This window comes from Rhodomicrobium sp., from assembly GCF_047605405.1.
GTDB classification, from domain to species: domain Bacteria; phylum Pseudomonadota; class Alphaproteobacteria; order Rhizobiales; family Rhodomicrobiaceae; genus Rhodomicrobium; species Rhodomicrobium lacus.
In genome coordinates this window covers 1-84,314 of sequence record NZ_JASGFR010000014.1, presented here as the reverse complement: position 1 = coordinate 84,314, position 84,314 = coordinate 1, and the positions used below count along the sequence as shown (strand labels likewise).

73 protein-coding genes and 1 tRNA gene are annotated in these 84,314 nt (G+C 61.8%); 32 read left to right on the top strand and 42 right to left on the bottom strand.

The genetic code is table 11. From position 1 onward, the window contains the following. Positions 1-33 precede the first annotated feature (33 nt). From QM659_RS07770 to QM659_RS07760, 3 genes are read right to left on the bottom strand one after another with little or no spacing between them, the layout of a single operon-like run. Positions 34-663 carry a Smr/MutS family protein gene (locus QM659_RS07770; protein WP_415187974.1) on the bottom strand — a complete coding sequence of 210 codons (630 nt, stop codon included), beginning with the start codon at positions 661-663 and terminating at the stop codon, positions 34-36. Positions 664-689: 26 nt separating this feature from the next. Further along, positions 690-1,757 (bottom strand): murein transglycosylase A, encoded by a 1,068-nt coding sequence (locus QM659_RS07765; RefSeq protein ID WP_415187973.1) that lies wholly within the window; start codon positions 1,755-1,757, stop codon positions 690-692. Beyond that, the gene (locus QM659_RS07760) at positions 1,754-2,455 is read right to left on the bottom strand and encodes a Tim44/TimA family putative adaptor protein (protein WP_415187972.1); all 702 of its coding nucleotides are present in this window, start codon (positions 2,453-2,455) and stop codon (positions 1,754-1,756) included. Before QM659_RS07760 ends, QM659_RS07765 begins: the two co-directional genes overlap by 4 nt. Positions 2,456-2,658: 203 nt before the next feature. Between QM659_RS07760 and QM659_RS07755 the strand changes: the two genes are divergently transcribed. The 3 genes from QM659_RS07755 (at position 2,659) to QM659_RS07745 (ending at position 3,909) form a co-directional block, all read left to right on the top strand. Beyond that, a complete protein-coding gene (locus QM659_RS07755) occupies positions 2,659-3,192 on the top strand; it encodes an FxsA family protein (RefSeq protein WP_303483639.1) in 534 nt (177 codons plus the stop codon). 188 nt (positions 3,193-3,380) lie between these two features. Continuing rightward, on the top strand, positions 3,381-3,707 hold the full coding sequence (locus QM659_RS07750) for a type II toxin-antitoxin system RelB/DinJ family antitoxin (protein ID WP_415187971.1): 327 nt from the start codon (positions 3,381-3,383) through the stop codon (positions 3,705-3,707). Then, entirely contained in the window at positions 3,628-3,909 is a 282-nt protein-coding gene (locus tag QM659_RS07745) for a type II toxin-antitoxin system YafQ family toxin (protein ID WP_415187970.1), read from the top strand. The genes QM659_RS07750 and QM659_RS07745 overlap by 80 nt, the downstream gene beginning before the upstream one ends. A 38-nt stretch (positions 3,910-3,947) precedes the next feature. Here QM659_RS07745 and glyS read toward each other — a convergent pair whose 3' ends face one another. Continuing rightward, positions 3,948-6,092: a glycine--tRNA ligase subunit beta gene (gene glyS, locus QM659_RS07740; protein WP_415187969.1), complete on the bottom strand. Its 2,145-nt coding sequence runs from the start codon at positions 6,090-6,092 to the stop codon at positions 3,948-3,950. Positions 6,093-6,111: 19 nt separating this feature from the next. After that, on the bottom strand, positions 6,112-7,074 hold the full coding sequence (locus QM659_RS07735; RefSeq protein WP_415187968.1) for a 2-hydroxyacid dehydrogenase: 963 nt from the start codon (positions 7,072-7,074) through the stop codon (positions 6,112-6,114). A gap of 240 nt (positions 7,075-7,314) precedes the next feature. Between QM659_RS07735 and QM659_RS07730 the strand changes: the two genes are divergently transcribed. The 5 genes from QM659_RS07730 (at position 7,315) to QM659_RS07710 (ending at position 13,882) form a co-directional block, all read left to right on the top strand. Next, a complete protein-coding gene (locus QM659_RS07730) occupies positions 7,315-8,454 on the top strand; it encodes an NADH:flavin oxidoreductase/NADH oxidase (RefSeq protein WP_415187967.1) in 1,140 nt (379 codons plus the stop codon). 254 nt (positions 8,455-8,708) lie between these two features. After that, entirely contained in the window at positions 8,709-9,596 is an 888-nt protein-coding gene (locus QM659_RS07725; protein ID WP_303483629.1) for a tetratricopeptide repeat protein, read from the top strand. A gap of 43 nt (positions 9,597-9,639) precedes the next feature. Further along, positions 9,640-11,202, top strand: coding sequence for an ABC transporter substrate-binding protein (locus QM659_RS07720; RefSeq protein ID WP_415187966.1), 1,563 nt, complete (start codon positions 9,640-9,642; stop codon positions 11,200-11,202). A gap of 153 nt (positions 11,203-11,355) precedes the next feature. After that, a complete protein-coding gene (locus QM659_RS07715) occupies positions 11,356-13,416 on the top strand; it encodes a M3 family metallopeptidase (protein ID WP_415187965.1) in 2,061 nt (686 codons plus the stop codon). Between the two features lie 268 nt (positions 13,417-13,684). Next, entirely contained in the window at positions 13,685-13,882 is a 198-nt protein-coding gene (locus tag QM659_RS07710; RefSeq protein WP_303483625.1) for a hypothetical protein, read from the top strand. Between the two features lie 266 nt (positions 13,883-14,148). Here QM659_RS07710 and QM659_RS07705 read toward each other — a convergent pair whose 3' ends face one another. Continuing rightward, on the bottom strand, positions 14,149-14,502 hold the full coding sequence (locus tag QM659_RS07705; protein ID WP_303483623.1) for a DUF5335 domain-containing protein: 354 nt from the start codon (positions 14,500-14,502) through the stop codon (positions 14,149-14,151). A gap of 199 nt (positions 14,503-14,701) precedes the next feature. Between QM659_RS07705 and QM659_RS07700 the strand changes: the two genes are divergently transcribed. The 3 genes from QM659_RS07700 to QM659_RS07690 all read left to right on the top strand — a co-directional run bounded on the left by QM659_RS07700 (position 14,702) and on the right by QM659_RS07690 (position 17,435). Beyond that, positions 14,702-15,943 carry a class I SAM-dependent methyltransferase gene (locus tag QM659_RS07700; protein ID WP_415187964.1) on the top strand — a complete coding sequence of 414 codons (1,242 nt, stop codon included), beginning with the start codon at positions 14,702-14,704 and terminating at the stop codon, positions 15,941-15,943. Positions 15,944-16,077: 134 nt separating this feature from the next. After that, positions 16,078-16,524, top strand: a complete 447-nt coding sequence (locus tag QM659_RS07695; RefSeq protein WP_164730068.1) for a host attachment protein — start codon at positions 16,078-16,080, stop codon at positions 16,522-16,524. A gap of 74 nt (positions 16,525-16,598) precedes the next feature. Then, on the top strand, positions 16,599-17,435 hold the full coding sequence (locus QM659_RS07690; protein WP_415187963.1) for a universal stress protein: 837 nt from the start codon (positions 16,599-16,601) through the stop codon (positions 17,433-17,435). Between the two features lie 53 nt (positions 17,436-17,488). Here the strand turns inward: QM659_RS07690 and QM659_RS07685 are convergent, their stop codons facing one another. After that, complete coding sequence (locus tag QM659_RS07685; protein WP_415187962.1) at positions 17,489-19,213, bottom strand: PHA/PHB synthase family protein; 1,725 nt, start codon at positions 19,211-19,213, stop codon at positions 17,489-17,491. A 192-nt stretch (positions 19,214-19,405) separates the two neighbouring features. Beyond that, positions 19,406-19,894, bottom strand: coding sequence for a hypothetical protein (locus QM659_RS07680; RefSeq protein WP_415187961.1), 489 nt, complete (start codon positions 19,892-19,894; stop codon positions 19,406-19,408). A gap of 285 nt (positions 19,895-20,179) precedes the next feature. On the opposite strand from QM659_RS07680, the gene QM659_RS07675 reads away from it, so the two are divergent. Further along, a complete protein-coding gene (locus QM659_RS07675; RefSeq protein ID WP_415187960.1) occupies positions 20,180-20,467 on the top strand; it encodes a GlsB/YeaQ/YmgE family stress response membrane protein in 288 nt (95 codons plus the stop codon). Between the two features lie 2 nt (positions 20,468-20,469). Beyond that, the gene (locus QM659_RS07670) at positions 20,470-21,495 is read left to right on the top strand and encodes a patatin-like phospholipase family protein (RefSeq protein ID WP_303483610.1); all 1,026 of its coding nucleotides are present in this window, start codon (positions 20,470-20,472) and stop codon (positions 21,493-21,495) included. On the opposite strand, the gene QM659_RS07665 is transcribed toward QM659_RS07670, so the two are convergent. The 6 genes from QM659_RS07665 to QM659_RS07640 all read right to left on the bottom strand — a co-directional run bounded on the left by QM659_RS07665 (position 21,492) and on the right by QM659_RS07640 (position 27,308). Further along, on the bottom strand, positions 21,492-22,142 hold the full coding sequence (locus tag QM659_RS07665; protein ID WP_415187959.1) for an MAE_28990/MAE_18760 family HEPN-like nuclease: 651 nt from the start codon (positions 22,140-22,142) through the stop codon (positions 21,492-21,494). The genes QM659_RS07670 and QM659_RS07665 overlap by 4 nt on opposite strands. Next, entirely contained in the window at positions 22,139-23,218 is a 1,080-nt protein-coding gene (locus tag QM659_RS07660) for a DUF262 domain-containing protein (RefSeq protein WP_415187958.1), read from the bottom strand. The genes QM659_RS07665 and QM659_RS07660 overlap by 4 nt, the downstream gene beginning before the upstream one ends. Positions 23,219-23,292: 74 nt before the next feature. Continuing rightward, on the bottom strand, positions 23,293-24,138 hold the full coding sequence (locus tag QM659_RS07655; RefSeq protein ID WP_415187957.1) for an AAA family ATPase: 846 nt from the start codon (positions 24,136-24,138) through the stop codon (positions 23,293-23,295). A 74-nt stretch (positions 24,139-24,212) separates the two neighbouring features. Beyond that, positions 24,213-25,184, bottom strand: a complete 972-nt coding sequence (locus QM659_RS07650; RefSeq protein WP_415187956.1) for an Hsp33 family molecular chaperone — start codon at positions 25,182-25,184, stop codon at positions 24,213-24,215. Beyond that, positions 25,184-26,146, bottom strand: a complete 963-nt coding sequence (gene argF, locus QM659_RS07645) for an ornithine carbamoyltransferase (protein WP_415187955.1) — start codon at positions 26,144-26,146, stop codon at positions 25,184-25,186. Before argF ends, QM659_RS07650 begins: the two co-directional genes overlap by 1 nt. After that, the gene (locus QM659_RS07640; protein WP_127079332.1) at positions 26,127-27,308 is read right to left on the bottom strand and encodes an aspartate aminotransferase family protein; all 1,182 of its coding nucleotides are present in this window, start codon (positions 27,306-27,308) and stop codon (positions 26,127-26,129) included. The genes argF and QM659_RS07640 overlap by 20 nt, the downstream gene beginning before the upstream one ends. Before the next feature lie 455 nt (positions 27,309-27,763). Here QM659_RS07640 and QM659_RS07635 point away from each other — a divergent pair, with 455 nt between their 5' ends. Next, a complete protein-coding gene (locus QM659_RS07635) occupies positions 27,764-28,267 on the top strand; it encodes a GcrA family cell cycle regulator (RefSeq protein ID WP_127079330.1) in 504 nt (167 codons plus the stop codon). 164 nt (positions 28,268-28,431) lie between these two features. On the opposite strand, the gene phoB is transcribed toward QM659_RS07635, so the two are convergent. The 8 genes from phoB to QM659_RS07595 all read right to left on the bottom strand — a co-directional run bounded on the left by phoB (position 28,432) and on the right by QM659_RS07595 (position 37,146). Then, the gene (gene phoB, locus QM659_RS07630) at positions 28,432-29,142 is read right to left on the bottom strand and encodes a phosphate regulon transcriptional regulator PhoB (RefSeq protein WP_127079328.1); all 711 of its coding nucleotides are present in this window, start codon (positions 29,140-29,142) and stop codon (positions 28,432-28,434) included. Positions 29,143-29,223: 81 nt separating this feature from the next. Next, positions 29,224-29,949 (bottom strand): phosphate signaling complex protein PhoU, encoded by a 726-nt coding sequence (gene phoU / locus QM659_RS07625; RefSeq protein ID WP_127079326.1) that lies wholly within the window; start codon positions 29,947-29,949, stop codon positions 29,224-29,226. A 146-nt stretch (positions 29,950-30,095) separates the two neighbouring features. Continuing rightward, positions 30,096-30,929: a phosphate ABC transporter ATP-binding protein PstB gene (gene pstB / locus QM659_RS07620; protein ID WP_415187954.1), complete on the bottom strand. Its 834-nt coding sequence runs from the start codon at positions 30,927-30,929 to the stop codon at positions 30,096-30,098. Beyond that, the gene (gene pstA / locus QM659_RS07615; protein WP_415187953.1) at positions 30,923-32,224 is read right to left on the bottom strand and encodes a phosphate ABC transporter permease PstA; all 1,302 of its coding nucleotides are present in this window, start codon (positions 32,222-32,224) and stop codon (positions 30,923-30,925) included. The genes pstB and pstA overlap by 7 nt, the downstream gene beginning before the upstream one ends. Positions 32,225-32,247: 23 nt before the next feature. Then, positions 32,248-33,708 (bottom strand): phosphate ABC transporter permease subunit PstC, encoded by a 1,461-nt coding sequence (gene pstC, locus QM659_RS07610; protein WP_415187952.1) that lies wholly within the window; start codon positions 33,706-33,708, stop codon positions 32,248-32,250. Between the two features lie 308 nt (positions 33,709-34,016). Further along, a complete protein-coding gene (locus QM659_RS07605; RefSeq protein WP_127079318.1) occupies positions 34,017-35,102 on the bottom strand; it encodes a substrate-binding domain-containing protein in 1,086 nt (361 codons plus the stop codon). Between the two features lie 138 nt (positions 35,103-35,240). Beyond that, positions 35,241-36,659, bottom strand: a complete 1,419-nt coding sequence (locus tag QM659_RS07600; RefSeq protein ID WP_415187951.1) for an ATP-binding protein — start codon at positions 36,657-36,659, stop codon at positions 35,241-35,243. 109 nt (positions 36,660-36,768) lie between these two features. Continuing rightward, positions 36,769-37,146, bottom strand: a complete 378-nt coding sequence (locus QM659_RS07595; RefSeq protein ID WP_415187950.1) for a gamma-butyrobetaine hydroxylase-like domain-containing protein — start codon at positions 37,144-37,146, stop codon at positions 36,769-36,771. Positions 37,147-37,399: 253 nt separating this feature from the next. Between QM659_RS07595 and QM659_RS07590 the strand changes: the two genes are divergently transcribed. Next, complete coding sequence (locus tag QM659_RS07590) at positions 37,400-37,531, top strand: hypothetical protein (RefSeq protein ID WP_281023886.1); 132 nt, start codon at positions 37,400-37,402, stop codon at positions 37,529-37,531. Positions 37,532-37,668: 137 nt separating this feature from the next. Next, a complete protein-coding gene (locus tag QM659_RS07585; RefSeq protein ID WP_127079312.1) occupies positions 37,669-37,962 on the top strand; it encodes a hypothetical protein in 294 nt (97 codons plus the stop codon). A gap of 221 nt (positions 37,963-38,183) precedes the next feature. Here QM659_RS07585 and QM659_RS07580 read toward each other — a convergent pair whose 3' ends face one another. Beyond that, positions 38,184-38,840 carry a CDP-alcohol phosphatidyltransferase family protein gene (locus QM659_RS07580; protein ID WP_415187949.1) on the bottom strand — a complete coding sequence of 219 codons (657 nt, stop codon included), beginning with the start codon at positions 38,838-38,840 and terminating at the stop codon, positions 38,184-38,186. Between the two features lie 295 nt (positions 38,841-39,135). After that, positions 39,136-39,846, bottom strand: coding sequence for a phosphatidylserine decarboxylase (locus QM659_RS07575; RefSeq protein WP_127079308.1), 711 nt, complete (start codon positions 39,844-39,846; stop codon positions 39,136-39,138). Between the two features lie 188 nt (positions 39,847-40,034). On the opposite strand from QM659_RS07575, the gene QM659_RS07570 reads away from it, so the two are divergent. Beyond that, positions 40,035-40,523, top strand: coding sequence for a hypothetical protein (locus QM659_RS07570; protein ID WP_303483584.1), 489 nt, complete (start codon positions 40,035-40,037; stop codon positions 40,521-40,523). A gap of 113 nt (positions 40,524-40,636) precedes the next feature. Here QM659_RS07570 and QM659_RS07565 read toward each other — a convergent pair whose 3' ends face one another. From QM659_RS07565 to QM659_RS07540, 6 genes are all read right to left on the bottom strand, one after another. After that, positions 40,637-41,695 carry a glycosyltransferase family 4 protein gene (locus QM659_RS07565; protein ID WP_415187948.1) on the bottom strand — a complete coding sequence of 353 codons (1,059 nt, stop codon included), beginning with the start codon at positions 41,693-41,695 and terminating at the stop codon, positions 40,637-40,639. 34 nt (positions 41,696-41,729) lie between these two features. Further along, positions 41,730-42,485, bottom strand: a complete 756-nt coding sequence (locus tag QM659_RS07560) for a heme ABC transporter ATP-binding protein (RefSeq protein WP_415187947.1) — start codon at positions 42,483-42,485, stop codon at positions 41,730-41,732. Between the two features lie 84 nt (positions 42,486-42,569). Beyond that, the gene (locus QM659_RS07555; RefSeq protein WP_127079300.1) at positions 42,570-43,979 is read right to left on the bottom strand and encodes a Do family serine endopeptidase; all 1,410 of its coding nucleotides are present in this window, start codon (positions 43,977-43,979) and stop codon (positions 42,570-42,572) included. Between the two features lie 365 nt (positions 43,980-44,344). Further along, entirely contained in the window at positions 44,345-45,733 is a 1,389-nt protein-coding gene (locus QM659_RS07550; RefSeq protein WP_415187946.1) for a sensor histidine kinase, read from the bottom strand. Positions 45,734-45,903: 170 nt separating this feature from the next. After that, positions 45,904-47,328 (bottom strand): dihydrolipoyl dehydrogenase family protein, encoded by a 1,425-nt coding sequence (locus QM659_RS07545; protein WP_415187945.1) that lies wholly within the window; start codon positions 47,326-47,328, stop codon positions 45,904-45,906. Between the two features lie 139 nt (positions 47,329-47,467). Beyond that, positions 47,468-47,950 (bottom strand): hypothetical protein, encoded by a 483-nt coding sequence (locus QM659_RS07540; RefSeq protein WP_415187944.1) that lies wholly within the window; start codon positions 47,948-47,950, stop codon positions 47,468-47,470. A gap of 244 nt (positions 47,951-48,194) precedes the next feature. Here QM659_RS07540 and QM659_RS07535 point away from each other — a divergent pair, with 244 nt between their 5' ends. From QM659_RS07535 to QM659_RS07510, 6 genes are all read left to right on the top strand, one after another. Then, complete coding sequence (locus QM659_RS07535; RefSeq protein WP_415187943.1) at positions 48,195-50,219, top strand: elongation factor G; 2,025 nt, start codon at positions 48,195-48,197, stop codon at positions 50,217-50,219. Positions 50,220-50,730: 511 nt separating this feature from the next. Continuing rightward, positions 50,731-50,807: transfer RNA gene (locus QM659_RS07530), tRNA-Arg, on the top strand. 119 nt (positions 50,808-50,926) lie between these two features. Beyond that, complete coding sequence (locus tag QM659_RS07525; RefSeq protein WP_415187942.1) at positions 50,927-51,379, top strand: hypothetical protein; 453 nt, start codon at positions 50,927-50,929, stop codon at positions 51,377-51,379. A 530-nt stretch (positions 51,380-51,909) separates the two neighbouring features. Then, positions 51,910-52,269: a hypothetical protein gene (locus QM659_RS07520; RefSeq protein WP_415187941.1), complete on the top strand. Its 360-nt coding sequence runs from the start codon at positions 51,910-51,912 to the stop codon at positions 52,267-52,269. Positions 52,270-52,401: 132 nt separating this feature from the next. Beyond that, positions 52,402-53,703, top strand: a complete 1,302-nt coding sequence (locus tag QM659_RS07515) for an efflux RND transporter periplasmic adaptor subunit (protein WP_415187940.1) — start codon at positions 52,402-52,404, stop codon at positions 53,701-53,703. Between the two features lie 10 nt (positions 53,704-53,713). After that, positions 53,714-57,010: an efflux RND transporter permease subunit gene (locus tag QM659_RS07510; protein WP_415187939.1), complete on the top strand. Its 3,297-nt coding sequence runs from the start codon at positions 53,714-53,716 to the stop codon at positions 57,008-57,010. Positions 57,011-57,106: 96 nt separating this feature from the next. On the opposite strand, the gene QM659_RS07505 is transcribed toward QM659_RS07510, so the two are convergent. The 5 genes from QM659_RS07505 to QM659_RS07485 all read right to left on the bottom strand — a co-directional run bounded on the left by QM659_RS07505 (position 57,107) and on the right by QM659_RS07485 (position 61,474). Further along, a complete protein-coding gene (locus QM659_RS07505) occupies positions 57,107-57,934 on the bottom strand; it encodes a transporter (protein WP_415187938.1) in 828 nt (275 codons plus the stop codon). A gap of 95 nt (positions 57,935-58,029) precedes the next feature. Continuing rightward, positions 58,030-58,461 carry a pyridoxamine 5'-phosphate oxidase family protein gene (locus QM659_RS07500; protein WP_415187937.1) on the bottom strand — a complete coding sequence of 144 codons (432 nt, stop codon included), beginning with the start codon at positions 58,459-58,461 and terminating at the stop codon, positions 58,030-58,032. A 37-nt stretch (positions 58,462-58,498) separates the two neighbouring features. Beyond that, positions 58,499-59,227 (bottom strand): DUF554 domain-containing protein, encoded by a 729-nt coding sequence (locus QM659_RS07495; protein ID WP_127079278.1) that lies wholly within the window; start codon positions 59,225-59,227, stop codon positions 58,499-58,501. Then, positions 59,224-59,850, bottom strand: a complete 627-nt coding sequence (locus QM659_RS07490) for a UbiX family flavin prenyltransferase (RefSeq protein ID WP_303483528.1) — start codon at positions 59,848-59,850, stop codon at positions 59,224-59,226. The genes QM659_RS07495 and QM659_RS07490 overlap by 4 nt, the downstream gene beginning before the upstream one ends. 121 nt (positions 59,851-59,971) lie before the next feature. Beyond that, on the bottom strand, positions 59,972-61,474 hold the full coding sequence (locus QM659_RS07485; RefSeq protein ID WP_415187936.1) for a UbiD family decarboxylase: 1,503 nt from the start codon (positions 61,472-61,474) through the stop codon (positions 59,972-59,974). Positions 61,475-61,700: 226 nt separating this feature from the next. Here QM659_RS07485 and QM659_RS07480 point away from each other — a divergent pair, with 226 nt between their 5' ends. From QM659_RS07480 to QM659_RS07460, 5 genes are all read left to right on the top strand, one after another. Beyond that, the gene (locus QM659_RS07480; RefSeq protein ID WP_415187935.1) at positions 61,701-62,651 is read left to right on the top strand and encodes a LysR family transcriptional regulator; all 951 of its coding nucleotides are present in this window, start codon (positions 61,701-61,703) and stop codon (positions 62,649-62,651) included. A gap of 476 nt (positions 62,652-63,127) precedes the next feature. After that, the gene (locus QM659_RS07475; protein WP_415187934.1) at positions 63,128-64,678 is read left to right on the top strand and encodes a NosD domain-containing protein; all 1,551 of its coding nucleotides are present in this window, start codon (positions 63,128-63,130) and stop codon (positions 64,676-64,678) included. A 21-nt stretch (positions 64,679-64,699) separates the two neighbouring features. Next, on the top strand, positions 64,700-65,626 hold the full coding sequence (gene aroD / locus QM659_RS07470) for a type I 3-dehydroquinate dehydratase (RefSeq protein WP_415187933.1): 927 nt from the start codon (positions 64,700-64,702) through the stop codon (positions 65,624-65,626). 97 nt (positions 65,627-65,723) lie between these two features. Next, the gene (locus QM659_RS07465; RefSeq protein ID WP_164730063.1) at positions 65,724-67,091 is read left to right on the top strand and encodes a carbohydrate porin; all 1,368 of its coding nucleotides are present in this window, start codon (positions 65,724-65,726) and stop codon (positions 67,089-67,091) included. A gap of 603 nt (positions 67,092-67,694) precedes the next feature. Beyond that, positions 67,695-69,410, top strand: coding sequence for a DEAD/DEAH box helicase (locus QM659_RS07460; protein WP_415187932.1), 1,716 nt, complete (start codon positions 67,695-67,697; stop codon positions 69,408-69,410). Positions 69,411-69,453: 43 nt separating this feature from the next. Here the strand turns inward: QM659_RS07460 and QM659_RS07455 are convergent, their stop codons facing one another. Continuing rightward, entirely contained in the window at positions 69,454-69,933 is a 480-nt protein-coding gene (locus tag QM659_RS07455; protein ID WP_303488104.1) for a YaiI/YqxD family protein, read from the bottom strand. 68 nt (positions 69,934-70,001) lie between these two features. Next, entirely contained in the window at positions 70,002-70,265 is a 264-nt protein-coding gene (locus QM659_RS07450; protein WP_415187931.1) for a hypothetical protein, read from the bottom strand. 108 nt (positions 70,266-70,373) lie between these two features. Here QM659_RS07450 and QM659_RS07445 point away from each other — a divergent pair, with 108 nt between their 5' ends. Then, entirely contained in the window at positions 70,374-71,231 is an 858-nt protein-coding gene (locus QM659_RS07445) for a class I SAM-dependent methyltransferase (protein WP_415187930.1), read from the top strand. Positions 71,232-71,330: 99 nt separating this feature from the next. Further along, positions 71,331-73,142 (top strand): thiamine pyrophosphate-binding protein, encoded by a 1,812-nt coding sequence (locus tag QM659_RS07440; protein WP_415187929.1) that lies wholly within the window; start codon positions 71,331-71,333, stop codon positions 73,140-73,142. 155 nt (positions 73,143-73,297) lie between these two features. Here QM659_RS07440 and QM659_RS07435 read toward each other — a convergent pair whose 3' ends face one another. The 3 genes from QM659_RS07435 to dapA form a co-directional block, all read right to left on the bottom strand. Further along, a complete protein-coding gene (locus QM659_RS07435; RefSeq protein WP_127079256.1) occupies positions 73,298-73,693 on the bottom strand; it encodes a hypothetical protein in 396 nt (131 codons plus the stop codon). 610 nt (positions 73,694-74,303) lie between these two features. Beyond that, positions 74,304-74,780 carry an SsrA-binding protein SmpB gene (gene smpB, locus QM659_RS07430; RefSeq protein WP_127079254.1) on the bottom strand — a complete coding sequence of 159 codons (477 nt, stop codon included), beginning with the start codon at positions 74,778-74,780 and terminating at the stop codon, positions 74,304-74,306. Positions 74,781-74,782: 2 nt separating this feature from the next. Then, on the bottom strand, positions 74,783-75,670 hold the full coding sequence (gene dapA / locus QM659_RS07425; RefSeq protein WP_127079252.1) for a 4-hydroxy-tetrahydrodipicolinate synthase: 888 nt from the start codon (positions 75,668-75,670) through the stop codon (positions 74,783-74,785). A gap of 240 nt (positions 75,671-75,910) precedes the next feature. Between dapA and QM659_RS07420 the strand changes: the two genes are divergently transcribed. Then, a complete protein-coding gene (locus QM659_RS07420) occupies positions 75,911-78,727 on the top strand; it encodes a transglycosylase SLT domain-containing protein (RefSeq protein WP_415187928.1) in 2,817 nt (938 codons plus the stop codon). Further along, positions 78,724-79,689, top strand: a complete 966-nt coding sequence (locus tag QM659_RS07415) for an alpha/beta fold hydrolase (protein ID WP_415187927.1) — start codon at positions 78,724-78,726, stop codon at positions 79,687-79,689. Before QM659_RS07420 ends, QM659_RS07415 begins: the two co-directional genes overlap by 4 nt. Positions 79,690-79,917: 228 nt before the next feature. On the opposite strand, the gene QM659_RS07410 is transcribed toward QM659_RS07415, so the two are convergent. Together QM659_RS07410 and QM659_RS07405 are read right to left on the bottom strand one after the other, a co-directional pair. Continuing rightward, positions 79,918-80,910, bottom strand: a complete 993-nt coding sequence (locus tag QM659_RS07410; protein ID WP_303483504.1) for a hypothetical protein — start codon at positions 80,908-80,910, stop codon at positions 79,918-79,920. Positions 80,911-81,196: 286 nt separating this feature from the next. Beyond that, a partial coding sequence (locus tag QM659_RS07405) for a DNA-directed RNA polymerase subunit beta' (RefSeq protein WP_415187926.1) occupies positions 81,197-84,314 on the bottom strand: 3,118 nt, incomplete at its 5' end.

The following is an 84,314-nucleotide window of genomic DNA, read 5'->3' as shown; positions in this document are numbered from 1 at the left end:
GAGATCGCGAGCCGGTAACGGCGACGCGGCCGCTCAGACGGAGCCCGGTTTGCCGCGCCTGCGGATCGTCACATAGAGTGCGCCGCTGCCGCCGTGATGGTGCGCCGATTCGGTGAAACTGATCACGTGGGCGCGAAATTCCGGCTCGGCCAGCCAGTGCGGGACGAGCCTTCGCAAGACGCCGCGCTTCTCGCTGTTCCAGAAATCCCGGCTGTCGGAATCGGTGCGTCCCCCCTTGCCTGTGATAATCAACACGTGCCGGTGGCCCTCCAGCTGGCAGCGGGCGAGGAAGGCACGAAGAGTGACATAGGCGTCGTGCTGGCGCAGGCCGTGAAGGTCGAGCCTGGCGTCGATTTCGCGGCGCCCGCGCGCGATCTTCCGCACGATCCGGTGATCGAAAGGTTGGTGCGGAGGCGGTGATGGGCGGAGAGGTGCGGGCGTTGTGCCCCCGCGGGTCATGACCGGTTCGGGGCGCGCCGGCACCGGGTCGAGCGGCTTTGCCGTGGCAGCGGCGCCAGCAAACGGGGGAGTTGCCTCGGGGGCTTCACTCGATGCAAGAGTGTCCGGGTTCGGACGCGAAAGCGGCTCGTCGTTGCGGGTCACGTGGGCCCACAACTCGATCTCCTCTTTCGAGAGGAGGCGCTTCTTTCGGCGGCCTTCCATCCCTTTTCCCACATCGATCGCGCTAACTAGCGCCTTGGTTGAAGAACGATAAAATCGCATGAATGGCGCGCCGCGCCAGCACTTTCGCCCGCCGCGTCGCCCGTTCCCGCGAAGATGTCGCCGCGCTGTGGCCCTTTGATCGCTGAACCGGTATCCTGGGCGACGGTGAGCCGCTGGAACCGTTTTCCCTCAAAAATGAGGTCCGGGGCCGAAACCCATAGCAGCGTTCCCGCAGGATGAAACGCGGGATCGGCCGCAAGGCTCCTTCCGGGGTAAAGGTCCACTCCCGAAGACCCTCTCGGAGCGGCAGCGGATGCGCCCAGCTCTCGAAAAAAGATATAGGAGCGGTTTTCGTGAAGAACAGCCTCGCGGCCCGGCTTCGCTCGAAGCCAGGCCTTCATGCCGTGGAGATCGGCGTCCGCCGCCGTGAGTTTGCCGTGTGCGATCAGCCATTTCGAAATGGACGTGTACGGATGGCCGTTCTTGCCGTCGAAGGTCAGACGCACTCGCGTTCCGTCGTCCAGTTCGACGAGGCCGGAGCCCTGCACGTGCATGACGAAGGCATCGACGGCGTCCGCCAGATAGAGAAGCGCACTCTCGCTATCTTCGAGCGCCTCCGCCTCGATTTCGCCGCGCGTGAAATACGGCTCGAAACCTGCGACCGTGGCGCGCGCTGCACTCAGTCCCTGCGTGGCGAGCGGGTGTTCAGGGGGGAGCAGCGCGAGATCGGCGGGGCGCCGGTAAACCGGTACGGGGAAAGCGGCGGAACGCCTGCGTGAGCCTCGAAGCACGGGCTCGAAATAGGATGTGAGAAGACCGTGGTCGGCGTTGACGCGGCAGGGCAGGAAGTGCGCCTCGAAGAAGACGCGAGCCGCCTCTCGGTCGGCGATGAACCGCGCCGGATCACCAGCAGGGCGCGGAAGATGCGGCGCGAGCGCAGCGGAACGGAGATAGCAGGCCAGCGCATCCGCATGATTATCGTCGCGCCAGCCGGGAATTTCCGCGAAGTCCAGCTGCTCCAGCGAAAGCACGGCAGATGACGCACCGCCATGCTGCCACCGCCAGAGCGCGGCTTCGGGAGGATCGGCGGTCACGCCGCGTCGGTCGCGACGAGCTGCCAGTTCGGGTTCGGCGAGCCCACGTCGCGCGAGAAGGTCCAGATATCGGTGACCTGACGCACGGCCTTGTCGTCGCCGTCGACCACAGCGCCGTGCTTGTCGCGCGTTGCCGTCACGAGGTCGCTCACGAAACGCACCTTGATATGAGCGATGCGGCCGGAAAGATGGGCCTCCACGATCTCGCTCGCCGACATGCCCACGAAGTGGAATTCGACCGTCTCGCCGCGCGATTCGCGGTCGTTGATCACCACGTTGAAGCTGTCGAAAACTTCCGGCGCAAGGAGATGGCGCAGTGTCTCGCGATCGCCCTTCGCATAAGCGGTTATGATGGACTCGTAGGCGATCTTCGCGCCATTTACGAAGGACGCCGTATCGAAAGACGGATCGGATGTGGCAATCTGGCGCAGAGGTGCGCGCACGGCGCTGTCCTCGGGGAAATTGCCGACCCGCTCGTCTACGCTGGGACCGCCCTGCGGGGTAACGCCGGGTCTTGGCTCAGCCCTTGGAAGTGGAACGACATTGTCCCGTGCGGGAGCCGCATCGCGCGCGTAATTCCCAAGTCGTGTTTCTTCATCGCCGGTCCTACGGCCAAGCACGCTCCGCAACCTGAGAAAGATCGCAACCGCAACCGCTAAAAGCAAAATATTGGTGAGGTCGAAAATGTCGCTCGTCAAACCGCCGCTCCTGACCCCCGTCGGGCCCGATGTTGTGTGAGACTTCCTGTGGGTGATATAAGAGCTTCGGAGCGTGCTGGCTATAGCCGCGCGCCCTTTGACGCAAGCGTCACCGAAATCTTTGCATCCTTCTCCGCAAATCGCTCTTCGCTCCCATATGAGGGAGTGCGAATTTTCAATCCAACCGAGGACCGAGCGTCTCGATGCCCTTCGTCATTCTCTTTCTCATGATTTCGTGGCCGGTGCTGGAGGTGGCCTCCATCATTCAGGTAAGCCGCTGGATCGGCGGGATCCCGACATTTTTGCTGCTGGCGGCGGGTGTGGCGGTCGGCGCGTTTCTCGTGAAATCGCAAAGCCGCCTCGTCGGCGTCCGCGTGATGGAAGCGATGCGGAGCGGCGGGTCGCCCGAAAAGACCTTGCTCGACAGCGGGACGACATCGCTCGCCGGCATCCTGTTCATGATCCCGGGCTTCGTGTCCGACGCGGTGGCGATCCTGCTGTTGCTCCCGGCGGTGCGCGGGCTCCTTTGGCGTGGCGCATCCTATGGCTTGCGGGCGCGCGGCGGACGCTGGCAGACGCGGCCCCAGCAGGGTGCGCGGCCCGAGCCGCAAGCAAATCCGCAAGGCCCGGTCCGCAGCGAAACCGTGATCGATGTCGAGTTTACCGAAGTGCCGCGCGGCGAGGGCAAGGGCGGGTCGAGCGCAAAGCGCACGGATTCGCCCTGGGGCAAGCCGTGAGCGCGGCGGCGGTTCTTGACTTGTAGCTACATTGTAGCTACAATACTCGTCATGTGATTATGGAAGGACCCGCCAATTGCGGGGATAAGCTCGGCCTCGGCTGGCATGGGCTATCATCCGCGGTGTTAGCCCGCCGATGCGGGTATTGGCAAGTTATCGCTCCCCGTGCGGAGCGTGGACGGAACATCATGGGACTTAACGAAGTCGTGCGCGCGCGCATCGACAGCAAAACGAAAGAGGACGCGGAAGCCGTTCTTGCGGAAATCGGGCTTACTTTATCTGATGTTATTCGCCTGTTGCTAATTCGTGTCGCGCGTGAGGGCGCGCTTCCTTTCGATCCCTTCGTCCCAAACAAAGAGACGATTGCGGCGATGCAGGAAGCGCGGGCGGATCTGATCAAGGTCGGATCGGTTGATCGGCTTATCGCGGAATTGAATGCGGACGATCCTGAGGACGAAGAAATTCAAGAAGGACTACAAGCGGGTGCTCGCGGGACCGTTCGGCGGCGAGCTTAATGATCTGCTTCTGTCGGTGGCCGGAATATTGGCCGCCGATGAAAATCTTCCGGCGCGATTTCGCGATCACGCGCTGACCGGCAATTGGGCAGGGCATCGCGAATGCCACCTGAAGCCGGACTTACTCCTGATCTACGACAAGCCGGATGACGAGACGCTCGTCTTGCGGCGTCTCGGCTCTCACAGCGATCTGCTTGAATAGCGAATGGGGCGGCCGAGGCATTCCCGGCCGCTTTTCCTTTATCCCTCGATCTTCGAGAAATCGGCGATGTCGAGCGTGAGCGCGCGGATCTGCGCCAGCAGCGTCAGCCGGTTCTCGCGGATGTCGGCGGCGTCGGCGTTCACCGTCACCTTGTCGAAGAAGGCGTCGACCGGCGCGCGGAGCTTGGCCAGAGCCGCCATCGCCGCCTCGAAATCCTCGGTCGCGAGCGCGGCGCGGACGTCCTTGCCCACGGCTTTCACCGCCGAGGCGAGGGCCTTTTCTTCCGCTTCCTTCAGAAGCTTCGCCGCCGGTTCGCCGTCGAACGCGCGCGCGTCCTTCTTCTCCTCGATGCGCAGGATGTTCAGCGCGCGACGCACCAGCGCGAGCAGGCTCTTGCCGTCGTCGGTTTCGAGGAAGCGGCCCAGCGCCTCGACGCGGCGAACAACCATGAGCAGATCGTCCTGCCCCGGCAGCGCGAACACCGCGTCGATGAGATCGTGCCGCGCGCCCTGATCGCGAAGGTAAACCTTCAGGCGGTCCGCGAAGAAGGGAAGCAAATTCCAAACGACGTGACTGAGATCGGGAGCGATTTCAATCGGAACAGATGAGCGACCGCGACTTGTATCGCCACGAATTCTTGCCAAGTCGTGTTGGAACTCACGCGCCTGTCTTTCGAAAGCGTTGGTAAGATTTACCCGCAGCCCGTTCTCCAGCACGATGCGGATCACGCCGAGCGCGGCGCGGCGCAGTGCGAACGGGTCTTTCGAGCCGGTCGGCTTTTCGTCGATGGCCCAGAAGCCCACCAGCATGTCGAGCTTGTCGGCAAGCGCCACCGCGACGGAAACCGGCGCGGTCGGCACGGCGTCGGACGGCCCCTGCGGCTTGTAGTGCTCCGCGATCGCGTCCGCGACCGCGGGCTTCTCGCCCTGCGCGAGCGCGATGTAACGGCCGATGATGCCCTGAAGCTCGGGGAATTCGCCCACCGTTTCCGACATGAGATCGGCCTTCGCGAGATGCGCCGCGCGCTTGGCATCGTCCGGGTCCGCGCCGACGATGGGAGCAAGCTCGCGCGCCAGCGCCTTGATGCGCTCCACCCGCTCAAGTTGCGTGCCGAGCTTCTCGTGGAAAGTCACCTGACCGAGCAGCGCCGTCAGCCCTTCGAGCGGGCGCTTGCGGTCGTTCTCCCAGAAGAATTTCGCATCCGAGAGGCGCGCGCGGATCACGCGCTCGTTGCCCGCGACGATGGCCTTGCCGCCGTCTTCAGCTTCGAGATTGGAAACGAGAATGAAGCGGTTCGCCAGCTTCCCGGTCTTCGCCGAGCGCAGCGAAAAGCACTTCTGATGCGCCTTCATGGAGGTCATGAGGATTTCTTCGGGCACATCGAGGAAGCTTTCCTCGAACTGGCCGGAAAGGACCACGGGCCACTCGACGAGCCCCGCATTCTCAGCAAGCAGCCCGTGGTCTTCAACAAGAGCGAGCCCGGCATCCGAGGCGGCGGTGTGCGCGCCCTCAAGGATCACCTTCGCCCGGTGTTCTCCTGCGACCACAACCTTAGCGTGCATCAATGTTTCTGCATAGTCTGAAATGTAATCGATCTTCACAACCTTAGGTTGAGTGATATTTTCGCCACTCAGGAAGCGATGCCCGAATGTGATGTCGCCGCTCCTGATGCCGTCCACCTCGAACGCGACCGGCTTGTCGTCGAAAAGGCAGAGTATCGAGTGCAGCGGCCTGATCCAGCGCAGCCGCCCGGTGCCCCAGCGCATCGATTTCGGCCAGGGAAACTTGCGGATGATCTCCGGCACGGCCTCGGCGATGATGTCCGAGGCGGCGCGGCCCGGCTTCTCGCTCTTCGCGAGGTAATAGTCGCCCTTCGGGTCTTTCACAACCTGCGCTTCGTCGATGCTTGTGAGTCCCGCCGCTTTCACGAAACCTTCCAGCGCCTTGGCGGGCGCGCTCGTCCGCGGCCCCTTGCGCTCTTCCACCGTCGCCGCCGAATGCGCTGGCACGTCGTCCGCGATGAACACGATGCGGCGCGGGCCCGACAAGGTGCGTGTCGCGCCGACGGTCAAGCCGCCCTTCGTCAGTGCCTCAGTCATGAGCTTTGCGAGATCGTCAGCCGCGCGCCCCTGAAGGCGGGCCGGGATTTCCTCGGAGAACAGTTCGAGCAGAAGGTTCGGCATGGCGAATGGCTTTCGTTGATCAGACGAGCGCGGTGGGCGGTTCGCGCCCCGCAAGAATGGCGTCGATATTGTCCAAGGCATCGCGGCCCATCTCGTCGCGCGCCTCGATGACGGAAGTGCCCATGTGCGGCAGCAGAAATGCGTTTTCGAGGTCGTAATAGCCGGGATGGATGTTCGGCTCGTTCGCGTAGACGTCGAGGCCGATATGCGCGATGTGGCCGGATTTCACCGCCGCGATGAGGTCGTCATCCACCACGAGATCGCCGCGCGCGATGTTGGTGACGATGGCGCCCGGCTTGAGTTTCGCGAGCGCGGCGGCATTGATCGAGCCGCGCGTCTCGGGCGTGGACGGCGCGGCGATGCAGAGGATGTCGGCGACGGCGAGGAGACTGTCGAGCGTCGCATGCCAGGTCGCGCCCTGCTCGTCCGCCGCGTCGAGCCTGCGCCGGTTGAAATAGTGGATGTCCATGTCGAAGCCGCGCGCCCGCTTGGCGATGGCCTGCCCGATCTTGCCCATGCCGTAGATGCCGAGCCGCTTGCCGTCGAGCCTCTGCCCGATGAGCTGCATGGGCTGCCAGCCGCGCCACGCCTTCGCGCGAAGCAGCCGCTCGCCCTCGCTCGCGCGACGGGCCGCGCCGAGGATCAGAAGAAAGCCGATTTCCGCCGTCGCCACCGTCACCGCGTCCGGCGTATAGGCGACGCGGATGCCGCGCGCCTTCGCCGCCTGCAGGTCGATATGCTCATGGCCCACCGAATAGGTGGCGATGACCTTCACCGACGGGTCGAGCCTCGCGATGACGTCCGAGCCGAACTTGTCTGCGAGCGTGATAAGCAGCGCGTCCTTGCCAGCCGCGCGCGCGACGAGTTCATCCGGCGTGAACGGCACGTCGGCCTCGTTCAGGTCGAGGTCGTAGTCGCGCCGCGCCCGCGAGATCGTGGCGGGGCTCAGCACGCGCGTCATGAGGAGTTTGGGTTTGGTCACGGCGGTGAACGTTATCCTAAACGATAGTGGTCATTGACCACTTCAAATCGCGCGCTCCGTTGCCAATGGCAAGCGAATGTTGCCGCAGCGGCAACACTCTCAACCTGGCAACAACATACTCGTGCTCGCCAACCTGCGACCGCGAGCATGGCTGTTTTTTCCGCGTGCCACTAGTTCACAAATCTCGAACAATGCCCACATCTGCCCCGAAAGCATTGTCATGCGAGAAAGGATCGCATCATGACGGATTACAGCAGCCAACGCTCGGGGCAGGCCGACACGCGGCAGGACGTCGGCATTCCCGAGGTCGATCTTCTGACGCCGCTCACGCTTCGCGGGGTGACGTTCCGCAACCGCATCGCCGTGTCGCCCATGTGCCAGTATTCGGCGAAGGATGGTTTCGCGAACGACTGGCACCTCGTTCATCTCGGCAGCCGCGCGAGCGGCGGCGCGGGCCTCGTGATTGCGGAGGCGACCGCCGTCGTGCCGGAGGGGCGTATTTCCCCCTACGATCTCGGCCTCTGGTCGGACGATCACATCGAGCCGCTCGCTCGCATCGCGCGTTTCATTGAAAGTCAGGGCGCGGTTCCGGGCATCCAGATCGCGCATGCGGGCCGCAAGGCGAGCACGGACGCGCCATGGAATGGCGGCAAGGCGCTTCCACCCGAGCAGGGCGGCTGGCGCCCGGTCGCGCCGAGCGCCGTGCCGTTCAGCCCGGAAAGCCCGACGCCAGCCGCGCTCTCGGAGGAAGGCATTGCCCATGTGATCGCGGCGTTCGAGGACGCCACGCGGCGCGCGCTGAAGGCGGGCTTCAAGGTCATCGAAATCCACGCCGCGCACGGCTATCTGCTGCACGAGTTCCTGTCGCCGCTGTCGAACCACCGCACCGACCAATGGGGCGGCAGCTTCGAGAACCGCGCGCGCCTTACGCTCACGGTCGCCGAACGGCTGCGTGCCATCGTGCCGGACGACCTGCCGCTGTTCGTGCGCATCTCCGCGACCGACTGGGTTCCGGGAGGCTGGGACGACACGCAATCCGTCGAACTGGCGAAGCACCTGAAGCGCATCGGCGTAGACCTGATCGACGTGTCGACGGGCGGCCTCACACCATCCGCGCAGATCCCCGTGGCGAAGGGCTATCAGGTGCCGTTCGCGCGGCGCATCCGCGAGGAAGCGGACATCCGCACGGGCGCGGTAGGCCTTATCACCGAACCGCAACAGGCGAACGACATCATCACCGGCGGCGAGGCCAATCTCGTGCTGATCGCCCGCGAGTTCCTGCGCGATCCGTATTTCGCGTTGCGCGCCGAGCGCGAACTCAACGGCGGAGACAAGAGCTGGCCTCTGCAATACGGCTATGCCGTGAAGCGGCGCTCGTAAAATTGACGGCCCGGGTTGCTGAAGAAGCGCCCGGGCGGTAAATCCGTGCCGGTTTTCCATCCCGGCACAGCACCAGCTTCAAATTTTACCAACTCGCAGATCGACTTAGACTGAAGTCGAGAGTGCGCAATTCATTTAAAAATGTTCTTTACCGGATCGCTTGGGCCAGTTGTTGGCTTTTTTCGCGCCCCGGAGCCTGTGATTTGTCTGGAAAATCACGCGTACATGTCTGGTTGATCGGGTTGGCGGTGGCGATGCCGCTTTCCGCATCGATTGCTGGTACGGCTTTCGACTGTTTGCAGGACGAGGATTCCAGGCTCGCGATCTCCGCCTGCACTGCCTTGATCGAGACAAAGGCGCCTACCCCGACGCCTTTTTCCGCGCGTGGCGATGCCTATCGCGCGACAGGCGATTTCACCCGCGCGATAGCAGATTATACGAAGGCGCTGGAATTCGACCCCCGCGATGCCGAGGTCCTTTACAAGCGCGGCCTCGCCCTCACTCGACAGGGCCTTCTCGACCGGGCAGCAGACGATCTAACGAAAGCGATCGAAATCGACAGGAAGCTCGACGGCGCCTATTTCGCGCGCGGCGAAGTCTTTCGGGCGCAGGGAAACATCGCTCGGGCCCTGAGCGATTACGATGCCGCGATCGCCTTCAATCCACGGGCGACGTGGGTCCATCTCGCGCGCGGCGCAATCTATCGTGAAGGCGGGGATCGCCTGCGCGCGATCGCAGAGTTCTCGACGGCGATCAGGATCAATCCAGAGAGCGCGGATGCCTATTTCGAACGGGCGAACGTCCTTCGCGACATGGCGCTGTTCGATAGCGCCATCACCGACTACTCGCGCTTCATCCAGTTGAGGCCGAAAGACGCCGACGCCTACAACAATCGCGCCTGGGCCTATTACAGCATGGGCGATGCCGCGCGCGCTCTGGACGATGCGAACAAGGCGCTGACAATGCGGCCATTCGATCCGGATCTGTTCGACACGCGCGGTCACATTCTCGAACTTGTCGGCCGGCGCGACGAAGCCGCCGCAGATTATCGCAACGCCCTGCGGCTCAACCCGGGCCTGACGGGAAGCAGAGACGGTTTGAAGCGCCTGGGCGATATCGCCGCCGGAGAACAGAAGCGCTGATCTGGGACATGAAGGAAGACAGGGCACTCGGGGGGAGGCTTGAATGAAAATGCGACTATCAATGGGGTTGTTGGGCGCGCTGGTCGTTGCGTCTGCGCTCGATCCGGCTTGGTCAGCGCCGCGCGACGACAAGGGCGGCGTGCTCCGCAGTCTGGCGACGCGCGTCGGTTACGTTCTCGGGACCGCCGCAAGTTGCCCGAACATCGCGCAGTCGCGCGTGAAGTCGGTTGCCGACAAGTTCGTCGATGTCGTCAAGACGTCGGCCGCGAGCGAAACGGAAAGCGCAACGATCCTCGCTTCTTTCAAGGCGAGCCTGGCCGAGGGCACGAAGGATCTGGCTGACAAGAAAACGGATTGCGCGGCTGCCAATCGCGACCTCGCCAATCTCGAAAGCGTGTCGGCGCCCCAGTCAAATGCCGCGCCGCAGGCCGCAGTATCATTTCCGCCGTCCGTCGGCGTCTTCGCCGCTCAGACGGTCAGCCTGGTTCGGGGCGTATCGGACAACGAAATCCGGTTCGGTGCATCGCTTCCTTTTTCCGGCCCGAACAAGGATTACGGCTATCAGATCCGGGTCGGCATAGAGACGGCCTTCAAGAAGGTCAACGACGAGGGTGGCGTTCATGGCCGCATGTTGCGCCTCATCGCCGCCGATGACGGCTATGAACCCGCCCGCACCGCGGAAACCATGAAGCAGCTTTACGAGACCGAGCAGGTTTTCGGTTTCATCGGCAATTTCGGAACGGCAACGGCCGCCGTGGCAGCGCCTTACGCGCTTGAGCGCCGGGCGTTGTTCTATGCGGGCTACTCGGGTGCAAGCGTCCTGCGCCGCGATCCCCCGGACCGCTACGTTTTCAACTACCGCGCCAGCTACGCGGAAGAAACGGAAACCGTCGTCCGCTATCTCGTGAAGGTCAAACGGCTGAAGCCCGACCAGATCGCCGTTTTCATGCAGCAGGACGGCTTCGGCGATGCTGGTTATGCCGGCGTAACGAAGGCGATGCGCGCTCTTCGCGGCGGCGACGGGGGAGCGATCCTCAAGATGACCTACCCCCGCAACTCGCTCGATGTGGAGCCGGCGATCAATCTGCTGAAAACCTCCAAAACGCCAATCAAGGCGGTTGTGATGGTGGCGACCTACCGAGCGGCGGCGAAGTTCATCGAGAAAAGCCGCGAGGCCGTGCCGGGGCTGATATACACCAATATTTCGGCTGTCGGCCCCATCGCCTTGCGCGACGAACTGATGCTCCTTGGGCCGAAATACGCCGCCGGCGTCATCGTCACCGAGGTTGTGCCAGCCGTGGAGGGCTATTCATCGCTCATTCTCGAATACAAGGCGGCGCTTTCCAAATATTTCAGGGGTGAGACGCCGGATTACGTTTCGCTCGAATATTATGTGGCCGCGCAGATCATGATCGAGGCGCTTCGGCGGGCGGGGCCTCAGCTCGATGCCGAGAAACTTGTCGAGGCGTTTGAAAACATGCGCGACTTCGATCTGGGGCTGGGAACGCCGATTTCCTTCAGCCGGAGCGACCATCAGGGGTCGCACAAGGTCTGGGGCACGGTCCTTGGCGAAAGCGGCAAATACGAACCTTTCGATATGGAATAGACTTGCGAGCGGCCGCCAGCCAAATTCAGGCGGCCGCGTCCCTTCGTCGGCGACGGTTCGCAGGTAGTCCTGACGACTTGTCCGACGCAGATTCAAAGACCAAATCCGGATCGTGACAGGCGCAGGTGCATTTTTGAGCCGAAAGGATTCCGCGTGACTTCATCGAACATTCTCCTTCAGGACTGGGACACACCTTTCGGCCTGCCGCCCTTTCAGGCGATCCGCGACGAGGATTTCATCCCCGCCTTCGAAAACGCGATGAAAACCCATCGCGCGGAGATCGAGACCATCGCGAATGACGGGAACGAGCCAACCTTCGCGAACACGGTGGAGGCGCTGGAACGCGCCGGGCGCGCGCTGACGAAGGTGGCGAACGTCTTCTTCAACCTTTCATCGGCGGACACGAACGACACGCGGCAGGCGATCGAGCGCGACATCGGCCCGAAGCTCGCCAAGCACTCCATGGCAATCTACACCGACCCGAAGCTGTTCGAGCGCATCGACGCGCTGGCGGAAAAAGCCGACACGCTCGGCCTCGATGACGAGCAACGGCGCCTTCTCGAACGCTATCACAAACGGTTCATCCGCGCGGGCGCCAGGCTCGACGCGGCGGGCAAGGCACGCCTTACGGACATCAACGCCCGGCTTTCGGAACTCCACACGGCGTTTTCGCAGAACGTGCTCGCCGCCGAGAAGGCGTTCCAGCTCGTGCTCGACGGCGAGGCGGACCTCGCGGGCCTGCCCGATTTCGTGCGCGAGGGTGCAGCGAAGGCGGCGGAGGAACGCGGCCTTTCCGGCAAGCACGTCATCACGCTGTCGCGGGCGAGCATCGAGCCGTTCCTCGAATTTTCCACGCGCCGCGACCTGCGCGAAAAAGCCTATCGCGCCTACATCGCGCGCGGCGAGGGAGGCGACGACTCGCCCGACAACACGCCGCTGATCAGCGAAATCCTTGCGCTCCGTGCCGAACTCGCGAAGTTGCTCGGCTTTTCGACCTATGCCGCCTACCAGATCGACGATGCCATGGCGAAAACGCCCACCAACGCGCGCAACCTGCTCGAAAAGGTTTGGGCCGGTGCGAAACGCCGCGCCGATGCGGAAGCCGACGCGCTTGCAGCGCTTGCGCAGGCGGAAGGTCATAACGAGCCGCTCGCCGCGTGGGACTGGCACCACTACGCCGAGAAGCGCCGCAAGGCCGAGTTCGACATCGACGGCGCGGCGCTGAAGCCCTATTTTGAACTGGATGCGATGATCGCGGCGGCTTTCGAGACAGCGCACCGCCTGTTCGGCCTCGCCTTCGAAGAGCGGCGAGACGTGCCGCTTTATCATCCCGACGTCCGCGCGTGGACCGTGAAGAACCGCGACGGAAAGCCGGTCGCGCTGTTCGTCGGCGATTATTTCGCGCGGACGTCGAAGCGCAGCGGCGCCTGGATGAGCGACTTCCGCGAGCAGTCGCGCATCGACGGCCAGGTGCTGCCCATCATCGTCAACGTTCTGAACTTCACCAAGGGCGGCGAGGGCAAGCCATCGCTCCTGAGCCTCGACGACGTGCGCACACTGTTCCACGAATTCGGTCACGGGCTGCACGGCATGTTGTCGAACGTCACCTATCCGGGCCTTTCCGGTACGAGCGTCGACCGCGACTTTGTGGAGCTGCCGTCGCAGCTTTACGAAAACTGGGCGCTTCAGCCCGAAATCCTCAACCGCTTCGCGCGGCATGTCGAGACCGGCGAGCCGCTTCCGCAGGCCATCGTCGACAAGCTGCACACGGCGCGAAAGTTCAATCAGGGCTTCGCAACGGCGGAATACACGGCATCGGCGCTCTACGATCTCGCGATCCACGAAGCCGATGGAGCGGGCGTCATCGACCCGGCCGCGTTCGAGACCGAGCTACGCGCGAAGCTCGGCATGCCGGACGCCATCGCGCTGCGCCATCGCCCGCCCCACTTCCAGCATATCTTCGCGGGCGGCGGCTACGCGGCGGGTTATTATACCTATCTCTGGGCAGAGGTCATGGAGGCGGACGCGTTCGACGCTTTCGAGGAAGCGGGAAGCGCATTCGATCCAGAGGTGGCCGAGCGTCTCCACCGCTTCGTCTATTCGAGCGGCGGCACGTTGAAACCGGATGAGGCGTATCGCGCCTTTCGCGGACGCGATCCCGAGGTCGGACCGCTCCTCGATAAGCGTGGGCTGACCGAGGATGCCGCCGCCTGAGCGGGCGCTTTCCGCGCCCACTCGCTTCGCCAGTGATGCATCGATGCGACAAGGCGCGGGAAAGCCCGCCATCGTAGAACTTCTTGTGATGCTGCCCGAATCAAGCCGGATTTTCTTGGCTTGTGCGTCGTGGCTCAAACGGCTATCAGAATTTTCCCGGTGGACAGCTCTTGTCGCCGGGCAAGCGGGTCGAGGTCGCTGACTCAAGATGAAAAGGTTTTTGTGCTCATTCGCGATTGTTGCCGCGCTCGCCAGCCCGGCGCGCGCCGTGACGTGCTCTGACGGCATGGCGGTGATCGACCAGATGACCCAGATCCTCCAGCTTTCGGACACCGAGCAGACCAACATCTCGGCTCTTTTGTCCAAAGCGAGGCTTGAGGACGAACAGGGTCATCAGCGGGTTTGCAAGGTGATCCTTGCCGACGCGATCCGTTTCTTCCTCATCAAGACCGTACTGGACGACTGAAGCGTATCCGCTTTTTTGATTGAAGAAGCGCGCCTGTATTTTTCTGACGCGTCCTATCGGAAAACCGCTTCATCCGGACGCGCTCAAGCCATCAGCAAGAGCGGTGCCCGCCTCCCATAAGATTTGAGCAGATCTCGACCCGCTCGAAAGAGATGGGGCTTGGCAAAAACCGATGGCGTGCCCGAAGTGGCAAGACGCCGGTTCTGCGGCTGGCCGCCCTTCATCAACCGAACCTCCCGGTCGATCAACGCCTTGCGGCGACGCGCTTACTGATCGCCCGGCAGCAACAGATCGGGCAGGTTCAGGCGCGGCTTGAACTTGATCGAGTTCACCGCGTGGTTCTCGTCGAGAATTTCGAGCGAAATCAGCTCCGAGCCCTCGACAGCAACCGAAAGATCCTTCGGCTTGTGTATCCGGTGCTCGATCGCGCCCGCGTCAATGGCGATGTCATCGTCTTTCGGGTCATAGCTCACCCCTCGAAAATCGACATTCTCCACTTGAACTTGAGCGCCGATGTCCGCGCGGTCGACCTCGATCGTGACCTTGTAAGCGCCTTCCGAGCGGGAGATATGATCGAGAAGAGGCTGCCAGTCGCGCTTTTCCAACTTGAGGTTTTGCATTTGTTCAGACCCGTTTTCTGACCGAATTCTTAATCGTCCCATGCACTTGTTACAATCGCCTTGATATGGCGCAAAGCAATATAGCAATCGGCTGGAACATTGTCTTTCGCCGATTTTTTCAAGCGTGAGTTAAACTGGCTCACGCATTTGACATCCGTAATAATAATCGGATGCGTGGCCGAATTACGAGTTTTTACCGATGGTCCACGAGATTACCCATCAGAACGAGGAGCGGCGAGCGGCGGCGTCCTGGCCGCTCTGGCAAGTTCTTGAAACCGTGGTGCGCGACGGACATCTGCGCGTCTGGGATTTCCGTGGCCAGGTCCGGGCCTTCGGGGACCGGGATATGAAACCGCTCGCCGTGCGCTTCCTGACAGGAAAGGCGCAAAGGGCCTTCCTCGCCGATCCCCAGCTCGGTTTCGCGGAAGGGTGGATGGATGGCGATATCGAGATCGAATCCGGGACGCTCTACGAGCTTCTCGCGCTCTTCGCGAAAAACCTGACCCGCAAGGACTTCCCCATCTGGATGCGAGCCGGGGACAAGTTTCGCCGCCTGACGCGCTTCGCCCGGCAATGGAACGGCGCCAACGGCGCAAAACGGAACGTCAGCCGTCATTACGACCTGCCGGGGTCGCTGTACGAGCTGTTTCTGGACAAGGACCGCCAGTATTCCTGCGCTTATTTCGAGAAAGGCGACCAGCCCCTCGACGAAGCACAGATTGCCAAGAAACGCCACATTGCCAAGAAGCTCTGTCTTACGCCGCGCCAGCGCGTGCTCGACATCGGCTGCGGCTGGGGTGGCCTCGCGCTCCATCTCGCGCGGGAGCGCGGCGCGACGGTGGTCGGCATCACGCTGAGCGAGGAGCAGGAAGCCTACGCGAAGAAAAGGATCGAAGCGGGCGAGGAAGGCGCGGGAAGGGTCGACTTCCGTCTCGCGGACTATCGAAGCATCGACGAAAAATTCGACCGCATCGTTTCGGTCGGCATGTTCGAACATGTCGGCGTGCCGAACTACAGGACATTCTTCCGCAAGGTCGAGGACTGCCTCGAAGACGATGGCGTGGCACTGCTGCACACCATCGGGCGACTTTCCGGCCCCGGCCATACGAACGCATTCATCGCGAAATACATCTTTCCCGGCGGCTACATCCCCGCGCTGAGCGAAATCGTGCCGGCTATCGAGAAATCCGGCTTGTTCATCACCGATGTCGAGGTCTTGCGGCTGCATTACGCCGAGACGCTCGCGATCTGGCGGCATAATTTCGAGCGAAACAGAAGCAAGGCCGCGGCGATGCTGTCTGAACGCTTCTGCCGGATGTGGGAGTATTATCTGGCGGGCTGCGAAGTGAGCTTCCGCTATTACGATCTGTGTGTCTTCCAGATCCAGCTCGCCAAAAAGATCGAGACAGTGCCGATAACGCGCGCCTATCTATGCCTCTGAACGCGGGTTTGCGGGCTTGCCAGCGCCATGCGCGCCATCCTGATCGGGGCGCGGCAACGCGTCAGGGCACAGACGCGTCAAGGGATTGTTGAGACAGGCAAGAGACCATGTTTCCTTTGCATGGAGTATCGCCGATGAAGCCCGTGAGAACCTACATCCTGATCGCAGACGGCGCGCGGGCGCGTCTTCTGTTGTCCGAAGGGCGCGCGAAGGCCCTCACCGAGGTGCCGAGTTCCGATGAACGCCAGACGCTGAAGCCCGACCATGAGCTTGAGAGAGACCGGCCAGGCCGCGTTCATGAGTCTGCGAACGTATCGCGGCACGCCATCGAGCGCCCGGACTTGCATCAGGTCGAGAAAGGAAAATTCGCGGTCGCACTCGCGGCAAAGCTGGACAAGCGACTGGAGAACAACGAATTCGACCGGCTTCTGGTGGTGGCCGCACCGGAAACGCTTGGCGTCATCCGGACCGCGCTGAGCGAAAAACTGCGCGCCGTCGTTATCGGTGAAGTGCCCAAGGATCTCACCAAGGTTCCTAATGGAAGCGTACGGGAGTATATTGGGGATGAGTTCCCGATCTGAAGCGCGCGCGTTCGCGGCCGGATTTTGGCCGATGCGGCGGAGTTTCCGGGGAAGCGACAGGTTGGAGGTGCGCGATGCCCATCAAGACAATCCTGGTTTATCTGCCCAATGGCCGCACGGTCGGCGCCATTCTCGAACCGGTGGTCGCAATCGCGGCTCCGCGATCCGCCCATGTGATCGGGCTGCACCTCATCCCGCAGGTGCCCGAATACGGCGAGTTCCCGGCTGACGTTTCCGAGGAGGTCATCTCCCGCATTCAAAAGGCGGGACAGGACGCCGCTGCGGAAACGAAACAGGCTTTTGAAGGCGTGCTTCTCAATAGCGGCCTCACCTTCGAATGGCGCTGCTTCAGCGCGTCTTATGCCGCCGGTTCCGATGCCATCGTGAGAAATGCCCACGGCGCCGATCTCGTGGTTTGCGGCGCGCAATCCGAAGATCTGCCCGACGCATGGAACGACTTCTCCGAGATCGCGCTGATGGGCGGCGGGCGTCCGGTGCTGATCCTGCCGACCGCGAAGCCGCAGAAGACCTTCGGCCGGAACGTCATCATCGCATGGAACGACACACGCGAGGCGGCTCGCGCGGTGTTCGACTCGCTCGACCTGATCAAGGATGCTTCAAGTGTTCGCGCGGTGACCGTGATCCAGCGCGAAAGCGAGCGCAAGGCGGCGGAAGCACTTGGCGCGGACCTCGTGGCGAATCTTTCGCGGCACGGTATCACGGCTGCGAGCGAAGTCGCCTATGCCGGCGACAATGGCGCGGCCGACGCCATCGTGCGGCTGATGGGCCAGGACTGCGACCTGCTGGTCATGGGCGGCTATTCGAAATCGCGCTTCCGCGAAATGCTGTTCGGCGGCGTCAGCCGCGATGTCCTGCGACAGGTGCCCGTAGCGACGTTCGTCTCTCATTGAGCCGCGCCGTCGGCGCGGATCCGGGCGAGGCGTGAAGCCTCGCCGCCCGCCCGTCATTCAAAAACATAAGTGCCGGGTGCGTCGCAGAGCGCGGGATATCCAGCCTTCGGCGCGCCGGTCTTCGGCGGCTGCACCGCCTCGTTCGATCCCGCCCGAAGCCACCGCGCCCATTCCGGCCACCACGAGCCGTCCTTCGGCGTGTTGGTGCGGAACCACGTCTCGGGCCCGACATAGGGGGTGTCGTGGCGCGATGTCGCGATGCGGTAATGGCGGTGCTTGCGCCCCGGCTCCGACACGATACCCGCGTTATGGCCGCCGCTCGTCAGCACGAAGGTCACGTCGGTGTCGGAGAGGACATTGATCTGATACACCGAGCGCCACGGCGCGACGTGGTCCGTTTCCGTGCCGACGACAAAGATCGGCGCTGTGATGTCGCGCAGCGCGATCGAGCGGCCGTCCACATGGTAGCGCCCTTCGGCAAGCTGGTTGCCCATGAAGATGTCGCGCAGATATTCGGAATGCATGCGCGCGGGCATGCGCGTCGGGTCGGCGTTCCACGCCATCAGGTCCATCATGGATGTCCGCTCGCCGAGCATGTAGTCGTGGATCATATGCGACCAGATGAGATCGTTCGAGCGGAGAAGCTGGAACGCCCCGGCCATCTGCGCGGATGAGAGATAACCGCGCTCCTCCATCATGTCTTCGAGGAAGGCGAGCTGGCTCTCGTTCACGAAAAGCTCAAGCTCGCCGGGCTGGCTGAAATCCGTCTGCGCGGCGAGCAGCGTGAGCGACTTCAGCCGGTCGTCGCCGTCGCGCGCCATGGCCGCCGCCGCGATCGACAGGAGCGTGCCGCCGAGACAATAGCCGAGCGCATGCACCTTGCGCTCCGGCACGATCTGCGAGATCGCCTTCAGCGCCTCCAGGATACCGAAGCGGCGGTAATCGTCCATGCCTGTGTCGGCGTAGCTCTCGTCCGGGTTCTTCCACGAGATCGCAAAGACCGTGAAGCCCTGATCGACCATATATTTGATCAGCGAGTTCTGCGCCGACAGATCGAGAATGTAATACTTCATGATCCACGCCGGAACGATCAGCACCGGGTTCGGATGCACTTTTGCGGTCGTCGGGCTGTACTGGATCAGTTCCATGAGCCGGGTGCGGGCGACCACCTTGCCGGGCGTCACGGCGAGCGTTTTGCCCACCTTGAACTCCTCGACGCCCGCCGGCGGCAGCCCCGCCGCATCGCGCTGCTTGTCCTCGGCGAGATTGAGTGCGCCGCGAAGGAGATTGAATCCGCCCTCGCGCACCGTCTTGTCCAGAAGTTCGGGGTTCGTGGCAATGAAATTGGACGGCGCCACCATGTCGAGCATCTGGCGCGCGAGGAAGTTGACAGCCTGCTCGTGTTCCTTGCTGACGCCGTGGACGTTCTTCGTCGCGGCGTCCCAGAGGTTTTCCCAGACGAGAAAACTCTGCTGGATCACATTGAAGGGATAACGCTGCCAGTCTTCATGCGAGAAACGGCGGTCGGCCTTGGCCGGAGGCGGACAATCGCCAGCCGACAGATCGCCGCTCGTGAGTGTCGCCAGCGCGTAACGCTGAAGCGCGAGAGTGTCGGTGAAAAACTTCCAGCCGAGTTGAAGGCGCGTGCCCGGAGCCATCGATAGATGGAGCGCCCAGTCCATGTAACAAAGCGCCAGTGCGGCAGGCGATATGCCGCCCGTCTGTTTGGCGAGCGTGTAATGAAAAACGCGGTCGATCGCGCTCGTGCTTCCGATCATGGCCCCTCCGATACGGATACTTGCCCATTCACGAGGGGATTAGCACGAAAAGGCGCCCGCGCCGAGAGTTCAATCGGTAACGCGATGTGTTAACGCGCGGAAAGCGTAAGGAAAAGCCACGGGCGGGATCACTCTGCCCGAGCCAGAAAACTCAAGCATGGACCTCCGGCAGCCCGCCTGCGCAGGTCCGCGTCAGGCGTGGCGATCGCCGAGGCTTGCCATATACTCCGCGAAAGGCTGCGCGAGCTTTTCGCTTTCCTGCATGTAATCGGTTGCGAACCGGGTCAGGAATGCGTGCTGAAGAGCACCGAACTCTCCGACCGTGTGGCACTTCGCGACCTGATCGGGCAGGCTCAAATACTGCTCCCAGCGGGAAGCGAAGAAGCGGCACAATTCAACCTGGTTCTGAGCAAAGCGCTTGAACAGGTCTTCCCCGGATTTCTGCCACTGCGCCACAGCGGTGTCGTAAGCTGCGGTCGAGGGCGATGGCTCCGTATCGTGCGATGATGGCGCAGCCGGGGCCGCGCCGTGCCCGCCCTGGCCTTCCGCGGCGAACCCCTGAAATTCTCTCGCGCTTTTCGCCAGATTTTCGTAGTTCTTTTTCCATACATCTATGGATTCAACGTAGGCCTTCAGCACGGGCGAGAGGTCGAAGGTGGCAGGCTCTGGCGCTTGCGGCATGACGCGTCTCCCTTATTATTATTGAAGCTCCTCTATTTACTATAGGGTATAATCTCACACAACGCACCTTCGCCGCGCAGACATATTGAATGAACCATGGAATCTTGAAACTGATTTTTCTGGAAAACATTTCTTCGCCATTGCAGGTAGACCTCAATGAAATAGCGTGAATTGATACGCTAAAGTCTGTTGGCCACCCCGCCTTCGCCCATGAAACTCAAGGGCGACTTAAGTCTTCCCATCCTATATTGAGGACGCAAGCAAGCCAGGAAAGAGGGTTCGGCAATGTCCTTCAGTCTTTCGCAGATTTTCGTCTGGGTCGTCATCGGCATCGCGGGCGGCTCGCTCGCCGGAATCCTCGTGACGCGCGAACGGCGCGGCTTCGGCTTCTGGCCCAATCTCGGGCTCGGGTTGCTCGGCGCCATAGTGGGCGGCGCGCTGTTTCGCGTGTTCAACCTGCTGCCCGATCTCGAGACCGTAGCCGTCTCGATGCGGGACATCGTGTCCGCGCTCATCGGCTCGCTGATCGTGCTCGGGCTCTGGTGGGCCTATCAACGCAATAAGGTCGCCTAACCATGCAACAGAAGCGCTCGCCCGTAACCGTAGACCTCGCGCTTCAGGGCGGCGGCTCGCATGGGGCCTTCACCTGGGGCGTGCTCGACAGGCTGCTGGAAGAGCCATGGCTTCATATCGAGGGCATCTCCGGCACGTCTGCGGGCGCGATGAACGCCGCTGTCATGGCCTGCGGTCTCGGCAAGGGCGGCCGCGAGGGCGCGCGCGCCTCACTCGACGCCTTCTGGGCGCGGGTTGGCGAGGCGGCGCGGTTCAGTCCGTTCCAGCGAAGTCCCCTCGATGTGATGCTCGGCCGCTGGTCCATCGACACCTCGCCGCTCTTCGTCGCGCTCGACATGACGGCACGCCTGTTCTCGCCCTATGACCTGAACCCCGGCGGCAGCAACCCCTTGCGTGACATTCTCGCAGAAAGCATCGACTTCGATCTGCTGCCCAAAGTGCCGTTGAAACTCTTCATCACCGCCACGAATGTGCGCACGGGGCGCGGCCGCGTCTTTACCAATGCCGAGCTGTCGCCCGATGTGCTGCTGGCATCGGCCTGCCTGCCGACGCTGTTTCAGGCCGTGATTATCGACGACGAACCCTATTGGGACGGCGGTTATTCCGGCAACCCAACCATCACGCCGCTGGTGCGCGGCTGCACCGCCGAAGACGTCATCCTCGTGCAGGTGAACCCGGTCGAGCGCGGCGGCACACCCAAGACCGCGCGCGAAATCCTGAACCGCCTTAACGAGGTGTCGTTCAACGCCACGCTGCTCAAGGAGTTGCGCATGATCGCGATCCTGAAACAGGTGGCAGACGCGGGCGATTGCGAAGGCGCGCGCTGGGCGAAGATGCGCATCCACCGCATCGGCAGCGAGGTGATCGCGGAGCTTGGCTCGTCGTCGAAGCTCAACGCCGAGGCCGCGTTCCTCGCGATGCTGCGCGACGAGGGGCGGCGCGCGGCGGATGCGTTCCTTGCGGCGAGGGCGGGCGATATCGGCGCGCGGTCGACGCTGGATCTGGATGCGCTGCGCGAGGAGGTTTAAGGCCGCACGCAGTAAGATTGCGTGGATGCCGCATTTTCGATGTCTGTTTTTACCCATTCAATAAGGGTAAGCACCTCGCCGCTAAGGTTTAGCACCCCCTCTTCATCCAATTCGATGAAACGCCCATGCGCGATTTCGTTTCGCCTTTTAAGTAGGCTCTCATCGATAAGCTGTTTTCGTGGCACGTAGCGCGTCACATCTATTGCAGAGAATGATAAAATCTGCTCAAACAAATCAAAATTAAGATTTCCTATTTTTCCGATATGTCGATCCAATTGCACGTTGAAACTCTCATTTTCTATATCGTACAATCTCTTCAATAGTTCAGACCCTACGAATATCTTTGTCGTTAAGCCACCTAGACCACGAACATGCTCTAAAGCCGCGATTCCGCGAAAGCACTGCTTCGTATTTCTATATTTCAGACCGAGGCTTGACAAATAATTAATATAAAGACAAATGCCAGCTTTAACAAATCCTTCCCAGTGGGCATATAATATGGGTACAGCAGCTCTCAGCAGGGACTGCTTGCTCCGACCAGAGGCACTCCGTATAGCCTGCAGAAGAGCATGAAGTTCAATTTTTCTCCAACTCAGCTCTTGGTCTAAGGCATCTTGGAGTTGTGCAAGAGATCGCGGCCTTATCATGCGAGAAAATGTTCTTTTGCTTTCGCAAAAACAAATCCCGACAATCTTTGCGTACCTCTGACGCCACTACCCGTATATTTTCCAGCCTCCGGCAACTTAGAAATAGACTCTATTTTTGCAGAGAGGTCATCATCAGATATATCGCCTTCATTATCCAGTAAACTGGAGAGGCCCAGAATTATAAACTCATAATATCCAAGAGAAAAGCGTCCACCCTTTTTAAAAACTCCATCTCCCGAGAGTTTGTTTAATCTATGGAATATTTTATTAAATATGTCAATCTCCCTCCTCCAATCAAATTGCGTGGATGACGCAATCGCCATTATCCCTTCGTCCAAATAGTCGTGGACATCGACACGCGGCCGATATGCATGATGTCTCAGAACAATAAAGCGAACAACCAATTCCTGCAAGAAGCTACGCTGAGCTCTTTCTTCTCCGGACGGCGCCGTAGTTTCACGAAAATCTTCATTTAAAGCCATACTCATAATGGCCGTGTGCGCATCTTTATTGATAGAAATTATTATACAATTTCTAATCTCTTGACGTGATAAATTTGAACCACCCGTATTAAGCCTCTGAAATAATTCATATTTGATTTGTAGATCTGACTCTTGATTGAGGATCTCAACTCTAATACGTGCTCTCTTGATATATACCTGCAATGCATCCGCAAGTTTGATAGACCCAGCTTCACTACCAGACCAAGAGTTTCCGTCGAGGGAGGGGAGTAGACTAGTCCCCCCGCAAACGAAGGGCTTTACCGCGGCCCCGTTTACTTCTCTCAGGACGCCCATAAACTCAAAAATCGTCGAGACACGCTGCAAGCCATCCACAAGCTCCCATTTTCCGTCCCTGCTAGCAAAAACAAATATAGGAGGTATGGGAATATTCAAAAGAACAGACTCTATAAACCGAGTTTTCTGCGTTTCATCCCAAACGCGAAGCCTCTGGTATTCGGGCTGGATAAAAAGCTCGTTATTCTCATATACGCTAGCCAGCTCACCGAACGACATGTCGTAGCCGTCTCTGGAAACTCTTTTTCTAGCGGTTATTACTTCATTTTCCAGCGACATCGTTTGTCCCGTCACAAAGCATGTAAGCACGAATCTATCTTAGCCGCAGAAATAGTCTAGCCGATTTTTGTTCGTCACTCCCCTCGCCGCCGGCTCAGGAATGCCAGCCGCTCGAACAATTGCACATCCTGCTCGTTCTTGAGCAGCGCGCCGTGCAGCGGCGGGATGAGCTTGCGCGGGTCGCGCTCCTTCAGCGTCTCGGGGTCGATGTCCTCGTTGACGAGCAGCTTGATCCAGTCGATCAGCTCCGAGGTCGACGGCTTCTTCTTCAACCCGGTCACGTCGCGGATGTCGTAGAAGATGCTCAGCGCTTCATGCAGGAGGCGCGGCTTCAGGCCGGGGAAGTGCACGTCCACGATGGCGCGCATCGTGTCGCGGTCGGGGAAGCGGATATAGTGGAAGAAGCAGCGGCGCAGGAACGCGTCGGGCAGTTCCTTCTCGTTGTTCGACGTGATGATGACCACGGGGCGCACGGCGGCCTTCACGACTTCGCCGGTCTCGTAGACGTGGAACTCCATGCGGTCGAGTTCCTGCAGCAGGTCGTTCGGAAACTCGATGTCGGCCTTGTCGATCTCGTCGATGAGAAGCACGGGGCGCACCGGCGCGTCGAACGCCTCCCACAGCTTGCCCTTGCGGATGTAATTCCTGATGTCCTTCACGCGCTCGTCGCCGAGCTGGCTGTCGCGCAGGCGGCTCACGGCGTCGTATTCGTAAAGCCCCTGCTGCGCCTTGGTGGTGGACTTGACGTGCCATTCGATCAGCGGCGCGCCGAGAGCGGCGGCGACCTCATGTGCGAGCACGGTCTTGCCGGTTCCGGGTTCGCCCTTCACGAGAAGCGGGCGCTCCAGCACGATGGCCGCGTTTACGGCCACGCGCAGGTCATCGGTGGCGACGTACGTGTCGGTTCCTTCAAAGCGCATGCCGTCCGTCTCCCCAGATATGACAAGGACACGGGTTGCGCCCGTGTCCCATCGTGTTTCGCTTCAGCCCGTCGTCAATTCGGCTCGCCGGGATGCAGATACCGATCGGCGTCGAAGCTGTATTGCGTGTTGCAGAACTCGCATTTCACGACGATCGTGCCGTCTTCGGCCATGGCCTCCACCTGATCGGGCGAGAACTGTTCGAGCATCGCTTCCACACGCTCGCGCGAGCAGTTGCAGCGCGCTTCCACGGGCGCCGCGTCGAAGACACGCACGCCTTCTTCATGGAACAGGCGATAGAGCAGCCGGTCCGAGCCGAGCGTCGGATCGAGCAATTCATGATCCTGTACCGTCGTCGCCAGGGCCTGCGCGCGCCGCCAGCCGTCGTCGTCCACCTCGTCGGTGCCAACATCCCGGCCGGATTCATATCCGCCCTCGCGCGTCAGCTTCTGCACCATCAGGCCGCCCGCGCGCCACGTCCAGCGGCCCGGTCCGCCGTCCTCCCCCGCTGTGTATTGCCGGGCAACGGCAATGCGGATGAAGGTCGGGATCTGCTCGGACTGGTCGAAATACTCGTGCGCGGCATCGACGAGCGTATTGCCGGTCAGCGCGACAATGCCCTGATAGCGCTCCATGCCGGCGCCGGGATCGATGGTCATCGCGAGATGGCCATTGCCGATCAGCGGCTTTTTGGGAGCGGCTCCATTAAGGAGATGGGCGACTTCGTCAGCGTCATAGCTCGCATAGCCACGGATCTGGCCGGGAGAGCTGTAATGCACGACGAGAAAGCCCACAGCGCCGTCGGATTGCGTTTGCAGGATGAACTTGCCATCGAATTTCAGCGCCGCACCGAGCATCGCGGTCAGCGTGACCGCCTCGCCGAGAAGGAGCAGCACCGGCTCGGGATAGTCATGACGCCCGAGAATGCTGTCGAGCACGGGACCGAGGCGCACGAGCCGCCCGCGCGCGCCCGACGCTTCCAATTGAAATGGCAGAACGTAGTCGTTGTACTTCACGCCGGGATCACCGGCAAAATCTCCACCCATCAAACCTTCTCGAAGCACCATGCGAGAATAGCCCGCTGCGCGTGCAGCCGGTTTTCGGCTTCGTCGAAGACCACGGATTGCGGGCCGTCGATAACGTCGTCCGTTACCTCCCTGCCGCGGTGCGCCGGCAGGCAATGCATGAATATGGCATCCTTGTCGGCTTTTTCCATGAGGGCGCCGCTCACCTGATAGGGCGCCAGCAGCGTCTCGCGCTCGGCGGCGTTTTCCTGGCCCATCGAAACCCAGACATCCGTCACCACGCAGTCGGCGCCGTCGACCGCGATGGTCGGGTCTTCGACCACGGTGATGCGGCCGCCTTCGTCGTTGGCCCAGTCGAGGAAGCTCCGGGGCGGCTGAAGAGGTTTCGGCGTCGCCAGCGTCAGAGCAAAGCCGAAGCGCACGGCGGCGTGAACCCACGACGCGGTCACGTTGTTGAAGTCGCCGATCCATGCCACCTTGAGCGGGGCGATGTCGCCCTTGTGCTCTTCCAGCGTCATGATGTCGGCGAGGATCTGACAGGGATGCGAGCGATCCGACAGACCGTTGATGACCGGCACCGTAGCGTGCTCGGAAAGCTCGATCAGCGCCTCATGAGAGGTGCAGCGCATCATGATCGCGTCGACGTAGCGAGACAGCACGCGCGCGGTGTCGGCGATGGTTTCGCCGCGCCCGAGCTGCATGTCGTTGCTGTTGAGCACGATCGTCTCGCCGCCGAGCTGCCTCATCGCGACGTCGAACGAGACGCGCGTGCGCGTGGACGATTTCTCGAACACCATCGCAAGCACCTTGCCCTCCGCAACCTTCGGCCACGCCGAAGGAGGGCTGGTCTTGATCAGCTTCTTGAGCGTGTGCGCGTTGTCGAGGATAAGCCGGAGCGTATCGAAGTCGTAGTCGTCGATGTCGAGAAAATGACGCGGAGCCGAGGGCTCTTTGATCGCCGAATTACGCTGGAAGTGTAGCATCGAGCCTCGCACATGCGCTTTCTATCTTTTCGCACGCCTCTTTGATTTCGGCTTCCGTCACGATGAGCGGTGGCAGAAGTCTGACGACGTTATCGCCCGCGGACACCGTGAGCAGCTTCTCTGCAAAAAGCGTGCTAGAGACGTCCGTGCTGGGCACTTTACATTTTAGTCCGAGCATGAGTCCCTCGCCGCGTATGTCGGTGATGATACGTGGGTGACGGTCTACGATTTCAGCAAGCCGTTGCTTGAAAAGCAAGCTCATCTCTTGGACATGGCCCAGAAATTCCGCCTTTGTCGCGATGTCGAGCACGGCGTTTGCCACGGCCATCGCAAGCGGATTACCGCCGAACGTCGAGCCATGGCTTCCCGCCGTCATGCCGGAGGCCGCTTTCTCGGTCGCAAGACATGCGCCCACGGGGAAGCCGCCGCCGATCCCCTTGGCGATGCCCATGATGTCCGGTTCGATTCCCGCCCACTCATGCGCGAAGAACTTGCCGGTACGGCCCACGCCGGTCTGCACCTCGTCGAGAACAAGAAGAAGGCCGTGCTCGTCCGCGATCTGGCGAAGCGCGCGAAGAAACGGCCAGCCAACGGGGCGGACGCCGCCTTCACCCTGAATCGGCTCGATCAGAAGCGCGGCCGTTTCATGCGTGATCGCGGCGCGCAGAGCTTCGAGGTCGCCCACGGGCACCTGGTCGAAGCCGTCCACCTTCGGGCCAAACCCCTTCAGATGCTTTTCCTGATTGCCCGCGGCGATGGTCGCCAGCGTGCGCCCATGGAACGCGCCTTCGAAAGTGATGATGCGCCAGCGCTCCGGCTGCCCATTATAGGAGTGATACTTGCGCGCCATCTTGATGGAGCATTCCATCGCCTCGGCGCCGGAGTTGGCGAAAAACACCTTATCCGCGAAGGTCAGCGCGCAAAGCCGCTCCGCCAGCCGTTCCTGACCGCGCACGCGATAGAGGTTCGAGGTGTGCCAGACCTTGTGCGCCTGCTCCGTCAGCGCCGCGATGAGATGCGGATGAGCGTGCCCGAGAGCGTTAACCGCGACGCCGCTGCCGAAGTCGAGATATCGTTCCCCCGCAGCGGTTTCGAGCCACGCGCCTTCGCCGCGCTCGAATTCGACATTGATCCGCGCATAGGTCCCGAGAACCGCAGACATTTTTCCACTCGTTTTCAAATTAAAAAAGCCGCTCCGTCTGGCGGGCGGCTCAGGCTCGTGAGCTTATTTTCCAACAGTTCGCGGCAGTGTCAACCGGCATAAAAGACACAGCGCACCCCAAATGTAACGATTTACGCCTTCGTTAAGGTTTCTGAAATTTGTCGGACCGGCTCTTTTGTGCAATTATGCTCCCATGAGATGGAGTGGTGCCATCGCCTTCCGAAATGCGCGTAGCCGCATACACCACCTCGCATAGTATCGATGCGAAGCTTGTATCTCAGTGAAATGCGTTCTCGATAGCCCTCGTGGAGGGTACGCCCCGAGTTTCCGGGCGTCGGGATTACGCTTGTGTCTCCTTGTCTTGCGTTAGCGCCCGTGGCCCCGCTGGTCATCCGTCCAGCGGTCACGACCTTATTCGCGGTTCGTCCGCCGGAATGAACGAGGAGCTAAAATTTATGAGTTGGACAGACGAGCGTGTTGAACTCTTGAAAAAGCTTTGGGCCGACGGCTTGAGTGCAAGCCAGATCGCTACGAAACTTGGGGAAGTTACGCGTAACGCTGTTATTGGAAAAGTACATCGCCTCGGACTCGCCGGCCGCGCGACCACCTCGCGCATCAGAACGGCCCGTCCGCGATCGAATATTGCACTTTTCCCTGCGCGGTCGCCGCAAGTTCAATATCGTACCTTCGGCAACACGGCACTGAAGATTGCGCCGGAGCCTGAGCAACGCAAGCCAGCAACCATTATTCCGCTGACGCTGCCGGATCTGGAGCCTGCACCCGAAGGATTGATCCGCTTGGTCGATCTGAAGGAAAACATGTGCCATTGGCCGATCGGCGATCCCATGGAGGAAGGTTTTCACTTTTGCGGACGCCGGAAGAATTCCGGAAGCCCGTACTGCGAACACCACTCGGCGATCGCATACAACCCTGTCGCCAAGAAACGCCGCGCCATGTGACCGGCGCAACTCATCTATACGGTGAGTCGCAAAGCTTGATCGAAACTTTTGTTGACGATGTGCAGCATTGTTTTGATCTGTGGCTTTTAAGTTACAGAATACAGCGGGGAGTGAAGCCGGGGCCGCAAGCCTCGGCTTCCATCTTTTCGGAAGCTCGGCCGCCGCTATTCGGACAGGCTCTGCCCCGGGAATTTCTCACCCAGCGCATAACCCGCGCCGCGAACGGTGCGGATCGGGTCTCTTTCCTTGCCGCGATTGATCGCCTTGCGCAGGCGGCCGATGTGCACGTCTACCGTGCGCTCGTCCACATAAACGTCGCGCCCCCATACGCCATCCAGCAATTGCGTGCGCGAGAATACGCGGCCAGGGCTTTCCATCAAAAATTCGAGAAGCTTGAACTCGGTCGGGCCGAGCCGCACCTCGCGACCGCTTCGCATCACGCGATAGGTTTCGCGGTCCAGTTCGATGTCTTCGACTTCCAGCGTCTGCGAAATGCGCTCGGGCGCGGCCCGGCGGAGGATCGCCTTCACGCGGGCCAGTAGCTCGGGCACCGAGAACGGCTTCACCACATAGTCGTCCGCGCCGACGGTCAGGCCGCGAATGCGGTCCGCCTCTTCTCCGCGCGCCGTCAAAAGCAGGATGGGGATCGAACGCGCCGTCTTGCCCGAGCGCAAGCGGCGGCACAGTTCGATGCCGGACAGGCCCGGCAGCATCCAGTCGAGGATGATCAGGTCCGGCGGGTCTTCACCGATGGCCACTTCCGCCTCGTCGCCCCGCTGCGAGATCGATACGGAGAACCCTTCCGCTTCCAGATTATATTGCAGGAGGAGAGCAAGGGCTTCTTCATCTTCGACAATCAGGATCTTGGCATTCATCGTCTGCTTCTGCTACCCCGCACCTTCCAGCGCCCGTCCATGCTGTGACCGTCTCAGCGCGCCGTCACGCATCCTGCTCCGTCAGCTCTTCACCGACGCGAGGCGCCCGAGCGTCAGCGAACTTGTGCTGTCTGCCTTCGGGCGCTCATCGCCAAGCGCCTTGCCGTGGATCAGGAAATAAATCGTTTCCGCGATATTCGTCGCGTGATCGCCGATGCGTTCGATGTTCTTTGCACCGAACAGGAGATGCGCGTAAACGCTGGCGCTCTGCGGCTCGTCCATCATCGTCGTCAGCAGCTCGCCGTAGAGCGAGTTATACATGGCGTCGATCTCGTGATCGCGCTGCCAGACTGCAAGAGCAGCGTCCGCGTCCCGCTGCGAATAGGCGTCGAGCACATCCTTCAGTTGCCGCAGCGCCGCCTCGCCGATATGCACGAAGCCCGTCATGACCTGATTCGGTCGAGGTTCGGCGGCGATGGCGATGGCGCGCTTGGCGATGTTCTTCGACAGGTCGCCGATACGTTCGAGGTCGAGCGCGATGCGTATCGCGGTAACGATCTGCCGGAGATCCGATGCAACCGGCGCTCGACGGGCGATGATCGAGATGGCGAGTTCGTCGACGAGTCGCTCCAGCGTGTCGATGCTGCGGTCGTTTGCCAGCGTCACCTCGGCGAGGTCCGGGTCGCGATGGTAGAGCGCGTCGATGGCCTGCCCCAGGGCTTGCTCGGCAAGGCCCCCCATCTGGGCGATCATCGTGTCGAGCGACTTGAGTTCCCCTTCGTAAGATCTGTCGGCGTTTCCAGACACTACCGTTTCCTCCGGTGCGTTCGCGCGTCCAGGAAGCGCGCCGACCTGTTATCAGCGTCTCGGGCCGACGGGGCAGCGTATCCACCCTGCGCCACCTGCCCTGTGCCGCCGCGAGACGCGGCGCATCAGGTGCAGGCCCCGTGACACTAGCCAAACCGCCCCGTGATATAATCCTGCGTGCGCTTGTCCTTGGGGTTCATGAAGATCTGATCCGTCGTGTCCTCTTCCACAAGGTAGCCCAGATGGAAAAAGGCCGTGCGCTGAGAAACGCGTGCCGCCTGCTGCATGTTATGGGTCACAATGACGATGCAGTAGTTTTCGCGAAGCTCGTCGATCAACTCCTCGATCTTCGCGGTGGCGATCGGATCGAGCGCGGAACACGGCTCATCCATCAGAATGACTTCCGGGCTGACCGCGATTGCGCGAGCGATACAAAGGCGCTGCTGCTGGCCGCCCGACAAGCCGGTGCCTTCGCCGTCGAGGCGATCCTTCACTTCGTTGAAGAGGCCGGCCCGTTGCAGGCTTCTGACAACGATTTCTTCGAGATCGGCCTTCGACTTGGCAAGCCCGTGAATGCGTGGACCGTACGCCACGTTCTCGAAGATCGTCTTCGGAAACGGGTTCGGCTTCTGAAACACCATGCCGACACGTGCCCGCACCTGAACCGGGTCGACATCGGGAGCATAGATGTTCTTCCCCTGGACCAGGATTTCGCCCTTTACCCTCGCCGAGGCGATGGTGTCGTTCATGCGATTGAAACAACGCAGGAACGTGCTCTTGCCGCAGCCCGAGGGACCGATGAAGGCCGTGACGCTCCGATCCGGGATGTCGATGCCGACGTTGAAAAGCGCCTGCTTTTCTCCGTAGAAGACCGAGACGTTGCGCGCGTTGACCTTGTAGTCGACCGGCTGTCCCGCTGGCAAAGCCGAAGGAGCGGGGTTGGAATTAAGGGCACCCGGTTCGATAGAGAAATCTACCATTTGCGTTCGTACCTTTTCCGCAGGACCATGGCGATAATGTTCATGACGGCGAGAATGCCGAGCAAGACGATGGTTGCGCCCGCTGTCTTTTCAACAAAGCCGCGTTCGGCCTCCGTCGCCCACATGTAGATCTGCACGGGCAGCGCCGTCGCGGGATCGAGCGGCGATTGCGGTACGTCCACCACGAAGGCAACCATGCCAATCATGAGGAGCGGAGCCGTTTCGCCGATGGCCTGGACGAGGCCGATGATCGTTCCGGTGATGATGCCGGGAAGCGAGAGCGGCAGCACGTGGTGGAACACGCTCTGCACTTTCGACGCGCCAATCCCGAGAGCCGCCTCGCGGATCGACGGCGGCACCGCGGTAATCGACGCACGCGTCGCTATGATCACGGTCGGCAACGTCCGAAGCGTGAGCACGAGCCCGCCGACGATCGACGCGGAGCGTGGCAACCCGGCGAAGTTGATGAACACCGCCAGACCGAGCAGACCGAAGACGATCGACGGCACGGCCGCGAGGTTATTGATGTTTACCTCGATGATGTCGGTGAAGCGGTTCCGCGGCGCGAACTCTTCGAGATAGATGGCGGCGGCCACCCCCAAGGGCACCGACAGCAACACCACGATCAGCATGATGTAGAACGAGCCGAGCAGCGCCACCGCAAGTCCCGCCGTTTCCGGCTGGCTCGACGCCGTGTTGGTGAAGAGGCCGGTGTTGAAAGATTTCTGCATCGTTCCCGACGCCGTCAGCTTGTCGATCCACGAAATCTGCTGATCGGAAATCTGCCGGTTCTGCTGGGGCAATTCGCGGTCGATCTTGCCCTTCGCGAAGGCGTCCACGTTGCCGCTCGCAAGAACCCAGACATTTTGCGTGGTGCCGATGATCCTGGGATCGGCGGCAACCATGGCCCGGAGCTGCGAGTCGACGTCACGCGAGAGGAGCGCGTTCGCCGCCTGACGCTGCGCGCGATTTGCCCCATCGATGCCAAGCTTGCCGTAAAGCGCCTGGTTCGCGAGTTTCTGGTAATTCGCCTGAGCGAGCGCGCTTGCGCTGCGCGTGCCGTCCGGGTCGATCTCGGCCGCATCGAACTTGATCGGCAGTTCGATCGATGTCTGGAAGAATGCCGTCCAGCCATCGCGGATGATGGTGCCGAAGAGGATGACGAGGAAAGACAGACCCAGCGCGATGGCAATCAGGCCGTAAGCCTGAAATCGCAGCTCCTCGCGGCGGCGCCTGCGCATCAGCGCCGGATTATCGAACCGGCTGACTTCCTCCGCAGCGTCACTTTCAGACATGCTGGGATCTTGGGCGACCGCGCTCATTCGTATTGCTCCCGGTATTTCCGTACGATGTAGAGGGCGTAGACATTCAAGCCCAGCGTGAGGATGAAAAGCGTAAACCCGAGCGCGAACGCGACGAGCGTCTGCGGGGTGTTGAATTCAAGGTCGCCCGTAAGCTGGCTGACGATCTTCACCGTGATGGTGGTCACGGACTCGGCCGGGTTCAGCGTGAGGTTCGCCGCGATGCCCGCTGCGAGCACCACGATCATCGTTTCGCCGATGGCGCGCGAGGCCGCAAGCAGGATCGCGCCGACGATGCCGGGCAGCGCGGCTGGCAAAACCACGCGCTTGATGGTTTCCGATTGCGTCGCGCCGAGTCCGTAGGACCCTTCGCGAAGCGCATTCGGGATGGCGGAGATGATGTCATCCGACAGCGACGACACGAAGGGGATGATCATGATCCCCATGACGATGCCCGCCGTGAGCACGCTGGTCGGCTGGATCACGAGCCCGATCTCGGACCCGACGAAGTTGAGGAACGGGCCGACGGTCACCACAGCGAAGAAGCCGTAGACGATGGTCGGAATACCCGCCAGCATTTCCAGCGCGGGCTTCACGGTCGCGCGCACTTTCGGGTGCGCGTATTCCGACATGTAGATGGCGGCGAGCAGTCCGATCGGCACGGCGACGACCAGCGCCACGAAGGAGATGTAGAGCGTGCCCCACATGAGCGGGAGCAAGCCGAACTGTCCCTGGCCTTCGGTATCCCCCGCGCCTGCGAAGCGCGGATCCCACACTGTGCCCGTCAGGAAGTCGAGGATGGATACGTGCTTGAAAAATTCGACGCTCTCGAAGAGCACCGAAAGCACGATGCCGACCGTCGTCATGATGGCGACCGAGGACGCGGCCATCAGCGCCAGGATGATCACCTGCTCGACGCGATTGCGAGCGCGCAGGTTCGGCGAGAGCTTCCGGAAGGCGAAAATGAAGCCGAAGATCGCGAGGAAGGCAGCGACAGCCGTTTTCGCGAGGCTGCTCAGATGGCGGATGGTGTTCAACTCTTCGGCAGAGGCGATCACGGCGGCATCGGGCGGGCTCGCAATGACCACGCCCCTGCTCTCAAGCAGGCGCTGGGCTTCTTTTGGGCTCGACTTGGCAGCGGCGACCTCTGCTGGCGTGAGCCGTTCAAGTCCGGTCGCGACACTGCGGACGACGCCCATCGCAAGACCGATCTGCCCTTTTGAGCCTTCAAGGACTTGCGGCGGAAGATTCGATTCCACCTCGGCCTGAATGAAGCGAGGCTCGATGGCGGACCAGACGAGCAGCACGAGGATGGCGGGAAGCGCCGTCCAGAGCGCAAGATAGCCCCCGTGATAACCAGGGCGCGAGTGCATCGCGCGGGGATTATCGGGCGACAGACGCTTCGCTCGCAAGAAGCCTGTAACGAAGGCGACGATTGCGGCAATAAGCAGAAAAAATAGCAATGCGCTAAGTGACACGGCCGTCTCCGATAGAGAATCCGACGATTTCGATCATAGGCAGGCGCTGCACGGCCTCAGCCATCGCAAATGCGCCATTCGGTGCGGCATTGGTGCTTTCCGCTGCGGGGTCCGGCTGTTTGCATTTCCGCATTTGAAAGGTGTCCTGCGCGCACGTCTTCGCCGGAGAAGATACTACAGACCGCGCAATTCCTAGAAGACAATGAAGAGGCAAGGCAACTCGCGTGTGGCGCAAACACTGTGGGGTTACTTTACGCCACACGCTTCCGATCGGGGTGCCGGGGCTAAGCCGCGGCACCTATGCAGTCCTAGCTGAGCGGAGCCAGCGGCTTCAGATCCTTGACGGTGTCGCGAACAGCCTTGGCTTCGGCTTCCGGCAGCGGAACGAGGCCGTACTGGGCGAGCGGGCCATCTTCGCCGATGATCTTGTCGCTGACGAAGAACTCGGCATATTCCTTCAGGCCGGGGATGACGCCGACGTGAGCCTTCTTCACGTAGAAGAAGAGCGGACGGGAAACCGGATACTTGCCGGCCGCAATGGTCTCGACGGAGGGCGTCACGCCGCCAACGGTGGCAACGCGGAGCTTGTCGGTGTTGTTCTCGTAGAAGGCGAGGCCGAACACGCCGATCGACTCCTTGTTCGCCTGAAGACGAGCGAGGGTTTCCGTGTAGTCGCCGTCGATGTCGATGGCATGCTTGCCGCCGTCATCCTTGCGGACCTTCGCGCAAGCCTTTTCGGTCGCGCCGTGAAGCTTGTCTTCGGCGGTGCCAGCGGCCTTCAGCTTCTCGGCGATGAGCTTGTCCGCGCCGGTGGCCTTGCAGCCCGCGACCAGAAGCTTCTCTTCGAAGACTTCACGGGTGCCGTGCTTCTCGCCCGGGATGTAAGCAACGATTTCCCAGGCCGGGAACTCGGCGTTGACTTCCTTCCAGGTCTTGTTCGGGTTCGCGACGAGCTTGCCGTCAACCGCGATTTCGGGAGCGAGAGCGTTGAACCAGTCCTTCGCTTCGTAAGCGAAAGCCGGACCCTTGACGTCGGAAGCGAACACGATACCGTCATAGCCGAACTTCACTTCGACCACGTCCGCGACGCCGTTTTTGGCGCAGGTTTCCTGCTCGCCCTTCTTGATGCGGCGCGACGCGTTGGCGATGTCGATCTTGTCTTCACCGACGCCGTCGCAGAACTGCTTGATGCCAGCGCCCGAGCCGCCGGATTCGACGACCGGAGCCTTCAAATTGGCATTCGCCTTGGCGAAGTTCTCGGCGACGATCTTCGCATAGGGGAAGACCGTCGAGGAACCGGCGATTTTAACCTGATCGCGGGCAGAAGCGGAACCGGCCGCGAACAGGCCGACAGCCGCCGTAGCCGCCACGAGGGCGGTGAGACGATAATTCACTGTGCTCTCCCTTGAGAATTGGAACCAAGACCTTTCGGCGGTTCAACGCGCTGAAACCCTAGGGCAGCGCCATGTCTCTTTTATGTAAGGGCAGTGAACCTTTAATGACAGATTAACACACTGATTTGACAAGCACTCTTATTCTTCCAGCGTGGGCTGTGCAGCCGGTTTTGTTTCAACCTCAACCGCTCCACGGTTGTATTTATGTTCAGCCAGAAGCACCGTGAAAATCGATCCGAAACCCACCTCGGACGCGATGCGAAACTCTCCGCGATGGCGGTTCACGACGTGCTTGACGATCGCGAGACCAAGCCCCGTGCCGCCCTTTTCATGTCCGGCAGCGCCGGCCACGCGGTAAAAGCGCTCGGTCAGCCTCGGCAGGTGCTGGACCGGAATACCGGGCCCGTCATCCTTGACGCTGATGGCTATCATGTCCTGCGAGCCGCTTCGCTGACGCTTGAGCTTCACCTGCACGGAGCCGCCCTTACGGCCATATTTCAGCGCGTTGTGCACGAGATTGATGAAGACCTGGGTGAGTTCGTCCCGGTCGCCCAACACCGTCACGGCGCCGACCTCGGACTCGACCGCAACCACAATATTCGCCTCCGCCGCCATCGGCTCCAGCGCCTCGCAGGCCTGTTCGACAAGTTCGGCAATGGCAACCTCGCCCTGCGGCTTCAGGTGCGCCCGCATCTCCACGCGAGAGAGGGACATCAGATTATCGATGAGCCGCGCCATGCGTTCGGCCTGCTTGGCCATGATCGGCAGGAAGCGGTCGCGCGCCGCTTCGTCGTGACGAGCAGCACCGTGCAGCGTCTGGATAAATCCTGAAAGCGAAGCCAGAGGCGTCTTGATTTCGTGGCTCGCGTTGGCGATGAAGTCTGCGCGAAGCTGGTCGAGGCGCCGCTGTTCGGTCAGATCGCGGAGATAAACGAGGATGGACGGCCCCGCGCTGGACGGCAACACGAGCCAGGAAACCGTCGCCGCCATATGCCGCTCCACCGGTACGCGCTCGCTGAAGGTGACCGTCAACTGCTGATTGGCAGGGCCGCATTCTGTTACCGCGTCAAGCACCTGCGGGCTGCGTGTCGCGCTTGATATATGCGAGCCGTTCTTCAATCCGTCGAAAAGATCGCGGGCCTTGCCGTTGAACGCGAGGATCGTTCCGTCGCGAGCGAGAAGAATGGCCGGATCGGGGAGTGCATCGGCTATGGGCTTCGCCACCGCGAGCGTTTCCTCTTTAGCCCGGTCCGCACTCACGGCGTCATACCGGGCACGAGTGCGCGACGTCGGGATGATGGCGGCACCCGCTGCAAACGTCACAACCGCGGCCGCAGTCCCGGCCCACGGGAGGCCATGAAACATCGAGAGCGCAACAATGACGGCCGCGGCAAGCAGGACAAGCCAGCGCCGAAGGTAGAGGCGCGACAGAACCCCGGGCTGCGGTGCGAAACCGCGCAATGCGCTATCGCCTTCAGGCACGGGCATGAAAATATTTCTCTGAATAATGCCGACACCAAAGCGCTTGCTGTCGCTCTCCCGATAGACTTCGAGCATGCCGTTCCCTTGTCCTTCGCCGCTTGAGACGTTTATTGTAGAAGAATTGCCGGCCATGGAGTCAGGGTAACCAATATCTGCGACAGTTTTTCGACGCCTCCGTTAAGCTTTAGACAAGGTCGCGACTGAGGCTTGCCGCTTCGAGGCGGTCAAGATATGTACGCCACACCTCGTCTTTGTTGCGCGCAAGCTCGTAAAGGTACACCCAGGAATAAATGCCGGTGTGGTGCCCGTCGCTGAACACGAGTCGCACCGCGTAATTGCCGACCGGCTCGATGGAAAGGATGGTGACGAGGCGCTTGCCGGGGATGAGCTTTCGCTCCGAAGGCGAATGCCCCTGAACCTCGGCGCTCGGGCTTTCGACCCGAAGAAGTTCCGCTGGAAGTTCCCTCTCCAAGCCGTCGCAGAAGGTAACGCGGAGCACGGTCTTGTCCGCGCTCAGCCGCAGTTCCGATGGTACAGGCTCGTTGCCGTGCGCTTGCGACATCGCTGTTGGCTCCTTTTTTTGTGATTGATACACTTTGAAATGTCAGAGTTACCCTTTTTTGCCGCATTCAGGTTTAATAGATTTGTTTACAAGGAACCTACGGTTCACCAACCATAAGGTTCGGTTTCTGCGTATGGGGTAGTGTGCAATGCCAGCCATTCGGATGTCCCGAAGCGAACGGTCTTCGCTCGAAAAAATCATCAAACGCCCCTGCCTCGTCACAGACATTCCAGCGGATCACGCCGAGAAGCTGATGAATTACGGTTTGATCAAGCGTCAGGTGATGCTTCTGCACTCCACGCAGCGCGGCCAGCTTGAGATTTTGCGCCAACGTTTTCGCGGCGACGACTTTTCGCCGGCGATGGGCCTCGAATCCTACGCCTGACGCTATTTTTTACTTAGTGGCAAAACCTCACTAGTAAGATGCCCTCTCGCGCCTATACTGAAAAGTAAGGGCGGTGGCGTCGGAACTTCGCTCCCGCTTAGGCTTTCATGAAGGCATGCGTTAAGCGGGAGATCATGATGTCGCGACTTCTTTTCACTGCCCTTCTGGCTGCTGCCGTCGTCGGTACGACCGTCCAGAGCGATGCGGCGCCCCGGCGGGCACAGCAGCCCCGGTCCTATCAGCTCTATGTGGCTCCGCAGGAGCCTACGCTGGTCGAGCGCTTTTTCGGCGCGTCGGGTCCGCGCTGGCAGTATCAGCGGCCATTCGCCTGGTACAACACCGGCCTGTATAATTATCCCGGCCCCCACTACAACAACACGACGTTCTGGGAGCGCGTGAACACGCAGGCGAACTTCCCGGTTCAGTACTGATCCGCGAGAAGCTTGAGGCGAGCGCTGCGATCCGCAACGCTCGTTTCACGAGAGCCGCCCTGCGCTCGTGGCGGCGGGCGTAACCGCTAGTGGAGCGAATTTGACATTTGAGTTCCGGCGGCTGCGAGCTTCTCGCTCAAATGTCAAATTCAAAAGCCCCACTAGAATCATGATGTTGCTAGTGGTCCTTTCGAACGGATGCAAATGTCGGACTCGGACAACTAGCGCCGTCGACCGAAGATCGCACCCAGCGACGGCACAGGTAGGGTGCTGACCATGAGCGCTGCCGCTGTCAGCGTAGCAATCGCCATGACCGGGCTCGCCTCCGCAGGGAAAACGGACACGACGGCGGTATCGAGCGCGATCATCGACAACGCCGCCGCCGTTGAAGGCAGACCGCAAAACCATTTCGGCTTCTCGGTGTGGCCTTCCTTCAGAAACGCTTTTTGCGCGCGCGCCTGTATGTTGAACCGCGCGAGCCTCAACCCGGTCGTCAGAACGTAAGCCGCCGCGATCGCCCAGCCCGCAAGGGCGAATTCATGGAGGTGGCGGTCATAGAGCAGCATGGCGGTCGCAACGCCGAAGTTCAGGAAGTCGGCGAGGGAATCGAGTTCCGCGCCCATGGCAGATTCGGCCTTGAGACGCCGGGCGGCGTAGCCGTCCGCCACGTCGAGCACGACGGCGCCGAGAATCGCGAACATCGCCAGCGCGTAATAGCCGTCATGCGAGAACCGGATCGCCGTTAAGCCGCAAACCACGGCGGCGAGGGTGAATGTATTCGGCACAAGCAGCACGAGCCGTCGCTTCAGCGAAGGTTTCGCGGTAGGAGCCTCGTTTCTGCCGATCACCGTGAAAGGCCGCCCGGACTGGTGCTTCATGATCTGCCCCGCATTTCACCCGCGTGGCACTGCGCGCGCAAGCCGCAACCTTCCCGCACCTCTTCTGCCTCCCGTGTCATAATTTCTTCATGGGAGCTTTTTCGACGACAAAACGCAACTCATAAAACGGCGTCGGGGATGCGGCGTTATGCGCGCCGCCCCCCTGACTGTTCCCAAGAAGACGGCGCTCTAGTGGAGCGAATTTGACATTCGAGTCCGGTGACTGCGAGCTAGTGGTCCTTTCGATTCCGACATTGCTCGCAAGCGTGCTGATGCAAATGTCGGAATCGGACACCTAGACGCGCGCGAAGCGGCGCGGCGTCGGCTCCGTCAAACCAAGTTCCGCAACCACGGTTTCGCCCGCGATCATGCGCTGTCCTTCCGAAACGAACACCGTGCCCGCCGGGAGATAAAGATCCGTGCGGCTGCCGAACCGGATGATGCCGATGCGCTCGCCCGCGGTGACCGCGTCGCCGACCTTCACGTTCGTGATGATGCGCCGCGCCACGTAGCCCGACACGAGCACGACACCGATCTTGGTGCCGGTCTTCGTCTCGATGGTGAAGGACTGGCGCTCGTTCTCGGAGGGCGCTTCCGGGGCGGCGGCATTCTTGTAGACGCCGTCGGTATGCACGTCGGTCAGAATGCGACCCGCAACGGGCGCGCGCGCCACGTGCACGTCGAGAAGCGAGAGGAACACGGACACCCGCGTCATGGGCTCCGTGCCGAGATTCAGTTCGGCGGGCGGCAGCATCGGGTTGACGCTGATGACCGTGCCGTCGGACGGCGCGACCACGAGGCCTTCGCGGTCTGGTACGACACGCTTCGGATCGCGGAAGAAAAAGGCGAGCGCGAGCGTCACCAGAAGGCAGAGGAAACCCAGCGTGTCCCAGATGTAGAACGCGACGAGCGTGACCGCTGCCGCGATGCCTACGAATTTATAACCATCTTTATGGATAGGCGAAAAGATCGCCTGAAACTGAGAGAGTGCATTAGGTCCAGCCACTATAATCCCCCGGCAAGTTGTGTTAAACCGCTGATCGCGGTTCTTGATTTCGATGTCACAGAATGTAACTGTCGTCAGGATGGTCTTGGGCACGCTGACACGCAATTGTCACAACCGACGCATATCCAACCCGTTAAAAGCGCCGCGGTACCGATCGGGTCAGCCTCGCTGTTCCTTGGGAGAATTCAATGCACGCCAGAATCGCCGCAACAATTATTGTGGCCTGTCTAGCACTTTCGTCCGCGCGGGCACAAGACGCGGAAAAACTTACGCTTTCGATCCCGCCTGAGGTGACCGAGGTCGCAACGGCCGGCACCTGGTCGGACTCAGACGTGTCGGGCGTGTTCCGCGCCACCGTGCTTACGGTACCGGCGGGCGATACGACGCAGGCCCATCTCGTGCTGCAACTCATGTCCGTCAGCGCGGACGGCAACACCTCGAAGGTGTTCAAAACCGTTCCCGTGAAGCAGATCGCAGACAAGAAACTGCCGAATGCCTTTCTCGCGGTCGAAGAGGATGGCACCGAGAACGAAGTTACGTGGCGCGTGACAAGCTACGACAGCAACTCGAACGCCGACATCGGCGCGCTGGTGACGATCAACGCCAAGGGCGACGTTCAGGTGAAGGACGCGCCGAAGGAAGAGGAATCCGCCGCGCAACAGCCTGAAAAGAAATAGGCTTCGAATTTCGGAAAAACCCGGCTTGAAGCCGGGTTTCCATCTTGCGCGCGGGACGGTGCCTGTAATCGCGCGTGGCGGCGGATTGTCGAGGCCGCGGCGTTTCCGTTCCTTCAACCGAGGTGGGCGACTTTTTCAAGCACCCGCGCGATGATCGCCGCGCAAGCGTCCCAGCTCGGAAGCGTCTGCCCGTGACGCCATGCAGCTTCGGCCATCCTCCGGCGAAGCCCCGCATCGATACTCAGCGACCGAAGCGCCGCCGCGATAGCATCCGCGTCGCCCGCCGCGCAGACATGGCCCGCTTCGCCTGGAACCGTATCGCGAACCGCGCCGTCGCCGGAAGCCACGACGGGCAACCCGTGTGCCATCGCCTCCGCGAAAACCATGCCATAGCCCTCATGGAAGCTCGCCAGCGCGAAGATGTCACCGGAGGCATAAAGCGCCGAAAGCGCGGCCTCATCGACATGTCCCGCGAGCCGCACCCGATCGCCAAGTCCATGCGCCGCGATCTTGGCTCTCACCGCCGCCGCAGTTTCGGGCGAAAGATCGAGCGCCCCCGCAATGGTCGCGCGCCACGGCAGGTCCGCGATTTGCGCCAGAGCATCGACCAGCACCGCATGGCCCTTGCGGGGCGTGAGCGTTCCCGCGCTGACGATGTGCAGCGGCTCGCCCGGCGGCGATCCCTCCGCGCGAAACCCTCTGAGCACGCCGGGCAGCGCGACGGCAAGCCTTCCGGGCGGAACGTCGAAGATGCGGGTGAGGTCGCGCGCGGTGCCTTCGCTCGGCACGATGATGGCATCGGCGAGCGCAAGCGCATCCGCCTCGCTGCGAAGCAAACGCGCCTTCGTCGACGCGTCGAGCCCGTCTTCGAGCGCCAGCGGGTGATGCACGAGCGCGACTTTCGCGCCTGCGATCGCGCCCAGCTCATCGGCGGGAAGCGCAGAGCCGACGAGGCCGTCGAGAAACAGAACCGTGTCGGGGCCAGAAGCAGCCCTCAGAGCCGCCAGCGCTTCACGCATCGTATCGCCTGACGCGAGCGGAAACCCGGCGGGCAGCGCCAGAACCTCAAGGCCGAGCCGCGCCTTCAGCGGCGGGAGGATCTTGCGCGCGTAGGCGTAATTGCCGGTCGGTGTTTCGAGGTCGCCGGAAAACGCGAAGATGAAGCGCGTCACGACAAGCCCCCTTTTGATCGCGCGCGCGGCGCCGTCACAGAGACGCGAGAAGCGACCGGGACCGCCAGACCGGAATTTCGAACAGCGCCGAGATCGTTTCGCCCGTCAGCCTGTTGCCGGAAGCGCCATCGGAGAAGACCGCGCCGGCCTTCAGCAACACGATCTCGTCGGAAAATTCCTGCGCGAGCCCGAGATCGTGCAGAATGCACAGCACGCCGCCGCCCGCATCCGCGAAAGCGCGCGCGCATTCGAGCGCGAGAATCTTGTGCTTCAGATCGAGATGCGCGGTCGGCTCATCCATCAGCAGATAGCGGCGCGCGCCATCCCTCGCCGCGGGGCGAAGCTGCACGAGCGCGCGGGCGATCTGGATGCGCTGTCGCTCGCCGCCGGACAGAGTGGGGTAATCGCGTCCGGCAAGGTGCAGCACGTCCATCGCCGCCATCGATTCCTCGACGATGTCGTCGCGCTCCGGCCCGGCGAAGGGATGCGCGCCCAGCGCAACCACCTCGTAAGCCGTCAGCGGAAAGCTTATCGCGGCATGCTGGCCGACGACCGCGCGAACCCGCGCCAGCTCGCTCTTGGACATGGCCGCCATGTCGCGCCCCTCGATCACGACGCGGCCGCCTTGCGGTTTCAGATCGCCCGCCAGAACCGACAGCGCGGTGGATTTGCCCGCGCCGTTCGGCCCGAGCACCGCCGTCACCCGGCCCGGCTCCACAGCGAGCGACACACCTTTCAGGAGCGTCGCGCGCCCGGCTTTCAATGTTACGTCTTCGAGAGCGAGCGCCATATCGTCGGTTGCCTCCGGTTCGTCGCCTGCGCTGATGGTATTCTTGCGGAAAGGCCGCGCCCGTGCAATCGCGGAAGCGGCGTCCTATCCCGCGATCACGGTTCGGATTGTCTGGCCGCCGCGCCGGATACCCAAACGCCACACACGCGCACCCTTGCCGACGATCTTTTCAAGCGCGCGCGTGGTTTCGATTTTCTCGCCGTTGATCTCTGCCACGATATCGCCCGGCTTGATCCCGAGGCGACGCGCGATGGAATAGGCTTCCGTTTCGACCACGACAACGCCGCTCGTCTCGTTGATCGAAAGTTCCTCCGCGACGGCAGGCGACAGGTTCGCCACCTTCGCGCCACCGAACGGGTTGTTGCCGTTGATGTCGCGCAGATCGCGCGGCGTCGTTTCGGGCGCGACCATGAGCGGGATGGAAACCTTGCGGCGTGTGCCTGTGCGCAAAACGTCGAGGCTCACTTCGCCCGACGTGCCCTTCGTCGTGAAACGATACTGGAAGGCGTTGGCGTCCGAGACATCCTTGCCGTCGACCGCAAGCACGATGTCGCCCGGACGAATACCCGCGCTCGCTGCCGGACCGCCGTCCGTCACCGCTGCAACGAGCACGCCCGTCGTGCGGTCGAGACCGACCGCGTCTGCGATCTGCGGCGTCAACTCAGCGATGCTCGCCCCGAGCCATGGCCGCCGCACGCCGGAACCGCCCTGCAACGCGGACTCGACAACAAGCCGGACCATGTTCGACGGGATCGCGAAGCCGATGCCCTGACTGCCGCCGCTCTTAGAGAAGATTGCGGTGTTGATGCCGACGAGCCGACCTTGCATGTCGACCAGAGCGCCGCCCGAATTGCCGGGGTTGATCGCCGCGTCGGTCTGGATGAAGAATTGATAGTCCGATATCCCGACGCGCGTGCGCGCCAGCGCCGAGACGATGCCGCTCGTCACCGTCTGCCCGACGCCGAAAGGATTGCCGATGGCGAGCACCATGTCGCCCACTTCGAGCTGATCGGCGTCGGCGAGGCCGACATACGGAAATTCGATGTCGGAGCCCTTGATCTGCAAGACGGCAAGATCGGTGCGCTCGTCCTTGAGCAAGACTTTCGCATCGAACTCGCGGGCGTCGGCGAGAGCGATCTTGATTTCCGTGCCGGCGTCTCCCTGCACGACGTGGTTATTGGTCACAACCACGCCGTTCGGCGTCACGATCACCCCGGAACCAAGCGAATTTTGCGCGCGCTCGCTGCGCCCGAAGCCGTGGCCGAAAAACTCTTCGAAGATCGGATTGTTGAAGGCGCTGTCGCGGCGCACGCGCTGGCGGACGTAGACGTTGACGACAGCGGGCGCCGCCGCCTTGACCACCGGCGCATAGGAGAAAACGACCTGCTCGCGCGTCTCGGGCGCCTTTTTCACCGCCTGCGCGAAAGAGGCGGCGGGTAGCGCCAGAAGGACGGCAAGCACGAAACTCGTTCGAACGGCAGCCGAATAGAGCATGGAAAGACCCCGTGGAGCAGTGAATTCTACCCTCGATCAGCCGCCGCTGGAGGCACCATCAGTTCCAACCCGTCTTGGCCAGCACCCTCATTCCAATGTTTCCATCGAACGCGGGCTGATCCAGGTATCGCCAACGAAATATAAAGAGCGGCAGAGCTTGCGATGCAAGAGGAAGACATGGCGAGGTTGGCGCTTCCGCGAGGATAGCGCACAAGCGAAGCGGCAGCGCCGTGCACAAATCGGACGCGGGATGAGGGACACGGGTGGCGATCGGCTTCAACGCGTCGAATGGGGTCCAGCCGATCCGTGCGGGTGATCAACCGGAGCCCGTAAGCCCATCCTCAAGATAGCGCCGTCGCGCTTTTCTACGCGGCCTTCTCGAATGCACGCTTTTTTACCCCGACCGCCGTGGGCAATGTCACCACGAACGACGCCCCTTTTGGCGAGTCCTCCAGACGAATGTCGCCGCCATGCGCGCGGACGAGTTCGGCGCTGATCACGAGACCGAGGCCGTTGCCGTCCGCCTTGGCTACGCTCTGGAAGGCCTTGAACAGATTTTCCTGCGCCTTGGCTGGCACCCCCGGCCCGTTGTCGCTCACCTTGATGACCGCGCGCCTGCCCTCCTGGGTGGCGCTGATCTTCACGCAAGGGTCTTCGGGAGCGGGCTCGGCTTCTCGCAAGGCTTCCATCGCGTTCCGCACGAGATTGGCGAGCACGCGGAAAATCTGATCGCGGTCGGCATAAAGCTCGATCGTCGGAGAGACGTCGACGATCAGGCGGACGCTCTTCAATTCTTCGACGCCGAGGCTCTCCGTGACCTCTTCGACGAGAGGTGCAAGGACAACGCGGGTGCGGTTCGGTGGCGTTTCCCCGCCCCGCCCGTATTTCATCGTGTTGGTGCACAGCATGATCGCCCGATCGAGCGCCCGGATCAGGCGCGGCACGAAGCGCTGCACGGTCGGGTCGGGCACGGTGGCGAGGCGATCCGAAACAAGTTGCGCGCTGGCGAGAATATTGCGCAGGTCGTGATTGATCTTCGAGACGGCCAATCCGACGTTCGCCAGCCTCGCCTTTTCGCGCAGGAGCCCGGAAAGCTGCGTTTGCAGGTTGGCGAGTTCCTTCTCGGCAACGCCAACTTCGTCGTCGCGCCCGCTCGGCGTTATGATCCGCGTCATATCCTCCGGGTTTTCGCGATAGGAAACCATGTTGCGCGTGATGCGCATCATCGGCGCGACGAGAAGTCTGGACAGCGCGAGATAGACGGCCGCCGAGGTCATGATCGCGATGATGATCGAAAGCCAGAAGATGTTCCGGGCATAACGCCACTCCGCCGCCCTGAGCGGCGTTTCGTCGATGACGACGTCGATCTCTTCGTCAGCGCGCAGGATGTCGGGCGCGGCGATGACGCGGATCAGACGGCCCGGCGGGGCAACCAATGCGGCGAGCGCATCGGGGATCAATTGAACCACATTCCTGTCGCGGAGATCGAAGACCTCCGCCACCGGTTTCTCGTCGGGCATGCCGAGAACGAGACGGCGCACTTCAGGGCGGCGCACCGAGACCGCATGGACGCCCGCTGTCGTCAGCAGCTCTTGACGAAGCCGTTCGGGAAGTTCCGCGCCACCCGACGCCTCAAGCGCGAGCGCAGCCACCTTCGCGGCAACGACGCGTTCCATCAGCCAGTTCTTTCGGAAGGTCGCGACGGAGGGAACGAAAATGAGCACTTCGGCCACCATCACGAACAGGATCGTCATGAACAGGAGCCTTGCCGGAAGGCTCGTTCTGATGGAGCCGATTTTCGAGGGTGCACGCTTCTCTTCGCGGTCCAGCGCAAAATGCGCTCCGCCGTGCTCGCGATCTTTTGAAGCCCGGGTGTCCAAACGCGTCAAAGAACCCTGTTGCCAACGCTTCTAAATAACGCGAATCAGCGGAATTTCGCAAGCAGTCCAATGATGCGTCGCAGAATGGGGTTCTGCGCGGTCGGCGCAAAATAGTTCACGGCGGCTCTTTTGTTCATTTCGGAAAGCGTGGGATAAGGCACCACGATGCTCTGCATCGCCTTGAGAGATATGCCTTTCTGCATGGCGAGGCTCCACATCTGTATGAGTTCGCCAGCCTGCGCGCCGACAATTCCGGCTCCGAGGATCTTGCCGCCGCGCGACGCTATGACCTTCACGAAGCCGCTCGTCTCGCGCTCGGCCTGGGCGCGGTCGTTCTCGGCATAGGGCCATCGAAGGATGGCAAGCTTGCCGTAGCGCGCGCGGGCCGCGTCCTCGGTCAATCCCACGTGGGCGACTTCGGGGTCGGTGAACGTCACCCACGGGATGCTCGAATAATCGGCCCTCGCCGGAAGCCGGAAAAGCGCGTTCTTGATGACGATGGACGCGTGATAGTTCGCGGCGTGCGTGAGGTTGACTTCGCCTGTCACGTCGCCGATGGCGTACACACGCGAGTTGGAGGTGCGGAGCCCGCTTGAGACCTGAATGCCGCGCTCGCTGTAATCAATCCCGGCGGCTTCGAGGTTAAGGTCGGCGACGGCGGGTGCGCGGCCGACCGCGACGAGCAGGTGCGTGCCCTCAATGGAATAGGTCCGGCCGAGATTGGCAAACACGACGCGGATGTTGTTTCCGAACGGCTCTATTCTCTCGACGCGCGCGTTTTCCTGCACGCGGATGCCTTCATCGCGCAGCCGGTCGAGCAGATGCTGCCGCAACTCGTCGTCGTCTCGCGAGAGCGCCTTGCCTGCCTCGACGACGGTCACCTCGCTGCCGAGCCGCTTGTGAGCCTGCGCCAGTTCGAGCCCGGCGGGGCCGCCGCCAAGAATGATGAGTTGCGGCAGGCGATGCGTATTCTGAAAGATGGTCTCGTTCGTGAAGAAAGGCACGCGGTCGAGCACGGGGATCGGCGGAATGAGGGGGGTCGATCCGGTGGCTATGACGAAGCGGCGCGCCTTGATCTGATACTCTCCCGCCTCGACGGTGTCCGGCGAGACGAAGCGCGCGCTCGCCTTGATGACATCCACGCCGAGGCCATTGAACCGCTCGACGGAATCGTTCGGCGCGATCGCCGCAACAACACCCGCGACATGCGCCGCGACGGCTTTGTGATCGATGCCGGGATTGCCGGCGCGAATGCCGAATTTCTCGGCGTCGCGGATCTGGTGCGCTCGCTTCGCAGCTGCGAGCAACGCCTTTGAGGGCACGCAGCCCGTGTTAAGGCATTCGCCACCCATCGGGCCGCGCTCGATCAGTACCACGGAGACACCGAAGGCAGCGGCGATGGCGGCGGCGGACAGCCCGCCCGATCCCGCGCCGATCACGCAGATGTCCGGCGTCAAAAGCTGAGGCATGGCCGTTCCGTTCCCCGTCGCGATTCCTGCACGTCCTGTTTCGCGCGGGCAGCCCGATTTGGCAAGCCGCGCCGGCTGGGCTCACGGTAATGTTGTTGGTTAAAAGCTTTGGGCAAGCAATCAGCGGGCGCCTCTTTTCTCAGGCGCCGGCTCTTGCTGCGCGCCAAGCCTCGAAGCGGGCGGCCTTTCCTGCCGCGTCGAAGGCTTCGAATTCCGCGATTTCGCGTTGCTCCGCTTCGTAGCGGGCGCGGTCGGCTTGCTCGGCGGCCTTCTGTGCGGCCACCTCGCGCTCGATGAGATGAAGGATGCCGACGAACCGGCGCTGCTCGGCCGCGAGCTTCGCCTCGGCCAGAAGCTTCTCACGGGCGTCGGGCGCGAGCGCAGCGACGAGGGCATCCGCTTCCTCCCGGCTCGGCGCTCGGAGATCGGGCGGGACCGTTCCCCAGGCAATGCGATTGCAGGATTGCACGAGCCGCCGCAGTTCGTTTTCGCCGTGAAGCTTCGCATTGGCGAACGCGCTTGGCATCCGCTTCGCGCTTTCGACGGCATTGCGAAGGTCCGGCGGCAAGGCTTCGGCGGCGGGTTCGGGATGAATGAGGCTCGCGTCGAACTCGTAACTCATGGACAGTCTCGCGGCTTGGAACTCGGTGACAACACCGGAAGCTTGCAACCATCATCCGGGTATCGTGTCAATCGCGCTGCGGCGCTTATGCAGAGGCTTCGGCGTCAATTCGCGCATGTGCGGAACCGGCCGCCGACCCATCGCGGCGCTTGCTTCTTCCCCGGTCCGGGGCGACCATGACTTTCGTCGCGGCTCGTGCTGACGGCACGCCCGCAATTGCATAATTCCACACAGGACGAAGCACATGGGCGGAAATGGAAATGCAGGGGGCAGAAGCCCCCGCTGTATCGCACTCGTCGGCCCCCAAGGCAGCGGGAAGACCTCTCTTTTCGAAGCCATCCTCGCCCGAGCCGGCGCGACACACAATGTCAGCGACACGACTCCGGAAGCGAAGAGCCACGGCATGAGCGTGGAAGCGAACGTCGCGAGCTTCGAGTACCTCGGCGACCGCTTCACGGCGCTCGATTTTCCTGGCTCGATCGAGTTCCAGTTCGACGGCACGGCGGCGCTGCCCGCCTGCGACACCGCTGTCGTCGTCTGCGAAGCCGACCCGAAGAAGCTTTACGCGCTGCAAAGCGTGCTGAAATCTCTCGAAGCCGCGAAGATCCCCCATCTTCTCTTCATCAACAAGATCGACAAGAACGGCGGCAACATCACCGAATTGCTGACAACATTGCAGCCCGCCAGCGGACTTCCGCTCGTGCTCCGGCAGGTTCCCATTACCGAAGGCGGCGCGGTGAGCGGATTCGTCGATCTGGCGCTCGAACGCGCATTCGTCTATCGCCCGCACGCCCCCAGCGAACTGATCGATATTCCGAACGACATCGCGCAATTCGAGGCCCAACAGCGCTTTTCAATGCTTGAGAAGCTCGCCGATTATGACGACGCGCTGATGGAACAGCTTTTGAGCGACACTGTGCCGAGCCGCGATCAGGTCTTCGCGGACCTCGTGACCGAGTTCAAGCGCAGCCAGATTTGCCCCGTGTTCTTCGGCTCGGCGGAAGCGGGCCACGGTATCGGCAGACTGCTCAAGGCCCTGCGCCACGAATCCCCCTTCGTCGCGGAAACCGCCGAAAGGCTCGGCCTTGGCGGGACGAAATCGGCAGCCTATGTGGTGAAGACGATCCACACGTCGCACGCGGGCAAGCTCTCGCTTGCGCGCGTACTGACGGGGCAATTCGCGGATGGCGCCGCGGTTTATGGCGCGTCCGGCGAGGAACGCATTTCCGGCGTCTTCTCCGTGTCCGGCCCCGACATCAAGAAGCGTGGCCCGGCGGAAGCGGGAGAAGTCGCGGCGTTTGGAAAGCTCGAAGGCATTCATACGGGTGAAGCGGTTTCGGGCGACAAGGGCTTTGCTGCGCCGGCAGAAACGGTGCAGCCGCCGAAGCCCGTCTACGCGCTCGCCATCGCCGTCGGAGACCGCAAGGACGAGATCAAGCTCACCTCCGCGCTCGCGAAGCTGATCGACGAAGACCCCACGCTTTCACTCGCGCAGGATCGCGAAACGAGCGAGATGGTGCTTTGGGGACAAGGCGAGATGCATCTTCGCGTCGCGCTGGAAAGGCTCGCGCGGCGCTTTGGCGTCAAGGCCGAGACACGGCGGCGGCAAATCCCCTATCGCGAGACGATCCGCAAGAGCGTCGAGGTGCGCGGCCGCCACAAGAAGCAAAGCGGCGGCCATGGACAGTTTGGCGATGTCGTGGTCGAGATTCGTCCGCAGCCGCGTGGCGAGGGCTTCGCCTTCGCGGAAGTGATCACGGGCGGCGCCGTGCCGCGCAACTACATCCCGGCGGTCGAAGCGGGCGTGCGCGATTATCTCGGCACCGGGCCGCTCGGCTTTCCGGTGGTGGACGTGGCCGTGACGCTGAAGGACGGCTCTTACCATACAGTCGATTCCTCGGATCAGGCTTTCCGTCTGGCGGGCCGTCTCGCGATGGTCGAAGGCATGCCGAAGTGTCAGCCCGTGCTGCTGGAGCCGGTCGCCGCCGTCAGCATTTCCGTGCCGAGCGAAGCCACGGCGAAGGTCAACGGCATGATATCCGCGCGGCGCGGGCAGATCCTCGGCTTCGATGCGCGGCCGGGTTGGCCCGGCTGGGACACCATCGAGGCGCACATCCCGGAAGCCGAAATCCACGACCTCATCATCGAATTGCGGTCGGCGACTGCGGGAGCAGGGCATTTCAAGGCCGAATTCGATCATCTCATCGAGCTTTCGGGCCGCGTCGCCGATCAGATCGTGGCGGAGCGCTCTCAGCAAAAAAGCGTTTAGTCAGCCTGCTTGGCAGCTTTTCACGCAGACAGCCGATCTCAACCGCAGCGTTGTGCCGCATCCGACTGCGGCATGACGCTGGGGACGGGCGGGCGACGGCTGCGCGTTGCAGACTCGGTTGCGCGCGACAGACCAAGTTGAAAGGGGGCGGGGGAAATCGAGTTCAAAGCCACAGAAGGCGGTAGAGCGCACGGTGCTCTGCGTCGGGCGGAGGAGACACACCGCTTGACGCCAGGACGGCCGATAAATTCCTATCATTTCAATATGTTGACAATTGCTTTCGGCAGATTCGGTATTCGCTTTTTCCGCGAGCGGGGCGGAAAAAGGGCGATAGCTGCACGGACAGAGTTGCGCCGCACAATTGGCGCGGGTTCGCCGATTCCGGTGTCGCAACGGGCGTCAGCGGCCGCGCTCGAAAAAGGTCGGAATTTCGCGACGGAACGCTTGCACACCCGCGCTTAACCCGCTAGAGATATGGGCCTCCGCAGATCGCCAAGCGCGACACTGCTCCGCACCGGTAGCTCAGCTGGATAGAGCACCAGACTACGAATCTGGGGGTCGGGAGTTCGAATCTTCCCCGGTGCGCCATTTTTCCCTAGTAAAAACAATGCGTTACGCAGCGCAAGCGCGGGTTTAAAGCGCGCTCGTTTTGCGCGATAAGCCTGCCGTAAGCCTTAGGTGGCACCTTTTTTGATAGGAGGTTGTGCATGGACAAGCAATTAGTCGCGCTCTACGAGCTAAAGAGGCAAAGCTTTTTAATTGGATACATTCAAAATCCAGAAAATTTTTCCGATGCTCTCGCATTCGCATATTTTTATCGCGTGGCTCCCGTATTGCACGAAAATGTCGAGCGCGAGATATATGAAGCCGATCCTTTCGAAGATGTTTATGCGGTCAAGACATGCTTCGTTGAGGAAGTCTTGAAATACATCGATAAGTGTTGGAGGGATGCCAGACTATCCGATATTGAGTTTTATAAACTCGAAGAGAAATTTGGCGGTTATAAAACCAATCGAATCGAGTTGCTTCACATTCTCGAATATTTACGCATTGCCGGTCGTTTTGATACTGAAGTGTGGTCGGCGATTGAATCAAATGCGCCAGCGGAGGCCAATAGCATTGGAAGCACGTTCTCCCCAGGCGAAGTAACTTTTGATTGACAGTCACAATAAACGCCCTTCACCGCGAGGCACAGGGCGTTTGCATACAGCGTCAGGCCGAGAGGATACTCAGCCCCCGCTACTGCGCCCGTTTTGATTATCGAGGGACGGTTTGCTATGCCTCGGCGCGATGGCTAATCGCGCATTACTGCAAGGGGTGGCTTTCTGGCAGCGCGTTCAACGCCGCGTTCGCGAACTCGCGTATTTTGCGAAACGGACGATGGGCAGGAACACGGTCTTCCATATGACGTAGCTGAACAAAGACCCGGAAACCTCGTCCGATCCTCGCATGCAAGCCCCGCCAATTCGCCGCCGTTAATCGACAGCGGCAACAACTCATCGGTGCGCGCGATGATCAGGCAGGCCGCGAACAACCAGCTACTGACATGGCTAAGCGGATATATTCCCTTCACACGATGGCGAGACCCACCTTGTACAGCGCTTCAGCGAGCTTAATCATGTCATCGCTTTAGGGTTGCATTCACCGTCCCGGTTTATCTCTATAACGACTGCAATCGAAAGTCGCAGGGATGTCACGGGCTAAAGCTGAAGCGATCATGAAGGCGGCCAGCGCGATCATTCGCGCCGCGCATCGCTTTGCCTGCATCGCGGTGCTGCTCTTCGCATTCGCCTCCCATGCCGTCGCTCACGGTCCTGTTTCCGCGTTTGAAGGCTTGAACGGTGAAACCGTGAGCGTCCCCGACCGCACCGATGATGGAACCCTGCAGCACAGCGCTGCGGCCTGCGCCTGCCATTCGCCCATGCTCGTCCGCCTTGCGCCGATAGGCGGGTGTGCCATGCTTTTGTCTGCGGCCGCCTACGCGGCTGCGGTGGATGCGCCTTTTCTGCCCTCATCGGTTCCGACGTCCGATCCTCCGCCCCGCGTCTGATCTGCGATAGCGCCCGACGCGCCGAACGCTGCCTGGCACGGCCCTGACGCCGCCGCCCGATACGCTTCGCGCGACGCGGCTATTTCCAAATCAGAGATCAATGAAGGCGGGCACGCCCCGAATGTATCGATCATGACCGGACGAATTCTGCTCCTCGGCGGCATAGCGCTGGCCGTTACCGCGTTGGGTTTAACTTCTTTCATTTCGTTCGCGCATGTCGGAAACGCCCACCGGCAGGTCAACGCAACCGCCGCAGACAAAGACCACGCGAGCGGCAAGCATGACGGCGACCACGGCGGCGAGGAAGACCAAGCAGGCGAAAGCGAAGGCGTGCGTCTTTCCAAAGATCAGATCGACGCAGCGGGTATCGCCGTCGCTCCGGTATCCAAGGGACGCGTCGTCCAACGGCTCGTGATGCCGGGCGTGATCGCCATGGATCAGGATCGCATCGCGCGCATCCCCGCCAATGTCGTGGGCATCGTTTCGGATCTCCGGAAGAAGCTCGGCGACACCGTTGAGAAGGGCGAGGTCATCGCGGCGCTGGAAAGCCGCGAGGTGGCCGAGGCCCGCAGCGAATACATCTCGGCGCTCGTGTCCTTCGCGTTGCAGAAGACGCTTTACGAGCGCGACCGCGCTCTGTGGCAGAAGCAGATCACCCCCGAACAGCAATATCTCAGGACACGCTCCGCTTACTCCGAGACGCGCGTGCGAACCGACCTTGCCCGCCAGAAGCTCCTCGCACTGGGAATCGATGCGCGCGACATCGACGCCCTTTCGAAGCAGGCGGCGTCGGCCGTCGAGGCGAAGGAGGGGGGCGCAAGCGTGGACGCGGTCGGCAAGGCGCTGCGCCGCTACGAAATCCGCTCGCCGATCGCGGGCCGCGTCGTGGAGCGTCGCGTCGACCTCGGCGCGCCAGTGGGCCGCGAGGGGCAGGAGTCGGAGCTTTACGTTATCGCCGACCTGTCAAAGGTGTGGGTGGATATTACCCTTCCCGCCGCCGATCTCGATCGTGTCAGGGAGGGTAACACCCTCCTGATCAGGGCAGCGTCCTCGAAGGAAACGGCGCCCGGTCGTGTGATCTTCGTCAGTCCTGTCATCGCCGCCGATACGCGGGCCGCCAGAGCCATAGCGCTGGTCGACAATCCGAATTTGATCTGGCGCCCTGGAACCTTCGTTACGGCCGAAATCGCCATCGATGAAAACGCCGTTGAAACCAGTGTGCCCATCGCCGCGATCCAGCGGATCGAAGGCGAGCACACGGTCTTCGTCCGAACACCGAACGGCTTCGAAAAACGAAAGGTCGCCATCGCGAGGCAGGATGGCGAGACAGCGGAAATTGCCTCCGGCGTATCGCCCGGCGAAAACGTCGCTGTTTCGAACACGTTCATTCTCAAGGCAGAGCTTGGCAAGGGCTCCGCCGAGCACGCGCACTGAGGGAACGAACGTGATCGAAGGCCTTCTTTCCTTTTCGGTGCGCAGGCGCTGGGCGGTGCTTGTGCTGACAGCCGTCGTCGCGGGCATCGGCATGTGGTCGCTTGGGCGCCTTCCGGTCGATGCCGTCCCCGACATCACCAACAATCAGGTGCAGATCAATACGCTTGCCCCCGCTCTGTCGCCTGTCGATGTCGAGCAGCAAATCACCTACCCGATAGAGACCGCGCTCGCCGGTACGCCGGGGCTTAAATACACCCGCTCGCTCTCGCGCAACGGCTTCTCGCAAGTCACAGCCGTTTTCAGCGATCGGATGGACGTCTATTTCGCGCGCCAGCAGGTGCTTGAGCGGTTGCAGGAAGCGCGCGATGCCATGCCCCTTGGCGTCGAGCCGAAGCTCGGCCCCATCTCAACGGGGCTCGGCGAAATCGTGATGTGGACCGTCTCCTTTTCAAAGGCCGCACGCGCAGTCGACGGAAAGCCCGGCTGGCAGACGGACGGCAGCTACCTGACACCGGAAGGAAGACGGCTGGAAACTGCGATCGAGCAGGCCGCCTACTTGCGCGAAATTCAGGATTGGGTGATCCGGCCGCAGGTGCGCCTCGTACCGGGTGTTGCGGGCGTCGACGCCATTGGCGGCTTCGTGAAGCAGTATCACGTCGAGCCCGACCCCGCGAAGCTCGTCGCCCTCGGCCTGTCGTTCGACGATCTCGCGTTGGCGCTCGAACGGGGCAATCTCAATCGTGGCGCGGGTTATCTTGAGCGCAACGGCGAGGGCATCATCGTGCGCTCGCGCGGTCAGCTCCAGACGACAGGGGAAATCGCCGATGTCGTGGTAACGGCTCGCGGCGGCGTACCGGTGCGCGTGCGCGACGTGGCGACCGTCGCCGTGGGGCGCGAACTGCGCTCCGGCAGCGCGAGCCGTTCCGGCGAAGAAGTCGTCGTCGGCACGGCCCTTATGGTCATCGGCGGCAACGGCCGCACGATTTCATCGGCTGTTGTCGAAAAGCTCGACGAAGTGCGGAAAATGCTCCCGCCGGATATCGCGGTGAATGTGGCGCTCAACCGCACGCAGCTCGTGGACGCGACCATCGCGACAGTGGCGACCAACCTCGCGGAAGGCGCGCTGCTGGTTGTCGCGGTGCTGTTCCTGTTCCTCGGCAATATCCGCGCGGCGTTCATCGTGGCGCTCGTGATCCCGGTTTCCATGCTCATTACCGCCACCGGCATGGTTGAGGGGCGCATCAGCGCGAACCTCATGAGCCTTGGCGCGCTCGATTTCGGCTTGATCGTGGATGGTGCGGTGATCATCGCGGAAAACTGCCTGCGACGGCTCGGCGAACGCCAGCACGAGCTTGGGCGATTGCTGCGGCTGGACGAGCGTCTCGAAACCGTCTCGCGGGCTGCCAGGGAAATGATCGAGCCATCGGTCTACGGTCAGGCGATCATCATCCTCGTCTATGTGCCGCTGCTGACGTTCACCGGCGTCGAAGGCAAGATGTTCGAGCCGATGGCGCTGACGGTGATCTGCGCGCTTGCCGCCGCCTTCGTGCTGTCGCTGACTGCCGTGCCAGCGATGATTGCGATCTTCATCAGGGGCCGTGTCGAGGAGAAGGAGAACCGGCTCGTGCGGAGCCTGAAAGCTGCCTATCGCCCGGTTTTAGGTTCGGCAGTACGGCGCCCATTGCCCTATATCGCGCTCGCCGTGGCGCTGTTCGGCGCATCCGTTTTCGCATTCGGGCGGCTCGGACAGGAGTTTGTCCCGACACTCGACGAAAAAAATCTCGCCATGCATGCGCTTCGCATCCCCAGCACATCGCTCACTCAATCGCAGGCGATGCAAACTCGCGTGGAGAAAGCATTGAGCGCCGCGCCGGAGGTCGCTTTCGTCTTTTCGAAGACCGGCACGGCCGAAGTTTCCACCGATCCGATGCCGCCGAACGCGTCTGACACCTTCATCATCCTGAAGCCGCGCGCCGATTGGCCCGAGCCCGCGCTTTCGAAGGACGACCTCATCGCCAGGCTGAACGTGGCCGTCTCGCGTCTTCCCGGCAACGTCTATGAGTTCACGCAGCCCATTCAGATGCGTTTCAACGAGCTTCTTGCCGGTGTGCGCGGCGATCTCGCGGTGAAGGTGTTCGGTGAAGACCCCGAAGCGATGCTGAAAGCGGCGAACGGGATTGCCAGCATCCTGCGCCGGACCAGCGGCGCGGTGGATGTGAAGGTCGAACAGGCGGAGGGGTTACCCTTCATGGATATCTCGATCGACCGGAATGAAGCCGCGCGCCTCGGTATCTCGGTCGGAACCATTCAGGACATCATCGGCGCATCCATCGGCGGCCGGAAAGCGGGTGTTGTGTTCGAGGGTGACCGTCGCTTCGCGATTGTCGTGCGTCTGCCCGAAGCCGTTCGCGACGACCTCGCCGCGCTCGAAAATACGCCGGTTCCGCTTCCACAGGCGCAGGGCGCCCCGCCGCAAAGCGTGCCGCTCAAGCGCGTGGCGCGGTTCGAGTTCTCGGAGGGGCCGAACCAGGTGAGCCGCGAAAACGGCAAGCGGCGCGTCGTGGTGCAGGCAAATGTGCGCGGTCGCGATATCGCCTCGCTCGTTGTCGAAGCGCAGGCCCGCGTAAAGGCGGAAGTGGTGCTGCCCGCCGGTTCGTTCACTCAATGGGGCGGTCAGTTCGAGAACCTCGCGCTAGCGAAACATCGCTTGTCTCTGGTCGTGCCGGCATGCCTGCTGCTGATCTTCCTGCTTCTTTTCTCCGCGCTCGGCTCGGCGCGCGACGCGGCCCTCGTCTTCACGGCGGTGCCGCTCGCGCTCACCGGCGGCATCGCGGCGCTGTGGCTTCGCGATATGCCGTTCTCGGTTTCGGCGGCGGTGGGGTTTATAGCGTTGTCCGGCATCGCCGTGCTGAACGGCCTCGTCATGTTGAGCTACATTCAGAAACTTCAGAAGGACGGGATGCTCCGGCGGGATGCGGTCGTGACCGGCGCGCTCGGGAGGTTGAGGCCCGTGTTCATGACAGCGCTCGTCGCTTCGCTCGGCTTCGTGCCCATGGCGCTCGCTACGGGCACGGGCGCGGAGGTGCAAAGGCCCCTCGCAACCGTCGTCATCGGCGGGGTCATCAGCGCGACGCTTCTGACGCTCGTCGTGCTTCCGGCGCTTTACGCGCGGTTTGGCAGCACTTTCGTGACCAGCATGCACAGGGAGCGAAAAATCGGGACCAAGGAGCCGCAGCCCGCGGCACCCATTTTGTCACCTTGTGGACAGCTGACTATTACTGAAAACTCAAGGCAGGATACAGATTAGAAAGTTCTCGTCTTCGCTGCCTATGGTGCGACAAACCTCATCGATGTCTAAGCGTTAGCATTGATATGAGCGCGATTTAGCGACCGGAAAATGCCGTCACCGCTTCTCGCAACACTGATCCCCAACCCAGATGGGAAAGGAGATATTGACGGCCGCGCGCGTGTCGTGCCCTTCGTAGCCTCGTTCATACACATCGCGGGTGAGTTTCAGCTGGACGACGGCTGAGCCGAAGTCATAGCCGACGAGTGGCCCTAACGCGAACTGGCTGAGGCCGTCTCCCCCTCCGATATCGGTCGAATAGAACGCCACGGCGCCGAATTCCCAGGCACCGAATTTCCGCGTGGCGGTGAGATCGATATTGAGCCAGTCCGAATAGTCGACGCCGCCCGCCGCTCCGCCGGTGCCGTAAATCACCGATGTCGAGAGATTCCAGCTGTCCTTCAAATAGCTGAGCGCCGCAATCCCTTGAAAAGACGTCAGATCGCGCCCGACTGCTGTTCGCGACGGCAGATACACGCCCGCCTGAAAGCCGCCGTAAAAGCCGCCGCCGAGATCCCATTTCAGCTGGGCGTCGAAGATCGTGTTGGCGAAGCCGCTCATGGAGGGGCCGTCCTTCACGGCGAGATCGACATAAGGCGTCGCCGTATCGAAAAGGAGGCGGCCTCCCGCGATCGTCCAGGGCGTCGACCAGATCAGCCATGAGGGAACGACCGCACCGAGATCGTCAATATTTCCGGGGGAAGCATTTCTCGACCCGTAATTGCCGATCACGACATCATAGACACCAGGCGGAAGCTGGCCAGCCGCGCCGAGAGCGATGCCGGTCGTGAGGCCCGGCTGAAGTTCGGAAGGGGTGCCGGCATGAACGGCTGAAGTGGCCGAGGCAAAGGCAAACGCTACGCACGCGATGGCTTTATTGGTCATGATGTCCTCGATAGAAAACGCGCGGCGCGGGTCGATCCCGATCCAAACCTGACGTACTCGCCGGATCAGGATGTCCGCCGAGAGCGGGAAAGCGTTCAATCCTCCGGCCTCGTCCAGATGATCTTGGTACCGAAGCCAAGCCTGTTGTCGGTGAGCTTGAGAATTTCGGGATCGATGGTCCAGATCGGCGCGGGGCGAAGGCGGGCGAACGAAAATTTTCGATAATAAATCGCCCTTCCTTGCTCCGCCTCATCTCCCTCAAGCTGTCGGCTGGTTCCGGCAAATTGCAGTCCGCGTATCGTCGCGACGGCGGACTGCTGTGCTGATACGGTTCCCGCCACCTTCGCGTTTCGGGCCATTTCGGCACCGTGGCGCGTTTCGAGGCTTGTGAGGATCAGGAACCGTATCCGATTGAAGTCGAAGGCGTAAAAGCAACTGGCGGCCCAGGGTGTCCCATCGTTTGCACTGCAAACCGTCAGGACGTGATTCCGTGAGATGAACGAAATGATTCTCTGCAGGTCGGTCATTTCTCTGCGCCGCTTGTGCTTTGGAGACCCGCCTTGCTCACCCCCCGATACCAATGACATAGCGCGCCCACATCGCCGAAATCGGCATGATGAAAAGAAGCCCCGGAAGCATGTTCGCGATAGGGAAGGGCTTTATTCCGCAGATACGGAAGCCGGTTGCGAACATGATCGCGCCGCCGCAGGCTGAGAAGTCGGCGATCATCTCCGGCGTGGTCAGCGGCAGGATCTGCTCGGCGCCAAGGAGAAGTCCGGCCTGAATGGCGAATTGAGGAATGGCGATCACGGCGACCGAGAAGCCGAGCGCGGTGGCGAAAATCGCCGAGGTGAACAGATCGAGCACCGACTTGGCGATAAGAAGGGAGGGATCGTTCGTCATGCCCTCGTTCATCGAGCCGAAAATGCCGGTGCCCGACGCACAGAACAGCACGGTGAGCGCAACGAACTTGTCGAGAAACTCTTCGTGGGAAACCCCGTTGCTGCGGGCCGGGGTAATCGCGTCGATCAGGCGGCGCGCCTTCGCCGCAAACTTCTGGATGCCTGCTTCGAGCGAAATCAGCTCGCCGATCAGCGATCCAAGCAGCAGCGCCAGAATAACGGCCGGGATAAACTTGATCTTGACGATGAGCGCTATGCCGAGCGCCATGGAAGCGACGCCGAAGGTCATCGGCAGCGCGTTTCTCACCCGGGCTGGAACGCGTTCTCCCAGTGCGCCGCCGCTGATGCTTCCGATAACAACGGCCGCGCCGTTGACGATTGGTCCAATCATGATGCTCTCCGTGCCCCCATCGCTGGGATTGTGTGTTCGATATCGGCTCTCGCGGGCTTGTCAGGCGACCATCGCCTGAGCGACTTCACATCCAGATCGAACATGTCGAGAGCCCTGCCGACGGTGTGCGAAATCAGGTCGTCGATTGACCGGGGTTTGATGTAGAAGGCCGGGACAGGCGGGAAGACGACCGCCCCGATTTCCGTCACGGCGACCATGTTGCGCAGGTGACCAAGATGCAGCGGCGACTCGCGTGTCATCAGCACGAGCCTGCGGCGTTCCTTGAGGACGACGTCGGCAGCTCTTGTCAGCAGATTGTCGCTGATGCCGGCAGCGATAGCGCCCAAGGTGCGCATGGAACAGGGAGCGACGAGCATTCCCATCGTTCGGAACGAACCGCTGGAGATCGTCGCGCCGAGATTGCCGATGGGATGTACGACATCCGCCAGCGCATGGACGTCTTCGCTCTTGAGATCCGTCTCGTAATGCCGGGTCATTTCGGCGCCCTTCGACATCACGAGGTGGGTTTCGACACCAAGCTCCCTGAGTAATTCGAGCGCCCTTATTCCAAACTGAAATCCGGTCGCACCGCTGATTCCGACGATCAAGCGTCGCTTTTCCATGTGTTGCTCCTTGCCGAAGGAATAAGGATCGGTTCTCGCGTTCCCCTCCTCCAACGATGGAGGAGATGCGGAACCGATCCTCGCCCCCGTTCTCCCGCCAGGAAGAGGGGTATTTCGCTCCTTACGAGGCCGGATCGAAATCCGGCAGGAAACGCTTCACGTCGACTTCCTTGAACTTGCTACGGTGGAAGTGGTCCTTCAGATGGAACGGCACCGTGCAGTCAAAGATGACCTTGCAGGAATTGCCCGCCTGGGTGATCGAGGGGCTGAATTCCGGCGTGGCCGACGGATCGAGCGGATGGCAGCGGACATTCGGTATGAAGACCGTGCTGACGTCGCCCTGATAACGTGTCGTCATGGCCCAGAGCACATCGTTTGTATCGAAGAGGTCGACATCCTCATCGACGATGATGACATGCTTGAGTTCCGAGAACGCCGAGAACGCCAGCAATGCCGCCTGCCGTTGCCTGCCTTCGTCGGCCGGAGCCGATTTCTTGAACTGCAGGATGGCGAGGTATTTGCCGCCGCCCGACGTGTGGGCGTAAACGTTCAGCAGCTTGCCCGGCATGGCGCGTTCCACCATCGACAGGATGCTCGCCTCGGTCGGGATGCCCGCCATGCTCACATGCTCTTCCGAAGGGCCGATCACGGTCTGCATGATCGGGTTGCGGCGATGCGTTACGGCCTTCACCTTGATCACCGGGAGGGCTGCCTTGGAATCGCCGGTGTAGCCGGGGAATTCCGGCATGGCCTTGCCGGTGTTGGTGTTCTGGTCTTCGCGAACCCGGACGTTCGGAAGGATTTCGCCTTCGATCACGATTTCAGCGTTTGCGATGCCGCGCGCAGGAACCGTAAGGCAATCCACGAGTTCGACAGGCCGCTTACGCAGCGCGCCGGCGATGGAAAGTTCGTCGAAGCCGAGCGGCGTTGTGGGCGGCTCGAAGCAGGCGCCGATTTCGATGGCCGGGTCGACGCCGATGCTGATCGTAATGGGCAGCGGCTTGCCCGCCGCCTCCGCCTTCATTCGGAACGCGTCGATGTGCCGTCCGGGAACGAAATAGATCGAGAGTTCGTCGCGGCCCTGCACGCAGATGCGGTGGATGGTAACGTCAGACTCGCCGGTCTCGGGGTCCGACGCGTAGACCATGCCCATCGTGAAATAGGGCCCCGCGTCCTCCTCGGTGTTCGTCGGCGCAGGAAGCAATTTGCGGATATCGAAGTCCGGATTTGAAGCCAGATGAACGACTTCCTGGCAAACCGCCTTTTCACGGCCGACGACGATCGGCGGTATCGCGTGCTGGACTGCGTCGTTCAAAAGAAAGCCCAGACGCTCAGGTGTAGATCCGAGCATGAGTGCGACGCGCTTGCGGCTGGCAAGAAGGCCGATAAGGACGCGAGATCCTTCGTAGCCCTTGATCTTGTTGAAGATCATCGCCGGACCGACCCGGGTGGGGCGCTTGACCGTACCCGAAGCGCCAACATAACGATAGACGCCCGACAATTCGGCGAGCGGGTCGACGGGTACGTCCGTTGTAACCAATTGCCCCGGGTTCTGCTCCAGTAGAGCGAGAGCCGACCGCAAGTCGATTACATCATCAGCGTCTATTGTTCCGTCAGAGAACATATTATTCTCCCTGCTAGGCAATGTTGATCCTTGACGCCTCGCAGGACGTAGCCGGAACAACCAAGATAATTTGGGATTCATTTGACTATTCTGTCGTTGTTTTCTAATTCGTCTGCGCCGTCATGCCTCATTTTCTCCTTCATGCCTTGGTCCTATCCATAGGCTTGGCGGCACAAGAAAGGGAAATACCATTGCGATATTTTCGACATATCGAGGGGGTATGAGCGTGGATTTGAAACGATTACGGTACTTTTGTGCCATCGTAGACCATGGTCAGATCAGCAAGGCAGCGGCCGCGCTGAACATGGCGCAGCCGCCGCTCAGCCTGCGTTTGAAGGAACTGGAAGAAGAATTCGGAGTGAAGCTCATCGAACGCGGCACGCGCTGGTGCCGTGTGACGGAGGAGGGACGTCTTCTCTATGAGCGCGCGAAGCTTATCCTCTCGGAGGTCGACGCACTTTCCGAGGAGATGAAGGCAAGCCAATGCTCCCCGGTCTGGGTCGTGATCGGCGTTTCCTCGACATGTGCGTCATATCTCATGGAGCCGCTGCGGGAGATTTGCGGCCACTTCCCGAATGTGAAGCTCAGGGTGGTGCTTGGCGACAGCGACTGGCTCGAATCGATGCTCGGCCAGAGATGCATCGATTTCGCCATTATGCAGGCGCCGCCGCCGGAAGCCGGGCTGATTGTCGATCTCCTGCCGCCCTCACGTGTTTCGGTGATAGTCCCGAAGTCCCTCGTACGCCCGTCTTGGGGAGAGACGCTTCGCATGGAGGATATCGCGCCCTTTCCCCTAATGCTCCTGCGTCGCCCCTCGGGAGGCGGAAGCTACGAAAGGTTCATCCGCTGGTTCCACGCGCATGGCATGTCCGCGCACGTCGCCATGGATTGCCCCGATGTGCGTATCATCAAGGATTTGTGGCGCGCGGAGACGGGGTCGATTGCGATCCTGCCGGAGTCCGAGACGCGAGATTATCGCCCGGATCAGGGCTGCATATTCTCCCTGGACGAGCCCTCAATGGGCTTCCATCCGGCTATCGTCCGACCAAAGGGGATGCAACTCAACGCCGTGGCGGCATCGGTGATCGCCCGGATCATGGCGGCATCCGAGGAAGAGGCCGAGGACGGCGAGTCTCGGGAAAAGCTCTCTCTCCCGCGTGCCCGAAAACGCGCCTGAACTCCGCTCTTTGCCCAAATGACGGTCTCAAATGCCGGTCTCAAGACTCGCATTGCGACCGCGCGTGAGCGCTTTCCATGCCCCCCCGACGGCTCCGTTGACGCTATCGGTCCGATATATGTGAAATATCACAATGGTATTTTAAATTCCGTTCCGCCGCTCCTACGGTGCTCCCATCGTAACGATCCGGAGAACGGTCAGGTTGAGAGCAAATCCCGCCGGCGCATGAGAACCACTGCGATCCAATGAAGCCAAAGATCATTTGGCTTAAATTTGGATAAATGGTCTGAATGTTGTCAGAATTGCATGAGGCCTCCCCGTATTTTACTGAAAAGCTTCTTCTCGTCTGACGGTTGTTAGCCCTCAGATCGGTGAAGCCTCGATGAAAGCCGAAGGATCGCGACGCCGTCACCCGATGGGTGACGATAATCGGTCCCGAGGAAAAATCTCGTCGGGCGGTTCACTTGGAGGAGAAAATGGGCAAACTGAAACGCGCCTCCGCGATTTTCGTTCTGCCGCTGGCACTGATGGGCCAGCAAGTTCAGGCCGATCCGGCGGTCGAAGTCCTGAAAGTCACTCGATACGGCGACGATGGGGGCACGGGAACGCTCCGTTGGGCTCTTGAGGAAAACAACAAGAACCCCGGCCATTATCAAATCGATATAGATGCCGTCGGCGCCGCGCCCTACGCTATCGTCGTGAAGTCCGAACTCCCGCCCATCAAGGGGCCGGTGAAAATCAGCTTCCCGCTCCATGACGAAAACGGAAGTTTCGTCGCGATCGACGGCTCAGGCTATGTCGGCCCGAGCGCGAAGGATTGCCCAGGCGCAGTGCCGGGCCAGTTCGGCACCAACGTGCGCACGACGACGAAACCGGGGATCGTCCTTCAGGATACGCAGGACGTCGAGATCGCCGGCATAGAAATCCGTAATTTCTGTATCGGCGTGCTCATCAACCGCGCGAGCCGCAATGTGATCCGCGACAGCCGCATCGTCGGTAATCACGGCGGCGCCGGCATCATGATTACAGGCGATGACGGAAAAGGCGCCTCGACATCCACCACCACGAACAACAACAAGATCCTTCGCAATTACTTCTTCAACAACGGCGATGCGATGGAACTGACGCGTGGCGCGGCGTTCAACCTCCTCGCCGACAACTTCATCACCAACGACGGCACGATCGAAGAGCCCTCCCAGGGGCTCGAAATCCTGTGGGGCAACGATAACAGCATCGTGCGCAACCACTTCGAAAACCAGTCGGACGGTGTGCAGCTGAACTGGGGGAACCGCAATTACATCGCGGCGAACACCTTCACGAAGCTCTCCTCCGCCGTGACGCTCTCCGGTACGGGCAACATCGTCGATGGCAACATCATGACGGGGAACCGCGTTGCCGTTTCGGTCCGTCCCCAGGCGGCTCCTGGCCCGAACGGAACCCCCGGCCGCAACCGTATCACCGGCCCTGCCGTGAACCGCATCACGGCTAACTCGATGTTCGACAACGGCAAGGACATCGAGCGCTGCTTCGCGGGCGGCGCTTGTCTCCCCGAGCACAAGGGCGCCATCGTGTTCGGCGTCCCGGGCCTTGAGCACGACGTCTTCGTCGGAAACCGGGGCGGCGGTATCGACGGCGATACCAGCAAGATGGAGAAGATCTGCGCGCCGGGCGTGACCGCTCCCGACTGCGAGCCGATGCCGAACCATAACCAGTCCGCGCCGAAGCTTGTCGCCGCGAACCCGGCCGCCAGCGGCGTCGAAATCAAGGGCGAGGTCGAAGGTCAGCCAAAGACCCTTTATCGGATCGAATTCTTCGCCAATACCGACGCCTCCTCGAAGGAAGCCGAAATCTACCTCGGCTTTGCGAATGTGCCGCTGGACGCTTCGGGGAAGGGCTCCTTCACCTATGTGGCCGATGCCGCGAAAGCCGCCAGCGCGGCGAACTTCACGGCGACAGCTACGACCGTGGACGGCGCGACCTCCATGCTCAGCACACCGCTTGCCAACGCGGTTTCTCGAAACAACTGATTTCGCAAGCGAGTGAATCCAATGCCTAACAACATCTTATCCGGCAAGGTGGGGCGCCGCCTGCTTCTTACCACCGGTCTCGTCACTGCCGCCGTAGCCGCAACGGGGCTGCCCGCTATCGCTCCTTCCGCTTTCGCCAAGGAAGAAGCGGTCGCCAAAGCAGCGCCCAAGCAGACGAAGCCGCTGGTGATCCGAAACATCGCCATCGGCGAGGGCAAGCCGAAAACCATCGTCCCGATCACGGCGAAGGATCCCGCTTCCGTGCGGAGCTTCGCTACGAAAATCGGTGCCGATCCCTCGATCGATCTCATCGAGTTCCGGGTCGATTATCTCGAAATCGCGCTCAACGCCGAGGCCGTCGCGGAATTGTCGAAGGACGTTGCCGGCGCGATCAACGGAAAGCCGCTTCTTCTCACCTTCCGGACCAAGGCCGAGGGCGGCGTTACGGCAATCGATGACAAGGCCTATGCCGGTTTTTACGAGACGATCGTGAAAAAGGGCAAGGTAGACCTGATCGATGTCGAACTGGTGCGCGACGAGAAGGCCGTGCGCCGCATCGTCAAGGCAGCGCATGCAGCCGGTGTGGCGGTCGTGATGTCGAACCACGACTTCCAAGCCACCGCGGATGCGGACGAACTCGTTCGTCGGCTTCGCAAGATGGAAGTCCTCGGCGCCGACGTTCTCAAGCTGGCGGCGATGCCGAAGGATGCGGGCGACGTGCTGAAGCTTCTCACGGCCACGTGGGAAATGCGCAGCCGCTACACCGAAAAACCCATGATCACCATGGCAATGGGCGGCACGGGCGTCGTTTCGCGCTTGACCGGCGAATTGTTCGGATCGGCGGCCACGTTCGGCATGGTTGGGCAAGCGTCCGCACCGGGACAGATCGACGTGCACGCTCTCCAGTCTGTGCTGGAGACCATTCACAAGGCCATCACCGGCGCTTGATGGCCAGTCCGGATGCCGCATGGGACTGCGGCATCCGGACCGTTCGCTTGATGTCGGATCGAAGGGTCCGGCTTGCTTTCACTTGAGGGGGGTTAAAATGTCTTCACTTCGCAGGCGTCGCCTGCCTATTACCAATCTTATCTGCGTTGGCACGCTGGCGCTCGTGGGTACGACCGTGATGCCTCACGGCGTATCCTGGGCAGCGGATCTTCAGGCGTCGAGCGCGCCTGCGGCAGGCCCCGTGGACGGCCTGTTCGGCTCTTATGCCGTCGGCGATCCGCTCGACGACAAGTATCTGACGGGCGGCTGGAACGGGCGGCGCTCCAAGCTGGTGTCGGAAGGCATCACCTTCCGTGGCGACTATGTGTCCGAGACGATGGGCGTCGTAAGCGGCGGCCTCGATCAGGGATTCCGCTATTCGCAGCAGGTGAAGCTTGGCGCCGACTTCGATATGGCCAAGCTCGCCAACTGGACCGACGGCCGTTTTCACGTGACGCTCAACGACCGCATGGGCCGCGGCACCTCATCGGAACTCGCGGGCAACCGCTTCCCGATTCAGGAAAACTATGGCGGCCAGTGGACCCGCATCACCGAAGCCAGTTTCGATCAGAACATTCTCGACGGCAAGGTGAACTACAAGCTGGGTTATTTCCCGATGGGCAATGACTTCGGCATGACCCAGTTGCTGACGAACTTCGTCAACGCCGCCTTCTGCGCCCACCCGCTCGCACAGTCCGCGAACACCGGCTGGTATAACTATCCGAATGCCCGCTGGAGCGCCGAAGTAACGTACAAGGTAACTCCCGAGGTTTATGTAAGAACGGGTTTGTTCCAGGTGAACCCGAGCCTCGGCCTTGAGAAGAACGCCTTCAATCCTTTCGCCGAAGGCACAACGGGCACGCTCCTTCCGGTCGAAGTCGCGTACGAACCCGGCAAGGGCACAGCCTATCCGGGCCACTACAAGGTCGGCTATGTCTACGACAATTCGAATGTGAAGGAACTCGGCCTCAGCGACTATATCGGTCAGAGGCAGGGAACCTACATCATGATCGATCAGAAGATCACGACCGTTGCCGGCGACGACAGCCGGGGACTGAGCGTGTTCGCGCAGTATATGTGGTCCAACCCGGAAACGGCGGTGCTGAGAGATTGGTGGTCGGCCGGACTGGTTTACCAGGGTGTCTTCGATTCCCGCCCGAAAGACGTTCTCGCGTTCGGCTATGTGCAGGCAAGCGTCAACGAGCAGCTGCTTGAAAACGCAAGGATCAAGGCAGCTGCCACGACCGGCGCTTTTTCCGATTTCACACTCGCGGAAAAAGCGCTGGAACTGAGCTACACCTATCAGATCAACAAATGGGCCTCGATCCGTCCTGACGTTCAGTACATCATGGATCCCGGCAGCTTCTACTTCAAGCATATCGATGACGTGGTCGCCGTCGGAATGCAACTGAAGGTCGTTTTCTAGGACCGCTTCCGCGCCAGTTCCGACCTCGCCGGGGCTGACACGTGCGAAACGCCGGGACAATTCCAAGACGACGGGCGGCGAAAGCGCGCCCGTCGATTTCGTGTCAGATGCGAAAGTCGTGCGGGAAGGCGGTCGGGGCGATGACGGCGGCCTCCACCAGCATTCGACGGGGCTACCCGGTCCCGCTCCCATATCGAGGGGGTGCCGTCCGACTGCTCGACAGCCACGGCCCGGTACTCCTACCCGCAAAGTCAGGTCGACAATCTTTCCTTCGTCGTGGAAATGAAGGGCGAAACCGGGCCCGGTTTGCATGGCAAAGCGTAATCGAGAGAGAACAGGCGATGCCCTCGGCCGCATCGATATCACCGCAGCGTGTCCCCACCCGACCCTGTTTTGCAGCCTTCGGACTGGTCGTAACCGGCGAAGTTGCGTAAACCTTGCAAAGCTGCCATTTTAAGCGGCCCTCACAAACATGCTTCGCGGTCCGAAAAGCTGCTTCAGCCGTTTAAAGGCTGTCAAAGCTTTAGCTGTCTGCTCCCACTCGCCGCTAAGGGTGACGTTATCATCCTGCCACCTCTAAATTGAGAACCGAAAGCGCCTCACATGATGGTTATTGATGGAGTGTCTCCCCTGTTCGCGGAGGCGCTTGCCAAACAAGGGTATACGACGCTGACCGACGTGCAGCGCGCTGTCCTTGAAGGGGATGTCGGCGAAGCCGATCTTCTCGTTTCCGCGCAAACAGGCTCCGGCAAGACAGTCGCTTTCGGTCTCGCCATGGCTTCCACCTTGCTGCGCGGTCAGGAACGCTTCCCGGCCGGGTCAGAGCCTCTCGCCGTCGTCGTTGCGCCGACGCGCGAACTGGCGCTGCAGGTGCGCCTCGAACTTGAATGGCTATACGCACCCGCAGGCGCAAGAATTGCGTCATGCGTCGGCGGCATGGACATGCGGCAGGAACGCCGGTTGCTCGCGGGCGGCGCGCATATCGTCGTCGGCACGCCGGGACGGCTGCGCGATCACATCACGCGCGGCTCGCTCGACATGGCGGCAGTGCGCGCGATGGTTCTCGACGAGGCCGACGAAATGCTGGATCTGGGCTTCCGGGAAGATCTGGAGTTCATCCTCAAGGCCGCCCCGCCGGAGCGTCGCACCCTCATGTTTTCGGCAACCGTGGCGAAGCCGATCGAAACGCTCGCCCGCCGCTTTCAGAAAAACGCCATCAGGATTTCCTCCAACAGCGGCGCGACGCAGCACGCCAACATCGATTATCGCGCCGTTGCCGTCGCCTCGGGCGAGCGGGAAAACGCCGTCATCAATATCCTGCGCTATTTCGAGGCGAGCAGCGCGTTCGTCTTCTGCACCACGCGTGAAGGCGTGAAGCATCTTGCAAGCCGCCTCGGCAATCGCGGGTTCGGCGTCGTTGCGCTTTCGGGTGAGCTCAGCCAGACAGAGCGCACCCGCGGGCTTCAAGCGATGCGCGACGGCCGGGCTCAGGTTTGCGTCGCAACGGACGTGGCCTCGCGCGGCATCGATCTGCCGACCCTCGACCTCGTCATTCACGCCGATTTGCCGAAGGATAGCGAGGCGCTTCTGCATCGCAGCGGGCGAACCGGGCGCGCGGGACGAAGCGGCGTCAGCGTTCTCATCACACCGCACAGCAAGCGCCGGAGCGTCGACAAGCTGCTGCAGGCCGCGAAGGTGAAGGTGTCGTGGATGCCGGTTCCGAGCGCCGAGACGATCATCCAGCGCGACCGCGAACGGCTCATGAACGATCCTTCGCTTGAAGGTCCGCTCACCGATGAAGAAGCCGATTTCGCGCGCGATCTGCTCGCCACGAAGAGTCCGGAGCAAATCGCGGCGGCGTTCTTCCGTCAAAATCAGACGCGTCGCCCGACACCGGAAGAGTTCGTGAACAGCGGACGGGATGCCAGCGAAGTCGAAGCCCCGCGCGGCGATTTCGAAGGCGGTGTCTGGTTCCGGGTCTCGGTCGGCCGGAAGCAGAGAGCCGAGCCGCGCTGGATCCTGCCCCTTATCTGCAAGGCGGGCGATGTCACCAGCCGGGACATCGGCGCCATCCAGATCCTTGAGGGCGAAAGCATGTTCGAGGTGAGTGCGCGGGCCGCGCCGGACTTTACCCGCGCCCTGATGCGAACCGGAAAGCGCGATGACACGATCACCATCGTGCCCATGAACGGGCGCCCCGAGCCGCGCGCAAGCTACGGGGACTCGCCCCGGTCGGGCGCGATGAAACGAAGCCGGAAGACGGCGAGCGGCCGCAGCAGAAAAGCGCCGCAAGCTTCTTCGGGCTCACGCAAAGCCTGAACCGCCTTGCAAGGCTCGAAAGTTCGCGCGCCGAAACGCGACGCTACACGCCGAACCCGTCGCGCCTCAGCCTGACAACCGCGAGATCGAGCGCCGAAAGAAAGTTGGCCCGGTCGCGCGGCTGGAACGGTTTCGGTCCGCCGATGACCTGCCCACCCGATCGCAGATCGGCCATCAGGTCACGCGTTGCAAGCACCATTCCGATCGAGGCATCCGTAAGAGCGCGGCCGTTCGGCGAGATGACGTCCGCACCGGCCCTGACGCAGCGATGCGCAAGCGGTACGTCGGCGGTTATCACGATGGCTCCGCGCGACACACGCTCCGCGATCCAGTCGTCGGCGGCATCGGAATTGCTGCCGACGAGCACGCGCTCGATCAGGGGCGATTTCGGAATTTGGATCGCGCTGTTGCTGACGACGTAGACCTTGAGCGCGCACCGCTCGGCCACGCGGTACACTTCCGCCTTCACCGGACATGCGTCGGCGTCGACATAAATTGCGATCGGCTTGGCGGGCTCGGACAAGTGCTGCTGCTCCCTGATCATGGCGCCAGCAAGCGGCGAGGCGTGCGCCTGCCGCTGCGCGCCGGCAATCAGTAACAATAATTCTGGACGTCGCCCACAGCAGATTCAAGATCGTCCTGAGCGGATCTGAGCCGCTTGAACTCTTTCGAGCAATCGTCGGTCCCCTCGCTCTCCGCGAGACACTGCCTGTAGGCGGCCATTTTCTCGGCGACGTCCTCGACCTGCTGATTATAGAGGTCGGCTGCGACATCACATTCGGGCCGCGCGGCGGAGGCGGCTGAAGCAAGAACAAGCGAAGCAAGCAATGCAATCGTTTTGACAGGAAAATTCATCGGCTTTCTCTCATCGACAAAATACGCAGCCGAGAAAGCCGCTTCATTGTTGATATTGTCAAGCTCGACGCTTTCTTATGCTCCGTAACGGGAAAAGGAGAACCGGCCATGGCGGAAAACGGTCAAAGCGCGGAATGGAATGGACGCAAGGGAGAAATCTGGGTCGTCAACCATGAGCGAATCGACCGCATGCTTGCGCCGCTTGGCCGCGCCGCGCTCGATGCCGCCGCGCCGAAGCCGGGCGAATTCGTCCTCGACGTGGGCTGCGGTGCCGGCAGCACGGCACTTCAACTCGCGCAGGAAGTCGGCGCAACCGGCAGCGTGCTCGGCGTGGACATCTCGGAACCGATGCTGACCCTCGCGCGCAAGCGTGCGGTGGCGTCCCCGGCCGCTCTGCCGGTCCGTTTCGAACTCGCCGACGCCGCGACATATGCCCTGCCACGCGCGCATTTCGACCTCATGTTCTCGCGCTTCGGCGTGATGTTCTTCGCCGAACCGGTCGCCGCATTCGCGAACCTGCACGGTGCCATGAAACCGGGCGGCCGGCTTTCTTTCGTGTGCTGGCGTCCGGCAGCGGAAAATGAGCTGGTCAGCATACCGGCCCGCGCGGTGAAAGGGCTCATACCGCCCGCGCCGCCAGCCGAGCCAGACGCACCGGGGCCCTTTTCCTTCGGGGATCCCGCGCGCGTCAGATCGATCTTGTCCGGCGCCGGATTTTCGCACATCGCGCTCGAACCCTTCGGCTGTCGCATGCTTTACGGCGTCGGAGAGACGCGCGATGCCGCCATCGAGGATGCGGTGGAGCAGGCGTTTGAAACCGGCCCATTCTCGCGCGTGCTCGGCGAATTGCAGGGCGAAGTGCTTGAGCAAGCGAGGAGGGCGGTGCGCGCGGCGTTCGCGGATCGCGCCGAGGAGGGCGGCGTGTTCATCGAAGGCAACGCATGGATCGTCACCGCGCGTGCGTAATCCCCCGACCATAGGCTCGGTAGAGCGCATCATCTTCGCGGTATAAACTGCCCCTCGCCACGGCAGCGCACCAAGACGCGCCTGGTCAGGGAGGAATGAATGGCCGTAGTGCTGGAAGAGGGGCACGCGCGCGACGGCGTCGCTGTGCTCAAAAGCGATGCGCAGGGTGAGGCTCTCGCAAACCCGGCAAGGCATGCAGGAGATGTGATCGCGGCATCGCTCAAGGCGCAGGGCGTGACAGCGGTCTTCACGCTATGCGGGGGACATATTTCGCCGATCCTCATCGGCGCGAAGGATGCGGGCATTCGCGTCGTCGACACGCGCCACGAAGCCACGGCGGCTTTCGCCGCCGACGCGATGGCCCGGCTTTCCGGTGTGCCGGGCGTTGCCGCCGTTACCGCGGGGCCGGGCCTTACGAACATCGTCACGCCGCTCAAGAACGCGCAACTTGCGCAGTCGCCGCTGATCCTGTTTGGCGGAGCGGCCCCGACAATGCTGCAAGGGCGCGGCGCGCTTCAGGACATCGACCAGCGTCCTGTCGTGGCGCCGCATGCGAAGATCGTAAAGCAATTGCGCCGCGTACGCGACATAGCCCCGGCGCTGGAGGAGGCGTTTGCCGTGGCCCGCGAGGGCGTGCAGGGACCGGCGTTCATCGAATTCCCCATCGACCTGCTTTATCCTGAAACGCTGGTTCGCCAGTGGTATGCGGAGGCAGGCGGCCGGGGGCGGTCGCTTGGCGCGAGGGCGCTGCGGTTTTATCTCAACCGGCATCTGGAAAAAATGTTCGGCGGCGCGAGAGCGACGACTGCTGCGCGCCCGCCGAAGATCCGCATTCCCCGCCCGGCGTCGTCGAGCGTGAACGCAGCGGCTGCCGCGCTCGCGAAAGCGGAGCGACCGCTCGCCATCGTCGGCAGTCAGGCCCTGGCGACGGGCACTGACACGGAAGCGCTGGCCGGGGCAATCGGGCGGCTCGGCATCCCGGTCTACCTGTCGGGCATGGCGCGCGGACTCCTGGGGCGCGATCATCCGCTTCAGTTGCGGCATCAGCGACGCAATGCGCTTAAGGAATCCGACTGTGTCATCCTCGCGGGCGTGCCGTGCGATTTCCGACTCGATTACGGCAAGCAGATCCGCAACACGGCCACGCTGATCGCGGCCAACCGCAGCCGCAAGGACGCGCGCCTCAATCGCCGCGCGACCATCGAGGCCATCGGAGATGCGGCGTTCTTCCTGCGGGCGCTCGCCGAGAGAGGACGCATACACCGTGAAGACTGGCTCGCTTCTCTTCGATGGCGCGATGCCGCGCGAGAGGCCGATATCGACACGCAAGCGGCCGGCGAGGGAGCGCATGTGAACCCCATCGCCTTCTTTCGCACGCTCGACCGGGAAGCGGGCGAGAACGCAGTTTTCGTTGCGGATGGCGGCGATTTCGTCGCGACGGCGTCTTACATCGTGCGGCCGCGCGGGCCGTTGGGCTGGCTTGATCCCGGCGCGTTCGGCACGCTTGGCGTTGGCGCGGGCTTCGCGCTGGGAGCGGCCTTGGCGCGACCGGACGCCGAAATCTGGGCGCTGTTCGGCGACGGCGCCTGCGGCTACAGCCTTGCGGAATTCGACACCTTCGTTCGCCACGGCATTCCGGTGATCGCGGTCGTCGGCAACGACGCGGGCTGGACGCAGATCGCGCGGGAACAGGAAAAGGTGCTCGGCGACGACGTTGGAACCGTTCTGGCGCGGACGGCCTATCATGAGGTTGCCGCAGGGTTCGGCGCGGAGGGCATTTTGGTCAAGACGAATGCCGAGGTGCCCGAAGCGCTTCGACGGGCGCGAGCAGCCGCAAAAGCCGGGAAGCCTGTGCTGCTGAATGTCTGGCTCGACCGGACCGGCTTCCGCGAAGGGTCGATCTCTATGTGAGGAAGGCAAAGCGTCGGCATACCGCCGAGCGTGCTACCGGGGGATGGAGGGTCACGCACGCGCAAAAAAGGCGGCCCCGAAGACCGCCTTTTTGGTTCGCCATTCGCGGAGGAGGCAGCGACTCCGCCTCCCGCATCTTTTTTGAAAGGGCTGTATCAAAGATATTTGCCCGTGATCTCGGCGACTTCAAAGCAGCGCGCCTGCGGCTTGTTCTCGACGTAGACACCGAACTTGCCATCGAAGACGGTGGAGTGGCTGAGCGTGCGGAAGTCCGACTTGTTCGCGGCGGTGCAGGGCTTGTCGGACACGTTGATCTTCACGGATTCGATGGCGACGCCGTTGCAGGCGACCGGCTCGGCGAGAACGGCGAAAGCGCCGCCGCTCTTGAGCGCGACATTGCATTTCTCGGCAGGAATGACCTGAACGCCGGATGCAACCTTGAGGGCCGCAGGCTGGACAGCCTTGGGCGCTTCGACAACCGCCGTCTTGACGACGGTAGCTTGCGGAATGACGGCGGCGGAAACGCGGCCGTGCTGGGATTTGACAAGCACTACTAACGCCACAAAACACGCTAACAGGACGACGATCGTCCGGGTGTTAATCTGAGTCATAGCAATTCCCCGTGTGTTGCGTTTGGCTGATGCGGCGCGGCGACGATACCGGTGAGCTTCAGAATAGGACCCCTCCTAACAACAACTGAACTGGTTACTATTTCGTTAATTCCTCATTTTTGCGGAGAGCAAATTCACGAAAGCTCTAAATGTGTGAGAAAGGTGCAATAGTATGCGCATCTATACACACATGTGCATGTTTATACACACACCAGGCGCAATTCACCGGGCAATCCGTCAAAAAGAGACGTTGGCACAATCATTTCTCGGCAACCCTGCGTGGAGCTGACGTCAAAAGCGAGATCAACACCTGCTTTGCTTCTTCAACGCGGCAATTGCGCGGCCGAATACTTCGCGAAAAAACGCGGTTGCGACAAAGCGGTAACGGCAGCGCTCATCGACGTGCGTCGAAACGCGCATGAGCGCGACGTGCGGCTCTTGCCGCGCGCCCATGCGTTGAATCGTCATGAAGTGCGGGGTTGGGGAAGTTTTGGCCAAGTAGTTCGGGGCGGAAGCAGCCGGACCGCGATCCGCCCCGCCGCCTGCGGCATCAGCCGCGCTCGCGCATGAGGCGGCCCTTCTGGCGTTCCCAGTCGCGGTTCTTTTCCGTCTCGCGCTTGTCGTGCAGCTTTTTGCCTCGCGCCAGCGCGAGTTCGAGCTTCGCGCGGCCACGGTCGTTGAAATAGATCCGCAGCGGCACGAGCGTCATGCCCTCGCGCTGGATCGCGCCCATGAGCTTGTTCGCCTCGCGCTTGTGCAGCAGAAGCTTGCGAGGACGGCGCGTCTCGTGGTTCAGGCGGTTCGCCTGCAGATATTCGGGGATATAGGCGTTGATCAGGTAGATCTCGCCACCCTGCTCCGTCGCGTAAGACTCGGCGATATTGGCCTTGCCCTGCCGCAGTGACTTCACCTCCGAACCGCCGAGCGCGATGCCCGCTTCGAACGTATCGTCGATGAAGTAGGAGAAGCGCGCCTTCCTGTTTTCGGCGACGACTTTTCGAACCGATGTCGCTGCGGGGGCTGCCATGCTTAAGCGGCCTCGCGCTGCAAGAGGCCAACCTTTTCGAGCGCGGCGTCCACGCGCGCCTTCGAGGCTTCGGAAAGGGGCGTCAGCGGCAAGCGCGTGTCGGGCTTCGAAAGGCCCAGGCGCCACGCCGCGTACTTCACCGGCACGGGATTGGTTTCGACGAACAGCGCTTCATGCAGCGGCATCAGGAGGTCGTGGAGTTCCAGCGCCTTCGCGTAATCGCCCGCGAGGCACGCATTCTGAAAATCGGAGCACAGCTTCGGCGCAACGTTGGCTGAGACGGAGATGCAGCCATGGCCGCCATGCGCATTGAAGGCAAGCGCGGTGCCGTCTTCGCCGGAAAGCTGGATGAAGTCCGGCCCAAGCACTGCGCGCTGCTGGCTCGCGCGGACGGGCGAAGCGGTCGCGTCCTTCACGCCGACGATGTTCTTCAGGTCGAACAGCCGCGCCATGGTCGCGACGGACATATCGATCACGCTGCGACCGGGAATGTTGTAGATGAAGATCGGGATATCGATGGCGTCGTTGATCGCCTTGAAGTGCTGATAAAGCCCTTCCTGCGTCGGCTTGTTGTAATAGGGTGTTACGACCAGCACAGCGTCGGCGCCTGCCTTCTGCGCATGCCGCGACAGCGCGATGGCTTCCGCCGTGCTGTTGGAGCCGGCGCCCGCGATCACCGGCACGCGGCCCTTTGCGGCGGCGATACAGGTCTCGACGACGCGGTCGTGCTCTTCGTGGCTGAGCGTGGGGGACTCGCCCGTCGTGCCGACCGGAACCAGCCCGTGTGTGCCGGACTGGATCTGGAATTCAACGAGGCGTTCGAAGGCATCATAATCGACGCCCTCACCATCGAAGGGCGTAATAAGCGCCGTAAAAGAGCCCTTGAACATCTCTCCATCCTCACCTGACTGCTGTCATTCTTACGGAATTGCTTAACGGCGCGTTAACCAGGGCCTTGTTTCCCTGAATTTGAGTCTTGAGCCGCGGCGGAGCTTGTCATTGTATTGCCGGATTAAACGCCCATCAATCATGACAGCGTATGCAGGTAGCCTTGTAAAATCCTTGACGAGGCAAAACCATAGGTTTGATGGGACGCGCTGCCAACGAAAATCCGCCACTCGAATAGGGAAATGTCAACGCCGGACCCCCAATCAAACGCGCCCGCCGATCGCTTTCGCTTTGTGAAAGCCATCATCATCGGCTCGGCGCTTGGCTTTTTTGCGGTGAGCTTCGTACCGTATCTTCTGCCGTCGCAAAAAGAGCCCTCCGTCTCCGCGTCAACAGCGTCCGATCCTAAAACGGCGGCAGAGGCCAAGCCCTTGAAAGTGTCTGAGGCGATGCCCGCGCCGACGCCTGCGGTCAATCGTGGGCTGAGCCTGAAGCCGACGCCGGTTTCGGTGCAGACCGCCCCGGCGAGCGGCTCGGAAGGTGTGCCGCCAGCCACGGAGCCGAAAAAGGGCGAGACCTCTCTCATTCCGGCCGTCGATCTCCGATTCCCGAAGCCTTTCCCGAAAGAGGACATGACGGCATCGCTCGACCCGGTGCTTTCCTATCGGCTCAGCGATGGGGATGCCGCCGCGATCAAGGACGCGCTCGCCGCCGCAGCCAAGGGCAACGATTCCAACGCACGCGACGCGATCAAGAAGATTTCCGACCCGTCCGCCCGCACATTCGCTGAATGGCGGCGGGTGCGCGCGGCGTCCGACTTTGACGACACGATGGCGTTCCGCGTCGCGAATCCGCTGTTTCCAGAACCGCCCGTCGACCCGACCATCGAAAAGAGCCTGTTCCTCGCGAACGCGCCCGCCGCCACGGTGCTGAAGTTCTACACGAACCGCAAACCGGTCTCCGGCGCGGGCACTGCTGCCCTCGGCGGCGCTCTGATGGATACCGGCGAGCGCGAGCGTGGCGCCGCCCTCGTGCGCTACGCCTGGGCCCGCTACGCGTTCGACGCTGCCGCGCAGGACCGCTTCGAGCAGCGCTTCGGATCGCTTCTCACCGACGATGACAGGCGCCAGCGAACGGCAATGCTCGATGCGCGCGCGCGTGCCAAGGACGACCCCGGCAGCAAGGTGGCGGCGAGCGAGGCCAAGGGTATCAAGGGCGCGGCGCGCGTCCGCGCGAAGCGTTCCGGCGGCAAGGCGATCCACGGCCGCGGCGGGCGAAAGGGAAAATCGACGGGCCGCGCGAAGGGCAAGCGTCACAGCGAGACCGCTCCCGTCGCGGCGACACAGCACGCCGCGCTCCCGGACAAGATACACAGCCAAGTGGCACCGCATCTGCATCTCGCGGCGATGAAGACAGAAGAGCCGAGAGCCGCCGACAAGAACGCCAGCGCCAAGAAGACCGACGAGCCTGCAACGAAGGCGGACAGCAACGCCGAGGCCAAGCCCGAATCGAAGACAGACGCAAACGCCAAGCCGGAGGCGAACGCCAAGTTAGACGCGAACGTTAAGCCGGAAAACAGCTCTGCGGACGCGAAAACGACCGACAAAGCCGCCGCGACCGACAAGGACGACAAGGCCGCCAAATCGACGCTCGAAGACAAGGCACGCGAGGATGCCCTCGATCTTCGCAAGGAGCTTTCGCGCGGTCCGCTCTCGCTCCTGGCGCGGCTTAAGTCGCTGCGCAAGGCGAAGGAGGACGACCGCCTGTGGTCCATCCTGCGCTCGGTCGATCCCGAAAAAGCCGACTTCGCCGACCCGGACAAATGGTGGGATTTCCGCCGCACGGAGGTTCGGCGCGCGCTGAATGACGACCGGGTGGGCACGGCCTATGCCATCGCGTCGAAACACGGTCCGCTCGGCGCTGAAGACTTGTCTGAAGCGCAGTTTCTTTCCGGCTGGATCGCCCTGCGCTTCCTCAAGGACACCAAGCTTGCCGAGAAGCATTTCGAGGCGGCCTATGCGATCAAGGGATTCTCGCGGGACGAGGCGCGCGCCGCTTTCTGGCTCGCCCGGACAAGGCTGGAACTCGACAAGCGCAAGGACGCCGAGCGCTTGTTCAAGGAGGCGGCCGACCGCGCGCATACCTATTACGGCTCGCTCGCACGGCAAGCGCTGGAACGGCAGCCCGCTTGCGAGTTCCGCGCGCCGATCAAGCCATCGAAGGAGGCCATCGCGGCGTTCTCGAAGGAAGACGCCTTCAAGGCTCTCGTCATCGCGAAGCAGCTCGACATGACGTCCGTTCTCGTGCTGTCGTCGCTCGATCTCGCCCGCCAGCTGAACGACCCGGAGCAGATCGTTCTTATGCTGGAGCTTCTCGAACGGATCGCGCCGCCGCACGTTGCAATCCGCGCGGCGAAGATTGCGCTTCTGCGCGGTTATCCGGTGGAAGCCTATGCCTTCCCGACGCTGCTCCCGAAGTTTGACACGCTCGGCGGCAGCAGCAAGCTTGAGGTTTCGCTTCTCAACGCGCTGACCCGTCAGGAAAGCGAGTTCAACACCGGCTCCGTCAGCAGTGTCGGCGCGCGCGGCCTGATGCAACTCATGCCGCAGACGGCGAAGCTTGTCGCGTCCGCGAACAGCATGAAATACGACCTCGGGCGGCTCGTGTCGGACCCTTCGTATAATGTGACGCTCGGTTCCGCCTTCCTCGCCAAGCTTTACGACGGTTACGACGGCTCTTATGTGCTGACGCTCGCCGCCTATAACGCGGGGCCCGGGCGCGTGAAACAATGGATCAAGGATTTCGGCGATCCGCGCGCGCGCAACGCCGACCCGGTCGACTGGGTGGAGCGTATTCCGTTCACCGAGACGCGAAATTACGTGCAGCGGATTCTGGAAAGCGTGCAGCTTTATCGTTGCCGTCTTGAAAGCGGAAAGGCAAAATTCCAGCTTGTGGAAGACCTGCATCGCGGACGGCCCGGACGTATTCCGCATATCGCGGATCTGAGCGGCAGCACCAGCGATGACGATGAACCGGCGGAGAGGGACGACGCTCAATGACGACATACGGATCGGCTGGCGCCGCGGTTCCGCAAACGGAAGACATCTTCTTCCGCAGCCATGACGATCTCGTTTTGTATGTCCGCAAATATGGCAGCGACGATGCGCAAGCGCGGCCGCTTCTGTGCCTTGCCGGGCTGACCCGTAACGGCCGCGACTTTCACGACCTTGCGGTGGCGCTGTCCACGCATCCAACCCATCCGCGCACCGTCTACTGCCTCGATTATCGCGGGCGTGGCCGGTCCGAATGGGACAGGAACTGGCGGAATTACTCGGCGCTGATCGAGTTGCAAGATGTCGAGGCGTTTCTCACGCTGCGCGGCCTGTCCGATATCGCCGTGCTCGGCACTTCGCGGGGCGGCATCATCACCATGTTGCTCGCCATCACGCGCCCCGCCGCGATCGGGTGCGCCATTCTGAACGACATCGGGCCTGCAATCGAGACGGCCGGTCTCGCGCGCATCATGGGTTACACCGGAAAGATCCCGGTGCCCGCCGACTGGGACGAGGCCGTGCGCGTGGTTCGGGACATCAACAGGCGCCAGTTCACCGCTCTCGACAATGCGGGCTGGCGCTCATGGACCCGACAGCTCTTCAACGAAGACGCCGAAGGAAGACCCGCCCCGGCCTACGACCCCAATATCGGCAAGGCGCTCTCGGAAATCGACATTTCAAAGCCGGTCCCGACGATGTGGGAGCATTTTGAATCCCTGCGATCCGTTCCGGTCATGGTAATCCGCGGCGAACATTCCGACTTGCTGTCGGCTGCGACCGTGCAGGAAATGCAGGCGCGTCACCCTCGCCTGACGCCTGTGCTCATCCCGAACGAGGGGCACGCGCCACTCTTGAAAGACCGCTTCAGCGAGCGCCTTATCGCGGATTTCCTGATCGACGCCGACTCGACATGGCGTGCTTTGCCGCGCCCACCGCTTCCCGAGCCGCAAGAGATTTTTTCGGTTTGAGGGTTGCCGCGCCCGCGTCGCCGCGGGAGCCCGTCAAGAGCGCGATAAGACATCGCTCTGAAGATACGCGCCTCGCTTACGTTGCAGCATAACGCCCCCAAAGCGAACGCGGCGTTGGATAATGCCGGGGTTTGCTTCCCTCTCGCGAAGCCGGCTCACGATGCGAGCGCTTTGCCGACGCGCACCATGGATATCATCGACCCGGCGCATAGAGCCGCGCGTCGAGGGTCAAGGATTGAAGGATGCGCGCGCCTGATGAGCTGCGAAGTTCATGTCCTCCGCTCGGGCAGCGGGGGCGCGGGCAACCGGCTCCAGGATGCTGGTTTCGAGCGTGAAGCCTTCCGGCAGTCGTTTGCTATAAACTTTCAGCAGGTCGACCATCGCAGGCGACGAATAGATCCCGTCGATCTTCACCACCGTATCGGTGATGGCCACGTTACCGGAATAGAGCAACGACAGCATTTCAAGCGCCACCTTCGTGGCCTCGATCCAGCCCTTCGGCTCGCCCTTGGCCACTTCCATGCTGCTGTTGATCGTCAGGCTCTGAAACAGCACTTGCGCGTGGCCGAATATGACCTTGTCGCACTCTGGCGGGACATGGCCGCTAAGATGAATAGCGCCCTGCTGCAACTGTGCCAGCCAGACGAAAGAACGGACATCGTGCGGCTTCAGCGCCACCTGCAGATTTAAGCCTTTGGGAGCTTCCTCGCGAACCTTTTTCTGGATGACGGCAAAATCATCGTCCGCGTTCGTCACGCCCTCGATGATGATTGCGGAATTTCTCAAGGACGCCGAACCGGTGTTAAGCTTTCCGATCTGGCGAAGGGCAAACGTCATCGCCGCCAGCCAGACGTCGCGATTCGGGACACCGGGATTGATGCGCGTCTTGTCCACGACCGATGCACCCGGCGCGATGGCGGCGGCAACGCCTTGCAGCACCTTGAGATCGCCATCGGAAGGGACGTTACCGCGGAGCGTGATCGTGCCCGCTTCTTTCGTTACGCGGCTGAAATAGGCTGAATCGACATTTTGCTGCTGTTCCGCCGCGCCGTTCGACATCGGCACCGAGGGCGCCTCGCTATTGACGAGCACGCGCATGACGTGATCGAACGCGGCCAGATACCACGGCTGCGAAGGCACCGCTTGGGCGGGGGTGATCAGCGCGCCGACGCAAAGGACGGCAGACGCGAACACGGGCAGGCTTACGTTCCCTAACCTCATCGGAGGGGCGCTCCACCGAGTTGACTGTTTCTGTCCTGCATATGTAGAGGCCGAAGTCTCACCAGGATTAATCGAACGCTTCCGTTTAGTTCCCCGCCCCCGACCGGTGCCGCCAAACACCCCGATGCAAGTTAGCATCATCTCGTCGGTAAATGCGACTTTAACGGAAGGATTCAGATATTCCAAGGGATTGAGGGCTCTTTTTCGCCGCTTTTTTTGCTTGCACCGTGTCAGAATCAAAAAGCCCGGCCATAAGCCGGGCTTTTTTCGTCCTTGAGGCGGTCTTTTATTCGACGACCTGAACCTCGCGCGGCACACCCGGGGCGACTGATTCGCCGTCCTGCGCGACAGGAAGCGCCTTTGCGCTGGCCTTGTTCCGCTCCTGAAGAATGAGATCGTCGCGGTGGCTTGCCACACGGCGAAGCTGGCTGATCATGCCGCCGGTGCCCGCCGGGATGAGGCGGCCCACGATGACATTTTCCTTCAGGCCGTCGAGTGTATCGACCTTGCCGTTGAGCGCGGCTTCCGTGAGGACGCGCGTCGTCTCCTGGAACGAGGCCGCCGAGATGAACGACCGCGTCTGCAGGCTGGCCTTCGTGATGCCGAGGAGCACCGGAACCGCCGTTGCCGGACGTCCGCCTGCCTTTTCGACCATCGCGTTCATCTCGTCGAACTCGATCTTGTCGACCTGCTCGTTCTTGAGGAACTCGGTGTCGCCCGCGTCGGTCACTTCCACCTTCTGGAGCATCTGGCGCACGATCACTTCGATATGCTTGTCGTTGATCGTCACGCCTTGCAGGCGGTAGACCTCCTGGATTTCGTTGACGAGGAACGATGCAAGCTCTTCCACGCCCTTGATCGCCAGGATGTCGTGCGGCGCCGGGTTGCCGTCGAGGATGAACTCGCCCTTTTCGATGCGGTCGCCCTCCTGCACCGCGAGGTGCTTGCCCTTCGGCAGCAGGTATTCGACCGGATCGAGCCCTTCCTCATCCGGCTGGATAAGGACGCGGCGCTTGTTCTTGTAATCGCGCCCGAAATGCACCGTGCCGGAGATTTCCGCGATGATCGCGTGATCCTTCGGACGCCGCGCCTCGAACAGCTCGGCCACACGCGGCAGACCGCCCGTGATGTCGCGCGTCTTGGCGCTTTCGAGCGAGATACGTGACAGCACGTCGCCCGCCTTCACCTTCTGCCCCGGCTCCACGGAAAGGATCGCCTCGACGGAGAGCAGGTAACGCGCTTCGCCGCCGCGCGCCAGCTTGAGGATCTTGCCGCCGACCTTGTCCTTGATCACGATGGCCGGGCGCAGAGCCGAGCCGCGCGGGTTGGCGCGCCAGTCGACGATGACGCGGTTCGTGATACCCGTCGTTTCGTCGGACTGTTCGTTGACCGAGATACCATCCAGCAGGTCTTCGAACTCGACCACGCCATCGGTTTCCGTGAGGATCGAGCGGGAATACGGATCCCACTCGGCCAGACGCTGGCCGCGCTTGACGACATCGCCGTCGTCCACCTTCAGGTGCGACCCCTGCGCGATCTTGTGAACGGCGCGCTCGCGACCGTCGTCGTCCTTGATGACGACGGCCATGTTGCGGCCCAGGGCCACCAGACGTCCCTGGCTATCGCGCGCCGCGTTGCGGTTGCGGATCTCCACATTGCCCGCGAAGTTGCTCTCGATGAACGAATTGTCGGCCACCTGAGCCGTGCCGCCGATGTGGAACGTGCGCATGGTGAGCTGCGTGCCCGGCTCGCCGATGGACTGCGCCGCAATGACGCCGACCGCTTCGCCGATGTTGACCGAGGTTCCGCGAGCGAGGTCGCGGCCATAGCACTTGCCGCAGATGCCGCTCTTGAGTTCGCAGGTGAGAGCGGAGCGAATGCGCACCTCTTGCACCTGCGCTTCATCGAGAAGCCGGGCTTCCACTTCGGTAATGATCTCACCGGCGGGAGCGATGACCGCGCCCGTCGACGGATGCACGACGTCGTCCGCGGGCACGCGGCCGAGGATGCGGTCGCCGAGCGACACGAGCACTTCGCCCGCGTCGATCACCGCTCCGAGCTTGATGCCTCTGTCGGTGCCGCAATCGTGTTCCGTCACGATGCAGTCCTGCGCCACGTCGACGAGACGGCGGGTGAGGTAACCCGAGTTCGCCGTCTTGAGCGCCGTGTCGGCGAGGCCCTTTCGCGCGCCGTGGGTCGAGTTGAAGTATTCGAGAACCGACAGTCCTTCCTTGAAGTTGGAGATGATCGGCGTCTCGATGATTTCACCCGACGGCTTGGCCATGAGGCCGCGCATACCGGCAAGCTGACGCATCTGCTTTTCGGAACCACGCGCGCCCGAGTGAGCCATCATGTAGACCGAGTTGATCTGCTTCTCGCGGCCGGTTTCCTTATCGTATTGAACGGCGGAGATGCGGTCCATCATCTCCTTTGCGATGCGGTCCGTACACTTCGCCCAGGCGTCGACGACCTTGTTGTACTTCTCCATCTGGGTGATGAGGCCGTCGTTGTACTGCTGTTCGTAGTCGAGCACGAGGGCTTCGGTGTCGCCGATGATCTTCTTCTTCGTTTCCGGAACGAGCATGTCGTCCTTGCCGAAGGAAATGCCGGCCTTGTACGCGTGGTGGAAGCCGAGCGCCATGATCCGGTCGCAGAAGATGACCGTCTCTTTCTGACCGCAGGAACGGTAGACGGCGTCGATCACCTTGCCGATGTTCTTCTTCGTCAGCAGCCTGTTCACGAGGTCGAAGCTGATGCCGGGCTTCTTGGGCAGCATTTCCGCGAGCATGAGGCGGCCGGGCGTGGTGTCGTAGACCTTCGTCTGCGGCTTGCCATTTTCATCGACACCGGTATGGCGACCCTTGATCTTGGCGTGCAAGGTCACCGCGCCGGCGGCGAGCGCATGCTGGATTTCGGCGACGCTGCCGTAGATGCCGCCCTCGCCCGGCTCCTTCTCCTTGAGGATCGAGAGATAGTAGAGGCCGAGCACGATGTCCTGCGACGGCACGATGATCGGGCCGCCGTTCGCCGGGTGCAGGATGTTGTTCGTCGACATCATGAGCACGCGCGCTTCAAGCTGCGCTTCGAGCGACAGCGGCACGTGGACGGCCATCTGGTCGCCGTCGAAGTCGGCATTGAACGCAGCGCAGACGAGCGGATGAAGCTGGATCGCCTTGCCTTCGACAAGCACCGGCTCGAACGCCTGGATGCCCAGACGGTGAAGCGTCGGCGCGCGGTTGAGCAACACCGGATGCTCGCGAATGACCTCGTCGAGGATATCCCAGACTTCGGGACGCTCCTTCTCCACGAGCTTCTTCGCCTGCTTCACGGTCGCCGAATAGCCCTGCGCATCGAGCCGCGAATAGATGAACGGCTTGAACAGTTCGAGCGCCATCTTCTTCGGC

Coding starts and splice junctions, on each gene's coding strand:
- QM659_RS07690 (WP_415187963.1), top strand. CDS start 16,599: ATGCCCATCAAGACAATCCTGGTTTATCTGCCCAATGGCCGCACGGTC.
- QM659_RS07540 (WP_415187944.1), bottom strand. CDS start 47,950: ATGAGTTACGAGTTCGACGCGAGCCTCATTCATCCCGAACCCGCCGCC.
- QM659_RS07730 (WP_415187967.1), top strand. CDS start 7,315: ATGACGGATTACAGCAGCCAACGCTCGGGGCAGGCCGACACGCGGCAG.
- QM659_RS07755 (WP_303483639.1), top strand. CDS start 2,659: ATGCCCTTCGTCATTCTCTTTCTCATGATTTCGTGGCCGGTGCTGGAG.
- QM659_RS07750 (WP_415187971.1), top strand. CDS start 3,381: ATGGGACTTAACGAAGTCGTGCGCGCGCGCATCGACAGCAAAACGAAA.
- pstA (WP_415187953.1), bottom strand. CDS start 32,224: ATGTCTGAAAGTGACGCTGCGGAGGAAGTCAGCCGGTTCGATAATCCG.
- QM659_RS07485 (WP_415187936.1), bottom strand. CDS start 61,474: ATGTTCTCTGACGGAACAATAGACGCTGATGATGTAATCGACTTGCGG.
- QM659_RS07600 (WP_415187951.1), bottom strand. CDS start 36,659: ATGCTCGAAGTCTATCGGGAGAGCGACAGCAAGCGCTTTGGTGTCGGC.
- aroD (WP_415187933.1), top strand. CDS start 64,700: ATGCCTAACAACATCTTATCCGGCAAGGTGGGGCGCCGCCTGCTTCTT.
- QM659_RS07670 (WP_303483610.1), top strand. CDS start 20,470: ATGCAACAGAAGCGCTCGCCCGTAACCGTAGACCTCGCGCTTCAGGGC.
- QM659_RS07770 (WP_415187974.1), bottom strand. CDS start 663: ATGGAAGGCCGCCGAAAGAAGCGCCTCCTCTCGAAAGAGGAGATCGAG.
- QM659_RS07585 (WP_127079312.1), top strand. CDS start 37,669: ATGTCGCGACTTCTTTTCACTGCCCTTCTGGCTGCTGCCGTCGTCGGT.
- QM659_RS07450 (WP_415187931.1), bottom strand. CDS start 70,265: ATGAATTTTCCTGTCAAAACGATTGCATTGCTTGCTTCGCTTGTTCTT.
- glyS (WP_415187969.1), bottom strand. CDS start 6,092: ATGCCGAACCTTCTGCTCGAACTGTTCTCCGAGGAAATCCCGGCCCGC.
- QM659_RS07695 (WP_164730068.1), top strand. CDS start 16,078: ATGAAGCCCGTGAGAACCTACATCCTGATCGCAGACGGCGCGCGGGCG.
- QM659_RS07520 (WP_415187941.1), top strand. CDS start 51,910: ATGTCACGGGCTAAAGCTGAAGCGATCATGAAGGCGGCCAGCGCGATC.
- QM659_RS07465 (WP_164730063.1), top strand. CDS start 65,724: ATGTCTTCACTTCGCAGGCGTCGCCTGCCTATTACCAATCTTATCTGC.
- QM659_RS07440 (WP_415187929.1), top strand. CDS start 71,331: ATGGCCGTAGTGCTGGAAGAGGGGCACGCGCGCGACGGCGTCGCTGTG.
- QM659_RS07675 (WP_415187960.1), top strand. CDS start 20,180: ATGTCCTTCAGTCTTTCGCAGATTTTCGTCTGGGTCGTCATCGGCATC.
- QM659_RS07590 (WP_281023886.1), top strand. CDS start 37,400: ATGAATTACGGTTTGATCAAGCGTCAGGTGATGCTTCTGCACTCCACG.
- QM659_RS07445 (WP_415187930.1), top strand. CDS start 70,374: ATGGCGGAAAACGGTCAAAGCGCGGAATGGAATGGACGCAAGGGAGAA.
- QM659_RS07460 (WP_415187932.1), top strand. CDS start 67,695: ATGATGGTTATTGATGGAGTGTCTCCCCTGTTCGCGGAGGCGCTTGCC.
- QM659_RS07725 (WP_303483629.1), top strand. CDS start 8,709: ATGCCGCTTTCCGCATCGATTGCTGGTACGGCTTTCGACTGTTTGCAG.
- QM659_RS07515 (WP_415187940.1), top strand. CDS start 52,402: ATGACCGGACGAATTCTGCTCCTCGGCGGCATAGCGCTGGCCGTTACC.
- smpB (WP_127079254.1), bottom strand. CDS start 74,780: ATGGCAGCCCCCGCAGCGACATCGGTTCGAAAAGTCGTCGCCGAAAAC.
- QM659_RS07525 (WP_415187942.1), top strand. CDS start 50,927: ATGGACAAGCAATTAGTCGCGCTCTACGAGCTAAAGAGGCAAAGCTTT.
- argF (WP_415187955.1), bottom strand. CDS start 26,146: ATGCTACACTTCCAGCGTAATTCGGCGATCAAAGAGCCCTCGGCTCCG.
- QM659_RS07635 (WP_127079330.1), top strand. CDS start 27,764: ATGAGTTGGACAGACGAGCGTGTTGAACTCTTGAAAAAGCTTTGGGCC.
- QM659_RS07655 (WP_415187957.1), bottom strand. CDS start 24,138: ATGCGCTTTGAAGGAACCGACACGTACGTCGCCACCGATGACCTGCGC.
- QM659_RS07640 (WP_127079332.1), bottom strand. CDS start 27,308: ATGTCTGCGGTTCTCGGGACCTATGCGCGGATCAATGTCGAATTCGAG.
- QM659_RS07665 (WP_415187959.1), bottom strand. CDS start 22,142: ATGATAAGGCCGCGATCTCTTGCACAACTCCAAGATGCCTTAGACCAA.
- QM659_RS07550 (WP_415187946.1), bottom strand. CDS start 45,733: ATGACGATCCTGTTCGTGATGGTGGCCGAAGTGCTCATTTTCGTTCCC.
- QM659_RS07495 (WP_127079278.1), bottom strand. CDS start 59,227: ATGATTGGACCAATCGTCAACGGCGCGGCCGTTGTTATCGGAAGCATC.
- QM659_RS07505 (WP_415187938.1), bottom strand. CDS start 57,934: ATGACCAATAAAGCCATCGCGTGCGTAGCGTTTGCCTTTGCCTCGGCC.
- QM659_RS07680 (WP_415187961.1), bottom strand. CDS start 19,894: ATGCCGCAAGCGCCAGAGCCTGCCACCTTCGACCTCTCGCCCGTGCTG.
- QM659_RS07545 (WP_415187945.1), bottom strand. CDS start 47,328: ATGCCTCAGCTTTTGACGCCGGACATCTGCGTGATCGGCGCGGGATCG.
- pstB (WP_415187954.1), bottom strand. CDS start 30,929: ATGGTAGATTTCTCTATCGAACCGGGTGCCCTTAATTCCAACCCCGCT.
- phoB (WP_127079328.1), bottom strand. CDS start 29,142: ATGAATGCCAAGATCCTGATTGTCGAAGATGAAGAAGCCCTTGCTCTC.
- QM659_RS07720 (WP_415187966.1), top strand. CDS start 9,640: ATGAAAATGCGACTATCAATGGGGTTGTTGGGCGCGCTGGTCGTTGCG.
- QM659_RS07490 (WP_303483528.1), bottom strand. CDS start 59,850: ATGGAAAAGCGACGCTTGATCGTCGGAATCAGCGGTGCGACCGGATTT.
- QM659_RS07475 (WP_415187934.1), top strand. CDS start 63,128: ATGGGCAAACTGAAACGCGCCTCCGCGATTTTCGTTCTGCCGCTGGCA.
- QM659_RS07595 (WP_415187950.1), bottom strand. CDS start 37,146: ATGTCGCAAGCGCACGGCAACGAGCCTGTACCATCGGAACTGCGGCTG.
- QM659_RS07660 (WP_415187958.1), bottom strand. CDS start 23,218: ATGTCGCTGGAAAATGAAGTAATAACCGCTAGAAAAAGAGTTTCCAGA.
- dapA (WP_127079252.1), bottom strand. CDS start 75,670: ATGTTCAAGGGCTCTTTTACGGCGCTTATTACGCCCTTCGATGGTGAG.
- QM659_RS07535 (WP_415187943.1), top strand. CDS start 48,195: ATGGGCGGAAATGGAAATGCAGGGGGCAGAAGCCCCCGCTGTATCGCA.
- QM659_RS07410 (WP_303483504.1), bottom strand. CDS start 80,910: ATGAGGTTAGGGAACGTAAGCCTGCCCGTGTTCGCGTCTGCCGTCCTT.
- QM659_RS07570 (WP_303483584.1), top strand. CDS start 40,035: ATGCACGCCAGAATCGCCGCAACAATTATTGTGGCCTGTCTAGCACTT.
- QM659_RS07555 (WP_127079300.1), bottom strand. CDS start 43,979: ATGCTCTATTCGGCTGCCGTTCGAACGAGTTTCGTGCTTGCCGTCCTT.
- QM659_RS07415 (WP_415187927.1), top strand. CDS start 78,724: ATGACGACATACGGATCGGCTGGCGCCGCGGTTCCGCAAACGGAAGAC.
- QM659_RS07685 (WP_415187962.1), bottom strand. CDS start 19,213: ATGATCGGAAGCACGAGCGCGATCGACCGCGTTTTTCATTACACGCTC.
- QM659_RS07745 (WP_415187970.1), top strand. CDS start 3,628: ATGCGGACGATCCTGAGGACGAAGAAATTCAAGAAGGACTACAAGCGG.
- QM659_RS07500 (WP_415187937.1), bottom strand. CDS start 58,461: ATGACCGACCTGCAGAGAATCATTTCGTTCATCTCACGGAATCACGTC.
- QM659_RS07420 (WP_415187928.1), top strand. CDS start 75,911: ATGTCAACGCCGGACCCCCAATCAAACGCGCCCGCCGATCGCTTTCGC.
- QM659_RS07560 (WP_415187947.1), bottom strand. CDS start 42,485: ATGGCGCTCGCTCTCGAAGACGTAACATTGAAAGCCGGGCGCGCGACG.
- QM659_RS07700 (WP_415187964.1), top strand. CDS start 14,702: ATGGTCCACGAGATTACCCATCAGAACGAGGAGCGGCGAGCGGCGGCG.
- QM659_RS07580 (WP_415187949.1), bottom strand. CDS start 38,840: ATGAAGCACCAGTCCGGGCGGCCTTTCACGGTGATCGGCAGAAACGAG.
- QM659_RS07650 (WP_415187956.1), bottom strand. CDS start 25,184: ATGGGTGGAGATTTTGCCGGTGATCCCGGCGTGAAGTACAACGACTAC.
- QM659_RS07705 (WP_303483623.1), bottom strand. CDS start 14,502: ATGCAAAACCTCAAGTTGGAAAAGCGCGACTGGCAGCCTCTTCTCGAT.